Source organism: Pedobacter sp. JY14-1, assembly GCF_029269825.1.
GTDB lineage: Bacteria > Bacteroidota > Bacteroidia > Sphingobacteriales > Sphingobacteriaceae > Pedobacter.
In genome coordinates, this window is the sequence record NZ_JARJHU010000001.1 from 998,670 (window position 1) to 1,114,012 (window position 115,343).

Below are 115,343 nucleotides of genomic sequence, written 5' to 3' on the forward strand. Positions count from 1 at the left end.
GTTACCTTCTGGTCGGCATCTATCTTTTGCTCGTTCCAGACCACGCCATATCCGGTCTGCCGTTTCAGTTCCTTGAACAGCTGATGCAGCGAGATCTGCCTGCCCGTATAATTCATTTTTTGCGCTTGAGCGTTGGCAGCCCAAAGCATAAACAGCACCAATGTTATGGCGCCCCGAAAATAACTCATCGTGGTGTAACTGTAATTTGGTTTCCCTGCGTTTCAAAATTTACGCCACCACTAATTTCTAATATTTTAAGGACATCTGCCAATTTATTATTGCGACTAAATGACCCGCCCAGTAAAATCCGGTCCGGATACACCCCTTTATACACCACTACCTTGTCATACCACCTGGATAATATATGCATTACACTGACCAGGCTTTCGTCTCTGAATATAAATTCCCCATCTTTCCAGGCAACCGCATCACTGGCCGTTATCCCCTGAACATGCAATTTGCCGCCGGAAAGCACCGCCTGCTCGTCCGGCTTTAACAATGCTTCCCGACCTAACTGCGGAACCACCCTTACAGCCCCCTCTATCAACGTCGTCTTTATTTCCTCTTCATCTGGGTAAGCCTTCACATTAAAACGAGTGCCAAGTACCTCTACCCTTTGCCTGTCAGTAACCACATTAAAAGTACTGCGCTTTGCTGTTTTCACTACCTCAAAATAAGCCTCGCCACTCAAAGTGACGCACCGCTCCGGCATTTTACCAAGATTAGGACGATAACTGAGCGAGGAGGCCGAATTCAGCCAGACCTGGGAACCGTCAGGTAGCGTAAGATGTAGCGCCATCCCTTTCGGTGCCTTAATTACCTGAAGATCTGGCACTCTATTCCATTGATCTGTCAGGTTAGTCTTATCCGGATACCATAATAATCCAGCTCCCAATAGCAACACCAATGCGAGCACAGCAACCACAACAGGCTTCATCACCCTGTTTTTCAAAGGCACCAACCGCCAACGGTCCGCTTCGCCGTTGTTGTTCAGCACCTTCGCCTTTCCCATCATCGTCATCGCAGTTCCGAGGTCAAAGCTGAGCTTATGGTAATAGATACTCTCAGGGTTACTTTTGTCCCCCAGAAAAACCTCAAGCTCTTCAATAGAGATCTCACCAAAGAATCCATCATAATCATATACGGGAAAACGTTCGGCATTGTATTGCCGCATCGTCGCAAGCACCTCTGCAACCAGCTGACGGGTATGTAACCTGATATTTTTCAGTTTCTATGTTTTTAAAAGTTAGCCTTACACATTCAAATCTTTTCAAAAGTAGGCAATTAAATCTTCCCTGACTTAAAAGCCAGCTTTTTTTTCCTGGCAGTTCCTTTTGTTCATTTCAACCATTATTCAGCAACACCATATGAAAGGCTATGAATAAGGCTAAATTCGCGGCGAATGAGCTTTTCAGATAAAAAGGTTGACAAGCAGGGAAAAATTTCACTCTTCACCAGTTTGGAATCTGCAATCAGGTCAGAGCAGGATAACTATGATCCGTTGCATTTCTACATTGCCCTTTATCATATCTTTGGCTTTGGCAACAAAATTATTCATACGAGCGGCACCAGCTATGGTATCTCCGGCATATCAGAACTTCTGGCACTGCTTTCCGGTATACCTGGCCTTTATTTAAAAGGCAAAACAGTAATAACCCCGAGCCACCTTGAACAGTTGGAAGAAAAAATCCTGGAACCTGCAGAAACATACGAGGGATTATTCACTGTACTCTTTAAGGCGCTCCATCAGCAGGGTTACGAACTCGAGTACAACCATATGCCCGAAACTACATGGAGTTCTGATCTTCAGCGTACAGATCAGCTTATCGACTCGCTGAAAGATTTTCTGACCGGAGATGCACTGAAAGATGATTACATTGACGAATACATCCTGCTGAAAAAACTCGATCTGAACGGGCTACAGGATGACCTGCGGAATAAAATGCTGATCAGGAAATTCGCCGGACTTGCCCCCGGCATCCTGCTTACAACCTACTACAAGGTCTACCACAAGCTGCCGCTCGGCTTCTACTGAGAAGACATCTTCATCAGCACGATCAGCGCACTTTCTATCGTATAATGCAATCTGTGCATGAACAACTCCGTCCCGCCCATATCGCGTGCCAGAAACTGTACCAGGTCTTTAAAATAAACCTCGCCCACGCACCTTCCGCCATCAAATACGGCAAGGGTAAATGCTCTTTCCCGCAACATCAGCTCCAGCGCAGTAATTACCATTTGATCGGCCTGCAGCTTGATCTCACCTTCTGCAAAGGCGCTCTTCATTCCGTTAGCATCAATCTTAGATTTGATCATTACTTCAAAACCACGTCTACCAGTACAGGAAAATGATCAGAGACGAACTTACCATGATAGGTATCCGTCAACAGGCCCCAGCGTTTTGCGGTAAAGGCCCTGGTTACAAAAACATGGTCGATCACTTCAGTACCTTCCAGGTTTTTCCCCCAGCCATTAAATGATGCATTGTTCAGATACGGCTCCTTCACCTGCTTAAAGGTATCTGTTAGTAAACCCGAACTGGCCAGCGTCTGATACCATTCACTATCGTGCCCACCGTTTAAATCCCCTGTAAATATTGCCGGTTCACCCTTGGCAATCTCACCGATCTTCTTCAACACCAGCTTCGCGCTTTCCACACGTGCGATCTTACCCTCATGGTCAAAATGGGCATTGAAATAATAGAAGCGTTTTCCGGTAGCCACATCCTGAAGTTTTACCCAACTGCAAATCCGGTTGCAGCATTTTGCGTCCCATCCCTTACCAGGCTTATCAGGAGTCTCAGAAAGCCAGAAATCGCCTTTATCCAGCAATTTAAACTTATCTTTACGGTAAAAGACAGTAGAATGCTCGCCTGCATCTTTACCGTCATCCCTGCCTGCTCCATACTGGCCAAACTCAGGCAGGTATTTCTCAAGATCTTCCACCTGGTTCTTAAAAGCCTCCTGTACCCCAAAAACATCATATTCATGAAACTTCATCAGATTAGCTGCTACCTGTGCCCGTTGCGCCCACCGGTTGCCCACATCACCAGCATTATCATTACGAATATTAAAAGAGCCTACCGTATATTTTTGGGTAAAGCCCTGCACCGACAACAGCAGCCCGGCCGCCATCAGTAGTAAATGTTTCAGTTTCATATCTGTGTATTGGTTTCTATCCAGTTGCCATCTTCCCTGATCAGGTCGATCAGATCGTCCAGCGCCCTTGCGGTGTTTACATTTTTACGTACCACCTCTTTGCCCCTGTACAATGTGATCTTGTCCGGGCCCGTTCCTACATAACCATAGTCCGCATCCGCCATTTCGCCTGGTCCGTTCACGATACACCCCATTATACCTATCTTGATTCCTTTCAGGTGATCGGTCCTTGATCGGATCAGCTGGGTCGTTTCCTGCAGGTCAAACAAGGTCCGGCCACAACTCGGGCAGGAAATATATTCTGTTTTGGAAATTCGTGTACGAGTTGCCTGCAAAATGCCAAAGGATATTCCATTCACCAGTTTCAGCCCAATCTGTTCATCCGCGACCATCCAGACGCCATCTCCCATACCATCGGTCAGTAAAGCCCCAAGGTCAGTCGCCGCATATAACATCAATGTTTCAGTACCTGTATCCCGATAGCTTCCTTTAAGGATTACCGGCACCTTTATGCCACGGTTCATCAGCTCTACAAAGAAAGCCCGCATAACCACTACTGCATCTGGCGCTGACGTTTCCAATACCACCACCGTTTTCTCATCCAGCAGGGATAAGTCATATTCCAAAAACCGCCCTGCATCCAGTAACAACAGGTTCAGCTGTTCGTCTCTTACTGCGCCGCCTTTATAAGCAGACCAATCCATCATCGGATGACAGTTATCCTTATCCTTCAGTCCAAGCCAGGTGGTATGGTTATAAACCCTTTTCAGGTTACCGGGAAAAGAAAAAGATGGTAAGGCATCGCCGAGGTAAACCAGATCACAGGCCTGGTCCGTCATATTGTACTTATCCAGTACCGCACTGTAATTATACCCTGCTGCATCCAGGCAAAAAGGATCTTTCAGGTTCTGACCCGATAAGTCAAGCATCACTACCGGATGCTGCTGCCCCCCGACAAGCTCCACAGCAACTGTCTGCCTGCGCTTATATTCATAAGGGCTGTAAGGAAGGCTGCCTGTATTTATCCGCTCACGGTAAAACACTTCGCCACCTTGCAGCACCGAACGCTGCTCATAACGTGCAGCAAGTGTACTCGCCACAGGCGCCTCAAATTCCGGGTCCTCTGTCAGCGAGACCCGGATCGTATCGCCCAGTCCCTCCTCGAGCAAGGTGCCGATGCCTACCGCCGATTTGATTCTCCCGTCTTCTCCGTCACCCGCTTCCGTTACGCCCAGGTGCAAAGGATAGTTCATACCCTCCTTTTGCATGGTATCTGCCAGCAGGCGGTATGCCTGAACCATTACCTGCGTATTACTGGCCTTCATAGAGATCACCAGGTTGTAATAATTCTGGTCTTCGCACATCCGGATAAATTCCATTGCCGATTCAACCATACCTCTGGGTGTATCTCCGTAATGGCTCATGATCCGGTCAGATAAAGACCCGTGATTGGTCCCGATCCGCATTGCCGTCCCATACTCCTTGCAGATCTTGACTAACGGCACAAACTTTTTGTAAATCCGCTCCAGTTCCGCCTGGTAAGCTTCCGGCGTATACTCAACATTCTCAAAGCGCTTTTTATCCGCATAATTGCCGGGGTTCACACGCACTTTCTCTACAATCCTCGCTGCTGCCTCAGCCGCATTGGGAGTGAAATGAATATCCGCTACCAGCGGCACCGTATAACCCCTGTACCTCAGTTCTTTTTTAATATTTGCGAGATTTTCCGCCTCCTTTACGCTCGGCGCAGTAATCCTTACATATTCACAGCCCGAATTGACCATGCGGATAGTCTGCTCCACCGTCGCCCGGGTATCCATCGTATCCGTCGTCGTCATCGACTGAATGCGTATCGGGTTCTTCCCTCCCATCGGCACATCACCGATCTGCACTTCCCTGGTCAGGAACCTGGAATAAAATAATTTGTTCTTCTCCATTTCAACTGGTGGTATTCCATAACAAAGATAAGGATTCTGTTCAAATCAAACGCTCTTTTGTCACCAGCGTACCCGCTGCTATGTCATGGAAACACTGCTGTTTTTTATTGAGAAAACTATACAGGAAACCTATACAGAACGGCAAGGCCGAAAGCAGTTTAGAAAGGTTCCTCAACCATGCCCTACCGCCGGATATTCTTTTGCCCTCCAAATCTGTTACCTTTATATTCAGCAACTTCTTACCTATTGTTGCCTGTCCGGGAGAAGCCTCGGCAATACTGCCATATATCAGTTTCAACAGGGGTAATAATGGCAGGCCTCCCAATACAAAAGCCATCCGCTGCGCTTTCCCTTCAATAAACAGGAAGCACACAAGCATCAGCAGCACGTATCCAACAAGGATAAAGAAATAGTCTGTTGCCCAGGCCAGCAGGCGCTGATCGAATGCAGCAAAATATTGCGGCGCTGCCTGTTGAAAGCTAAAACCAAAAAGCTCACGGAGTTCAGGGAACTCGTGAGCCTCTTTATAATCGTGCATGCCGGGCGTGCGGACAAAGGTCTCCGGTCCTATGCCCAGACCTTCCAGTTCGTCCAGGCGGTAAGGGCCCTCCGGCTTCCCACCTATTACTACGGTGTACTCCATCAATACCTCTTCACTTCAAAGCTGCTCAATCCGCCATCCAGGTTGATCATGATCTTTTTAGCCGCAGCCTGAAAGCCCGGCGTTTCATAAACGCCGTTCTCCAGTTTCGTAAAACCAGTAAAGTCCTTTGCCGATAAACCTGTTTTGGTCCTGATACGGCAGCCTGCACCAGCCGGCACACTGATCTTTACGTCTGCCATCCCCGTCTTTACACTTACATCTGTTAAAGGCAACTGATTGCCCAGCTTCACCTTCAGCGCGGCTGCACCGCCATCGAAGCTAAATGCACGCACCTTATATGCCTGTAAATCAAAATCTACCTCTCCCGCGCCCATGTTCACATGAATGTCCCATTCAGGCTTCGTATTCAGCTTCAGGTCTACATCATTGGTCCCGTCCCCCACATTCCATTTAGACTTACCGCCCATCTTAAAGTTCACCGTCGTCAGGCTGTCGTCCTTTACCGTTTGTAAAGTAAAATTACCAGACTTCCGCTCCACATGCGCAGTGATCAGGCTGTCTGTAGCACCCTTCAGTTCAAAAGAAGTACCACCTCCGGAAATATTCAGCACCGTACGGCGGCCCAGCGAGTCCTGGTAAGGATGAGAAAAGTCCAGCGGCATATCTGCCACATCATTCCCATCATCTTCGTCTTCTTTCTTTTCCCAGCTTTGCTCCCGCGACCAGCGCCTGTGTTCCGGAGATTCCTGCCCCTTGAAAAACAAGACGCCCAGCATCACCACCAATACTGCGATCGAAATGATACCGCCCACCTGTGACCGGCTCCTGTTGAACAGGATATTCACCCCTGCAATGATCAGGAAGACAGGCCAGAAATGCCATATATTTCCCCAGTAAAAGTCGATGATATCAAAGTTTTCCAGCAGGAGCACTCCGCCGATGAACAGCAGAATAATGCCCCACATGATCCTATCCAGTTTCATATTATATTTCCTTATTGGTGAAATCCTCTTCCTTCTTTTCAGTCTGTTCCTGTGCCTGCCTCGACTTCCACTCTTCCCAGGCGTTCTTACGCTTTGACTTCATAATGAAACTCACCCCTATCGCCACAAATACAAGCGGCCACAGTTTACTGATGCTGAACCAGAAAGGAACAAAATTAAACTCATTCAACAGGAAGTAAATACCCACAACCAGCAGAAAAAGTCCGCCTACCGTGCGGCCGGTGTCATTATTTTTCTGGTAAGGCTTGAAGTCAAAGGAATTGCTTTCCTGTTTCGGCCCTTCCGGACCCTTTTCCTGTGTGCCCGCCGGGCCCTGCCCCATTTCCGGAGAAGTCCAGCCCTGCTGTCCGTAAGGATATACCGGCTGTTCAGGCATATTGGGTGGCTGCGTATAGGCATTAGGCGAGTTGAAGGGATTTTTGCCCCCGTAAAATTCATTGAATTTGGAAAAACGCTTCGCCGGGTCATTATTTACCGGCACTACGATCCACATCACCAGATATACCAATATCCCGGTCCCCACCAGGAATACGGTAGAAAGCACAAACAGCAAACGGATGATTGTCACATCCACTTCCATATATTCGGCCACTCCCGAACATACCCCTGCCACTACCTTATCATGCTCATTTCTGAATAATCTCTTGTCCATTTTTTATCCTCCTGTCTCTTTAAAACCGTACCGGTCGTATTGTTATCTCATCAACATTTGCGCCATTGCTCATTTTAAGGGCGCCGCAGATCGCCTCGGCAATATCTTCAGGTTGCACAAACCGCTCCTGCGGAATATCAGTGCCCTCCCAGGAAGCTGTCCATGTAGAACCTGGCAAAACAGCCGTTACTTTTACGTTGTATCCGGATAACTCCTCCCTAAATACATCATTAAGACTCAGCAATGCCGTCTTAGTTACAGTGTAACTGCCCGCATTTTCAATGATTTGCCTGCTCGCTACAGAACAAATGTTAAAAATATGCCCCCTGTGCTGCTTGAGCATCATTTTACCAAAAAACTTGCCGGTAAAATAAGCCGCCTTCAGGTTGAGGTCCAGCTGCATTTCAAACTGACTATCGTCTTCATCCAGCACACTGCCGGTATAAAATATACCTGCATTGTTTACCAGCACATCCACGCTTCCCATCTCCCCGGCTACCGCATCACAAAAAGCCAGCACGTCTGCCTTCAGACCAAGATCGGCCGTAAACACAAAAACCCGTCTTCCTGTATGGGCCAGCGCTTCCCTCAGCCCGTCCAGTTCCTTTGCACTCCGGGCACATACTGCCAGGTCGTATCCGTTTTCCGCCAGCTTAAGCGCTATTGCCCGGCCTATTCCCTTCGTTGCACCAGTAACCACTGCATTCATGTTCAAACAGCTAAATTTCCGCAATAATACAAAAAACCCCTATAGGTCAAAACTTTGCCAGAGCAAGATTTGTTTGGAATCCCGGGTGTATCAATATTCAAATTTTATTGTTTCTTTGTAAAACATTGCATCTATAGCATAGCTTAAAACATCAAGCATGAATTTTACCAATTTCGGCAAATACCTTCTGTTATTGAAAGCGGTATTCAGGAAACCTGAAAAATCCAGGATATACATCAAAGTAATGTTCCAGCAAATGAACTTCATTGGTGTCGGTTCCATCGGGCTTATTGCCATCATTTCCACCTTTATCGGTGCGGTAATGACCCTTCAGATCGCCTTCCAGCTTGTCAGCGACTTTGTACCCAAGACCATCATCGGCTCCGTAAACCGCGACTCTACCATACTGGAGCTGAGCCCTACCATCAGTGCCATTGTGCTTGCAGGAAAGATCGGCTCCGCCATTTCTTCAGAGATCGGCACCATGCGGGTGAGCGAACAGATCGATGCGCTGGAGATCATGGGTATCAATTCTCCGGGTTACCTCATCCTGCCCAAGATCATTGCAGGCATTACCATGGTACCCCTGCTGGTCATTATGTCCATGTTCCTCAGTATAGGTGGCGGCTATCTTGGCGGCACACTTTCCGGGGCCGTATCTCCGGCAGATTATGTTACCGGTATCACTACTGATTTCAATCCTTATACCATTACCGTAGCACTGGTCAAAGCCTTCGTGTTCGGCTTCATCATTACCTCTGTACCTGCTTACGAAGGATTCTACGTAAAAGGCGGTGCGCTTGAAGTGGCCCAGGCAAGTACCCGTGCGGTTGTCGTAAGCTGTATCACTATCCTGGCCTGTGATTATATCGTAACCCAGTTATTACTATGATCGAGATCAAGGACATTCATAAATCCTTCGGCAGCAACGAAGTACTCAAAGGCATTTCCGGCAGGTTCGAAGCCGGCGTCACCAACCTGATCATCGGTGGTTCAGGGTCAGGCAAGACAACACTGCTCAAATGTATGATCGGACTGCATCAACCCGAACAAGGCAGCGTGCAGTACGACAACAGGGAATTTACCACCATGAACTTCGAGGAAAAGATCGAGATCCGTAAAGAGATCGGCATGCTCTTCCAGGGCTCGGCGCTGTTCGATTCCATGACCGTTGAGGAGAACATCATGTTCCCGCTGAATATGTTTACCGATCAGAGCCGCAAAGAAAAGCTCGAGCGTGTCAATTTCTGTCTCGAAAGGGTAAATCTGGAAGGAAAGAACAAACTGTTTCCAGCCGAACTGTCCGGTGGTATGAAAAAGCGGGTAGGCATTGCCCGGGCCATTGCGATGAACCCCAAATACCTCTTTGTTGACGAACCTAACTCCGGTCTTGATCCAAAGACCTCTATTGTCATTGACGAACTCATCAAGGAACTTACCGAAGAATATAACACGACAACGATCGTGGTTACACACGATATGAACTCCGTAATGGGTATCGGCGATTATATTCTCTTTCTCCACGAAGGCAAGAAATTCTGGGAAGGCTCAAATAAGGAGATCGCGCATACAGATGTGCAGGAGCTTAACGATTTTGTCTTCGCCAGCCGCTTTATGAAAGCCGCTAAAGACAAATTCTAAACAACCAAAGCTTAACCATACTGACCAATAATTATTATGATAAACCTGCTTACTCCCACACACTGGAAAGACTATGAGCTGATTGATTGCGGAGACTTTGAAAAACTGGAACGCTTCGGCAACCTGGTCCTCTCCAGACCAGAGCCACAGGCCGTCTGGAAAAAGACACTTTCAGAGCAGGAGTGGAAAAAACGCACCCATATCCGCTTTAAAGGACGGTCCGCTACCAGTGGCGACTGGATGAAGACCAGTGCGCAATTGCCAGACCGATGGAATATCAGTTATACCAACGAAGAAGTCAGCATCAGGTTACGTCTTGGTCTTACATCATTCAAGCATGTCGGTGTTTTCCCCGAGCAGGCCGTCAACTGGGACTATATATCTTCCTCTGTCCGCAAATTCAAGGCGGAGAGCCCGAAGGTGCTCAATCTTTTTGCCTATACCGGTGCCGCTTCCCTTATTGCCAAAGCTGCGGGTGCAGATACCACTCATGTGGATTCCATCAAACAGGTGGTCAACTGGGCCAATGAAAACCAGGAACTTTCCGGCCTTAAAGATGTCCGCTGGGTAGTAGAAGATGCCCTGAAGTTCGTGAAGCGCGAACTCAAACGCGGTAAAAAATACAATGGGATTATCCTCGATCCTCCAGCATATGGCCATGGCCCAAACGGCGAAAAATGGAAGCTGGAAGACCATATCCGGGAAATGATGCAGGATGTCGTACAATTGCTCGATGAACAGGAACATTTCCTGATCCTCAATACCTACTCCCTGGGTTTCTCCTCCGTCATTGTCGAAAACCTGGTCAGAACCTCATTTCCCCAGGCAGAGAATCTTGAGACCGGTGAACTTTACCTGCAGGCCAGCTCCGGCGTAAAACTCCCGCTCGGTGTGTTCGGCAAGTTCCGTAAATTCAGGTCTTAAATCTTTTATATTCGTCACAAGAGTGTTATACTTGCAGGACATTAATCCATCATACCACGAGAAATTTAAACCGACACAAAATGAAATTAATTCATCTGGCCGGCATATGCCTGCTCGGCGCAGCCACTTTAGGCGTATTGACCAGTTGCGGACCTGAAGGAAAAGGAGCCGGCAAAGGAAAAACCAGTACTGCAGCAGATACCGCTTCCGGTGAACAGGGGACAGAAAACGATACGCTCGCACTCAGAACCCCTGTAGATACCGCTAAATACAACACCCTGCTGAAGAAACTGGCCAACGGCGACACTACCGGAAAATGGCCGGTAAAAAAACAACCCTATCCACTTGCCGGTGCCATACTTCCGTTTAAACGCATCGTGGTATTTTATGGGAACCTTTACTCCAAAAAGATGGGTGCCCTTGGTGAATATGCCCCTAAGGAGATGCTCTCGCGTCTCAATGCCGAAGTCAAAAAATGGGAAAAGGCAGATCCGTCAACACCGGTACAGCCCGGATTGCACTACATTGCTGTCGTAGCTTCGGGAGAAAAGGGCAAGGCAGGTCTTTACCGTACGCGTATGCCGTTCAAACAGATCGATTCTGTGATGACCATTTCCCGCATGCACAAAAATATGATCGTATTTCTCGATATCCAGGTTGCCCTGGGCAATATCCGCGATGAACTGCCCCAACTGGAACCCTATCTGAAACTTCCCAATGTCCACCTCGGTATCGATCCTGAATTCTCTATGAAGGATGGCACCTTGCCAGGCAAAAAGATCGGCACCTATGATGCGGCTGACATCAACTACTGTTCGGATTATCTGGCCGGGCTGGTAAAAAAGTACAACCTCCCTCCCAAAGTGTTTACCGTGCACCGCTTCACCCAAAAGATGGTCACCAATTACAAGAACATCAAACTGCGTCCTGAAGTACAGATCGTGATGCATATGGACGGATGGGGTGAGCCAGAACTCAAAAAGGGAACCTACCGTCACTTTATCTATTCAGAGCCTGTACAGTTCACCGGCTTCAAACTTTTTTATAAGAACGATCTGAAAAAGGCCCCTAACCGGATGATGACACCGGAGGAGTTACTGAAACTTAAACCTGCTCCGATCTATATACAATACCAATAGTTCTGACTGAACTGATACCGTCATCGCGAGGAGTAATGCGATGACGGTATTTATCCTTCGCTTTTACCGCCCCTTTTATACCAACCGATACAGGTTCCTGTTGCCTTTGTCCGCGCGGCTGACCACAATTCTGTCTTTTCTGGGGGCGCGGCTTAAGATATCTGACACACGAACTGAATCAATGCCAATATCATATCGCATCAACAATTCGTTCGAGATCTCTCTGGCTGTCCTGGGTATTCGCAGATAGTCAGTATCTAATAACAGATCAATGTATTTCGTGTAATTGGGCGTTTCGCTTTCCAGGTATCCCGGATCAATATCCTGGGCCCTTACATAAGAAACGATGCTTTCCCTCAGATCTTCCCTGGCTGGAATGGCCGCCTGAGGATCAGAAAAGTAGTAATGCTTAACCCCGAAAAAATTAGCAATATCCTCCTGTTTATCCAGAGTTATGTTTATTTTTCCAGCTTCAATGGCTGCAATATAAGGCTGATGTACGCCTAATGCTTTTGCGAGATGCTCCTGGGATACATCCGCGGCACGCCGATAGGCCTTGAGCCGCCTGGCATACTCAGATTTAGCATCACTCTTTGATTTCGCCACCCGACAAAATGAAAGATTAATAACATCTTATTTCATAATATATTTTGTATATATCAAGATATTTACTATATTTGTAAAGTCATCGAAAAATAGCTTTGCTGTTTTCTGATGAAGACTAACTTAGAGGGAAAATATAAAAACTGCAGAAAGGTCTTCCGAGGCGTAAGTGGTATTTGCAGCTGAGTTAAAATATGAAAAGGCAGTCGGACAGATTCTTGAATAAATCTTTGGTGTCTCATCCAATTTACCGTCCGCTGCCTTTTCATATTTTATTAAGATTTAAAGGGTAGCCGGGTAAATTCCTGAAAGGCGACCGACCTTAAAACAGGCAACCAAATTATATCTGATGCGGGAATTTCTCATTACGGAACAACTTGAACAGGCAACTGAAGTCTTAAGCAAGCTCCTGCTTTACAACATTGCTTTTGGTGGGGTTGCTCTAAATGATGAGGAACAGGAAAAAATGCTGGAAACTTGTAATGAAATAGCCCTCTCCCTTGAAAGGCTTAGAAACAGGGTTAGCCAGGCACAGTCAGCCTTCCCAGATACTCACTGATACTTTGCCTGTCCCGTTCCTTTGACACAAAGCCGATATACACGTGCACCGTTTTGCCGATGAAGGTGTCGGGAACCTGCAGCTGATAAACACCGTCCTTTCGGAATGGCCCTTCTAATCCAACCTCAATTGCTGTTGAATTTTCTATGTCATAGACCAATACCATCAGTTGATCAAAGTCATCACAGCATTCATCAACCGGCGATTGCCAGGTAAACTGCAAACGCGCCTGCTGGCCTTCCATATCCGGCGGCAGCAGCACAACGCCGGCATCAGCAGCGCCGGGTAAATCTCCGTAACTAAACTTCAGTAAGGCTGCGTCAAAGTAAAAGCCCGACTCATCAGTGACCAGTGCCTCTTTGCGGTTACAGGACACCGCGCCACGATAACCGCCAGTTTTCGTATAGGCATTCTTAAACCCTATCTTTAACAAATCCCTGATCGGGAGCAGATGATCCTGTACCAGCTTGAATTTGGCATGATTCACCTTTTCCGCAGCACTGAAATGCTTTTTAACCGGCATGGCGCGTATGTGCGCTTCACCATTTAAGTAATAGCCGACAACCGGCCCGGCTTTCCCCCTGAACCCCCCAAAAATTCCATTGATTAACTTTCCCATTCAGTAGATGTTTGCCTGATTGGATGCAAGCACCCCAGCAATGTTACCCAAGTGATTGCATTAACCTCGTTCTGATTATGTACCTTAGGTTATGAAAAAATACCTGACGCTAACATTTCTGCTCATTATTGGTGCTAACTACTCCGGTTTCGCGCAAACAGAAAGCGCATCTTCTAAAAACGCTATTGCCAAATTTCAGAAATATTACAACGAGAGCCAGCCAGACAGTGTCTTTAACCTTTTCAGTCCTGAAACTAAAACTGCGCTGCCCCTGCAAAAAACCATTGGATTTCTTGGTCAGCTCAGGAAGAACTTCGGGCTCATTAAACAGGCTACTTTCCTGAGTTATGACAATCAGTTTGCCGTATATAAAACGGAATTGGAAAAAGGCACCATTCAGCTGAGCATCAGCACAGATCAGCACCAGGCTATTACCGGAATATTTGCCAAGCCCTATTCAGAACAAAGTCCGCAGGTGCCGAACACCACCAAAATGAGATTGCCTTTTAAAGGTGAGTGGACAGTATTCTGGGGTGGCGATACAAAAGAACAAAACTACCATGTGGTTGCTAAAATGCAGCGCAACGCATTTGATATGGTCATCAATGGCCTGGACGCAAAAAGCTATAAAACGGATGGTAAAAGCAACGAGGATTATTATGCATTCGGACAAGACCTATCCGCGCCGTGTGACGGAGAAGTCGTTTTCGCCGTTGATGGTGTGAAAGACAATGTTCCCGGTAAAATGAACACGCTGCTCACCCTGGGAAACTCAGTCATGCTCAAGACACCAAACGACGAATACGTCTTATTCGCTCACTTCAAACGAGGCACAGTGAAGGTAAAGCAGGGTGACAAGGTAAAGACCGGTCAAATACTGGGTCAATGTGGCAATTCCGGGAATTCTTCTGAACCCCATTTGCATTTCCACATTCAAAACACAGAAGACTTCAATGAAGCGACCGGCATCAAATGCTTTTTTGAAAAAGTAAAGGTAAATAATGAAGTCAAAACCAATTATTCACCAGTGAAAGGAGATAAAATAAGCGGAGTCTGACTGCTATGCTTTAGGCGCATGCTTCCTCTCTCCTCTCTGAAGGAAGATGGCCGTAGGTCAGAGAGGAGCTGCAGATTCATCACCACCCCTCTCCCTTTGGATTCATCTCTCCCGGAGGCGGAGAGAGGTGAGCAATTGGAACAATAGTGTTAAATTTGTTAAAATAGAGGAATTATGATTATGCAATTGACTACTTACAATTTCACGGCAGTTCTCTCATTGTTTCCCACCGAACAAGGAGGACGGAAGAAATCTGTATATGACCATTACAGGCCTGCCTTTGCATTCAACTCAGTAAATCACTTTTCCGGTGAGGTTACTTTTCCGGAAGTAAAAGAGCTGAAGCCTGGAGGTACTGCAACCGCTAGAGTAAAACTTCTCCCATCAAAACACATCACTCAAACACTGAAGATTGGTGATTCCTTCACCGTTCTTGAGGGAAATAAGGTGGTAGGCTCCGGCGTAATACAACAACTGGAAAAGAACTGAACATTATGCTCTCCTCGGAGAGGAGAGATGGCCGTAGGTCAGAGAGGCGCATTATGCTTCGCATAGCCCGGCACTATCACCATATCTTCATTCGTTACCAATCAGATCTGAATTAGGTACAAATTAGGTCAGCGACCTAATCTGAAGATAATTTGTAGCACGCAAGCAGCAAATATAATTTAGGTTGAACTGCTTCACTTTTGTTATTCAATTATCTACCTTAGCATTAGGGATTCCTGATCGGGCATGAAAACGAAGTATCATAAGTACGAAGACGACCAGCTGGCGGTGCTGTTGCTGGATGGTGACCGGCTTGCTTATGAGGAGGTATACAACCGCTACTTTGGGATCATTTATGCCTTTACCCGAAAAATGCTGCGTAATGACGATCAGGCTGAAGACATGACCCAGGAGATCTTCCTGAGCCTTTACGAAAAATTGGACAGCTTAAAAATCTCTTCAATTAAATCCTATCTGTACCAAAGCGCCAGGTATGCCCTGATCGATTTCTCCCGCAGAAGTAAGACCAGGGCAAGCTACATGGAGGGGCTCAAAGAGTTTGTGGAGCGTGGTGAATGGTCGACGGATGAGGCGGTGATCGAAAATGAGCTCAGGCGACAGATTGAAAAGGAAATCGAAAACCTACCCCCTAAGATGCGCGCCGTATTTGAGATGAGCAGGAAACAATACCTGAGCACAAAGGAAATTTCTGAGCATACGGGCTTATCCGAAGGTACGGTAAGGTTGCAGATCCATCATGCCATTACACGGCTGCGTTCGAAGCTTACGGCTTTCTTCTTCCTGCAGGTAATGACGGCTGTATTATGGCTTAACCGGATTTTTTAAGAGAAATTCAGTTTTTTTTCATAGCTTATATAACATTATCCCTAGCTGTGCGACTACACTTATATTCGGTAGAAAGAATATATGAATCAGGAAGAACTCGACATGCTGCTAGACCGTTACCTCAACGGCACCTGTACTCCGGAAGAGGCCGGGAAGGTAAACAGCTATTTCAATGCGGCAGCCGAAAAAAGCAGCAGCATGGGGCCGGTTCATGATCTTGAGACAAGGAAAGCACGAGTATGGAATTCATTGGGCGTTGAGCGTTCAAGTAAGCCTAAATTATCAATCAGATTAACCTATGCAACCGCCATTGCCGCGGCAGTGGCGACGATTGTATTTGGGGTGTGGCTGTTCAGGTATGAGATTGCTTCGGAAGCTACGCAACCTCGCAATGACGGGTTGGTGGCTAATGATATAGCGCCGGGTAAGTATGGCGCGACGATCACGCTGGCAAACGGGCAAGTGATTCAGTTGGACAGTGCGAAGCGAGGGGTAGTTGTGGGAGAAGAACTGACGTATGACGATGGATCGTCATTGCGAGCCGGCGAAGCGGCGCGGCAATCTCTCACGATACTCACCGCAACCACCGCTAAAGGCCAGACCTACACCTTTACACTACCCGACGGAACAAAAGTCTGGCTGAATGCCGATTCAAAATTGGAGTTTCCGATGCAATTTTCTGGAAAAGAGCGAAGAGTTTTGTTGCGTGGAGAGGGGTATTTTGTAGTTAAGCACAATGCCAGGCAGCCGTTTTTCGTAGAGAGTACGGGTAAGGATGGCAAGGGCCAGGTAGTGGAAGATATCGGAACGGAGTTTAATATAAGTGCCTATGCAGATGATGCCAGTATCAAGACGACGTTGGTAGAGGGAGCAGCATCCGTTTCCCCGCTGCTTAGCGGTTCGTCATTGCGAGCCGGCGAAGCGGCGACTAACCAGGCCCGTCATTCCGACGACAGGAGGAATCTCTTGAATAGCAAAGACAAGAGATCTCTCGCTACGCTCGAGATGACGGGTAAAAGGAACGACTGCAGGGGTAGCGTAACCCTTACCCCTAACCAGCAAGCTACCCTTTCGAACGGCAGCCTTGACGTAAAAACCGTCAACGCAGAGGACGCAGTGGCTTGGAAGGATGGCAAATACCGGTTTGAAAATGCAAGCTTAGAGGAAGTAATGCGGCAGCTGGCGCGTTGGTATAACATAGAAGTACAGTATGACGGTCCGATACCGGAGCGCCGGTTTAGCGGCGGTATAGACCGCAGGTCTAACCTCTCCACAGCCATCGCGATCTTAAAAAACCTGGATATCAGCTTCGAGCTGAAAGGCAGGACAATAACCATAAGAAATCATTCTTGAATAAACCCATATACTAACCAAAACAAACAAAAATGAAAAGACAACAGCGAACGGAAACTTAAGGATGATTCGGAAGGCTTGTATATAAAAAAAGCCGGATAGTGAGTCGAAGCACTAGCCGGCAGATGATTGAGCCAACCGTAAAAACAATTGTGCAGACAACATTTTTTATCAACTCAACCAAACCAAAGGTATGAAATTAAATACTTTAAACCTTGGCGTGCCGTTTCCGCGACCGCCAAAACAACTGCTGTTAATTATGAAGCTCACCACTTTCATATTAATGCTGGCCCTGGCACAGGTAAGTGCAGCGGGCTTTGGACAGACCGTCACGCTGAATGAAAAAAATACGCCTATTGAAAAAGTGCTACTCAAAATCCGCCAGCAAAGCGGTTATGAATTTATTTACGATGTAAAAGACCTGAAAAGGCAAAAGGTAAGTTTGAAGCTCACCAATGCTTCCATTGAAGAAGCCGTTAAGGGCTCGTTGGAAGACCTTCCAATCACCTACACGATTCTGGACAAAAACATTGTGCTCAAGAAAAAGGAAGCTTCGTTTATTGATAACATCATTGCCCGATTTCGCGCGATTGATGTCCGGGGTAGAATCCTGGATGAAAATAACCAGCCTTTGGCCGGGGCGACGATAAGTGTGAAAGGGAAAGAGCAGCAGGCTAAGACTGATGCGCAGGGTAATTTTTACCTGCAGAATGTGGACGAGAAGGCCACGCTGGTGATTTCTTTTATTGGGTATAAGACAAGGGAGATTTTGGCTAAGGAAGATTTGGGGATATTGTTATTGAAGTTAGAGGATAATTCTTTAGATCAGGTGCAAGTGATTGCTTATGGAAAAGTACAGGCAAAATATACAACCAGCAACATTGTTTCTATACCAGGTGAAAAACTTGCACAGCAGCCGTTAAGTAACATTTTACTTGCAGCACAGGGACGTGTACCGGGTTTATTCATACAGCCACAGAACGGTTTGAATACAGGAACAATAGACGTCACTGTGCAGGGAAGAAATAGCCTGAACAATGGCAATCAGCCCTTTTATGTTATCGACGGAGTACCTTTTACTCCGAATTCTTTACTGGCACAGTCGGGCATTGCCGGATCAATTACCTCGGGGGCAGGGATGAGCAATTTGAGTTTTTTAAACCCCAGTGAAATAGAGAGTATTACTGTATTGAAAGACGCCGATGCCACTGCCATTTATGGCTCTCGTGCCGCGAATGGAGCAATTCTCATCACTACCAAAAAAGGAAAAGCAGGAAAAACTAAAGTCGATCTGAATTTGCAGAGTGGCTGGGGAAAGGTAGCCAACAGGGTAAAGGTATTGAATACAGATCAATACATTGCGATCAAGAAAGAGGCATACGCTAATAATAACAATCAGCCGATACCCGCGAGCGCCATAGATATAAACGGCACCTGGGACCCTAAAAGAAGCGTAAACTGGCAGGAGGAACTGGCAGGAGAAACCGCTCAGTTCCAGAACTTTCAGGGATCGCTTTCAGGCGGCTCCGACCGCACCCAGTTCCTTGCAGGCGTAGGCTATATTAGGGAGACACCAGTATTTAAAGGCAACTTCTCCAATGTAAAGACCAGTGTTAACTTTAATGTGAACCACTCATCCGTAGACCAAAAATTCAGGTTCTTCCTTTCAGCCAGTTATTTAGAAGGTAACAATCAGCTGCCGACAGAAGATATCACCGGGCGCGCACTCACGATGGCTCCAAATGCGCCTGATTTATATAATTCGGATGGTACTATTAATTGGGCACCGGTGCCCAACGTGCGACCCTTTCAATCAATAGACCCAAATCCAGCTGCCAGCCTGTTAAAACGCTATACCAATAAAGCAAGTAATTTGGTTGCAAATTCGAGTTTAGGCTACGAGATCATGCCTGGATTGATCATAAAGTCAACATTTGGTTACAACAACCTTCGAAATGACGAAGTCTCTATCGCACCTTTTGAATCCCTGCTGCCGGAAGACAGATTTTACGGTCAGAAGCCATTTGCAACCTTTGGTGACAGGAGAATCAAATCATGGATCATTGAACCGCAGGCAACATATACAAGAACCTTTTCCTTTGGAACGTTCGACGCGCTGCTGGGAAGTACCTTCCAAAGCACAGATAACTACGCGCTGACACTACGGGGTTCAGACTACAGCAATGACCTGCAACTTACAGATTTTAATGCAGCAGGTGCGAAAACCACTTCAGCATCTTTGCAGTCTACTTATAAATACAGTGCAGTATTTGGGCGTTTTAACTATCGGGTCAAAGACCGCTATATTCTAAACCTGACCGCACGAAGAGATGGAAGCAGCCGATTTGGTTCCCGAAATCTTTTCCATAACTTTTATTCAGCAGGTGGTGCCTGGATTTTTACAGAAGAAGATATCGTCAAACAGTTTGCACCTATTGTAAACTTTGGAAAGCTCCGGGCCTCTTATGGCACCACCGGTAACGACCAGATCGGAGATTATACCTTCTATACCCTTTATAACAGTATGGGCAACATCACGGCCCCGTACTTAGGAGTAGCCCCGCTGGCACCAGGAGGATTACCTAACCCCTATTTGGAGTGGGAAGAGACTAAGAAACTAAATTTCGGTATCGATATCGGGCTATGGGAGAGCAAAATAGTGGCAACGGCCAATTACTTTAGAAACCGGTCCTCAAACCAGCTGTTAAATCAAAGTTTGTCCATTGTGACAGGTCCGGGATTCATTACCAGAAACCTGCCTGCTATAGTTCAAAATACAGGATGGGAATTTAATCTGCAATATGAACCTGTAAAACGTAAGGACTTCCATTGGCAAGGTTCGGTGAACATCACCCTGCCAAAAAATAAGTTGATCAGGTACGATAATTTAGATAAAAGCAACGACAGAAATAACTATGTGATCGGACAACCTATTAACGTGATCAGACTATATTCCTTTGTCGGTGTAAATCAGCAGACAGGTATTTACGACTTTAGAAATGCAAAAGGTGAAGTTACTTCAGCACCTTCAGAGTCTACAGACAGAAACATCTTCCTGACAACAGATCCAAAGTGGTATGGAGGATTTAACAACAGCTTTAGCTACAAGGGCATCAATCTCGATCTATTTTTCAATTTCGTAAGCCAATGGGCAGCAAATCTTAAGTATCAGGCATTCCCTTATTCTCAGTTCAATTCGAACTATACAGTCAGTGTATTAGACCACTGGAAAAATCCGGGTGACAATAAACCCATACAAATGGTAAGCAGCAATTTCGGCAAAGTTTTAGGGCCATATAACGCCGCAAAAGCAAGTGACGCTGCTTATGATAAAGTTACCTATGCCAGGTTAAACAATGCGACGCTATCTTACAACTTCAGCAGTGAGCTCACAAGGCGCATACACATCTCCAATGCAAGATTATATGTTCAGGGCCAAAACTTGTTTATGATCACAAATTTCAAGAATGGTGATCCAGGAGTTCCCTCAACAGCCAATATCGGGTTAATGCGCATGTATACAGTCGGCACGCAAATTACTTTTTAGTTTCACTCCAATTCCAATGAAAATGAAAGCATCTCAATATACACCAATACTTTTCTTATTACTTCTTAGCTTAAATATAACCAGCTGTAAGAAGTTTATTGAAGTAGATCCACCGGCTACAAGCATTAACGAGGGCAATGTCTACGAAAATGATGGAACTGCCATTTCAGCGGTCATCGGGATATACACTGATATCTCTATTAATGATTTTGCAGGTATGTTTTCTTACTTCCCGGAGTTGTCAGCCGACAACCTGACATTACTTAACACAAATCAAATTCAGTACAGCGGGTATTATCTAAATGACCTCCTTGCAGGTGATAATGGAGAAACAAAACCCTGGGCCAGAATATACCCGGAGATATTCACCTGCAACGCGGCAATAGAGGGGTTAAACCGGAGTAGCACGCTCACCCCTACAGTGAAGCAAAATCTGTTGGGGCAGGTATATTTCCTGAGAGCCTTCTTTTATTTCTATTTGACTAACTTTTATGGTGATGTACCACTGGCACTAACTACAGACTACACTGTAAATAATAGCCTAAAGCGTGCATCTGCAGATCAAGTAAACAGCCAAATCATTGATGATTTACAGCGGGCCAAGTCACTTCTTCCAGAAGGATATTTAACTGGAGATATGAAGACTGTCTTCGGTGCAAATGGCCAACGCGTTGTTGCTAACAGATTTGCTGCATCTGCTCTGTTGGCGCGCGTCTATCTGTACCAAAAAGATTTTGCGAATGCTGAACTAATGGCTTCAGAGGTTATTGCACAGTCAAGTCTTTACTCATCCGCGATTCCGCTCGACCAGATATTCCTAAAAGACAGTAAGGAGACAATATTCGCATTACAACCGGCAACAGCCAAAACCAATTCTGGTGAAGCCGAACTTTATGTATTGCGTAAAGGTGAGCCTGCAGTAAATACCGCCCGATCTTCTTTCCTTACACCAGCATTTATGGATGCATTTCAAACAGGTGACCAACGAAAAGCTGCATGGATCGGCATGATTGAAAATCAGGGCGTTCTTTATCCTTACCCTGCTAAATACAAGGCATTATTTAATACCAATTTCACTGAACAATCGATACTTATTCGTCTCGGAGAAATATATTTAATTCGCGCAGAGGCTAGGATTCAGCAGAATAAAGTAGCCGATGGCGTTTCCGATCTGAATGTATTACGTGAACGTGCCACTGATAAGTCCGAAACAAATGCAAGCCTACGACTCAAGCCTCTGGCAACCTCTTTGTCTAAAGAGGAGGCTATTTCCGCATTGAACTATGAAAGGCGCGTGGAGCTGTTTTCAGAATGTGGTCACCGGTGGTTTGACTTACGGCGTACGGGACAACTTGATGCGGCTATGATAGCTGCCAATAAAGGGGGCACTTGGGCGGGTTTCAAAGCATTTTACCCACTTCCCTCCAATGAAATAGTTTTAAATCCAAATCTTACCCAAAATACTGGATATACCAATTAACTAACTATGCTAAGGGCAAAGCGCTATTTGAACTTTGTCCTATTTAATCGATAAGGAATGAAAAGAATTATTGTTGCCTTAATTTGGCTGGCCCCTCTTTTTGCTAGTGCACAGGATGCCACAAAAAACAATTCGCAAAAAGATGATAAATATCTAGATCAGCTGAATGTAAAGATTGCAAAGGCAAATAAGGAAAATAATTGGAATGACGTGGCGAGATTCGAATTTGAAAAAATTGACAAATATGGCATGGACACTACCGCAATGGGCAGAGGTTTTTTCAATAACATGGTCTATTCTACAGTATTCAAAAATGTGGAAGATACGGCTGTACTGAGAAAAGCAGCCGATTTAATGAACTATGTGAATGAATTGGAGAAGCACGATAACTGGACCTATATAGACACCTATGCAAGCCTTCTTTATAAGGCAGGGAAGAAGAATGCGGCACTTGCCGCCGAAACAAAAGCGGCTGATGTTGCAAAGCGTCAAGGGAAGACAAATGACGTCCAATTCTGTATGAAAATGATTGAGCGAATGAAACGAAATGAACTGATCTGGAAAGATTTGAAATAATGAAAAAAGCCTTATCCTTAATTCTATTCTTATTTGGCTGGCAGATTTCCTTCTGCCAGTATAAACCATTGCTTACTTTAGATTCCTATAAGAGCTGGAATTATGTCAGCGGTGGTGATTTAAGTTTAAATGCAAAATACGCGCTGTTTATTGAGACTTTACGCGGAGAAGGAAAAACAGCCTTGTATGTGAAATCAACCTCTGGCAAACTAGTCAGTACACGGCCTGGTGTTGTCCAGGCAGAATTTTCCTCGGACAGTAAATTCGTTATAGAAACACTGCCAGGCGATAGCTTGTCGCTGCTCAATATATCTTCCAATAAATACATTGATGTTCCGGACGTTTCAAGTTACGAACTACGAAAATGGAATAATGTTCAAAGGATATTTTGCAGATCCAAAGGCGGGGGCCTACGGATAATTGATTTTGAGGGGAGGGCGGTTTTGCAGATCGATCAGGTTACTGAATATCAGATTCCTGATGAAGGAACCGTGTTATACGCCATTTGCAAAGATAGTGCTGCTGATCAAGATAATCTGGTAAGGATAGATGCGCATAGTGGTAAGAGAGATCTTCTTTATAGGGATTACAGGCTATCTGGCCTTATCCTAAGTGAGGATGGATCAAAGCTGGCATTTCTACCCAGTAAGAGTAATCTGCTGGGTTATTATCAATCTGGCATGACAACAGCTGAGGTAATACCCGTCAGCGGTGAATTGAAAGTATCTACCGACAGATATTGGTCATTTAACAGAGATGGATCACAGCTCCTTTTTACGCTAGTGAAAAATGCACTGAACGAGAAAAACAACAATAACCTGAATTTAGAGATATGGAGTTATGAGGACCGTTACCTGCAAAGCTACAGTAACCGACAGGCGGCAAGCAGTGCAGACATTCATCATTGTCTGACAGCTTTGAATCTGTCCAGCAAACAATTTCGCCAGCTGACCAATGATAATCAGATCATATTGCCTTCCACATTCAGTCCGCTTAAGAGCGATTACTGTATTGTTCAATTGCAATCAAAAACCTTCACTTACTTTTTGTGTAATCTAAGGACGGGCGAATTGACAGCATTGAAGGAAAATACTGACGTACCTCATTATCGCTGGTGGGTTTCTCCGCTTGAGAAATATATAGTCTATTACGATTATGATGAAGGAAATTATTTTAGTTATTGTATTGAAGATAGACAGAAAACGAACATTTCAAAGGACATAATGGGTCAGCTGTTAAACTATCTGAAACTTCACTATCCTAATCGTTATAATTACCCGCTTGGAGTTCTGGGCTGGACAAAGAATGATAGGAGTTTGTTGATTCAGGGAACGTATGATATCTGGCGTGTGGACCCGCAAGCGATGCAACAACCTGTAAACCTTACAAACGGACAGGGAGAGAGAGAAAGAACTGTTTTCCGTCCGGCGTTTGAAGATTTTGATGCAAACAGTGAAATACCCCTGACAGCCTTTGATACCCGTACTAAAGACTATGGATTTTATAAGTTGATACAAGGTGCCAAAATGCAACTTGAAAAGTTATCTATGCAAACCTGCTATCTGGCGGAAGTTTACGAACCTCTTAGAACACCCTACTTGAGCGGAGGGCATAAAGGTTTTTTACTAAATGTGGAACAATCCGCTCATGCACCGAACTACTTTTTCAGTAAGGATCTCAGGAGTTTTACACCGATCTCAAATGTGCAACCAGAATTGCATTGGAACTGGATCAGGGCGGAGCTGCATACTTACAAGGATAGTTTAGGAAATACGCTGCAAGGACTGCTGTACAAGCCTGAGAATTTCGACCCAGAAAAGAAATATCCTGTTGTGTTTGGGGTATATGAATTTCAAAGTAATCACCTCAATTCATTTCTTAGTCCGGACCCCGCCGGAGCCATGTTCGGGATACCCTGGATGGTGAGCAATGGATATCTTGTTTTTCTGCCGGATATTAAGGCTGTTCCAAGATATGGAGGTGATGGCCTAACCAGGTGTATCATTGCCGGTGCCGATCATCTGTCGCAGTTCAACTGGGCGGACACTGCTAGGATGGGTATAGCCGGACACAGTGTTGGCGGATTTGTCACCAACTACGCCATCACACACTGCAGTAGGTTTAAGGCTGCTTTATCTGGTGCCGGAATTAGTAATATGATCACTGCGTCCACGGATCTCTGGGCTGACGGTACTGTGAAACAGGAGTTTCTGAAAGACGCAGTGTATATGATGGACGTCAACATGTCCGATGATATATCCGCATATGTTAGAAACTCACCAATCTTGTATGCCAAAAATGTTACCACTCCGCTTCTGCTCTTGCACAATGATCAGGATGGCAATGTGCGCTTTGAACAATCGAGATCGTTTTTTATAGTTCTTCGCAGTTTAAATAAGGTTTGCTGGTGGTTGAATTATAAGGGTAAGGCTCATCAGCTTTTAGACAGTCAGGATGTGATTGACTACAACATTAAAGTGATGGATTTTTTTAATCATTACCTAAAGGGAACGTCAATGCCCGACTGGATGAAGGAACATATATAACCTTTTTTCTTACTTTTCTTCAATAACATTGAGAGCGTTAGTTCGGTAGTGGCTGATCTGATCCATAAAGACACGGCCTATAAGGTATTGATGATTTAAGATTATTAACAAGTAATAAACCAGGCGTTTCGACCTCGCCTACGCACGTTCTTTGACATTTCGTATAGTTAACGGGTTTTCTATGCCTTAGACGAGCCATTTTGATTTGCTGTAGTTTACAGCTGGCAATGTGGGTGTTCTTGCATGATAACCCCGAAACTATACATAATTACAGGGGTAAGTTTACCCTCTAGGTCGTCACTTTACATTATAATAATTGATATGACAGAACAAGAAAATATGGCTGCGGCCTTTATGGGAGGCAGGAATGCCCACATTTATACTAAAGAGATTGATATGGATCTTACCGACGTAGAGTTGTCGGAAATGATTTTTAAGGACACCGGTAAAGTTCCGCAGGAGGATTCGGTTTACCTGTTTCTGACGCACGGCAATGCGGATGGCCAGGTAGTGATCCTAAAACCGAAATCGGATGGTGATGAAATGCTGATATTGGAGTGCCGGACGGTTCCGGAAATGCGTAAGCATATAGGTTCCGTAATGGGCCGGGAGCAGTTGCTGCGAGAGGTGTTTAAAGAAGAATAAGATAAAGGAAATATCAAAAATGACAACATTAAATAAGCCACGAGTTATAAAGTCAATCAAGGCATTGAGCTTAACCAAAAAGCTAAGGCTTTGTGCGGAATTGAACGTCTATATCGCAGGTAATGCTGCCGGAAGCCTTGAAAAACTGGCTACGCAATGCGGGATTACTGTAGCGCTCGCCAGTGACCTAATGGCCTACATGCATGATGAACTAAAGTGCCCGATAGGTTACAGTGAAGAAAGGCAGACTTATTATTATACAAGGCCCGGCAGGTTATTCATTGGGTTTCAGCCGGAAGCTGAATGATGATGATAGGAGAAACTAACAAATATTTTCATCCGCAGTTGTGTACCACTTGAACATTTACCTACTTTAACATCGAGAGCGTCAATTTGATAGCGGGTCATCTGAGTCCACGGAGTGGAGGGGATGCCCGCTATTCTTATTAAGACATCTAAAATGATCTTCCCAACTACTACTTTATGCCTGCTCAGCAGTATTACGGTTGAAATGGTCTGAGCACTATAAAATTCACCTCTGCTGTCCGTCTATTTCAATCGTAAACAAAAACTAACGACAAACCATATGACAGTTTCCGGGGCACTGATTGCGCTAATGCAGCGGTACAATTTGAATAAAAATGAGTTAGCGGAGGTACTCAAGGTAAGTTCCCATTCCATGCGAGCGATTTTTAAGGAGGAAAAGGAACTGAGCTTTCTGATGGGGCTTCGGTTGCTGAAGCATTTTGGGTTATCTGCCGATGAGTTTGCCGGGTTGCTCAGCGAGAAGGAGTTTGGCAGGGAAGAATTGAGCGTGATCCGTTATTGGGAGAAGTTAGAGCTGAGGCGGGCTTATGAAACGCCAGGGCAGCCGCTGACTGCACAAAGCATCAGGATGTTGCCAGGTAAATATTTACTGGCGGCATTAATGGAAAAGATCCAGGACAACGAGGATTTAAAAAGGATGACGGAGCGGTTTGCAAGTGGAGAAGAAAATTTGGTCTAGGTAGGTGATGCTTTGATGGTGACTGGTGTATATTCGTAAACGAACTCGTGTTCATCGACAGAGATTTTGCAAATCAATCCGTTCTTATTAACTTCCCCATAAAATCTAAATTATGTTTAGCTCTCTTTGTATGATCTTTCTCGGCATCATGATGAAGTTCTCCACTCCAGGAGATGGCTGGTATAAGGCTGCCAAGTATGCAAATTACTTCATTATTGGCGGTGTAATTTTACTGGTGCTGGATATGTAAACACTTAGCTAAGTGCAGGTGGGAAAGCTTTGGGCATATAAATACCTTTGGATTTCATTAAAAAACTGAAATCTGTATGGAACAAATCAAGAGTAAAAGCGGTCGGAAGCACCGCAATGACAAGGAAGTATTTGAGGCTTTGGAAGAGTTTGGGGACTTAAGCATCACTGAGTTTTGTGAGCTGTTTGAGATCTCGGAGTCGACGTATCACAACTGGCAGCAGAAATACAGGGTAATGAAGGAAACAATGGACGAGGGTGTGTTTATGCGCTACAAGGATGAAGCGTTGCTGACAGCTGGTGAGCCGTTACGACTAGAGGTTTCGATGCCCGACGGGCGGACAATCCGGATGTATGGGGCAGTGGAAATTGAGTTGATCAAGTTATTAACCCAGGTAAGTTAAAGGTATGTATGACGTATTGGAAGGGCGGCGTTACTTCGTGTACCCGTTCACGGTAAATATGGTAAAAGGGATTGACGGCTTATGTGCGCTGGTGCGCCGGGACCTGAAGCAGAACCCCAGAAATGGGGACGCTTTTGTGTTTTTTAACAAGATAAGGAACTATATGAAAGTACTTTTTTGGGACGATAACGGGTATGGCCTTTACGTAAAGCGGATCGACTTCGGGCGTTTCCAGGTGCCGGCCGGGCGCAGTGACGACCTGGGATATTACATCAGCCGGCTGCAATTGCTGCAATTGCTCCGGGGATTGCGGATGGAGGATGTATTTGTCCAAAAAAGGGCTGAAAATCCGAACATTATATGGGGTAAAAATGCCCCTGCAGTGCATTAGAATGCGTATTTTTAAAGTGTAAACAAGCGAGTGGAAACAGTAGAAAGACCAAGTTATGAGGCCTTCATGGCGAGTCCGGAAATAGGTTACCAAACCTATCTTCGGTCATTGGAAATACTTGAGAGAATGGAGCGGATGGAGCAATCCATTAGTGAGCAGCAAACCGCCGCATCGCTAGTTGAGGAGCTTGCAGCAGAGCGCGAGCGCAGCTCCCGTCTGCAGTTCCGTGTCTTGCAACTGGAGCGGATGATCTTCGGCAAGCGCAGCGAGAAGCTTGGTGCCCCAGGGGTACAGCAACTGAGCCTGGACATCCAGGCCGAAGAAATTGCCAGCTGCCAGATTACCGACGTTAAGGCCATCGCTTACAATAAGGTTAGTAAAGTGACCACCCCCAAGGCTCATCCCGGCCGCAACGCCTTCCCTGCGCACCTGCGCAGGGAGGACGTTGTGCTGATGCCGTATGACTATGAACAGGGTGATGTGTATATGGGTGAGGAAGTCACCGAAACCCTGGAATATACCTCCGGAGAGATCTGGGTAAAGCGTACCGTGCGGCGTAAATATGTAAAGCACCATGAAAATGGTGATAGCACGATAAAGATTGCCGATCTTCCGGTACAAACCCTGGCCGGCGCGACCTTGCTCAGTCACCTGGTGACCTCCAAATACATCGACTCCTTACCGATCCACCGTCAGCTGGAGATCTTCAAGCGATCCGGGATCACGCTGTCCTCGGCCACCGTATCAGGCTGGATGACCAAGGTTTGCACACTGCTTGAGCCGCTTTATGAGCTGCTTAAGCAGGAAGTATTAAAGGCCGAATACCTGAATGTGGATGAAACCACGATGAAAGTGATCGATAAGAAGGCCAAACTGGGCAAGACCCACTGCGGCTGGTTCTGGGTATACCTGCATCACTGGGGCAAACTGGTGTTCTTCGATTACAAGGCAACCCGGTCTGGGGAAGTGCCTGCAAGTATGTTAAAGGATTACCGGGGCTATATCCAGGCGGATGGGTATACGGTGTATGAAAATGTATCTAAACAGAACGGCAACACGCTGCTGTGCTGCATGGCACACGTGCGCCGCAAGTTCCATGAGTTGCTGGAACAGAAAGGAGATGTACGTGTGAGGCCGGCCTTAGCGCTGATCGGCGAGTTATATGCGATAGAAGCGGACTGCCGTGAGCGTCAGATGGACCATGCCCAGATCAAGGCGGAGCGTCAGCAGCGGTCAGTTCCGGTGCTGAATGAGCTGGAAGGATGGCTACGGCGTCAGAAAGCGGAGCCGGACAACGACAAGCCATTGCTGGCCGCGTTGAACTATGCATTGAACCGTTGGGACAAGCTGACCGTATATGTACAGGACGGCAGGCTGCAGATCGACAACAACGCGGTGGAGCGCGCCATCAGAACGGTTGCCGTAGGTCGCAAGAACTACATGTTCTCAGGCTCTCATGAAGGTGCCCAGCGTAGCGCGATGCTCTACAGCCTGACCGCGACTTGTAAACTCAATGGCCTGAACCCGATGGTCTGGCTCACAGACGTGCTGGAACGGTTGCCTTACCTGCCCAAACAGGACAGCTATCTGGAGATGCTGTTGCCCCACAACTGGCAACCTAAGCCAGCTCCAACATCCAACGAGCAGGTTCAGGAACACTAAAAGCCACCTTAATCAAAAATAATGAACGAATCAATATGTACTTACCTAAGTGCTTACATAACATTCACCCTTGCTGTCCGTCTACTTCAATCGTTACCAACTAACTAACGACAAACCGTATTATCGGATGTATTACAAATATTTCCATTACTTCGATTAATACAGATATGCAAACACATAGTTTGAACTGCAAGCAGGGGCTGGTTTTGGCGAAGAAGGGTTAATGAATGTGGTGAATATTGCCGGTACCTGGAGTTAGTTTAAATTATAGAGTCCTGACGGTTGTCCCAGAAAAAAAGCAATTCTATGGATTCTTCTTTTACTCTGTAAAAAAGCGATGTTTGTTTTGAAATAAGACCAATTCGTACCGCTTCATCAAACGGTGCGGCCTTATACATGTACGGAAGTTCTGATATTAGTTGAATGATCTTATCAGCCTTATTCAGAAAACTTTCAGCAGATCGGTTTCCAAAATTCTCTTTGATAAAGTGGTGGACGGATGTTAGTGTTTCCTCCGATTCGGGAGTCACAACGATCTGATAGGCCATTAACCCTTGAGCATATTGCGAATACCTGTATAAGGTTTTAATTGTCCGCTGTCTGCCTGTTTTATAGACTTTTGTACGCCTTTTATCACATATTCAGGATATACCTCACTTTTTTGTTCAAAAGCAACTTTCATCGCCTTCATAACAGCTTTTAAAGCTGTCATCTGTTCTTTATTTTCCGGGTAAACAATCAGTGCATCCATAATTATATCTGCTTATTGCAAATATGGTGAATAATAATAATGAATACAACAGCTGCCAGCAAGCGGCCTTTGGCCAAGCTATGACCAATTGATTGCTGCGGTAAAAAAGTTACCCGCTGCCAAGATCAAACAATTGAGCCTCGTTGAATGAAAGTTTCATTCACACTTTAACGCATAGAGAACGAAATAATTTGTCAAAAAAAATTTCCCTCCCCCATTTTGTACCACCTGCTCATTTACCTACTTTAGTAGTGAGAGCGTTAATTTGATAGCAGGTCATGTGAATCCACGGAGTGGTGCAGATGCCCGCTATTTTTTTTAAAGACGCCTGAGAAATCCCCCAGACTACTACTTTATACCCGCTCGGCAGTATTAATGTTGAAATGGATGGAACAGCTATAACATCGACAAAGGTAGGTTCCCGTTGCTGAAGCATTTTGGGTTATCTGCCGATGAGTTTGCCGGGTTGCTCAGCGAGAAGGAGCTTGGCAAGGAAGAATTGAGTGTGATCCGTTATTGGGAAAAGTTAGAGCTGAGGCGGGCTTATGAAACGCCAAGGCAGTCTCTGACTGCAAAAAACATCAGGATGTTGCCAGGTAAATATTTACTGGCGGCATTAACGGAAAAGATCTAGGATAAGGAGGCAAGATGAACAGCAACCCGATGAGTTAGGCAGCCGCCTGGTTAATAAGCGGCGATTTTAAGACGCGTACTCAGAATGATTATCTATGTCTTCCGAGCTTAGGTGTCTAGAGAACCAATCTAAATTCTTCGTAATAATGTAATTGTTATTGTGGATATCCTTGTAATAAACTGTTAGGACTATTTGAGATAAATCTACTTGATAGCCAATCTTTTGATCATCATCAAAAAAGCCCATGGCAGGTGCAGGGAAATTTTTTTCGAAGACATCAAGTGAATCGTTCGGAGACAGTGTTTTCAAGTTGCTCTCAGATATATTTACATGCATATAGGATTTTGGATGTGCCGCTAAACAGTCTTCAATAGAGTTATAACTAACATCACCTTTTGTAAAGATCAATTTATAAACCTGCATTGGCCCAAGACCTTTATTGACTACTTTGACATACATGTGATTAAGTTTGTCTTTTACGTCAATCTGCCCAACCGGTCTAAGCGAGTTTTCATTGTGCTTGCGCTGAATTTCTAGCTGGATAAATGTTGCAATTAATGCTACTATGGAAACAAGTAAGGCTAGAAAAGCTACCATGTGATCTACTAAATTATTAAGTACCTCAATGACCAGTTCACGCATTTTTATATTGTGTCAGTATATAATATCGTTCTTTAGCTTTCAGTCTAAGGAGTTTGGGAATGAACTGATGATATATGCCGCAATTCGGGTCCTTACCATTCTCCCGGTACATTGGACATCCACTTGTACACATGTGTCGAAAATGGCAGGTCATACAATCCTCAGACTTATACCCCTCATTATAAGCGCCAATTTTAATTAGGTCCATTAAATCCAAATCTGTTGCAAAAATATCACCAGTTTTTCCAAGGCCGGTACCGAACTGTACATGACAATAATGAACATCGCCGTTGACGTATATTGCTGCGCCCGACTCTCCTGATGAGCAGGTTTGCGTACCCAGCTCTGAAATTTTCAAATCGTTTAAGCGGAAATATTTGCTTGCAGGCCAGCCTTTTTCAACCGCAGCTTCCATGACGCTATATACTTGATCGAAATACTTCGCAAGCAAGTTGCGGTCGATAAATTGCCCCCGGACGACTGAGTATCTGAAATGAATTTTCTTTTCGATCAGGTAATTTGTCAAAGGTAATAAGCCAGCCATATTATGCTGGGTGATAACCGATGACACAGATACTTTTATTTTTTCTTTGACTAGCCAGCGGATATTCCTGTCTACTTGATTGAAAGAGCTCTTGCCGTTTTTGAACTGCCTTGTATTGTCGTGGAAACTTCCATAGCCATCCAAGGAGACTCCGAATTGAATATCATTCGCTCTTGCAAAGCTCACAATTTCTTGATTAAGTATGGTCAAGTTGGTGAGGAAAGAGAATTTCAACTCACAGTTACGGGATTCAAAAGCCTTAGTCGCTTGTAGTATGAAATCATTCCATATCTTATACTGAGTAAGAGGCTCACCACCGGCAAGTTTCAAATGAATCCTTTCTAATTTATGATTTGCCTGGGTGACCAGCAATCGATTAATAAGTTGTTTTCGTACCTGATCAGACATTCCACCAGTCGTCTGAAGGGTTGAGATATAACAATAGTTACAGCCAAGATTGCATTTGTTTGTAGTGTGTATCCACAGCGTCAGAGATTTTGGCGAGATGTGTTCATTTTCCAGGTTCTTCGGGACTCCGAAATGTATGATATTTCTATCTGCAAGTGAATTTGCAAATTGTGTAACGACAAAAGGATCTAAGTGAAGCTTGCTGGCAATCTCATCCAAGGTGGTCTTACCATCAATAAGGTTCAGTATAGCCAACTGTGGTTTATTCAATAGTCTCAATGAATCTGCAAGCCATGTATTACTTGCATAGCCAAACTTTTCATTGATCTCGTCGATCAACAGGTGATCATACTTATGTGCGATAATCATCGGTTACAATCGCCCGTGCAATCACAGTTAGTGGAGGAATTTGAAGCTTCAGCAGCAACTATGCCGATTTGCTGTAGCAAATACTCATCGTCAAATAATACATCGTTAGAAAGCGTTTCTTCCATAGCGTTCAATTTTAATCTAAAATAATCGAAAGAATTTGCAAAATCAAGTGATATTTAGGACTTTAAAAAGGTCATCTACAAGAAATCCTCAATCATGTTTGCAAAGTTGCCGAGGTATCATAGCAGATCACGTAATACCTCTACGTTTTTTTTCAAATCGGGAAATTAGTATTAAAAATATTTTCATCCATGTTGTGCCCTACTTGAACATTTACCTACTTTAGTGGAGAGAGCGTTAATTTGATAGCGGGTCATCTGAATCCACGGAGTGGTGCGGATGCCCGCTATTCTTTTTAAAGACGCCTGAAAAAAATCTCCCAGCTACTACTTTATGCCCGCTCAGCAGTATTAATGCTGAAATGAAGGGAACAGCTATAACATTCACCCCTGCTGTCCGTCTACTTCAATCGTTACCAACTAACCAACGACAAACCGTATGATACTGAATTGTATGCCTGCAATTGCGCAATTTGAGCAATTGTTAGAACAGAATTTTAGAGAGAACCGCCATCCGCTGTTTTATGCCTCGGCGATGGGCATGACCTATTATCAATTGAACCAACGGGTGAAACATCATTTTGGAAAGACACTGTACGATGTGATTCAGGACCGGCTCCACAGGGAAATACTCGACCTGCTTTCCAACCGGGGGATAAAGCTGGGCCAGATTGCGCACGAGCTCGGTTGCTGCGACCAGGCCCACCTCTCCAGGAGCTTTAAGAAGCGAATGGGCGTGGGCCCCAGGGCATACCGGCGCGAATTGGCGCCCGCCCTCGGCTAAGGCCACCGATTACAAAAGACACCAAAGATTTATTCAAAAACAACTCTCATTTTATGGACAGGAACGACGCACTACTGCGTGGTCTGAACGACATATTCCCTATTGGCAACGCTTTTCAACATGACCTCGTGTCGAAAATGCGTATGAAACAATTCAACATCAGAAAACGCCTCTTAAAGAAAGACAAGGTTGCCAGCAAGGCCTGGCGCCTGGAAGAGGGTATTGTCGGCGTAACAGACCGTGGCTCACCGGGCAGCGCCCAAATTGTACGGATCATCATGCCAGGCACGATCTTTACCGACCTGGACAGTTTTTTCAGAAACAGGCGGATCAGGCATGACTATATAGCCCTTACCGACATCAAAGTCAATGAACTGACCAGGGACGATTTTAAGAAACTGAAGAAACACCCGGAGACGGCTGAACTGGTGGTAGACATCTTACTGAGTCTAGCTGCCCTCAATGAGGCTTACCTGAAGGTGCTGAGACAACCGGCAGCGATGCGTATCGCTTTCTTTGCAGAAAACCATGTGCCTTTCAGCTGCATACCGGATGAACATGCGGCCAATTACCTGGAACTGGCTCCTGAAGACTATCTGGCCGAAAAAGCAAGGTACCTGGTCAGGGCAGCTGCGCTGTCACCTGCGGCCAGCAAACGGATAATCACCAATCCAAAGGCACTTGCCTTTAGCATTAAGGCTTACATCCTGGACAATTACAGGATGCCGATATGCCGTGAAAACCTCGCGGAGCGCTTCAACACTTCAGTGAGAAGTATGGACCGGACCTTTAAGGATACCTTTGGTACATCGATTTACCAGACCATACTCAGGCTGAAAATGGAGCATGCACTGAAACTGCTGCAGGAAGAAAAAATGCAAGTGAAAACAGTGGCAGAAAGAATGGGCTACGACGATCCCTTTGTGTTCAGCAAAATATTTAAAAAATACTATAGCTTTTCACCTAACGACGCCAGAAAGCAAGCGACGGAAGAAAAAAAGTGACTGCTCCTTGTCTACAGTTAACATTCCTGAAGGAAGTATGAGTTTGCAGTTTTACCACTCAAAATCAACCTATCCAATGAACGTAATCAACATTCTCAATCAGATTTTAGAGGTTCTCCAGTCACTCTATGACGCGTACAAACTCGACAGGCCCCAGCAAAAGGCCTTACCAGCAGCCAAAGATGAGTATATTACCAGAAAGGTGGCCAGCGAGGAAGTATTGTTCTGTTCCCGCAGGACGTTTTACCGGCTTTATGAACGGTATAAATGGCCGAGGCGATTTTCGGGAAACAAATGGCTGTACCTGAAGTCTGCCATGCTGGAAAGCAGGGAAGCAGATGCCAATCCGTGCCAGTTTAAAAAGTGATCGGTGCCAGAGCCTGCCATAGTGATTGGCGGGCTTTTTTTATGCTTAAAGCCCCGCTATGTTTGTGCTGTTGACTTGCAAGACAACGACACAATTAACAGAGTGATTTACATTTAAAACCCCACATCTACCAATATGGGAAAATTATCAAGAGGGTTCCTGGGAGGTTTCCAGGGACAATTGGGAACGGCCTATGGCTGTTTCTGGAGAGGGATGGACCTGATCAAGGCCATGCCCAGAAAAACAAACCGGCCAGCTACCGAGGGGCAGCTACCGGCAAGGACGAAGCTGCCATTGGTGGCCTCTGCCCTGGCCCAGCTGGCGCCGGTGATCGACGTGGCCTACAAGTCCGGAAAAGCGAACCGCAGCGCCATGAACAATGCGGTGGCTTACAACCTGGAAAATGCGGTGACGGGCGCGTATCCAAACTTTACGATCGACTATCCGGCACTGCGGTTTAGTGACGGCAGCGTAGGCAAACCGTTCAATTACCAGCTAAGCACGGCAGTGGATGCCGAGTTTCACATTACATGGGGGTTTTCGGCTACGGCCGACAAGTATACCAGGCCGACGGACAAGGCAACCTTTGTGGCTTACAATCCATTGAAGGATGAGTACGTCATCGCAATGGGCGCAGTGCCGCGCAGCGCCCTGGAGTATGACCTGCTGGTGCCCGCCATCTGGTCTGGCAACCAGGCGCATGTATACATGTGCTTTATTGCTGCCGATGACAAAATGGCCAGCAAAACGCAGTACCTGGGCATGCTGGAGGTACAATAATTACCTGAGGCTGCCCCGCTCCTATCTGGGGCAGCCTTTCTTTAAATCTTAATTGACATTTACGATGAATACATTATTCTTAAAATTATCGCAGTCTTTACGGACAGGAATGCCGCAGACGATTGTGCTGGCGATCATCATTGCACTGAGCTGGTCGCCGGTGAGATTTAGCATTTTGCTAGTATGGCTTCTTGCCTTTAGCTATAGCTGGGTGTAAATATTCAACGGGATTGGGCCGCAAAGGTTCAATCCCATTTTTGTATGCTGATTTTTTGCTAAAAAGAAAAGCTTGCAGTTGCTGCCGGGTTATCCAGCTTAGTGCTTTTACGCTTCCCTCCTATCGTAACATGCATCATATTGATCTGGCTCTCGTGCTGTTCGAACAGGATGTCGTTACGGATTTCCAGCCTTTTAACTGGCGCTGTCTTTACGGTTTCAAAATAGCACCATGCGGCTTCCTCCTCTATTTCATAACCCAGGAATTTAAGCACTACCGGTTCCCCGTTGGCCCTGATCTTCAGATGGGCAGTGACATACGCAGCGATCATCGCATCTGTCTGCTTCCTCTCAGCAGGTTTCAAGATATTGGTCTTTTTCTTATAGGTACGATCCAAAGCACGTTCAAGGTCATCGAAAAATATCCTCGAACTTACCTGAAGCACCATAGTTTCCGGGTTTTGCTCAATTTCAGTTACACTTACGTAAAACGGATGCAAAAAATTCAGGAAAGTAAGCAGAAAACCTAATAATACAGAAGTCATTTGATTCAAAAATAACGGTTTTTTGCATTTTCCGGGATAATTAACGAATTTCAGTGCGGATGCAGGATTTTAAGCTATATTTCGAACTGGGTTGGCAACATATTTTAGACTGGCAGGGTTATGATCATATCCTGTTTGTACTGGTACTGTGCTCAGCTTACATTGGACGTGACCTGAAAAAACTGCTTATCCTGATCACCGCCTTTACAGTGGGCCACAGCATCACCCTTGCATTAAGTGTGCTGCAATTCATCAGGATACAGACTGCGCTGATCGAATTCCTGATCCCGGTGACGATTTTGCTTACGGCGCTGCGCAATATCGTCAGCAAACAAAAGCAGGCAAAAAAAATCACCTTTAGCTATCTGGCGGCACTTTTCTTCGGACTGATACACGGCATGGGCTTTTCCAATTACCTGAAAAGTATGCTGGGAAAAAGCAAAAATATCGTGGTAGAACTGCTGGGATTCAACCTCGGGCTCGAGTTCGGGCAACTGGTGATCGTCATGGCAGCCGCTGCACTTACCTTCCTGATGATCAGGATTGTAAAAATGAAGCAACAACAATGGAACTTTTTCCTCTCATCAGCTATATTTGGGATATCGTTTGTAATGGCGGCTGAGAGGCTGCCCGCGTTGCTATAATACGAAACTGAAACCACACACCACTGACTCATCACAGATGAAAAGATTTTTACTCCTGTCTCTTTCCATGCTCACCGCAGCGGCTGCGGCATTTGCACAGTCCAACCCCGGCTCAAACCACGGCAATAAGTTTGAGCAGTTGGGCACCCTGCTTTCCGACCCGAATTCTTACCGCTCTGCATCGGGAGCACCCGGGCCTGCTTACTGGCAGCAGCGCGCAGATTATGTGATCGATGCAGAACTTGACGAGAAGAACCTGATGATCAAGGGAAGTGAAACCATTACCTACTATAACAACTCGCCCGATCCGCTCAGCTATCTTTGGGTACAGCTGGATGAGAACCAAAACAAGGCCAGCAGCGACAACAAGCTGACCGAGCAGAGCAAGATGACCGACAAGATGAATTACAAGACCTTATCGGGAATCATCGGTGCGGAAAACGGGCTGGGTGTCAATATCATTAAGGTAACTAGCGGAAGCGGCACCAAGCTGCCTTATGTGATCAACAATACCATGATGCGCATTGACCTGCCGGTGGTATTGAAGCCGCATGAAAAATATGTACTGAACATCGATTGGAACTATAAGATCTCCGACAGGATGACCGTAGGTGGCCGCGGCGGTTATGAATACTTTCCGGAAGATGACAATTACCTGTTTACGATTACGCAGTGGTTTCCCCGGATGTGTGTTTATTCCGACTTCCAGGGCTGGCAGAACAAGCAGTTTGAGGGACGCGGCGAATTTGCGCTGGTATTCGGAAATTACAGAGTGAACATGACCGTGCCTTCGGACCATGTCGTAGGCGCTACGGGAGAATGCCAGAATTATGCGCAGGTACTGGGTGCGGAACGGCTGAAGCGCTGGAACAATGCCCAAACAGCCAAGGCTCCCGTCGAGATTGTGAACCTGGCTGAGATCAAAGCTGGTTTATCGAAGAAATCGACGGCAAAGAAGACCTGGACCTATACTGCGGAAAACGTGCGGGACTTTGCCTGGGTATCGTCGCGCAGGCTGGTATGGGACGCCATGGCGACCTATATCGATGGCAAAAAGATCATGGCCATGTCGTATTATGGCCCTGAAGCATACCCGCTGTATAACCGCTATTCGACTAAGGTCGTAGCCCATACCCTGAAGGTATATTCTAAACATACCATTCCCTACCCTTATCCTGTGGCGATATCTGTTGAAGCAGCCAATGGAATGGAATACCCGATGATCTGCTTCAATTATGGCCGCGCGGAAAAAGACGGTACTTATACCGAGGCCATTAAGTACGGCATGATCGGAGTAATCATCCATGAGGTGGGCCATAATTTCTTCCCGATGATCGTGAACTCGGACGAAAGGCAGTGGAGCTGGATGGATGAGGGACTGAACACGTTTTGCCAGTTCCTGGCTGAACAAGAATGGGACAACAACTATCCTTCAGGCCGGGGACCTGCTCATAAGATCGTAGATTATATGAAACTGCCGAAGGACCAGCTGGAGCCGATCATGACCAATTCGGAAAACATTATCCAGTTTGGCCCCAATGCCTACGCGAAGCCGGCTACGGCGCTGAATATTCTGCGAGAAACGGTGATGGGCAGGGAATTGTTCGATTATGCGTTTAAGGAATATGCCCGGCGCTGGGCCTTTAAACACCCCACGCCGGCCGATTTGTTCCGGACGATGGAGGATGCCTCAGCCGTTGACCTGGACTGGTTCTGGCGGGGCTGGTTCTTTACGACCGACCCTGTGGATATCTCTCTGGATGCGGTGCATTATTACCGGATGAACAGCATGAAGGACGCGGTAGAAAAGACGGAAGACCGGAAGGCCTGGGAAAAAGACAACAAGTACCTGGGCCGCGAGCGGAACCGAGCAGAAGGGATAAAGTTTGCCATTGAGCAGGACACCAGCCTTCAGGATTTTTACAACAAGTTTGACCGGTTTGAAGTGAGCAGTACAGCTGACCAGGACTTCAAAGATTATTATGCGTCGCTGACCGATGACGAGAAAAAGCTGTACGAAAGCAAAAAACATTTCTATGAACTGGAGTTTTCGAATGCTGGCGGCCTGGTGATGCCAATCATTGTAGAATGGACTTTCAGTGATGGCACGAAGTCAATCGACCGCATTCCGGCCTATATCTGGAGAAAGAACGAACAGAAAGTTACAAAGGTCTTTGCCAAGGATAAGGAAGTCGTATCTGTACAGCTGGACCCTTACAGGGAAACAGCCGATATTGATGAAAACAACAACAGCTGGCCCAGAAAGAGCCAGCCGTCGCGGTTTGAATTATTTAAGCAAAAAGAAGCACCAAGGGGCTCCTCAACCGGACAGAACCCGATGCAGGAAGCCAGGAAAAAGAGTTAAAACAAACTGGTCTGACCACTGTCGTCAATATCCAGGTCATCCGGATTAGTGATCTCCAGTCTGATTTCCTTTTTCGGTAGCGGAGCTTCTTCTTCATCTGCGTCCTTGTGTAGTGCCGGGTCGATCAGGTCCTGCTGATCTTCACCTGCAGCTTCATTTTCAGCTGCAGCATCAGTTCCGTCATTTTTTGAACCTGCCTTGTTTTTCTCTACAACTTCCTCTTCCTCGTTATTGGAGATCCGCAGGTCTTTTACATCGTGCTGGGTCAGCCGGTTGCCATTCGCCTTTATCCCCTTCACATCGATAAACTCCGAAAGTACGATCTCCAATGTCTCCGGTGTCTGGGTCTTGCCTTTCAGCACGTCTACGGTAAGCACGGCAGCAGGATTAACGCCCAGGTGCAGGAATTTGGAGCCCGGCTCTTCACTGATGAGGCTGAACTTCTTACCAACGGCAATGTTTTCAAACAGGAAGCGCTTGATAAAATAGTTTTTGGCCTTCCCGTCATAATGCACTACAGCGAAGGGCTTTTCCGGATCAAATTTCTGAATCAGGATGAGGTCATCATCGAAATGGTTGCTCAGCTCGAAAGTGCTCAGTTCGTACCAGCCGTCTTTATGCACCTGAAGGACCTTGTCGTCGCCGTCGAACTCACCGAGGTATTTACCGCGTCCGTCAACATTGAGGCGGCGCAGCAGATCATCATACCAGATTTTCAGGCCGGACAACGTAGATACGCCCTTACTCTTGAAGGTGATCTTTTTAACAGGATACTTGGAAACAATGTTGCCCATAGAGCCGCGGCCCTTAATGCCGATCTCGGCAAAGTCCAGGTCAAACTGCAGTTTCTTCAATTTACTGTGCGGCTTGAGCTGCACGTTGACCACCTCGGCCTCGCCATTCGGATTGGCACTAAAATAAAGCACTTTTGAACCTTTGCTGCCCTTGGTAAGGTCATATTCCTTGTCACGCGTTACACCTACCACTGCAAAACGCTTTACGTAGGAAACGCCGCTGGCGCCATCCTTGTAGATCATGTTGTAGATGGTGCGTTCGTCGCCTTTCTTGAATACCTGCGCGTGCAGGATTCCCTTTCCGACAAAGGTCTTATCGGCCACTTTGGTAACGGTACATTTGCCGTCTTCACGGAAAACGATGATCTCGTCGATGTCTGAGCAATCTGCCACGAACTCATCTTTTTTCAGGCCGGTGCCGATAAAGCCATCTTCACGGTTCATATACAGCTTCACGTTGGCCAGCGCCACTTTGGAGGCTTCTACCTTATCAAATAACCTGATCTCCGTCTTACGCTCACGGCCTTTACCGTACTTGTCTTTCAGTTTCTGGAACCAGGCAATCGCATAATCGGTCAGGTGCTTCAGGTGGTTCTTGACCACCTTAATATCTTCTGTCAGTGCCTTCATCTGCTCATCGGCCTTCTTCACGTCGAAACGGGTGATGCTGCTCATCGGCTTATCGATGAGCTTTTTGAAGTCCTCAGGAAGGATCTCGCGATAGAGCTGGGGCTTGAAGGGCTCAAACAAACGGTGCAGTACTTCCACTACGGTATCAAAAGTTCCGGAGTTTTCATAGTCCGGATGCTTATACATGCCTTCCTGGATAAAGATCTTGAGCAGGGAACTGAAAAAGATCTTTTCCTGAAGCTCATGCAGTCTGATCTCCAGTTCCCGTTTGAGCAGTCCCTTCGTATGCATGGTATTTTCATGCAGAATGTCGTTGACACTCATGAAGTGGGGCTTGTCGTCGCGGATCACGCAGGTATTGGGTGATATCGAAACTTCACAGGAAGTAAATGCGTAAAGGGCATCTATCGTGACGTCCGGTGATATGCCCGGCGCCAGGTGCACAACGATCTCCACATGCTGGGCGGTATTGTCTTCGATCTTCTTGATCTTGATCTTACCCTTGTCGTTGGCCTGGAGAATGCTGTCGATCACCGATCCGGTAGTGGTACTGTAAGGGATCTCCGAAATGATCAGGGTCTTTTTGTCCTTCTCGGTAATCTTGGCCCGCACCCGGATCTTACCCCCCCGCACGCCCTCGTTATATGCCGAGAAATCGGCCATACCCCCGGTAAAGAAGTCTGGCAGGATGTTGGCGCGGTTGCCCCGGAGTATTTCTATTGAAGCGTCGAGCAGTTCCACAAAATTATGCGGCATGACCTTAGTGGCCAGACCTACTGCGATACCTTCCGCTCCCTGTGCCAGCAGCAATGGAAATTTAACAGGAAGTGTTACCGGTTCATTGTTTCGTCCATCATAGCTCAGCTGCCACTCCGTGGTATCGGGATTGAAGACCACATCGTTGGCAAATTTGGAGAGCCTGGCTTCTATATAACGCGGCGCAGCGGCGCTGTCACCGGTTACCGGGTCGCCCCAGTTTCCCTGGCAGTCGATCAGCAAATCCTTCTGTCCGATCTGCACCATGGCGTCACCGATAGAGGCGTCGCCATGCGGGTGATATTTCATGGTATTACCGATCACGTTGGCGGCCTTGTTGAAACGGCCATCGTCCATTTCCTTCAATGAGTGCATGATGCGGCGCTGTACCGGCTTAAGCCCGTCGTTGATATGCGGGACTGCACGGTCGAGGATCACATAGGAAGCGTAATCTAAAAACCAGTTTTCATAAAGTCCGTTGATAGGGATCACGGTGTGCGTATGCGCTCCGTTCGGGTTGTCTTCTATTTCGTTACTCATTAAAAAAGGATTGGATGCTGTAAATATAAAACATTTCCCCCTATGGCATGGTTTTAGTACTAATTTTAGTACGTTACTCCAATTTATTTCACTTGAATAAATACATACGCAAAACTCTTAAGATCGTGCTTTGGGTAATTGCCAGTATCATCATGCTGGTGGTCCTTCTTGCCATATCCCTGAATATTCCGGCAGTACAAAATTTTGTTAAGGATAAAGCGATCAGTTACCTCAGGAAAAAGACAAAAACTGAAGTCCGGCTCGAGAGCATTAAGATTGCCTTACCTAAGGACATTGTTCTGAATAAATTTTATATAGAAGATCTTAAGAAGGACACGCTGCTCTATGCAGAGAAACTGTCTGTGGACATCAGTCTGTTGAAATTACTGAACAACAAAGTAGAGATCAATGACATCTCACTGAAAAAGATACGCGCCAACGTAACGCGCATTGACCCCGATACGACCTTCAACTTTTCATTCCTTGTAGATGCCTTCATGTCCGAACAGAAAAAGCCGGAAGATGAGGTAGACAAAGACACCACTTCAACGATGAAGTTTGCCGTAGACAAAGTAAGCCTGGAAGACATCGGGATTGTTTACAGGGACGATGTAGCCGGTAACGCGGTAAGACTTCATCTGGGTGAGTTTAACGCAAAGATAAGAGACTTTGACCTGAACGGGCAGCACTATGTGATCAGGAGCCTGGCCCTGAACAATACTTCACTGAACTATCTCCAGCGCAAGCCGCTGACCCAGCTTCAGCAACACCTGGAAAACAGCATCGATACCGCCAGGACTGCAACGGGAAAACTGCCACTGATCGAAGTGGAAAATTTTGATTTTGCAAAGATCAGGATCGGCTTTGACGACCAGGTTTCCGGGATGAAGGCAGATGTAGACCTGCAGAAGCTGGAACTGGAAAAACTGTTTGTGGATCTGACGAACAACAATTATAAGATTGAGGATGGTGCGGTCAATGATACTAAAGTGCTGTTTAATTCTGCGGCGAACAAGGCAAACGTGCTGCTGGGCGAATTCTCGCTGAGCAAACTTGTCGCCGATGTGAAGAACGGAAAATATACGCTCGGCAATGCAGCGCTGAACCGTTCGGATATCGGTTTTGCACTGAAGCCGGTAAAGAAGACCTCCGCTGACACTACAAAAACCGATACAGCCGCCGCCGCGCCGCTTTCCTTTGAAGCTGAAAGCATCAGCCTGACAGATAATAAGCTTAGCTTTGACAACCTGGGTGTGAAGCCGGTCAAGGGAATGGATTTCAACCACCTGCGCTTTAACGGACTGACCCTGGACGCTTCAGCGCTCGGCTACAGCGACAAGGGCATCAGGGTGAAGCTGAAAAAAGGAAGGTTTAGTGAAAAGAGCGGCTTCCGGCTGGAACAGCTGAAGGGTAACGTAGCCTACAATGACAAACAGATCAGTGTAGACGGTTTCCTGCTGAAAACGCCGAATACGCGTATTGAAAACAACACCCGGCTGGACTACACCACCATGGACGATCTGACTAAACATCCGGAACGGGTAAGGATTTCGGCCAGCATCACCAATACGGTCATTGGCTTACGGGATGCAGCCTACTTCAGTGATGCCTTACCTGCGGCTTACCGTAATGAAAAAATCAGCCTCAACGCCAGCGTAAACGGCTATATGAACAACATCAATGTGCCCAGGCTACAGGTACGGGGGCTGAAAAGCACATACATCGACATTACCGGCAACGCGAAAGGATTTCCTGATGTAGAGAAGGCTGTGCTTGACCTGAACATCAGACGCTTCTCCCTCACCAAGAGTGACCTGCTGGTTTTGGTACCTAAAAAATCATTGCCCGCCAGCATAGCATTGCCAAATGCCATCAGCGCCGTTGGTAAATTCAAAGGTTCTATGAGCAACTTCAACACGGGCTTCAATATACGGACAGACATGGGCTCGGCGAAGCTTGCAGCGATGATGCGCGGAACCAAAGGAAGGGAACGATATGCGGCCAACATCTCACTCGACAATTTCAATGTAGGCCGTCTGCTGAAACAGCAGCCAACCCTGGGCAGGCTTTCTGCCAAAGCTACGGTGAAGGGAACAGGCCTGGATATGAAAAAGGCTTCATTACAGGCGAATGCCCGGGTGACCAGCGCCGAGTACAACAAATATACCTACCGCTATCTGCTGCTGAACGCAAAATACGCAGGACAAAAAGCAGAAATCAAGAGCAGCATGGCGGACAGCAATGCCAACTTTAAACTGGAGGCGACTGCGGACATTTCCGGCAAATACCCGGCGGTGAAGGCAGACCTGAACCTGGTCCAGGTTGACCTGCAAAAGCTCAATTTCAGCGCGACTGAGTTCCGGCTGGCTGGCCTGGTTACCGCAGATATCAAAACTGCAGACCCCGATTTCCTGAACGGAGATGTCAGTGTCCGCGGTTTACAGATCGTAAAAGAAGGCCAGCGCTTCAATATGGATACCATCGATGTGCATTCGGAAGCCAGCCTTTCACACAACCTGCTTACCCTGAAATCGGAAGTACTGAATGCCAGAGTGGATGGAAAATATGAACTGACCAATCTGGGCAGTGCAGTGATCAATCAGATCAACCAGTACTATGCCTTCGGCGAAGTAAAGAAAATCCCCGCACAGCGATTCCGGTTCAATGTGAACATACACAACCCTAAATTTCTCAGGAACTTTGTTCCCGAACTGACCGGTTTCTCACCATCCCGGATGAGCGGGCTCATCGATACCGAGAAGGACAGCCTGCAGATGAACGCATGGTTCCCGCAGGTGGTTTACGGGGATTTCAAAGTGGACAGTACGCGATTGGACATCAATAACGACAACCAGCAGCTGACCTACAAATTACTGGTCCGCAGCTTTCAGAGCCCCTCTGTTTCACTTTACGATACAGAACTGAGTGGCCAGGCCGCCAATAATCATTTAGGGGTCAATGTACTGATCCGGGACAGCAAACGAAAGAACCGTTACGTGTTGGGAGGTACCTTTAAATCGATCAATAAGGATTACCAGTTTTCACTCGATCCGAATAAACTACTGCTGGACTACCAGAAATGGTCGATATCTCCGGAAAATTATTTACAGTTCGGGGCATCTGGCATTGTCGCCAACCAGTTTAACCTGAGCCAGGGCAACCAGCTGCTGAGCATTAACAGTACGGACAAGACACCAAATTCTCCCGTGCTGGTGCAATTTAAGGACTTCAGGATAGAAACGCTGACCAGGTTTGCAGAACAGGACAGTGCGCTGGTTGGAGGTGTGATCAATGGTACGGCAAATCTTCGCGGGCTTACGGATTCGCTTAACTTTGAAGCAAACCTGACGGTTGATCAGCTGCGTTACCAGAAAGACCAGCTGGGCACGCTGCGCCTCGCAGTGAACAACAATACCAGCAATGCTTATGAGGTAAACGTAGCGCTTGCGGGCGTGCACGAGCTAAGAGTGAACGGCTTTTATTATACGAACAGCGAGAATGCACTTGACCTGACCGTGAACGTAGACAAAATAGACCTTTCCCAGCTGGAAAGCCTGTCTATGGGGCAGATCAGGCGGGGCTCAGGATCAATAACAGGTCAGATAAACGTAAAGGGAAGTACATCGAAGCCACGTGTACTGGGCGACCTGCGCTTTAGCCAGGTGGCATTCAATGCAGCCTATGTCAATTCTTATTTCAGAATTCCGGATGAACGCATCAGCTTCACAGCGCGCGGAGTTGATTTTAACGACTTTGACATTCTGGATTCTCTGGGCAGGAAAGCGACGATCAGCGGTGGCGTGCTGACTACGGACTATCAGGACTTCCGGTTCAACATGGATATCCGTACGGACAATTTCAGGGCCTTGAATTCTACTGCACAGGACAATGACATGATCTACGGAACGGTTTACCTGAGCAGCAACATTAAGGTGCGGGGCGATCTGAACCAACCGGACGTGGACATGAACATCACCGTGGAAAAAGGCACTCGGTTTTTCTTCGCCATGCCTTCGGAAGACCCTGCTGTGATAGAGCAGGAAGGTATCGTGCAGTTTATCGATGCTGACGCACCTCCGTTTAACGGGCAAAAGGCACTGAAGACAGACAGCGTCAGCAAATCGCCGGTAAAAGGAATCAATCTGAGCGCCAATGTGAATATTGATCCGGAAGCCGAACTGAATGTAGTGGTAGATCCGTCGAACGGCGACGCCCTGAAGGTAAAGGGACAGGCCAATCTTATTGCAGATATGGACCCCAGCGGCAAGACGAGCCTGACGGGACGGTATGAGATCAGTGACGGATCTTACAACCTTTCCATAGGCCCTTTCTCCAAAAAGGAATTCAAACTGGTAAAAGGCAGCGCTATTGTATGGACTGGCGATCCGATGTCTGCCAATGTTGACCTGACTGCGCTCTACGAAGTAAATGCTGCTCCGATAGATCTGCTCAACGACCCGGATAATGCACAGGCCAAGACTAAGTTGCCGATACAAGTATACCTGATGATGAAGGAGGAACTGATGAAGCCAAAGATCTCCTTCCGGCTTGACCTTCCTGAAAATGAAAGGGGGGCACTGAGCGGTCAGGTCTATACGCGGTTGTTACAGGTCAACCAGGATGAGAACGAACTCAACAAACAGGTCTTTGCCCTGCTTGCACTGAACAGGTTCATTGCAGAGAACCCCTTTCAGAGCCTGGCCGGCGGCGGGGGCGGAATATCGACTCTTGCCCGTTCCAGCGTGAGCAAGCTGCTCACTCAGCAACTGAACAATCTGGCCGCAGACCTAATCCAGGGTGTAGATGTCAACTTCGGCATCAATTCATCTGAAGATTACTCCAGCGGCTCCCTTGAGCAGAAGACGGACCTGGAGGTTGGCTTATCCAAAAAACTCCTGAATGACCGGCTTACCGTAACGGTAGGCAGTTCTTTCGGGCTCGAAGGCTCGTCGGCGACCCGTAACAACCAGAGCGCAACTAATATCGCCGGGAACGTCAATGTGGAATATGCGCTATCGGCAGACGGACGGTACCGGCTGAGGGCATACCGGCGCAACCAGAATGAAGGCGTGATCGAGGGACAGATCATTGAAACCGGGCTTGGCTTTGCGCTGGTCGTGGATTATAACCGGTTCAGAGAGATTTTCCGCAAGCGCGAAACGCGCGAAGAACGCCGGGCAAGACGTCAGAAGAATGAAGCAATGGAACAGGAAAACAGGAAAAGAGAAGCTACAGAACAGAAACCAAATGATGAAAAGACCAATTAGCCTTTTTTTATGGACGGCTGCCCTGCTGTTTCTGACGGCCTGCAGCAATACACGCTACCTGAAACCGGCACAGATCTTATATACCGGCGCGGATATCCGGATCAATCCGGATTCATCAGGCAGGATAGAGGACCAGAAGACGGTAAAAAGTGCATTGGAGGGAAAGACACGCCCAAGACCGAATAAATCCATATTAGGCCTTAAATTCAAACTGTTTATCTACAACCTTGCAGGCGAGCCAAAGAAGCCAAAGGGCTTCAGGAACTGGTTACGCACTAAGGTGGGTGAGCCACCGGTATTACTCAGCGAGGTAAAGCTGAAATACAACAATGACGTACTGACAAGTTACCTCATCAGCCAGGGCTATCTGCAAGCTGCAGTTACCGGCGATACCGTGGTAAAGGGGAAAAAGGGCAAGGCTGTATATACCGCACAAACGGGAAACCGGTACAGGATCAACAGTGTAAGTTTTCCGAAGGACACGGGCAACCTGACGCACATCATCAATCAGAACAAGGATAAGTCCTTGCTGAAAGTTGGTGACTATTACGACCTGGATACCTATAAACTTGAACGGGAGCGAATCGACAATGACCTTAAGGAGCAGGGATATTTCTACTTTAGTCCGGATTACCTGATCATGCAGGTAGACAGTACGATCGGCCGGCACCTTGTAGATATCCGGGTAAAAGTGAAAGATATCGCTCCAGATGCGGGGACTAAGCCCTATACCATCAACAACATCAACATCTTCCCGACCTACAACATCAGGAGGGACAGCATCCTGAGGGCACTTGATCCGGTAAAGTTTGGCGATTTCAGCATCTATGACAACAGAAATACGTTCAAACCCTGGCTGTTCAACCGGCTGGTCTTTTTCAGGAAAGGTGAACTGTACAACCGCGGGGACCACAACCAGACGCTGAACCGCTTGGTGAACATTGGTGTGTTTCAGGGCGTGAAAGCGGAATTCCTGCCTCTGGACAGTTTTAGAAACGATCAGCTTGACCTGAACATTTACCTGACACCGCTTAAGAAAAACTCACTGTCTTTCTCGGTGATCGGCACCAGTAAATCGAATAATTTTGTCGGTTCAGAGATAAAACTGACGCAGACGACCAGGAATGTTTTCAGAGGCGCTGAACAGCTTGATATCAGTGCCAGCGGTGGCTTTGAAACCCAGGTAAGCGGTGTATCCAGAGGACTGAATTCCTACTCCTTTACCACTGAAGGCAAACTGACTTTTCCGAGGCTGCTTATCCCCTTCTTTAAGTTCAGCAGCACAAACGCGTATGTTCCTAAAACCATCGTTTCAGCCTCATACCAGTTACTCAGCAGAGGTTCGCTATACAACCTGAATTCTATAAAAGGTGAATTTGGTTACAATTTCCGGGAAAACAAGTATAAAGAACATACCCTGAACCCGATATCGATCAATTATGTTCAGCCATCAAAGCAAGATAGCAGCAAACTGGACAGCCTCTACAGGATTGGTTTAAGGGGTGCACTGGAGAAGCAGTTTATCATCGGCAGCAACTATAATTTCACCTATACCAATCAGATGGAGGAGCAACGCAGGAATAATCTGTATTTCAGCGGGGATATTGAAACTGGCGGTAATGTCTGGGGGCTTTTTGCCGGCACAGATGCTCAGGGAAGGAAATCTGTTCTGAAAACACCACTGACCCAGTTCATCCGATTGGAGACGGACCTCCGCAATTATTTCAAGATCAGACCTCGTGTGATCTGGGCCAACCGGCTCAACCTGGGTTATGGCTATGCTTACGGCAACAGTTCTGCCCTGCCCTTCGTGCGGCAGTTCTTTGCAGGTGGCAGTAACGACATTCGTGCGTTCCGCGCCCGTTCATTAGGTCCGGGTACATACAAGCTTCCCGACACCGTATTTGCGGACCAGGGCGGCGATATAAAAATGATGCTGAATACGGAGCTGAGGTTTAAAATCGTGAGCGTTTTGCACGGTGCCCTGTTCGCCGATGCCGGAAATATCTGGTTGCGCAAGGAAGACCTCGGCGCACCGGCAACAGCTACTACACCGGAAATCCCGGCACGTCCCGGATCGGGCTTTAAGTTCAAAAATGCACTGAGCGAAATTGCCATAGGCACCGGTGCAGGTCTGCGCGTAGACGCTACCATTTTCGTGATCCGGCTGGACGTGGCATTTCCGCTGCGCAAACCTTACCTGCCGGAAGGTCAGCGCTGGGTAGCAGATCAGATTGATTTTGGCAGCAGTACCTGGCGTAAGGAGAACCTGATATACAACATAGGCATTGGTTATCCATTCTGATACGCTGATAATTTGAATGATGTTATGAAAGTCCTCCACCAGATCAAATGTTTCTTTTTTGCCGTTTACCACCTGTTCGTAGCGGCAATAAAAGGTTTTTCTGAAGACCGGGTCATGAAGCTGAGCGCCTCTCTTGCCTATTATACCATCTTCTCGCTGACACCACTTATCATCATCATCCTTTCCGCGGCCAGCCTGTTCCTGGGCGAAAGCATGGATCCCAATGACAAGTTGTTCGGTGTAAACGGCGAGATCCCTAAGCTCATCGGTACCGACGCAGCCTATCAGCTGCGCAGCTTTGTGAACAACGCCAACTATTCCGGCAAGAGCACTTTTGGGCTCATCATCGGCATCACTACCCTGGTAATCGGTGCCACGGCGATCTTCATCGAGATACAGGACAGCATCAACTTAATCTGGAAAGTAAAAGCCGTACCAAAGAAGGGATGGAAAAAACTGATCGTTAACAGATTACTTTCCTTTTCACTGATTGCATCATTGGGCTTCCTGCTGCTGGTGTCCCTGGTCATCAACAGTATAGTCGTCGGCATCGGGGACAAACTGGCGCTATATGCCGCCAGGTTAGGTATCCGCGAAGTCTCGGAACTTTTCATGCTGATCGTTACCAATGCCCTTACGCTGTCCGTAGTAACCGCCATATTTACCGTTATCTTTAAGGTCTTACCAGACGTCTACCTGAAATGGAAACCGGCTATCGTCGGTGCATTGTTTACAGCGGTACTGTTCAGCATTGGAAAATACGCCATCGGCATCTACATTGAAAAGGGCAATCCCGGTTCTGCATTCGGGGCCGCAAGTTCGGTAATCGTGATCCTGGTCTGGATTTATTATACATCGGTCATCCTGTATTTCGGTGCCGAATTTACCCAGGCCTACGCCGAAAGATATGACAATGGCATAAGACCCAGCAAATATGCCGTGCATACCAAAGTCGTTGTGGTCGAAAAAAAGGTAGATGTATTGCCTCCACAACATCCGGAGGACACGAAGATTGATCCCGCTTAGGCTGATTCCGCGAGGCCGTCGCTGTCGACTACATCGTGTACAACGGCTGTAGTGGCCGCAGCTTCCTCCGCAGAAACAAGTTCGTCCGCAGTGTCCTTTTCGATCCTGAGGTTACGGATGATATGCTGCTGCCTGTCGGGTGTATTCTTACCCATATAATATTCCAGTAATCCTTTTATCGTCTGATCCTTCAGGATCACAGGATCTAAACGGATGTCTTTACCGATAAACAGGCCAAACTCATCCGGTGAGATTTCACCAAGACCTTTAAACCTGGTGATCTCAGGCCTGTTGCCCAGTTTCTCTATAGCATGCTTACGTTCCTCGTCACTGTAGCAGTAGATTGTCTCCTTCTTGTTCCTGACGCGGAACAGCGGTGTCTGCAAAATATACACATGGCCCGCGCGCACCAGGTCCGGAAAGAACTGCAGGAAGAAGGTCATCATCAGCAAGCGGATGTGCATCCCGTCCACGTCGGCATCGGTTGCAATAACGATATTGTTGTAATGCAGTCCCTCCAGCCCGTCCTCGATGTTCAGCGCATGCTGGAGCAGGTTAAACTCTTCATTCTCATAGACGACCTTCTTGGTCAGTTCATAGCAATTGAGTGGTTTTCCCTTAAGGCTGAATACGGCCTGGGTCTCTACATCCCTGGATTTGGTGATTGAACCCGAAGCCGAGTCTCCTTCTGTGATAAACAGTGTCGTCTCATATCTTCTGTCATGGTTGCTGTTAAAGTGGACTTTACAATCGCGGAGTTTCTTGTTGTGAAGAGACGCCTTTTTTGCCCGGTCATTGGCCAGCTTCTTGATGCCTGCAATGTCTTTGCGTTCCCGTTCTGATTGCAGGATGCGCTTCAGCAGTGCATCTGCCACATCGGGATGCTTGTGCAGGTAATCATCCAGTTCCTTTTTCACAAAGTCATTGACAAAGGTACGTACAGTAGGTCCGTCAGGCCCCACATTCAGGGAGCCGAGCTTGGTCTTGGTCTGTGACTCGAAGACTGGTTCCTGTACCCTTACCGAAATGGCCGCAATAATTGAAGAGCGGATATCTGAAGCATCATATTCCTTTTTATAGAATTCCCGGATAGTCTTTACTACCGCTTCCCGAAAAGCCGCCTGGTGGGTACCGCCCTGGGTCGTGTGCTGGCCGTTCACGAAAGAATGATAATCCTCACCATATTGCTGTCCGTGGGTCATCGCGATCTCGATATCATTACCTTTCAGATGGATAACCGGATAGCGGATGTTCTCGATATCGGCCACACGGTGCAGCAGGTCATAAAGCCCGCGTTCCGAGAAGAACTTCTGGCCGTTGTAATTAATGGTTAGCCCGGTATTCAGGAACACATAGTTCCAGATCATACTTTCCACAAAATCGGAGATGTAATGATAGTTCCTGAAAATACTGTCATCCGGGTAAAAGGTGATGGCAGTACCATTGCGCTGGGTCGTATCGATGATGTCGTTATCATTGACGATCTCACCCTTTGAAAACTCCACACGTTTGGTTTTTCCGTCGCGGTAAGACTGTACCGTGAAGCTGGAAGAAAGCGCGTTCACCGCCTTGGTACCTACACCGTTCAGACCTACAGATTTTTGGAAGGCCTTGCTGTCATACTTTCCGCCGGTATTGATCTTGGAAACACAATCGATGACCTTACCTAAAGGAATGCCCCTGCCATAGTCGCGAACGTTTACCTTATGTTCGGACACGGTAATATCTATCGACCTTCCTGATCCCATAACAAACTCGTCAATAGAATTGTCCACGATCTCTTTCAGCAGCACATAAATGCCATCGTCCTGGGCAGAGCCATCTCCCAGTTTGCCAATGTACATACCCGGACGTAACCTGATGTGTTCCTTCCAGTCGAGTGACCGTATGCTATCTTCGTTATAATTCGGTTCAGCCATGATGAAAAGTGTATAGCACAAACATACGCATTTTAGAAAAACTGAAAAGCCCGATCATTATATGTAACTTTGCCCCAGCACGAAACATTTTGGTGCAATTTATTTAAACAACAAGACATTGTCATTTCAAGAATTAAACCTGATTGAGCCGATATTGAAGGCATTGCAATCAGAAGGCTATACACAGCCTACCCCGATACAAGAACAAGCTATCCCCTCCATACTACAAGGAAACGACCTTTTGGGCTGCGCGCAGACCGGCACCGGAAAAACTGCTGCTTTCGCCATCCCGATGCTGCAGCTCCTGCACCGGCCGCATCAGAATATAAAGGCGCAACGCCATATCAGAGCGCTCGTGCTTACACCTACGCGTGAGCTGGCTATCCAGATTGAAGAGAGTTTCAAAGCTTATGGTAATCATCTTCCGCTACGTTACCTTGTGATCTTCGGCGGCGTAGGACAAAAACCACAAACGGATGCACTGCAAAAGGGTGTAGATATCCTGGTGGCCACGCCGGGCAGGTTACTCGATCTGATGAACCAGGGTTTCATCAGCCTGAAAGACCTGGAGATTTTCGTACTGGACGAAGCAGACAGGATGCTGGACATGGGTTTCATCCACGACGTAAAACGGGTAATCGCAAAATTACCGGCCAAAAGGCAGACCCTGTTTTTTTCAGCTACCATGCCTAAGGAAATCCAGGCGCTCGCGGATACCATTCTGAACAACCCCGTAAAAGTCGAAGTGACCCCGGTGTCCTCTACTGCCGAAAAAATACAACAGCAGGTATTCTTTGTCGAAAAAACCAATAAAAGACATTTATTGTATCATATCCTGCAGGATAAATCCATTGAGTCTGTCCTGGTCTTTGCCCGGACGAAGCACGGATCTGACCGCATTGCGAAAGAACTGGGCAAGGCAGGGATAAAAGCTGAGGCGATACATGGCAATAAATCTCAGAACGCCAGGCAGCGGGCACTGACCAACTTCAAGTCGAAGGCGACAAGGGTACTGGTGGCTACTGATATTGCCGCCAGGGGAATAGATGTAGACGAACTGGCTTACGTGATTAACTATGAACTTCCAAATATTCCGGAAACCTATGTACACCGGATTGGACGTACCGGCCGCGCCGGACTAAGCGGCACCGCATTTTCATTTTGCGACGCTGAAGAGAAGGCATATCTGAACGATATTGAAAAACTCATCGGCATCAAAATTCCCGTAACGGAGGATCATCCCTTTGCCATGACCTGGCAAAGTCTGATGGCTCCCGCAGGCCTGACGTCGCTGACAGCAAACAACAGAGACCGGGCCATAAAAGGAAAGAGAGGCGGCCAGGGCGGCATGAATAATGGCCAGCAGCGCAAACCACAGCAGGCAGGTCAGCAACAGGCACGCAAAGACCAGGAGCCGAACCTCAGCGGAGCAAAGAAAGCCCCAAACAAAAAACGCCGTTTCTGGGGCAAAAAGAAACAGCAGGCTTAATCCAAAATAAAAGCGCCGTTCTTTCGAACGGCGCTAAAAAACCTATCTTCCAAAATCGTCCTGTACCCTGACGATGTCGTTTTCATCTGACGGCTCCTCCGGATCGGTATGTTGCCAGATCTCGGAAACGATACCCCAGTCTTTCAGACCGATCAACCGGTGACGCTCGCCTTGTTTCAATTTGATCGACTGACCGGGAGCAAGTTCCTGCAACGCGCCCTCCTCATCTGTATCACTGGTAACGACACCTACTGTACCATTGACCACTCTCCATATCTCCGCACGGCGGTGATGGTATTGCCACGACAGACGGGTATCAGGTGCAACGATCAGTATCTTGGGGCTCAGTTTTCCGGATATTTTCAGGTCCTCTACGTTCAGGCCTTCAAAATAAACGTTGGCAAACTGTTGGGCCTGCGCTTCATCAATTACAAAAAAACCGCCCCACGGACGGGTCTCATCACGGTTCACTACGTTAAAACCTTCAATTTTCAAACGTTGTGCGACACCTTCAAATATTTCTTTTTTCTGATCTGACATGGTAATATCGGGTTATTAAATTTTCTCAAACTTAGCCAAAAGTTTGCAAATGCCGTTATTTCCTGGTGATTTTATCAATTTCCAGCAGGTCTTCATTGAGCGATATGATGAGGTCATACAATAACCTGACGTTCTTATCGTCGGCCGGTAAGGTGCCGTTCAGTAACTCATCACTTTTCGCCAGGAACTCTTCATAGATCTCTTCCGGCACTTCTATACTATCCAGTTCTATCTGGCGGGACATATGGTACAACAACTGGGAGATGGACAGATAGACGATATTGAGATTAAACAGAACATCTTCATAAGACTTGCTGTCCCATTCCATGATATAGATATAAAAACTATCGGAAGCCAGTTCATTGTATTCCTCATTTTCCATGATCTCCAGCTCATCCAGATTATTGATCATGTAATAGGTCTTGGCACAACGGATAACCTTTTCTATCGAAGCCAGCAGCAAGTTTACCACAGGATCGTTTACTGACTCCAGCAATTCAAAATCATCTTCGTCCATGGAATCGGCAGGTACCAGGCCCTTAAGATCTGAAAGCCCCTTTTCAAAGGCCAGGATGAACCCGTTCCTGCAAAGTTCAAAAATAACGTGGTTCAGCACATGTGGAAAAACGCCTCTTACTGAATCGTTCATTAGATTTTGTCAATTAAATACCGGTGAAGATAGTAAATAAAAAAGCCCGGCTCAAAAAGCCGGGCTTACTATTAAATTGAGAAAGGGTCTATTGCAATCTGTTAAGCTGGGTGTTGATCCTTTTTACGATATAATCGATGTCAAAAGGCTTACTGATATAATCATTTGCCCCAGCTTCAAGACTTTTCTTCTTGTTCTGATCATTTGCCGACATCACAATGATCGGAATATGCTTTGTAAAGGGATCGCTTTTAAGGTCTGTGCAGATATCTGCGCCGTCGCCGTCCGGAATCATGACATCCAGAATAAAAAGGTCAGGAACAGAATCTTTCAGCTTGTTTTTCAATTCAGCGAAGGATGATGAAAGCTGAAGCTCGTATCCTTCGTCTTTCAGCAGTACCCCGATAATGTAGCGGATGTCTTCATCATCTTCAAGCACATGTATTCTTTTTACCATTTGTTGATTTGTTTTAGGGTTTTCGACATTTACCAAGCAACAACTCTGCCATACCTGAAGATTTCGACACAAATGTTACTTTATTTTATCTTAATCCATGAAGACAGGTCATTGACAAGTACAACCGATACGTTTGAGGGCACCTCATACTGCCTGATATCTGCCTTTTCCTTTTGAGGCATCATCAGGTGATTCAATTCCGGATAAAGCTTCAGCGACACATTCTTCCTGGTGCCAAGTGCAGCCTTCCACAAATTGAAATCGGTTACAGATACCTGGAAGTCATTTCCCCCCTGTGCGACGAAGATCCGTTGTTTGGCCTGCTGCTTTGCTGTGGCTACCTGGTTATAGACATTCAGATCTGCCCAGTAGGATGCCGGCATTCCCAGCAGCACGGAATCTGGCTTTATGGTGCCCGGTTTGATCAGCTTTACGCTATTTGTTTCCATATTTGCGCTGTCCAGCATAAGCCTGGCTGCCCTGGTCGTATCTTTGCCGAGTGCAAAGAAATAATTTCTTTGCTCAACACTGATATCCATAAGGTTGCGTGCAGGGGCAGCCATAAGGATAATGCCTTTCAGGTCTGGTGCCGCGCGGGCGATCCTGGGAGCCAGCATTCCGCCCAGACTATGGCCGAGTACATAAAGTTGTAATTTATCGGCTTCGGGTACGGTTCGGGCCAGCGCTATGGCCGCCAGGGCATCATCCAGCACTTCTTCCTTCACCGTAATTGCACCGATAAATTCATTCGGATAGAGGAGTGTCCTTTTTACATACCGGATACTGGCGATACCTTTCGAAGCCAGGCCGGTCGCGAGGTCCTTAAACGGCTTGTTCGGGCCGATCGTCTCATCCATATCATGAGCACCAGATCCATGTACAAATACGACAAGAGGATATTTACCTGCTTTTCTGGGAAGTGTAAGCATACCTGCAAGCTCGTGTTTACCGGCCTTCACATAAACCTCCTTCTCACGGTACAGGCTGGTATCTGCATAAGCAGGGAGCTTGTAAGCTTCCGGCTTAGCTGTGGGCTGCAGGAAAAAGCCTACTATCTTTTCAGATTTATTAAAGGCAATAAGGAAATTCTGCATGTCATTTGCAAACTTCCCTTCCAGGATCACGGTAAAAAACTCACCCTGAGTCTTACTGCTCAGTACTGAAAGATCCTGTAAGGGACCCATCTTTGTCGTTAGTTCCGTCCAGATCTCCTTTACCTTTTCTTCGGAAACCTTAGCCTGAAAACTGGTGTCGAAATAACCATACGCTTCTGTGAACTTATCTTCAGACAGTAACTTGAACAGGTCTTCTGAATGTCCGATCATTTTAAGTATACCCTGCGAGAAAGCGGTCTGCCCCACAAACAGGACAAAAAACAGCACAATAATCTTCTTCATATTTAATTCATGGGAGTTTTTCCGGCAACAATATACTACTTAAAAAGCTCAAACCCATATTGGGCCATACTCCAGAACTCATCCATTTGTGTTATCCTTGGTCTGAAGAAAGAGATCAGATCGGGCCAGTCTTCTTTCCTGTAAATGCTGCGTCCCTCCAGTGTCTTTATGATCCGGGCCAATGTTCGCCCATTTTCGTCCCGGACTTCGGGCTCCCAGTCCCATTCCTCGTTCATGGTATCTGTGAAAACCTTCCGGAACTCCAGAAACTGCTCATAGATCAGCATCCTGATTCCCTCATCCGGATGGTTGATCTCTATGGCGATACTTGCCGACCGGTTTTCCGCCCGCATCCTGAAGGAAATAGCCCTGACCCCGGTCTTGTAATTGATCCAGTTGATCTTTAATCCGTCAGCAGAAGGCTGAGGTGAGATGTACCTGCCAAATACCGTCCAGAATTCCTGTCTGATCTGAGATGCCTGTTCTTTTGAATACATTATCTTAAAAAATCAAGGGGCAGGGTAATAAAGAAGCTTGAGCCGCCTTCCGGATTGGGCAGAAAGCCGATTGTGCCACCCTGACGCTCCGTGTATTCCTTGCATAAGACCAACCCGAGACCTACTCCCCGTTCATTGTTCGTTCCCGAAGTAGGCGCGGACCGAACAGAGAACAAATGCGCACGCTGATCTTCCGGGACACCAGTCCCATTGTCACTGACAACTATCTTGCAATGCCCTGATTCCGTTTGGGCCAGTATGCTGATGGCTCCGCCGGCCGGTGTAAACTTGACCGCGTTGCTGATCAGGTTTCGCACGACGAGCTGCAGCATGTCTATGTCGGCAACAACTGTTAACTGTTCCGGAACGCTGCAGGTCAGGGTGATCCCTTTCTTTGAGGCATAAAGGGCCTGCATCCGGACCGTACCGGACAGCACCTGGAGCAGGTTAACGTGCTGCAACCGAACTTGTGCACCTTCCATCTGTGACTTTGACCAGTGCAGGAGGTTGGACAGCATCTCCACCGCACCATTGGTCGAAGACAGCAGGGCCTCTTCCAGCTCTGGCCTTTCCGAGCTTTCCAGGTCATTGCTGCGGAGCAACTCCAGGTAGCTCTGCACGTTCAGCAACGGCGTACGCAGGTCATGGGAAATGATCGACATCAGCCTGGTCTTTTCCGCATTGCTTTTCTCAACGGCAACTGTCTTCTCTCTGGCGGCCTCCCGCTCCAGGTGATAACTCCGCTTGATAAACCGCGCAACCAGGTAAATCACGAGGACCGGCATCGGAAAGGCGGTAACCCGGTCGATAAACTGTCCCCTGCCCTGTTGGAAAGGATATTTTACCAGGGCCGGCAAATAATACTCCAGCAGGTGGATCAGGACAAAGAAAATGATGTAAGTGATCAGCCATCTCAGATGCTGATGATAAGGCGAAATGGCAAAGATCAGCAGTAAGTATGCGGGCCAGATCAGGTCTGTCGAGCCATTGATACCGGCATTGTAAAAGTAATTGATTCCTAACATCAGCAAGCCGAACAGCCCGAATGCCGTACTGCTGTGCGTCTTACCGAGAAATCTTGAATTGTAATATTGCCAAAAGAAGAATAAAGCAACGATCAATGTCGATAATGAAGCCACATAGAGCCCCGCATAGAGATTATAAGGAACATAGACGCAAGCGATCAGGATTACGCCGGCGCTGATGGAATGAAAAATCCTGCTCTCCAGTGAGAAGTCCGATGTGCTGCCGGTCATGTCCAGCCAAAGGTGCCCCAGGCCCTTAAACAAGCCGGAACTGAAAGCAACTGGATTGAACTTCGGCATAGCGGGTAAAGTAACGGACTTTAGTTGACTTGCCGAAAAACCGGGAGCAAAAAATTGCGACCGTACGGCGGATGCTCCCGGTGAGAAAATGATTAAACCCCGGCCTTCTTAATCACTTCAAGTGTTTTACGCAAACCTGTGGAAGCGACTTCCTGAAGGTCTTGTTTCCAGTAGTCCGGGTTATACAGCTCAAGGCTCACACATCCCCTGAAGCCGGTACTTTTCAGGTCTTTCAATATCTGCGGCAAAGGCAAAATGCCGTCCCCTGGATAAACCCTGTGCTGGTCGCCAAGCTCCTCTATTGCCGATGGCTTAGCCGGGACGTCTCCAAACTGGAAGATAGCGATGGAACTGCCGTTCAGCATTTTTAAGCCTTCAAATCCACCTTCGGAAATATACATATGGTAAGTATCCGGAATGATTTTGGCTTTAGGATGATTCGCGTCCATCGCAATGCCCATGGCTTGCCCCATCGTCTTTACCGGCTGGTATTTTACAAACACCAGTGCCGGATGGATATTGTATTCCTTCAGACCAATTTCCAGGATTTCCCGGTATCGTGCGGCCACCCATTTCTGAGAATAGTTGTCGCCAGCGGTATTGGGAATGGTCTGTATGTGCTGGGCACCCAGCTCGGAAGCCATACGCATGCGGTTACGGGTATCCTTCAGCGATTGGTCAAACAGCTCGCGGGTAGGCGGAAGCGCGTTCCACAACCCGATCACGCTGGGCACGAACAAGCCAAGATCCCTTATTTCCTTACCCAGGTCTTTCAGGTTGCCACCCTGCGCCTCGTATTCCTGCAGTTCCCCATCCCATGGCTCTATGGCATCATAGCCTGCCTTAGCGGCAAATTTTACTTTGTCTTTCAGCGAAGCCGGCCTGATGGTAGCCGTGTCCAGGCAGATCGGCCATGGACTTACGCCTTTTTGGTAACGTTTTTCTTTGTGTTCCGATGCTCCAGTTGCTCTGGATGTCCCGGCAAGTACAGCAGGTGCGGCTCCGGATACCAGTGCCGCGGCTGCGCCGAGATTGATAAAGTTTCTCCGATTCATGGTCTGATTTTGGTTATTAGTCCCCAATATACAATTAATGATAAAATTCAGCTTATCTTCATCTGATGAAAGAACCTGGGAAACTCGATTCACTGCTGCTTAAACTGGAAAACCTGGAGATAAGGCAGCGTGGCTTTGAACAGGAGATCCAGGCCCTCCGTGAAGAGATCGCAGTACTGCAGGGCAAAAGCTTTTCGTCCCCGGCAGTGACCGAAAAAACCGCCGCCCCTGTCACGGCTCAGACACAGGCAGGAAAAAACCGTTTCAGTATGCCCGGCAGGCCCGGGCTTGAGAAATTTATCGGAGAGAACCTGGTCAGTAAAGCGGGCATTCTGGTGCTGATACTCGGAGTAGCCATCGGCGCCAAATATGCCGTAGACCGCGACCTGGTGAGTCCGCTTACCAGGATCATCCTTGGCGCAGTCACCGGTATGACACTCATGGTTCTCGCATTCTGGCTCAAGAAAAAATACGGAAATTTCTCAGCAGTACTGGTGAGCGGGGGTATTGCGATACTGTATTTCATGTCCTATGCAGCATACAGCTTCTATGACCTGTTCTCCCAGCAGCTTGCCTTTGGTATCATGACGGTATTTACCCTTTTTGCCGTCTTTATCGCCATCTGGTATGACCGGCAGTTTATCGCACACATCGGCCTGGTAGGCGCCTATGCAATACCTTTTCTCCTGGGTAACGGTTCAGGCAGGGCAACGATCCTTTTTGCTTACATTTCCATCATCAACGCCGGTATCCTTTTCATCAGTCTGAAAAAATACTGGCAGCCCCTGTTTTACCTGGCCTTTGCGGTTTCCTGGACCATCCTCCTCTCCTGGTGTATCAGCACAGACAGCATAGCGCCTTATGTGTGGACGGCATTGCTTTTCGCTTTTGTGTTTTTTATGACCTTTCAGCTGACAAGCCTGGCTTATAAGCTCATCCTTGGAGAAACGCTCAGCAATACTGATCTGATCGTTCAGTTTATCAATTCGCTTATATTTTACCTCGCCGGATATTACCTGTTGACTTTTCTGCCTGCTTCGGGACATACCCTGAGCCTGTTTGCCGTTTTTAACGCAGGGGTACACCTCACAATCGGGCTTCTGATCAGAAAAAGGCAATCGCTGGACGGCAGACCGGCCCTGCTTCATTTCCTGCTGGGCATTGCATTCATCTACCTGACCTTCCGACTGCAGATCACGGCCTGGTTTGGTCCGGCTGTAAAAGATCAGGTCGCAAAGGTCGCATGGACTTATATCTACAGCTTGTTCTTTATGCTTGCCGTCACCACGTTAGCTGTAAGAAAAATAAACGAGACTGCAACAACACGCATCATCCTGCTCATAAACCTGTCGCTTACTCTGGCTTTCCTTACCTGGGGGCACTACAATCTTGCCCAGTCAGGCTCAGGCTATGTCCGCTACCTGTCTGTACTGTTATCTGTACTGCTCCTCCTGGCCTCGGCAAAACTCCTGAAACAAAATATACCCACGGAAAGGCTACTGAAGTTTTCGGGGCTCTTCTTTCATTTTTGCATATTGTGGACACTCAGCAGTGAATTCATTCACCTGCTGTCGCTTGCCGGGTTGTACGGCAGCTATAAACTCGGCATGAGTATCCTCTGGGGTGCCTATGCCCTTTTGCTGATCATCATCGGACTTGCCAGGCATCAGGCGCATCTGCGCATCGCAGCCATCAGCCTTTTCGCCATCACCCTGGTAAAACTTTTTACGTTTGATCTTGTCCAGCTGGGCACTGTCGCAAAGACAGTGATCCTGGTTTCACTGGGCATATTGATGCTGATTATTTCCTTTCTCTATACACGGTACAAAACCAAATGATACCTTTGTTGTTTTAGTTACAAAACCCCGAAATGATACGACTCATTATTAAAATACTCCTGATGGGGCTGGCCGTATTTATCGGCGCTAAAGTGGTGCCCGGTGTCCAGGTCAACGGTTTCGGATCTGCGGTTCTTGCTGCTATCCTTATTGCCATCGCCAATGCCACGGTAGGTTTTATCCTTCGTTTGCTTACATTTCCAATCAATTTTCTCACATTAGGACTCGTTTCCTTTATCATTACCGTGCTGATGGTGCTGATGGTGGACAGCTGGATGAAAGATTTCAACACAGACGGCTTCCTGTCTGCAGCGATCTTTTCCATCGTAGTCGCCCTCGTCAATGCCCTGTATAGCGTTATCGCCGGTAGCGACAAAGACTGATCAATATGAACAATGCCGTACCCCAAAAAGTAATCATCGTCGGCGGCGGCTTCGCCGGGCTGAACCTTGCAAAAAAACTGGCCAACCAAGACCAGTACCAGGTGACGCTGGTCGACAGGAACAACTATCATTTCTTTCCCCCGCTGCTCTACCAGGTATCTACAGCTTTCATTGAGTCGTCCAACATCAGCTACCCATTCCGCAGAATGTTCCAGGGCAAAAGCAACCTGGGCTTTTATATGGGCGGACTGTTAAAAATAAATCCTGAAAGCAATACCATAGAGACCGAAAACGGCGTGCTCAGCTATGACCATCTGGTCCTTGCCATGGGTACGGAGACCAATTTCTTCGGAATGGAAAACGTCAGTAAAAAAGCAATGCCGATGAAGACCATCGACGATGCCATTAATATGCGCAACCATATCCTGCTGAAACTGGAAGAAGCCGTGAGGTCCTCTGACCCGGCCGAAAAAGAGAAACTGGGTAATATCGTGATTGCAGGCGGAGGTCCTACCGGGGTGGAAATCGCCGGTATGCTCGCGGAAATGGGCAGAAATATTATCACCAAAGACTATCCCAGCGTAAAACGCTTTTCGGGCAGGATCTTCCTGGTGGACGCAGGCGCTAAACTGCTGGGCCCGATGAGCTCCAAATCTCAGGAAGAGGCTTATGAGGTACTGAACAAGCTGGGTGTAAATATTTATCTCAATACATTAGTAAAAGATTATGTAGATGAGCAAGTGATCCTGGCCAATGGCAACCATATCAACAGCTCGACATTAATCTGGGCTTCAGGCGTAATCGCGAAGGAAGCTCCGGGTTTACCGGCCGCAGCGATCACCAGGGGCAGGCGCATTCTGGTAGATGAATTCAATAAGGTACAAGGCACTTCAAACATTTATGCCATTGGTGACCAGTGCATGCAACTGACCGATGAAAAATTCCCGAACGGCCATCCGCAATTGGCGCAGGTAGCTATACAACAGGGTAAACTACTGGCCAAAAACCTGCTAATGCTATCAGCCGGCAAGCCGCTCGAACCTTTCCGCTACCATGACAAAGGCAGCATGGCCATTATTGCCAAATTTAAAGCTGTTGTAGACCTGCCGAAAAAAGGCTTTTTTAAGGGCTTCTTCGCCTGGATCGTCTGGCTGTTCATTCACATCATTCCTATTGCAGGGTTCAGAAATAAAGGAAAACTGGCCTTCAACTGGTTCTGGAGCTTCATCACCAACGACCCTACCTTACGGCTCATCATCAGGCCAGACAATAAGAAATCGTAGGAATAGCACCCCCGTATAAAACCCATCCGTATGGGACACACCCGTCATTTCGACGAAGCATGAGGAGAAATCTCTTGAATGTTCCTAAACAAGAGATTTCTCGCTACACTTCGTTCCGTTCGAAATGACGGGTGTTTTAGTACCAGGCGAATCGGGTACCGACTATTATACCCCGGACTATTTCCCCGGGATCAGTTTGAGCAGCGCACCCGGACCTTCCGTTACTGCATAGATGTAGCCATCAGGACTTTCCGCAACGTAGCGGAACCTGCCCTTGCCCTGGTACATCCTGTCTTCCGATTTATATTCCGTGCCATCCAGTGTAACCCGGTTCAGGTGAGTAAAGGCCAGCGCGCCGATCAGCAGGTTGCCTTTCCAGTCCGGATATTTGCTGCTGGTTACAATGGTCATGCCGCAAGGCCCGATTGACGGAACCCAGTAGTGCTTAGGATTTTCCACACCAGGAAGTTCCTTATTGGGTGTGAGAACGGTGCCGTCATAGTTGATCCCGTAAGAAGTCTTCGGCCAGCCATAATTTTTGCCCTTTTCGATCAGGTTCAGTTCATCTCCTCCTTTAGGTCCGTGCTCTACTTCCCATATACGGTTATTAGCAGCGTCATAGACCATCCCTTGCGGATTGCGATGTCCGTAAGTCCAGATGGAGCCATGGGCGTTGCCTTGTCCTACAAAAGGATTGTCCTGCGGAATACGTCCGTCATCAAAAACACGGTGTACCTTACCATGATCATTGTCCAGTTCCTGTACCTTAGGCTGCGTACCGCGTTCTCCTACACTGATGAAGAGATATTTATCTTTGTCAAAGACCAGGCGGCTGCCAAAGTGAAAATTCGCCTTTAAAGCAGGTTTTGCCTCAAAAATATCCTGTTTATCGACAACCTGGTTGCCTTTCAGCTTAAATCTGACCACGGCTGTGGTGATCAGATCGCCTACTGGTTTGGAGAAGGAAATATAGATCCAGCCATTTTTCTTATAATCAGGGTGGAGCCGGATGTCGAGCAGGCCGCCCTGGCCTTCATTTACTACGGCAGGTACCCCTGAAAGCTTTTCCCCGGTAAATTTATCATTCTTAAATATGAGGATCTCTCCTGCTCTTTCTGTTACCAGCATCCTGCCATCAGGAAGCCAGACCATTCCCCAGGGATTTTTCAACCCGCCGTACAGGGTTTCAGCAGTAACGTTAGTGGATTGCTGCGCACGGCACGTCAGCATCAGGAACCCTGACAGCAGCGTCATTAACAGGCCTATTCTTTTCATAAATGTTTGATTGTTGTTGGTTATACAATATTACAAATAGTGTTTCCAATAATTTGTAACAAAGTTAAAGATAGGAAAAGCTAACTGTTCTGTACTTCCCGGATCACGAACTTTTTTAATCCGCCCGGCATTTGCCATTCCACTTCGTCACCCACCTTGAAGCCGATCAATGCGGCACCCATGGGGCTGAGCACAGATATTTTCCGGGTGGCGATATCCGCATGACGGGGCAGTACGATCGTTAACGTGACCAGCTTATTTAAAGCTGCATCTAAAACAGTGACCCTGGAGTTCAGTCTCACCACGCCTGAAGGCAGTTCGGCATCCTTAACCACGGTAGCCCGGTTAAGCTCAAAGGCAAGGGACATTTCAGGGGTTTTATGTAGTTCGGTACCTAAAAAAGGTTTAATGAGTTTAAAGTCCTCTTCTGAAATAAGGACTGGATTGTTCACTTTTTCCATGATGATTGATGATTAAAATTTGAAAAATATTTGGATAAACCCGGTCAGCAGGCTGCGGGGATAATGATAAACGAGGGCACAGGCCCCCTTCCGGAAATTAACGGGGGCTTAAGTATTAAAGACCTTAGGTTCCTTAAGCGTAAATGTTTGCCTGATCGAAGTTACAGTTGTGTGATTTGCGAACATCCTGCATAGATAGCCTTTTCTGAGAAAAGAAGCAAATCCAGGTATAAAAACAAACCTTTCAGAGACATACTTTGTATTTTAGGTAAAAAATAATGCCATGAACCGCGTGAACCTCCTTGCCTGCATTTGCATTCTCACCACGGCCCTCTTTTCATGCTCCTCACGCAGAAGCCCGGAGGGAAAAAAGACCAAGATCACCGGGCTAAGCCCTGTAACGAAGAATCCCAGCGTGGGCGTAGTTAATGCGAGCGGCGACGCGCTGACACCAGGCATCCATTCTGCAAACAATAGCTCTGCCGGATCCCAGGAGAAAGCAGCTGAGATTGCGAACAATGCCATTATGAAGGCAAGTTCATCTGTAAGGGATCAGCTCGGCCTTTATGCCCTGACCGGGCAGGATTTCATCAGCAGGGCAACTTCCAGCGGTGACTGGGAAATAGAAGCGGGCAAGCTTGCACTGGAAAAATCGGCCAGTGCAAAGATCCGGGAATATGCCACCATGGTGCTGAAGAACCACCGGGAGATCCGGGAAGCCTTTACTAAGCTGGCATCCGGTAGCGCAAAGCTTTCCGATACGCTCATCACCAGCCTTCAGGCCAGCAGCCGTAACATCCGGCAAACAGCGATGCCCCCGGCAGGTTCTGCGGCATTCGACGCGAGCTATATTACAATGACCATCCAGGACCACCGTGAGTTGATCAGGCTGTTCGAAGCTGCAGGCCGCGCGAAGGAAGAAACCATCAGTGCCTTTGCGAAAAAGTACCTTCCTGTATTGCAGCAACATCTCGCTGCCGCACAGGAACTGACTAAGGTTTCGTCAGGAAAGCCCTGACGGCTTTGTTTATTTTACTTTTCTCACGGTAGTATTCCCGCCTCCGGCAAGGGTAATATTAACGACCGGGTTCTTTTGCCATGCACCCCTGGTAAAATCCGGGATATCCACACTGGAAGAGCGTTTAGACACTGATTTTTTCGACAACGGCACGATACAGCTCCAGGCCGCGGCATCATAAACATCCTGATCAAGCGGCAGCCCGTTGCGCAGGCAATCGATCAGTCTCCAGTCCATAATGAAATCCATCCCACCATGTCCGCCTACCTGTTTGGCGATCTCACCAACATGCTTTACGATCTCAGGACTGTATTTTTCATACAGCTGCTTCATTTCCGGTTGCTTCACCCATTCCTCACCAAATGCAATCCGCTCCGGATCAGGGTACTTACAGGCCATTCCCTTTGTACCGCTGAGCAGATGGATCCTGGAATACGGCCTTGGCGTGGTTACATCGTGCTGGATCATCATGGTCTTTCCCTTAGCCGTCCTGATCATCGTAGTATTCATATCTCCCCGGTAGTTACCACCAACAAAAGGCTTATAAAAGTCATCCGTCTGTGCCCTTTTTACTGCTTCAGCGTTCATCAGGAAATCGTTACCGGACATAGAAGTCAGATAATCCATTTTGTCTCCCCGGTTAATGTTCAGGCACTGGGCAATGGGACCCAGGCCGTGAGTAGGGTAAAGGCTACCGCTTCCTTTCATATTCTGCTTCAGGCGCCACATGTCCTGGTAACCATTTTTATCAAAGTTATAGTCCAGCAGGTTATGAATATACGCCCCTTCTGCATGGACAAGTTCGCCAAACAAACCGTTGCGTGCCATGTTTAAAGTCAGCAACTCAAAAAAATCATAACAACAGTTTTCCAGCATCATGCAGTGCTTCCTGGTCTTCTCGGAGGTTTCCACCAATTGCCAGCACTCTTCCAGTGTAAGCGCGGCAGGTACTTCAGTGGCGGCATGTTTACCGTGTTCCATGGCGAACACCGCCATCGGTGTATGAAGATGCCACGGAGTGCAAATATAAACCAGGTCCAAATCCTCATTTTCGATCATCGCTTTCCATCCATCGTCTCCGGAATATTCCTTCGCCTTAGGCAAGCCCTTACCGGTCAGATATTGTTGTGCTGCAGATGCACGTTCCGGTAATTTATCGCATAAAGCCTTAATTTCTACGCCTTCTATATAGGACATTCTGCTTACTGCACCAGGCCCTCTGGCACCCAGGCCAATAAAGCCTACCCTTACCTTCTCTATTTTGGGGGCGGCGAAACCGCACATATTGAAACGCTGCGCACCGCCCGCCTGGCTGATCGCGGCCGAAAGCTCGTGGTCATCCGGAATATAGTCTGTGGCAAAAGCGGGCATACCCAATGCCAGGGCCCCGGAGCCCAGGGCGATCTGTTGAATGAATTTTCTGCGGTTTGATTCCATTGTGTAGGTTTATCTTTAGGTTAAAAATCAGAACTGAAAACAGCCTGAGATTCTAAGCTATCAAATAAAAATACAACTTGTGCAGAGACATAATACACAAACGTTTGCGTAAGTTCTTTGAGGGGTGTTACCTGGGGATATTGTAGTAAGTGATCAGCATTGACGCCTGCTTTTTCATTTCCTTATCGGTAAGCGGGCGGTCATAGATGAGGAACCTGGCCATATGACCGACAAAAGATTCCCTCCCGGGATGTTCTATTGCATCCCGCTCCTGCCCTATCGCCATTTTTGAGGCGTTTGCGTCGACGTTGACCGGAAACGGATGGCTTGCGACCGGAACGGAGCCATCATTCAGGTAGAGGGAGAGCACAACCGTATCTGTTCCCTTCCCCATCCGTCCCATGATGAGATAATATTTGTCCTTTGAGAGGATCTGCCCGGAGGAAACATATGGGTTATTATTGTCCCATCTTCCAAAGGTGATTGCGTTACGGCTGCTCATCCAGAAGCTGTTGTCATCTGCAAAACCACCCCAGAAGCCTTCATTATTGGGTTTATTCCGAAGATTCCCAAAAAAGCAATTGACATCTTTAAGTTCACCAGGCTGCTTTCCGGGCTTGAGTACACAAAACCAAGTGTATCCGGAGCCCGTGATCAGGTGATCAAATGCGTCCTCATCCATGTTCAGTAATTCCTGTTGCTTAAAGGAGATCGCGTTATGTCCGTTCAACTCCGGAACTTGGCGCATCAATTCAGGACGTCCTGATCCGGGTATTTTACGGCCTTCGTCTCTTCTGGAAAACTCACTGGCCACGAAGGGCACTTGATTTTTCCAGCGTTCTACCCATTGCCCTTCACTGGCTTCCACACCCTTATCTGCGTTCAGATCCAGGATCAGTCGTTTCTTACTGATCTTCTGCGCAGATGCGCTGTTCAGGACCAAGGTGAGAAATAGTATCGTTAAAGATCTTATGTTCATCCTATCTGGTTTTATCTATTTGGTTCTCCAAGTTAACGAATCGCGACTTAATTCGGAATTTTTCATAGCTTGTAACTTTTTTATTATTCTTGCAGTCCAGTAAAAAAAACAAAAACAATGAAGAAAATTTTAATCTTGTTAGCGCTCAGTGTCCATAGTTTCATGACCATGGCGCAGTATGAAAATGCAAAGCAGGTGTTTGAAAGTCCAAAACTTAAGGAAGTCATAAAAACACACAAACTGGTGGCGATACTCCCTTTCACCACAAAAATATCTTTTCGGAAACAGCCCAAGGACTTCAATCTCGAGGCAAATACCCAAAAGGAAAAGGCCATGGCGAGTTCCATTCAATCCAGTATGTACACCTTCCTGCTGCGTAAGGCCAAAAATTACAGTGTTGAATTCCAGGATGTGGAGAAAACGAACATCTTGCTGAAAAAGGCAGAAGTTGCCGACAAGCTCGGAGAAATGACTAAGGATGAAATTGCAAAAGTACTTGGGGTAGATGCCATCATTTCGGGAACTTTTGAAAGCGAACAAACAAGATCTGAAGCGGGGGCAATCGTTACCACCGTCTTATGGGGAGCCAGCAAAACGGGTTCAGGATCACTTACGATGACAGTTAACGATGGTGCAACCGGAGACCTGTTATGGCGGTTCTTCAAGAGCATGAACGAAGGCGTGTTCAGTTCCACAGACGACCTGGTAGACCGTATGATGCGCAAGGTTTCCAGGAACTTCCCGTATGAAAAATAATGCCTCGCCGGAACACGGCGCCGGGTCACTTCAGTAAAACAGCTATTTTTGCTGAAGTGACTTCTTTATGGTTTCTACTTCCCTGAGCAATAGAGGGAAGGCGGGTGTCGCCATTCCACCATGGTCAAAGCCCTGAAGTTCGTATAACCGTGTAGCTTTATGACCGGCAAGTTTCATCATCCTGTTCAGATATGCATTTTCCTCATAACGGCCAAGCAGTTCCATTTCACGGTCTCCTGTAATCAGCAGCATGGGTGGCGCGTCAGCACGTACATGATACAAAGGCGCATATTTATCAATAATCGGCTGGGTATCTTTAATACCTAATTCCTGCCTTACCGTGAAATGGGTAATTGCCTGACCACTGAAAGGGATCAGACCGGCAATTCTGTTGGCGTCGATCTGGTATCTTGCAAGATAACTTTTATCAAGCGTAACCATTGACGTAAGATAACCGCCCGCGGAGTGCCCCGACAGAAAAATCAGCCTGGAATCACCGCCATATTCGGCTATATGTTTAAAGGCCCAGGCCACCGCAGCAGCAGCATCTTCAATATAAGCAGGGGCATGTACTTTCGGCGACAACCGGTAGCCAACACCAATCACTGCCACACCCCTATCCATCAATGCTTTGGGCAGCTCTCTTCCTCCCCCGGTAATGCCGCCTCCATGAAACCATACAATGGTTGCAAAACCTTTCATATCCTTAGGGATATAGAGGTCCAGGCGGCACTGTTGTTTCTGATAGGTATCCGCTTTTGCGGAATCCGGATAATAAAATATTTTTTCTAAAGTCCGTTGTGCAACGGCTGGGATTGTCATTATTAGCAACAGGCACAAAGTGGTACAAGTCCGGCAGATCAGTTTCATTTTTTTCATCAATTCAGGTCTGGTTGGGCGCAAGTTAAAAATTACCTTTGAATTCACTATATTAGAAGGCTCGATAACCAATTAAATAAACCGTGATGAAGTATCTATTCTCATTTTTCGCACTGTTGCTGCTCAATAGTATATGTTTCAGCGCCCATGCACAGACCGCTGGAGGATCATTTTCTGATATTGCCTTTATTGAAGGCCACTGGAAAGCAAAGATGCCCGACGGCCAGACAATAGAAGGCACCTGGCTGGCACCTGAAGGTGACAATATCCTTGGCTTCATGCGAATGATGAGAGGCGGGAAAGCTGATCTTTACGAAATCCTGGCCTATGAAAAGTCAGAAAAAGGATTAGTTTCCCTGGTAAAACACTTTAAGCCAGGACTAATTGGCCTTGAGGAAAAAGAAAAGCAAGACCGATACGTTTTTGTAGAAGCCGGCAAAGACCGCGCAATATTTCAAAAGGAAGGCGAATCGTTACGTATTTTATATGAAAAACGTTCTGCAACGCAATTTGTGATTGCCAGGGGCAATGAGCAGGACGGCAAATGGGTATTCAAAGACCTTTTTGTGTTTAACAAAGTTAAATAGCAGAAATGCCTAAAAGCGCTGCCGGTTATTGGTTGACCGTCCTGTTGTTCTGCTCCTCCTGTGTAAAAAAAATTGATCAGCCGTTCAGCCCTCCCTGTAACAGGATCGTTCAGATCTCGGCCTTTCAATACCCTGATAACATTGTTTATCCGTTCATGGCAGTATTTTATGACAACAAAGGCAGAGTAAGTTCTGCACGTGGTGAAGGCAAAATAAATTACGAGTTTACCTATTTTGACGATCACATCGAGCTAAAGGCGACAAGCTTTGAAGGTGAACTGAAAGTTTATTATTATTACCTCAATGCAGAAGGAAGAATCAAAGGTTCCTCTGTATTTGACAATGGGATTAAATATAACAAGGAAGGATTCATCACCACTATGAAAAGACCAGACTTGAAAAAAGATCTTGTGACAGGGTATAAACAGTTATTCTTTAGCTATCAAAATGGCAATCTGACTGAGATCCATGACGAAACAGGTGAAAAAACCTACTCCTTTGAGTACTACGAACAAATACAGCAAAGCGTTGCAGGTTATAACTCTCCGCTCTTTGCCGGCAATGTAATTTCGGACAGGCCCACTTCTTTCCTCATTGAAATGGGCTTTTTTGGACGGCAATCGCATAATTTGTTAAAAAAAGCGAATGACGGCAGCCTGTCTGTCCACAACATAGATTACCAGTTCGACCATAAGGGCCGCATCACCACCCAGTCAGGTACGTATAAATTTGTATATCAGTGTGACTGACCATCCTGTCAGTATCTTTGTGATACGGACAATTTCTATTAGCTTAGTCTCTATATAGTCAACAGGCTTATATTGCATAATTGATATGACCGAATTGAAAAATCCCGTACCTGAGAACGAAATGGACCGGTTGCTGGCCCTTGCCGAACTTGACCTGGACTATTCATCACTCAATGACAACTTCAGGGACCTTACTCATCTCGCTGCAAAAGTTGCAGGAACTGACATCTCGCTGATCAACCTGATCGACTCATTTACACAATGGACAATCGGTAACTACGGGATGGATATAGACCAGATGAAACGTGAAGATTCCGTTTGCCAGTATACCATTATGACCGACGAGCCGTTCGAAGTGCCAAACCTGGCCGCCGATCAACGGTTCCGTGAAAAATCTTATGTAAAGGACCCGATATCGCTGCGCTATTACCTTGGCGTGCCATTAAAAGACAGCAATGGAGTCAACCTCGGTGCGCTTTGCGTGCTGGACCCAAAATTAAAAACGCTGAGTCCCGAAAAAATAGAAATGCTCGGGATCATTGCCGGTGAGATCGTCAACCGGCTGAAATCCTATAAAGCGATAGAAACCCTGCGCAACCAGGTTAAAGAAGCAGATGCCACCAAGAAAAAGGTAGCCCATGATATCCGCGGGCCGCTGGCAGGCATTATCGGCTTATCTGAAATCATTGCACAACAAGGAAATACCGCGCAACTGGACGAGGTAATGGACTTCATTCAGCTGATTCATAAAAGCAGTAAATCTGTCCTGGAGCTTGCCGATGAGATCCTTTCAGGTGATTCGGACAAACTCCGTGAAAGTGAATACAACCTGGAGGTTTTCGCCGACAAGCTCCGTAAATTGTATGACCCGCAGGCGTTCAATAAAGGTTTGCGCCTGAAGATCACTTTCAATGAGTCGCACAGCAAGATCCCTTTTTCCAAGAACAAACTGCTGCAGATCACCGGCAACCTGATCTCCAACGCCATCAAGTTTACCCCGTCCGTCGGAGAGGTGTCCGTAAACCTCGACCTGACTGCGCAGGATAACAAAAACGCGCTCAGCATCCATGTAAGAGACACGGGCGTAGGCATGACCCAGGAAGTTATTGATGAAATTATGCGTGACGGCACCTCAACAACAAAGGGAACATCAGGCGAAAAAGGCTATGGATTTGGGCTGGCTCTGGTTAAACATCTTGTGGAAAATCTTAAAGGAACGATGAAGATCAACTCAACACCGGGCTCAGGCACCAGCTTCCAGGTCCTGATTCCGCAGGAAATCCCTTTACCCAGCTAAAGAGGGATTAATACACCGGCAAAAGCACCAACTTTTAAACATCCTGGTTGTTAATGGTACAAATATTTGACATCAGGTACTATGGAAAACGACTGCTATGTAGTAGGTATTGGTGCTTCCGCCGGTGGCATGGAGGCCTTGAGAACATTCTTCAGCCAACTACCACCGAATCTGCCTGCTGCCTTCGTCGTCATTACCCACCTGATGCGTGAACACCGCAGCATACTTGACAGCTATTTACGCGACAAAACCGAAATGGCTGTAGTACGCTGTGATCATGATATGGGTATTGAGCTCGGAATGGTCTATGTACTACCAGAAAACACCCATGTCACTATCCGTCAACGCATATTGCGTGTACACCCCAGGAGCAACGAAATCATCAACCATGCCATCGATATTTTCCTAAGTTCGCTGGCCACAGATTGTGGCAGCAAGGCTATTGCTGTTGTACTCTCGGGCAGGGGCAGCGATGGCCTGGAGGGTAGCAGAAAAGTTTCCGCAAACGGTGGGACAGTACTGGTCCAATCTCCCGAATCAGCGTACGCCGGTGATATGCCTCAAGCCATCATTACAGGGGACCATCCCCAGGAAATTTCCTCACCCGGATACCTGGCCGAAAAGCTGGCCTCCTTGCTTCTTGACAGCAACAAGACTTAAAAAACACCTACATTTACGGCATGAAATCAAATTCAGGCCCCATCCCTACCATCCTTGCCTTTGCCCTCATCCCTCTTTCCGGCTTTGCAACCGATATATACATTCCCTCATTACCCAGTATGGCTGCACATCTCGGTGTCAGCGACCTGCAAGTCCAGATGACCCTCAGTCTTTTCCTGATCAGCTATGGAGTAGGCCAGCTTTTTATCGGAAGCCTGCTTGACAGCTTTGGCCGTTACAGAATCAACCTGGTCAGTCTCGCTATATTTACCCTGGCCAGCATCGTCATCGCCAATACCGGAAACATCTACCTGATCTATGCGATGCGCATTATCCACGGTCTTACCGTGGCCGCTATTGTCGTATCCAAGCGTGCCTACTTCATCGACGTTTTTTCAGGGGAAAAACTGAAGCATTACCTGAGCATGTTTTCCATCATCTGGGCAACAGCTCCGATTATTGCCCCTTTTGCCGGTGGTTATCTGCAGACTTATATCGGCTGGCAGGCCAATTTCTATTTCTTAGCGCTTTTTGGCAGTGTTGTCCTTGTGCTCGAAATGATCTTCAGCGGAGAAACCATCCGCCAGAAAATGCCTTTCAACCTGCGGACAATTACCAAAGTCTATACCGAAATGTTTAAAACGCCGAGCTTCTCTCTGGGAATTGTAATGCTTGGACTGGCTTATGGTATGGTCATGATCTATAACCTGACCGGGCCTTTCATTATTGAGCACCAACTGGGTCTGAGCCCGGTAGTAGCCGGTTACAGTTCCCTGATCCTGGGAAGTGCGGTGATGGCAGGTGGCCTGATCAGCAAAGCGACCATCAACAAACCGTTCAGACTGAAAATATGGCTCAACCTGGGCATACAGCTGCTTTTCGGTCTGGTGATGCTGGTCAGTTCCTGGTTCTTCTCCAGTCTTTACAGCATGATATTTTTCGCTTTCATCATTCATGCGGCTTCCGGTTACGTCTTCAACAGCTTCTTTACCTACTGCCTTGGCCGCTTTCCGAAGAATGCCGGTATTGCCAGCGGACTTACCGGCGGCATCAATTATGTCATTGTTTCACTTTTCAGTTACCTCATCATTTCCTTCATTTCGGCAAAGGATGAAGGAAACCTGGCTTACAGCTATATCATCATGACCGCCGGTGCCCTGCTTGTGATGTACTGGCTGACCAGGTACCGTGATGAAATGGCATGAAAGGCTGGCCATCAAGGAATTTAAAAAATAATCCATCATAAATTTGTATCGTACGATTTTAATCGTATGTTTACATTATGGAAAATACAATAGAACCATCTAAGGCCGAACTGGATATCCTGACCGTGATTTGGAAACATGGCCCCAACACCGTCCGGTTCGTACACAATCAGCTGCAGCAGATTAAAGAGGTTAACTACACCACCACCCTGAAACAGATGCAGCTGATGACGGAAAAAGGCATGCTCAAAAGAGACGAGAGCAGCATGACACACATCTACAGTGCCGCAGAAGAACCCAGCAAGACAAAGGGCCACCTGCTGGATAAATTCGTAAACCACATCTACGAAGGTTCAGCCGGCAATCTGGTGATGCAACTCCTTGACAATAAAAAAGCTTCATCTGAAGACCTCAAGCTTATCCGGGATATCCTGGACAAACTCGACCAACCTCAATAACCACCTCTCGAAAACCTAAAGATTATGGAACAGATCCTGACCAACATCCTGCTCAACTCACTAGCCCTGGGACTGGTGACCGCTGTCCTTACCGGAGTAGTGCTGATCAGCACCCGCTCTGCCAGCCCGATGCTGCGTTACCGCATGCTTACGGCCCTGCTCCTGCTTTTTACCGCAGGCGTTGCAGTCATTGGCTATTGGGCATTTTACGGAACTACGGGCACAAGTTCTATGGTACAAGACAGACCAGATAATGTACCTGTCTTTGCAAAAACTCCTGAGCCGGCTGAAATACATCATGTCCCTGACACAGGTAACATCGGAAACTTGTCTGGCTACCTGCGCCATTTTATGGACAGCAACGCCCGTGTAATCGCCCTGGCATGGCTACTCATTGTGGTGATCAAAAGTGTGAGACTAGGCAGTAGCCTCATGGAACTTCATTACCTGAGAACAAGGCAGATCTTTCCGGCGGGCAGACATTGGGAAGAAGAAGTGAACAGGCTGGCCAGGCAGACAGGGCTTCATAAGGTTGTGCGGATTGCACAATCTGGTCTAACCCAGGTACCCGTGGTTATCGGTCATTTCAGGCCCATCATCCTTATCCCGCTTGGCATGATCACAGCCATCAAACCGCGGGAAATCGAAATGATGCTGCTCCATGAACTTGCGCACATCAGGCGCATGGATTTCCTGGTAAACCTGCTTCAGCACCTGCTGGAAGTACTTTTCTTCTTTAATCCTGCGGTGCTATGGCTCTCAGCGCTCATCCGTAAAGAAAGAGAAAACTGCTGCGACGAAATGGTATTGCGGCAATCCGGGTCGAAACAGACCTATATACAGGCTTTGCTTTCCTTCCGGGAATATCAGATGGCGGCACCAGCCTATGCGATGGCTTTTGCCAGAGAGAGCAATCTGGTAACCCGGGTGCGACGTATGGTGAGCCAGAAGAACACCTGTCTGAATATGGCAGAAAAAATAGGCATGCTTGCCGCAATTATACTGCTATGCAGTTTTAGCCTGCTGCACAATACCAACACCCCCAACAGACAGATTCCAGCTAAAGCAGGCGTTACCCGGAATAATACCAATACCAGGCATAAACAGCCGGCGGTATTGCGATCCGCTGACGCAACGCAAACTGTACAGCAAATGAAAGCCGATCTGCCGGCAAAAGATCTGCACCCGCTCACCGACACTACCGGGAAAGCAAAAACCATAAGGTCGGTAGAACTAGCCGACAGCTCTAAAACCGCTGTTACCATCAAACTCGACAATAAGGTGATCGACAAGCTCGCCGGCAGCCTGAGCACTACTCTGAGCAATGTGGTTAACATGGCACTGGACAGCAGTGCGCATTACATCAGCAAGTCCAACGCGAAGCAGGAACCTGCCCTTAAACAAGAAACCCTGCCTAAGCAAAAAGACCTCACTACGCAACTGATTGAGGCCCTGGAAAAATCGGGCATCAACACCAGCGATGACGAATTCCGGTTCCATATCGACAACAGGGAGCTTACGGTAAACGGCAAATTACAGCCGGTTAGCATACACAAACAGGTTATATCGGGTTTTCTGAAAAGCCCTAAAGACAAGATCGATTTCACTTATACGCGCCGGGGGGGTTATATAAGTACCCACAGTCTCTACAACAAGGAATAATCTCTACAGACATATGACGAACTCATTTTTGAGGGTATTCACTACCCTCTGGATAGCTATTGCTCCGGTTTTCGCAATGGCCCAGGCAGATACTGCCGGTAAAAAGCCCGCCGCAAAACCGGCGGATAGCCTGAAGAAGCCGGTCGAGCTTAAGGAAGTAAAGATCAGTACACGAAAAAATTACATTGAGCAAAAGATCGACCGTACAGTGCTGAATATAGATGCACAAATTACCAATACCGGCACCAACGCCCTGGAACTGCTCGAAAAAGCTCCCGGTGTAATGGTAGATCAGGATGGCAAGATCAGCATGAAGGGGCAACAGGGTGTAATCGTATTGATTGATAACAGACCAACTTATCTTACGGGTACCGCTTTGGCCGCTTACCTGAAATCACTTCCCTCCGGCAGCATCAGTCAGATCGAACTGATCCCTAATCCGCCAGCCCGCTATGATGCTTCCGGAAGTGCCGGCATGATTAACATCCGAACCCGGAAACTGACCATCAGCGGTCTGAACGGCACACTCAACCTTGGACTTGGCTACTCGCCCAACTGGAGGCATAATGAAAGCCTCAGCCTGAATTACCGGAAAAATAAATTCAATTTCTTCAGTAATCTGGCTTATAATGTGCACAATAGCTGGCGCCGGCTCGATATAGACCGCTGGTTTTACAATGATGCGGGCCAGCAGGTCTCTGCTTTCGAACAGACAACCATCATGCACCCGAAAAACAGCAGCCCAAATATTAAAGCGGGTATGGATTTTTACGCCAGTGCCAGTACCACGGTAGGCCTAGTCTTTACCGGTGCTTACAGTCGCGGCGACGAAAACAAAGCTGTACAGGCAATCGCCAGCCAGCCATCGGGCATTACAGACTCTGTCATCTCCGCCAGGAACAAACAACATGACTGGCTCAACAACAATGGCCTGAACCTAAACCTGAGCCATAAGTTCGACAGTCTTGGCCATGAACTGACAACCGACCTCGATTACATCGTCTATCATTCGTCCAGCAGTCAACAGTTTCTGAACCAGGTCTACAATGTTTCAGCAGGACGGCAAACCAGCGATGAGCTCCATGCTGACCTGCCTTCCAGTATCCACATCTACACGGCAAAGGCTGACTACGAACATCCCCTGAGCGATAAGGCGAAACTCTCCGTTGGCCTGAAAGGAAGCTATGTAAATACGGATAACACTGCCAGCTATTTTCAGCTCCGGGGTAACGATCGCATACCTGATTATGACAAGACCAATCACTTCCTGTACAAAGAACACATCAATGCGGTTTATATTAACCTGAACAAAGAGTGGAAGCGCCTTTCGGTTCAGGCCGGACTGCGCATGGAACAGACGTTGATGAACGGACGCCAGTTGGGCAATTCAATAAAGCCCGATTCCAGTTTCCGGCAAAGCTATACCAACCTGTTCCCGACATTATACCTTAGCTACAAGCTCGACAGCGCCAGGGACAAACTCACACTGTATTATGGAAGGCGAGTCCACAGACCCTTTTACCAGGATCTCAATCCCTTTATCTTCCTGCTAGACAAATTCAGCTATTTTGCCGGTAATCCCTATCTGCGCCCTGAATTCAGCAACAAAGTTGACCTCAACTTTAATCATGACAACAAACTGAACATCGATATCTTTTACAACATCAGTACGTCTCTGATCTCGGAAGTGATTGAACAGGAACAAGGCATTTTTATCAGCCGTACAGGCAATATCGGCAAGATGCGTTTTTTCGGAATTTCCACTAACCTAAGCCTGAAAGGAGGAAAATGGTATACCCTGAACCTGTACAGCGAAGCAGTAACGAACGATTTCAGCGGGCTTCCCGGAAACAATGGCAACCATGTGAAAAGCTTCTACTTCTACATCAACCCAAACAACCAGTTCAGTTTCGGAAAAGGGTGGGGAGCCGAACTCAGCGGAATGTATGTTACACCGAACCAGAGTGCCCAGTTTAAGAAGAAGGCGCTTTACAACATCAATGCAGGTATCCAGAAACAAATACTCCACGAAAATGGAACGGTAAAATTTACGGTACGCGATGTGCTGGACCATTTCCGGCCACAGGGCGACATCCTCAATATCCCCAACACCAGGGCCAGCTATTACAACGCCTTCGATAACCGTGTTGCGACGTTTTCCTTTACCTACAATTTCAGTAAAGGCATGGCTACAACAAAAAAACGCGATACCGGGGGTGCTGGCTCAGAGCAGGAACGGGTAAAGAATTAGTGGCATTTCAATTGCTGAGATGAAGCTGCACTTAAAGACATCGACAATTAACATGCTGATTACTCCGAACATCCGCTTGAGCAGAATATTGCGCAATACATGGCAGGTGGACATTATTATGCTGGTCTCCTGCACGGTTGCTTACCTCGTAAGGGAATACCTCATTGCATACCATTTCAGCATACCGGCCATTATTCCTACATTATTGGGCACAGCCATTGCCTTTTTCATCGGATTCAATAATAACCAGGCTTATGACCGCTGGTGGGAAGCACGTAAGGTCTGGGGTGCTCTGGTCAACGATTCCCGCTCCTTCGCACGGGCACTCCTTTACTATACCGGCAGAGATCAGCTGATCAGTAAAAGAATGGTCCTTCGGCACCTGGCCTTTTTATATGCGCTCAAAGCTTATTTGAGGGGTACCAGTGACGAAACCAGTCTGCGTTACCTGGAGGCCGGCGACCTGGAATCCATTAAGCGCCATACAAACAAGCACAATGCGATCCTTGCCCGACAGGCAAGTGACCTGCAATTGCTGTCAGAAGAAAAACATATAGACGGCTTCAGGTTCATTGAGATCAACGAAATGATCACCCGCTTTTCTGACAGCATGGGTATGAGTGAACGCATTAGAAATACTGTCTTTCCGACAACCTACTCCTATCTGACCAAAGTATTCATCTGGCTCTTCGTAGTCACCTTTACCCTGGTCATCGCCGAAACTGCCGGCGTATATTCTATCTTTCTGGGCTGGATGATTGGCTTCGTCTTTGTTTCCACACAGATCAACGGTATGAGTCTGGTAGATCCGTTTACAAATAACTCCGCCGGTGTACCGCTTAACCAGATTACACGCACCATCGAGATCAATCTGTTGGAAATGCTTGGGGCTGAAGACATTCCCGAGCCGGTAAAGCCAATCAATGGGGAATATGTGCTTTAGACTTTCATTAAGTGCTGTAAGCCTGACAAATCTGGATTAATGAACAACCAAATAAAAAACCCCGGGAAAATGCCGGGGTTTTAAAAGAAGTGGGAAATATTGGACTCGAACCAACGACCCTTGCCTTGTCGAGGCAATGCTCTAAACCAACTGAGCTAATTTCCCTTTAATGTCCTTAAAAACTAGAACCGTGCAAAAGTAAAAAAGAAAAGCGGAATCACACAATCTTAATGCAAATCGAATGGCTTTATCCCGAGGTCCTTCACTTCGCGTTTACCAAGCTTGTACGACACTGACAATCGCAAATTCTGATTCTGATACCGGAAAATTTGCTTTTGCGAATAGCTTGCAGACTCAAAAACCTCATCAATGAATGTATGTCTGGTTAAAAAAGTTTCGCCGCGCAGACTGATGTTCAGTTTTTCGCTGACCTTTTTATTGATAGTGAGGTTATAAAATTTCCAGCCCGAACGATAACCTTGTAAACTCAGGTCGTTGCCATCAAAATATAAGTAAGCATCAAGGCTGTAGCCGTGGGACAGCGTATAGCTTGCACTAACATTCAACTGCCGTAAAATACCGCTATTGCTTATACCCAGAGCATTATTCTCTAACCTCACGTAGGTAGCTGTGAGTGTGCCGCCGAAGGTAGATACTGCAGATGGTTTCCAGTTAAAAGTAGCAGACAGTGTCCAGCGTTGGTTTTTGCCCAGATTTTTCCAGGTACTTTCGAAACGTCCGTCTTCCATCGGGGTCCGGATGTTTGCAATTGAATTATGATTATCATGGAATGAAAAAACCAAATCTGTGAAAAGTTTAGGCTTGTTAACCGAGTAGCTTATTTGATAACGATTAGTTACCTCCCGATTGAGTTGCGGGTTGCCGTACTGCAAGGTAAGCGAGTCGCTCATGTTGGCTGTAGGATCAAGAGCGGAGAACACCGGTCGCATCAGTTTGCGGGTATAACCTAACCTCAGGCTCGCTTTGTCATTGAGGGCCAGTTGCAGCAGGCCTTGCGGCATAAGATTACCAAACGATCGGTTAACCTCTGTCTTGTTTCTGAAAACTGCATCCAGCTCCGTTCGCTCGTAACGTAAACCGACATTGAACCCCCATTTATCTGTACTAAAGGCGAGGTCGGTGTAGCCTGCATACACCTTACTGTTATACCAAAATGTAGCCGATCTTCCGGCATCAGGCTCGTATACAGTTTTACTGCGCGCTTCTTTAACCGACAATTTACCACCCGATTCAAATTTCCAGCCGCCGGAGAAGGAATGCGAATAGTCTCCCTGTAACATATATTCTTTATTAACCATCGCGTTGTTAAAAGCCTCACTATACAAGTTATCGTACAGATCACTTTGCAAAAAGCTGTAAGCATTTTTAAGCTCAGATGGCACATAGGTCCCCAGCAAGGCATAATCTGTCTTCTTATTAGTTGTTTGTCCATTGAAGCCAAAATTATAGCTATTGCCTTCAGCACTTACTGGGGTTTCCATCAGGCGGCTAAATAAGAATTCAGGACTACCATCGGGGGTGTCATAATTATTCACGATGGCATCAGTAATATTTGATGACCGTCGCGGACGGAAGCCCGCGCTAAGCGTATTTAGTGAATCGATACTATACGACAAACTAAAACCGCCGTAGAAATAATGACCGGTCTGGCGGGTTTCGGTTTCCTGCCTCAGGGATGTAAAGCCCACAGTTCGCACCAGAACGGAGCCGTTCTGATTGTGGTAGCCTTGATAAAAAGCATCAGCATGAATTTGCAAAGGGCCCCGTTGATGATGAATATCTCCCATCAAATTGCTGCTGCGGTTACCCAATACTGCACCAATATTGCCACTGGTGATCTTATCATCCAATTTCCGGGTGATGATATTAATTACTGCATCTGTCCCCTGCGCGTCGTACCGTGCCGGCGGATCGGTGATTACCTCGACTTTTACAATTTGCCCGGCCCTTACGGCACGTAATGCTTCGGCTACTGAGGGCGCATATATTTCAGAGGGTTTACCATCGATCCATACCCGAACATTCGTACTTCCCCGGACAGCAAGACCGCCATTGACGTCAATACTTACCATAGGCACTTTGCGTAACAGATCCGCTGCATCAACAGCGGTAAAAGCCGCTAAACCTGCAACGTTAAAAACGATACCGTCAATCCGGTGCTCTACAACCGGCCTTTGCCCCCGTATGGTAACCGTGCCAAGCCTAATAGCCGGCTCTTTACCTGAAGAGTCGGCTTTGCCAAGCGTATCAATCCGCTGGCCGAAGGTAGGCATGGCCGTATAACAGATCAGCAGAAAAAGTAAACGCTTAGCCATAGCTACCTAAAAACGCAATACCACAAGCATTTCTGCCTTATCCAGCTCGCGAGAACTGTAGAACAGGCTAAGCTGATGCCCAGTATTTTTCTTTTGCAGTTGAATAAGGTCTTTTAATGCGATAGTCATGCGTGTGTCCCCGTTTTTGGCCTCCGCAAATTCCCATTTGCGCAGGGTTGTACCTTCTTCAGTTTTTAATGCTATACTCCTGCCGGTACCAGGGCCGTTTTCGCGCTGACAATGTTTATAGACAACGTGTAGCTGTTCGGTCTCTTTAGCTTTCTGTAAAGGCAGCACACGGAGATTATGGACCTGGTTTACGTACTGTTTCAGTACCAGTTTATCATTCAGATAAACCTCATAACCATCAAGCCCGTACCTGGTGGTAAAACCTAAAATGCCGATAGCTAAGGAAATAAATGTACACAATGTGACTGCCCGGCTGATTCTGATCTTTTTCATAACATTTGTTTTAAAATGAATTATCGTGTTATCGGCACAATAGTACACTCTAAACCGGCAGCGCGAAAAAATAGTAGAGGAACGACGGGAATAGTAGACATCAAATTTTTATACTTAAATTCCTCTATTATTTTGGTCGTTGGTCGATATAATTTTCACCGCCCGGCGCATTTGCTTTCCTTTATCATTCTTAAACGGATCATCATTATGGAACTCGCAATAAGACCACCTAGCCAGACGACGGGCAAAAGCCCGCTGCCATCAAAAGACGCCCTGATACACGGCGCTTACTGGATATTGGTTACCGGTTTCTTTTTATATGAAAAGAAATACCTCATATACAAAGCCAACCTGCCTTTCTTTTTTGCCTGTGTATCCGGTCGTATCATCCTGCTGATGGTCATCGCTTATCTCAACCTGCATTATTTCCTGCCGCGTTACCTGATGAAAAAACGGTACTGGACCTATATTTCTTCGGTGTTCATTTCTCTGATCACATATGTCGTATTACAGAGTCTTTTTGACTTTTATCTTTACGGCTACGTCGTAGGTCCTCTGTATAACAGTGATATGGCAGCCGCTATATCCTACAATTTCTTCAGCGGAATCTGGTACCTGTGCCTGATGCTCGCGCTTAAATTGAGCCTGGACTGGTATGGTCAGCAACTGCTTATACAGCGCATAACGGTCGAAAAGCTGAATGCTGAGGTCGATTTTCTACGCGCACAGGTTAATCCTCATTTTTTGTTCAATATCCTGAATAACCTGTATGCCCTTACGCTAAAAAAGTCAGAGCTGGCACCAGACGTGGTACTCAAATTGTCTTCCATGATGGAGTATATGCTATATGACAGCAATGAAGACAAGGTGCTGCTGGATAAAGAGCTGTTATACCTGCATAATTATGTAGAGCTGGAGCGCCTGCGGTTTAATGGCGGTGCCCGGATCAGCCTGAACACCACGTTGCCGGCAAGCGGGCAAAAAATAGCACCGTTGTTGTTGTTGCCAGTGGTGGAGAATGCATTCAAGCACGGCCTGAGTAAGCAGACAGACGATAGCTGGCTTAAGGTGGATGTCCGCTTAGATGGATCAACCTTGAATGCGGTGGTAGAGAACTCAAAACCGGCATGCCCCCAACGAGCTGGAAGAGGCGGTATAGGTCTCAGCAATTTGTGTAAGCGGCTTGATCTTTTATATCCCAACAGGCACAACCTTGAATTTGAGAACAATGCAGACACTTATAAAGTGACGCTTGTCATTGAATTGTGATGGAGCGTAACCTGAACATTGTTGTTGTAGATGACGAGCCGCTTGCCCGCGAAGTCCTGGAAGACTATCTGAACAGGATCGGCGGCGTGCAAAGTGTGCAACTTTTCCTGAACGCTAAAGCGGCATTGCCGTATTTGATCAAACAGCCGGCCGACTTACTTTTGCTGGACATTGAGATGCCGGAAATGACAGGTATTGAGTTTCTGAAACTCTTACCCGACCCTCCGCTTACCATTTTTACCACTGCCTACCGCAATTATGCTTTTGATGGCTATGAGTTAGGTGTGATCGATTTTTTATTGAAACCCGTTGCTTTTGATCGCTTTCAGCTGGCCATTGAACGGGCCAGAGAGCTCCTGTCACTCAAGGACCAGAATAGTCAGGTCGACCGCAGTCCACAGGAAGCTAATGATGATTCCATCTTTGTAAAAAGTGGTGTGCAACGCATAAAGCTGCAATTAAGCGATGTTACGCATATACAAGGGTTAAAGGATTATGCAGTCATTTATACACATGAAAAAAAGATCCTCCTTAAAGGGTCGATCAAAGCCATGCTCAATATCTTTCCTCCGGGACGCTTTATAAGAGTGCACAAATCATTCATCGTAAACTTGCGAAAAGTAAGTCACTTGGAACGGAATTTCGTATCCATAGACGGCCATCAAATACCTGTAGGGCGCTATTTCAAAGATGATCTGGAAAAAGTTCTGACAAAAAGATAGTATCATAGCCACTCAGTTTACGCTAACTGCCGCAATGTCTCAACGATCTCATCAAGATCGAAAGGTTTTCGGATAAAACCATTTGCCTTTGAATTAACGATCCTTTCTTCCGGAATATGAGCTGACATGATAACAACCGGAATGTAGGCTGCACGTAGGTGTGATTTAATTTGAGAACAAAGCTCAATTCCATCGCCATCGGGAAGTAAGACATCTAAAAGATACAGATCCGGAAAATTATCTTCAAAGCAATTCAAAAATTCCCCGGCAGATCTGAATACGCTAACCTCAAATCCTGCTTCTTGAAGACAGGTATTTAAAATAAAACGTATATCAGGGTCATCCTCTACGATATAGATAGAACGCATTGGCTTACTTGGCTAGGTTTGTCTCATCGTTTGTGTACCTATTTTTAAGCAAAGATTATTCCATCCAAGCCCATATAACATTTAAGGTAGCAAATTGGTTACATAAAACTCACAGGTAAATGAACCGTCCTTCAAATTTATCTTTGTTATGAGGATATTGAAATAAAAAGGCACTTACATTCATTGTAAGTGCCTGACTATATCGTGGAGATTACCGGAGTCGAACCGGTGACCTCTTGCATGCCATGCAAGCGCTCTAGCCAGCTGAGCTAAACCCCCATTTTGTATCTGAGTGGGGCAAAAGTAACCATTTTTGGAAACCTTGCAAATTTAATATTAAAATAATAGCAGATAAAATAACGGCCTGCATATGCAAATATCCCCGCTCATAGACATCGACTATATCTATATTGAAACATTCGATTTTTTACAGAAAAATTCCTAACTTAAATTTGAATTATCACCAAAAAAAAATCAAAACATGGAACATAATTCAAACGACATCAGCAAATGCCCTTTTTATAACGGCAGCCTGAAAAGCAATACCGGTGGTGGCGGAACCCGGAACCCCGACTGGTGGCCAGACCAGTTAAGATTAAACATACTCCGGCAGTATTCCGCTGCATCCAGCCCGATGGATAAGGACTTCAGTTATGCTGAAGCCTTCAAAAGCCTTGACCTTGAAGCGGTGAAACAAGACTTGCACGCACTCATGACTAACTCACAGGACTGGTGGCCTGCAGATTTCGGCCATTATGGCGGTCTGTTTGTCCGCATGGCCTGGCACAGTGCAGGAACCTACCGCATGACTGACGGCCGTGGTGGCGGCGGCCAAGGTCAGCAACGCTTTGCTCCACTCAACAGCTGGCCAGACAATGTCAGCTTAGATAAGGCCCGCAGGTTGCTTTGGCCTGTCAAACAAAAATATGGCAACAAGCTCTCCTGGGCAGACCTCATGATCCTGGCGGGCAATATTGCCCTGGAATCCATGGGTTTCAAGACTTTTGGGTTTGCCGGCGGACGCGAAGATGTATGGGAAGCCGACGAGTCTGTTTACTGGGGTTCTGAAACTACCTGGCTCGGCGGAGATCTGCGCTATGCCCATGGCTCGGAGGGTGTAGAGAAGCCGGGTGGCGTACTGGTATCTGACGACAATGCCGACGGCGATATTCATTCCCGTAACCTGGAAAAGCCACTTGGTGCTTCCCAGATGGGATTAATCTATGTAAACCCGGAAGGCCCGGACGGAAATCCAGACCCGCTTCTCGCGGCCAGGGACATCAGGGAAACCTTTGGCCGTATGGCCATGGATGATGAGGAAACGGTTGCACTGATTGCCGGTGGCCATACCTTTGGCAAAACACACGGCGCGGCGACTTCAGATCATGTGGATCAGGAGCCGGAAGGTGCAGACATCGAATTACAGGGCCTGGGCTGGAACAACCGTTACGGCACCGGCAAAGGACCAGATACCATTACCAGCGGACTGGAGGTAACCTGGACCAAAACGCCCACCAGGTGGAGTAATGATTTTTTCGAACACTTGTTCACCTATGAGTGGGAACTCACCAAAAGTCCCGGTGGGGCACAGCAGTGGGTAGCCAAAGATGCGGGAGACATTATCCCTGACGCCTTTGACCCAAACAAAAAACACCGTCCGACAATGCTGACGACCGACCTGTCCCTGAGGTTCGACCCCGCATATCAAAAGATATCCCGGCGTTTTTACGAAAACCCCGATCAGTTTGCAGACGCCTTCGCGCGAGCATGGTTCAAACTGACCCATCGCGACATGGGCCCTCGTTCACGTTACCTTGGGCCTGATGTACCCGCAGAACAACTGATCTGGCAAGACTTGCTCCCGGCCGTTGATCATCCTTTGGTAGATGAAACTGTTATTGCAACACTAAAGCATAAAATACTGACATCAGGACTAACTGTTCCTCAATTGGTAACTACTGCCTGGGCGTCTGCATCTACTTTTCGCGGCAGTGACAAACGCGGCGGTGCCAATGGCGCACGCATCCGTCTTGCACCACAAAAAGACTGGGAGGTCAACAATCCGGTACAATTGCAAAACGTGCTGGGCGTGCTGACGACCATACAAAATGATTTTAACGGAACGCAGGCCGACGGAAAGAAAATCTCGCTTGCCGATCTGATTGTACTGGCAGGAAACGTCGCCATAGAAAAGGCGGCCAGAGATGCAGGCCATGAAGTAGAGGTGCCTTTTACACCAGGCCGCACAGATGCTTCGCAGGAGCAGACCGACATCCATGCCTTTGGTTTCCTTGAACCACAGGCCGACGGCTTCCGCAACTACCGAAATAGTAAAGCCCGTAGCCGTACTGAAGAATTGCTCATAGACAAGGCGAACCTGCTTACACTAACCGCACCTGAACTTACCGTCCTGGTAGGGGGTCTGCGCGCGCTCAATGCCAATTATGATGGATCTCCTCAGGGTGTCTTTACCCATCGTCCCGGCCAGCTGACTAATGACTTCTTTGTGAATCTCCTGGATATGAGCACCACCTGGAAAGCTACAGATGAGCGCAAGGAGCTGTTCCACGGCTACGACCGGAAAGCCGGGACGTTTAAGTGGATGGCGACTCGTGCAGATCTTGTGTTTGGATCGCATGCTGAACTCAGGGCCATTGCTGAAGTGTATGCCCAATCCGATAACGCGCAGAAATTTGTTAAGGATTTTGTGTCCGCCTGGACTAAGGTAATGGATCTGGACCGCTTTGATCTGAAATAGCTGTTCTACAGCTCGGTTGTCCGCAATACCTTCATCACATAAAGATCCAATTCCTTCCACTGGATGTAGCCCAGGTTCCCGCAGATCCTGGCTACATCATTCTGGATATAACCAGGTACATCATTGACGATCTTCCAGCGAATGGCATAACCCGAATTGTAGCTCATATAAATGATCAGATCCTCGCAATACCTTTCATCATGAAATTCTCTGATCAGCAATACCTGTAGTTCACTGGCAATTTTATTCAGTCTTTCATTCATCATCTTCGCCAGTGGTTTGCCCGGTTTTGGCGAAATTTCAACCATCGGTAATACCGTCACATCAGTCATCGTAGCCTATTAAAGCCGCAAGATGTGGCAAGAAAAAGAGATGTGCAAATAAAAATTGAGGTGCTGTCTGTAAAGCGCTCTGATATAAACGGATAAATTATTCAAAACCTAAAGCTGGTAGCAAAATAAGGATACCAGCCTTCTGCTGAGTGCGCCAGTACTGCCCTGACGATGGCCAGTGAAGCCGGGGAGAAATAAAATCCTCCGCCGTATCCCTGGCGCCAGGTATCAGACCGTTCATTGCCATTCCATACACGACCCACGTCATACAAGCCCATAACGCCCACCTGGCCCGGTAATACATAGCTCACAAAATCGCCCAGTTTAAAACGCATTTCCAGGTTGTTATAAAAATTGTGGCGACCTGCAAAGCGATACTGCCGGTAACCTAGTAAGGTGCCCTCCCCGCCCAGGGTAGCATGCTGGAAAAATGCCGGACGACCACCGGTAAGGGTTCCGCCAAACCTGTTGGCCAGAACGATGGTCGCCCGGGTATCAAGGTTCTTATAGAGTGATATTGAACCCCGGAACTGAACAAATGAGGCCGAAGCACTGCTGATACCTTTGTACCCCATCAGTTTGAGATCGATGTAGCTACCTAATGTAGGCAGGAGCTCCTGGTCACGGGTATTGTTTACAAAATTGACCGTCGCCCCTGCGTAGAGCTTATCTCTTTCGATCAGGAGACTATCTGGGGAATGCAATTGCAACCTGTTATTGATAAAACGCCCCTGGTTGTCATCTTTATCGAAACTGTAATATTGCAGGCTCGGCCCTATAGTCAGTGTTGATTTTGGTCTGCGCCAGCGCAGTGAAGGGTCCAGTTGTATCAGATTGAAGCGGGTCCTGTAATAAGAGATGCGGTGGTCAAAACGGGTATCATTCCCAACACCGAAAAAGTTCCGGGTATTGTCCGGTGCCTGTATACTCGCCTTCAGCACCATGTCGCCGTCGCCTGCAACCTTTAGCCATTCCCCTGAATAGTTGAACCGTACAGCGGAAGTGGCCAGTGCATAAAGCAGTGAAAAGGACTGAGAACTGCCATAAGGCTGTTTCCTGAAGCCGGGACGTGTTACTTTCATAAAAGCACCCAGGTACAAACCATCATCTGCATTGTAGCCAAAATCCGGGTACAGAGATGTCCTTTTATAAAGGTCTTTACCCAGATAAGTCGCATTTCCAGTGTCGGAAGACAACTTGATGCGAAGCTTACCGGCATCTGCGCCATTAAAGATACTGCCGTCCATAAGTCCGAATACCCGGACCGGTTTACGCAAGGCTGTAACCTCATAAGCTTTCTTTCCATGTCCGGAAATGATCTTCACACGGATCGGTGAAATACGGTTAGAGATAACGACACTATCGCTGCCATCCCGCATATAAAGCCGGATTTCCCTGGTGATTTCAGGATCAAAAACACGGCTAAAAACCACATCCTTTACATTACCGGATTTATTGATCTTGTAAAGCTCCACTTTAAGTGCGCCCTGATCAAGTCCGGTGATGACAGCCTTTTCATTTTTATGGCTGGCCTGTATGTCTACAATCCGGCTGAAAAACCGGTAATAGGTATTCATTAGCCTGGGCAAAGTCGCTTTTCGCCGTTGCAGTTCGTCCAGGAATTCATCATGGCGCATACGGTAGACCTCTGGTGGCAAGCGCCGGAGCGCGGTTTCAAATATCTCGTCAGTATACAGGTCGGTAAACAGTTTTATTTCCCGGTCCCATTCTTCTTCTGAATACTGGGAAAGAATTTTGCTGTTCATTGCCCGCCCTTCCCATAAAAACCAGTTGACATCTTTGAGGTCCCTCTCCATCCCCTGCATCATCGGTAAAAGGTCTGACCTGATGGCAAAACGCTGCAACTTGCCTTCCGTTTTAAAGAAAACCTGGTCTCGGTCGCGTGGCACCGGCAGGTACCTTAAGCCCTTTTCAGTGGTATCAGCCTTCCAGCGCCACTGGTCTTCATGCCGGTCCCAATCACCCATCAGTACATCAAGGGCCTTAGCCCTGAGGTACATCCTGGCATCGTAAGTATTGTCATTATCAACATCCAGCTTTTTAAACATTTTTGCGGTGTTGTCCGAAGGTCCCACAGGATTTCTTTCTTCAAGCAGACATACCGTGTTTTCGAAAGTGCCCGCATAATCCCCAAGCGCATCGTCTGGTGATACCAGTCCGATGATGGGATTTGCATGAGGCACCCCCGCCCTGTCTGCGAGTACGGGCGCAACCAATGCAGTAAAGGGATGCTGAGAGGCCATGTTATCTCGCATTACGTCACGGGCAAAAGTCGTCCTCAGCCCAGGCGGCAATAAGACCTCCGGATATTTTTCAACGCTGCGCAGCACATATTCTTTTCCATTTTTGTCTTCCAGACGCAAAGACCTGCTTTGGTTCCCACCTCCCAGCTGGGTCGGTTTTAATCCGCCATAAATTCTGGAGATGCTGATGACCGGCACCTTTACGTCCATGGCATAATCTTTCCGGTAATTCTCCCCAAACAGGTAACGGTGCAGGCCACCTACATGGTCAAACTGAGGTTTTACCTTCACTATGGCACTGTCTGCCGCTGTCATCTTTGCCTCCCTGGCCTGCCGGAGTTCCACCGGATTAAAGGCTTGAATATAGCTATATACCTTTTCTACACCAGTTTCAGTATACAGGAAATATTCATACCGCATGCTGTTGTCCTGAAGCTGGTCGGCCAGCACATAACCATTCTTAAAGCTATGGAACAGGGAATTTGGTCCTCCTTTATTGGGTGAATGTTTAGCACCTGCACCACTTACAATCTGTAATTGATCTCCCCTGATCAGTTGTAAACCATGTTCGTGCCCGGCCGCATAAACGAGATTAGGATGATCAGCAAATACAGCCCCGACCTTTTCGGTCATCTCCTTATATTTAGGGTGTCCCAGATCCTCCGGACTCAGAAAGGTAGTCCTCAAAAAAGGATAAAGCGAACCCAGTACCGGCAAGGGGATGTACAGGTTTTTATTTAAGGAAGTAAGCGGGAACAGATGTGCCTTAAGACCAAAATATCCTCCATGTGTACCGTAGCTTTTGAAAGGATGATGCGAAGCCAGGATAATCATTTTGTCTTTGTTCCGTTCCAGTAACTCATGCAGTCGCAGGACTACTGCATCCGTAGTGCTGCAATCACAATCCGGGTTTGTTTTTTCATAGGGGAAAAGCCACCATTCGCTATCATAAGCGATAACTGTCAGCTTATCGGAAAGAGGAATGGCTACCGGGTCCGGGCAACCCTGATCAGGAATAAGTTTCAGCAAGGGGTCATTAAAGGAAGCCAGGAACGCTCCCTCAGCCTGTATCTTTGCCAGCCCATCCGGTCCCGATCTGTCCCAGTCATGGTTGCCAGGCAGAAAGTATACCGCAGCCCCCTTTGCCCGCATCGGGCCAAACTGCGACTTCAGTATCTGCTCCGTCCGCGCCCGCGTTTCCGCACCAGGCAAAGCCATACCGACCGGATATACATTATCGCCCAGGAAAAGTACCGTTGTTTTTCCGCTGATCACATGCCCAGCGGCACTTTCGATAGATTTGATCTGTTGGGTATTCATTTCTCCGGCATCACCGATCAATAAAACCCGGTATTTCACCTCTTCTTGCGCCCTTGCACAAAAAGCAGCCAACAAGAGCAATGGCAAGAAGCACCACACTTTGTATTTCATAAGTAGGGGCCAGTCGGATAAACAGATCGCAGTCATTTGTCAGAGGAAGCTAGCGGCCTCAAGTTAAACAATTTTATAACATGCCTATCACAAAAAAAGCTGCCCTGAATGGGCAGCCTTCTCACATAAATGGTTATTCAGGTTATAAAATGTAATACTAAACCAGCAGGTGCGGGCGCTCTTTATATACTTTCCAGAGCAGTTCACCAAAAATGGTATTGGACCAGGCAAACCAGGAACGGGTAAAGTCTTTCGGATCGTTCTTATTGAATGACTCGTGCATAAAGCCCGTCCCTGCATGGCTCTTTTGCAGCAACTGCAGGCATGACTTGATTTCTTCATCACTTTTTGCTGTCAGTCCCTGCATGGTCAATGCGATTGGCCAGATCTTGTCCATACCTGTATGCGGGCTTCCGATGCCCTTAGCGGCAGTTCCTTCAAAAAAGAACGGATTTTCGGAAGACAGGATATATTTACGCGTATTAATATACACCGGGTCATCTTCACGGACGGCACCCAGATAAGGAAGTGCCAGCAAGCTCGGCACATTGGCATCGTCCATCAGGTTATGACTGCCAAAGCCGTTCACCTCGAAAGCATAAATCTTACCAAACTGCGGATGCTCCACTATGGCATATTTCTGCAGGGCCGCCTCCACCTCATTGGCCAGTGTCTTGCATTCTTCAGCAAGCACAGTATCTTTGTTTACCGCCGTAAGGATCTCCGCGGCATGGCGCAGACTCACTACCGCAAAGAAATTGGAGGGCACCAGGAAATTATAAATGGTGGCGTCATCACTAGGGCGGAAGACCGAACAGATCAGTCCTACAGGTTTCACCGGGTAGCCATAACCGCTTACCGGCACCGTATCGGTAGCAAACATTGTCTCACGCTGGAATTTATAAGGCCCCAGGCCATTTTTACGCTGCTGTTCCTTAAAGGTCTTTACAATCAGGGCAATGGCATCTCTCCAGCTGGTGTCAAAAGGTGAAGTATCGCCGGTCAGCTTCCAGTAATGGTGGCTGAGGCGGATAGGATAGCATAGTGAGTCAATTTCCCACTTGCGCTCATGCACACCGGGCTTCATATCAGTCTTATCGGTTGCCCATTCACCTACTTTGTCCGGATCGCCATAAAAAGCATTTGCATAGGGGTCTTTTTTAATACATTTTACCTGGTGGTTAATGACACCTGCGATGAGCTGCTGGAGGGCTTTATCACCTTTAACCAGTGGCAGGTAAGGACTCACCTGCGCTGTACTGTCACGCAGCCACATCGCATCGATATCACCAGTGATCACATAAGTATCCGGCCGGCCATCCACCGTAGTATGAGTAACTGTGGTATCCAGCGTATTCGGGAAACAGTTCTCGAATAACCAGGCCAGTTCCTTGTTCTTTACATTCTTGTGAAATTCCTTAATAGCGGATTCCACGGCCTTGCTCTGAAAATGCCTCTTCGCCGGTGCTACGCGCACTACGGGAAACTCCGGGTCGGCAGCAGCGAAGGCCACCTTGTCTACCATCATTCCGGCTGCGAGCATGCCGGTGTTCTGTAAAAATACTCTTCTTTTCATCTGTTTTATTTTGTTAGAGAGAACGGCTTATCGGTTTCTGCAAGCCCTCTCTGCGTATTTGGTTCTCTACTCATGTTCAGCTTCAACACACCGCCCTTTACAATATCGGCATGCGTAATGAAATTCCTGGTATAATTCTGACCGTTTAAAGCAGCGTCCTGAATATAGACATTTTCCCGGCTATTGTTATTCGCCTCGATCACGAACTTTTTGCCGTTTTCGAGGTTAAGTGTGATCTTTTTAAACATCGGGCTGCCAAAAACATATTCACCGGTCCCGGGTGTCACGCTGTAAAAGCCCAGCGCACTGAGTACGTACCATGAAGAAGTCTGGCCCTGGTCCTCATCGCCAGGGTAGCCATTCTCAGTGGCATTATATAGTTTATACATTACCTCCCGCGCCCTGGCCTGGGCCTTCCACGGCTCCCCTGCATAGTTATAAAGGTAGACCATATGCTGAATAGGCTGGTTGCCGTGGGCATACTGCCCCATATTAGCCATTACCATTTCAGTCATCTCATGGATCATGCCACCATAAGTACCGACTTTAACGGTATTAGGCACACTAAATACGGAATCCAGTTTGGAAGTAAAATTCTTATCTCCGCCCATCAGGTTGATGAGTCCTTTAGTATCCTGGAATACCGACCATTGCCAGTGCCAGGCATTGCCTTCGGTAAAAGGGCCACCCCATTCCACAGGGTCAAAGTTCTTGCCCCAGTTACCATCTGAGTCTTTGGCCCGCATGAACCGGGTACCCGGGTCATATACGTTTTTATAGTTGTACATCTGACGCTTAAAGATGTCCATATAATATTGGTCACCGGTCAGTCTGGCCAGTTCATAGCCGCAGAAATCATCATAGGCATATTCCAGGGTTTTGGCAGTAGCCTCCCGGTATTTCGGATAAGGTACATAGCCAAGCTGGTAATATTCTCTCCAGCCGTCACGGCCATTGGCAGGCCCCCAGGGGCCTTTGTTCGTTGCCTCGTGCAGGTAGGCCTCAAGCGCTTCCTTTGGATTGAAGGTATGCAGGCCTTTTGCCCATGCATCTGCAAAGAGCGAAATCGCATGGTTACCGATCATACTGCCTCCTTCACTTGGAAAAGACCAGGAAGGCAGCCATCCGCATTGCTTCCAGGCATCGATCATCGCCTGCATGTAGCGGCCGTGCATTTCTGGCTGGATCAGTGTATTCAGCGGAAATTGCGCCCGGAAGGTATCCCAGAAACCCGTATCGGTAAACATATAGCCTTCATGCACTTTACCGTCATAAGGACTAAAGTAATAAGCCTTACCGTTCTTGTCCAGTTCATAGAATTTCCTGGAGAACAGACTGGCCCTGAAAAAGCAGGAATAAAAAGTTTCCATATCCTCCTTGCTTCCACCTTCTACCTGAATACGGCCCAGCGACTCATTCCATACCTTGGCAGCCTTTGCTTTAGTCTGCTCCAGGTTTTTATCTGCACCCAGTTCACGCTCCAGGTTCAGTTCGGCCTGCTCGGGGCTGATATAGGAAGAAGCCGTCTTTACCTGTACCTTTACGCCAGGCTTAAACTCAATATAAGCACCCATTCCGTCGCCCTCTGCTTCTGTAGCACCTGCTTTAGTCGTATTGCCTTTGTTCTCCCAGGTTCCGTAACCCTTAATCGGCTGGTCAAACTGCACCACGAAATAGCTTTTCCACTCCTTGTGGAAGCCGCCGCCATTGCTCACATAGCCGGTGATCCGGTTGCGCTTTACATCGATCTTCACACCGCTGGTCCGCGTATAGCCGTCAAGCACGAGGTAACTGGCTTTACCTGAAGGATAACTGAAACGCAGGTGTGCGCCCCGCTCTGAAGGAGATATCTCGGTAGTGATCTGATTATCGAATTTTACCTTATAGTAATTGGGTTTGGCAATTTCATTTTCATGGCTGAACTTTGCCTCGCGCTTGTTCTCATCGACCACCAGTTCGCTCATTGGCATCAGCGAAAAAACGGCATAGTCACGGGTCCAGGAACTGCACTGGTGCGCCTGCTGAAATCCCCTGATCTTGTCCAGGAAATACTGGTACTTCCAGCCATCGCCGTTCTTACCCGTCTGCGGGGTCCAGGTATGCATACCGAAAGGCAATGCGGTTGTCGGATAAGTGTTTCCCCTGGTGAGCTCGTGTTTTGAGTTCGTACCCTGCAGGGTATTCACATAGCTGACCAGATCCTTCTGCTGCGCAAAGGCCGTCTGTCCGAGCATCAGCAGTGCAAGAATGGTTTGTTTTGGTTTCATTGTGGTTTGTGTGTTCTTGTGTGTATTTATGCCGTTGTGTGTCCGGCACAGATATTTGGTTGCTTAAATCGTTTTAGTGATTTCTCAAATATAGGAATCTGAGACAGAAGGTTCAAGGGAGAATAATAAAAAAGGCCAGTCGGATGACTGGCCTTGATAAGTTGTCATATTTTTAATTTGGGTAGCCGGGGTTTTGGGTCAGATTCGGGTTAAGCGCCCTTTGCTGCTGTGGAATCGGAAAAAGCTTACGGTATTCGTTGCTGGGTTGGTGATCCCACCAAGAGGACGTAGTGAACTTATTCCAGCGAATAAGGTCATCTCTTCTAAAACCTTCGAAAATGAATTCCCGACCGCGTTCCGCAAGCAATTCGTCCAGGGTCAGTGTTGCAGTCGTATAGGCGTTTGCAGGCCAGTTAGCCACTATAAAAGCACGTTGTCTACAAGCGTTAATCAAGTCTACTGCTTCCTGGTTTGCAGCCCCGCCGTTCTTACGCATTAAGGCTTCAGCTTTTGCAAAATAAACCCAGGTAAGGCGATAAATATGCCAGTCAGTATTGTTGTAATTTGGATCGGGGGCCACATTAACAGTAACGCCATTCATCACTCTTGTTGCCCCGACCTGATTACCCAATTTATATTTATTAAAGCGAACACCACTATTTTCTTCACCTTCACTCATATTTGATACTGTTGAACCAATCTTTACGCGCTGAATACTATCAACAAAAACCAATTGCTGCCCATCATATTCGTTACCACCCGTTGCAATGACTGGCTCTCCATTGTCAAACCTGAACATAGGGCCATGTAATAACCATTCACTTTTTCTTAAATCCTCGTTCTTAAACGTTGGATAGTTTCCGGGAACTACAACCACACCATCATTTCCATTACGGCTTCCACCGTAAATAAATTGCTGTTGAAAATGATAGAATTCTCCCGTCCACGATGGCTGGAAGTTTGCGCGCTGAAATTCATAAGCGATAGAAAATATCGCTTCCTTAGATAAATCGTTGTTCGGCTTAAAGGCATCTGTAATATTGGTATCCAATGCCATCGCTCCGTTCAATCCCCCGGCCTGGTTATTGATAAGTTTATCTGCGGCGGCGATGCAATCGTCCCACCTGGCGGTACCAGTCCAGGCCTCTGCATTCAGGTAAAGCTCCACCAGCATTGCATAGCCCCCTGCCTGCGACATCCTGCCCAGCATCTGCTTAGACAACGGCGGTGCCTTGTCCACATTTTCCTTTATCTCTTTTTCAATGAAAGCAAAGACCTCTTCCCTGCTCGCAGTTTTCGGCAGTTGGTCTTTAGGTACAGGCTGGTCCGGAACCTCTGTCACGATCGGAATGTTACCAAACAAATCCATCAGCTTAAGATAATGAAAAGCCCGAAACAGCTTCAATTCAGCAATATAGGCATCCTTTTCTTCCTGTGACAGGCCAATGTCAGCAGGATTTTTTCCTTCAATTTTCTTTATCGGATCATTACAGAGGCCTACGCCCCACCACATCAGGGTCCACGCGTTATTTAGTCCCCCCTCATCGTTTGTCCAGCTATGGTAATGCAGCCTCTTCCATTTTCCGCCATCTTCACCGTGACGGCCCTTGGTAGGCCAGGCCAACTGATCAGCAGACAGTTCACTTGGCCGCCACCAGCCATCCTGCCCAGAAGGTGTAGCCCATGCATTTGCATGCGTGTATGGCCTCAGGACAGCCGAGATGATTTCATTCTTGTTGTTATAAAAATTGTTGCTTTCAGCAGTATCATAAAGGTTCTCATCAAGCTTTGTGCAGGATGCCATTGCACAAAGTGTAAGTCCTGCAGCGATGAATGTTTTATATGTCGTTTTCATGGTCAAATCTTAAAATCCTACGTTTAAACCGAATAGAAGAGAGGTAGTACTTGGGTAAGGTCCGCGACCGTCAATACCCGGTGCCAGGCCGGTGTCACTGACAAAATCGGGATCATTTCCCGTGTAGCTGGTAATCAGCGCCAGGTTCTGGCCGGTGGCATAAATCCTAAGGTTCTTGAATGATTTCGATTTCAGGTTAAACCGGTAACCCAGCGTCAATTCATCCAGTTTTATAAAACTTCCGTTTTCAACATAATAATCTGAATACATATAGGTATCATTAATTTGAGCATATTTAGTAAATGCTGAGTTCAGCAAGTTATCGCCCGAAATCTTATTACCATATGAGATTGCAGTAGTATTCAGAATATCATAGCCAAACTTGCCCCTGAAAAATATCCTCAGATCAAAATTCTTATAAGTAAAACTGTTCGTCAGCGAGGCATAGTATTTAGGTATTGCATTGCCAATTACCTGGTAATCCGTTACATTACGATCGAACGAATTATTGATCACATCGTTACGTACCTTTTCTCCTGAACGATTGTAGAACAGCCATTTACCGTCTTCCGTAAAGCCTGCAAATTTCTTTCCCCAGAACTCGCCAAGTTTTCCGCCTTCATAAGTACGGATGGCATTTCCAAGTGCTCCATATCCGCCTATATCTCCGAGGGACAAATAATCACGTTTATAATTCTCATTTGAATAAGAATCCAATCGGTTAGATGTAGTGCTGCCCGTGAAGTCTACCGTCCAGGTAAAATCCTTGTTCTTGATTGCTGCGTAACTTAATGCCAGCTCAATACCTTTTGCAGATATAGTACCTACGTTGGTATAGATGGACCCCCGGATATAAGGGGGCTGCGGAGAATCATAATTGTCCAGCAGGTCCTTTGTTACCCGATTAAATACATCCAGTGAACCTGTAAGCCGATTATTGATCAGACCAAAGTCAACACCAACGTTAAACTCTCTTTTTTTCTCCCAGCGTAAGTCGGGGTTGGGATTACTGTTTGGCCCATAAGTTTCACGATATTGTCCATCAGGATATAAATAAACACCTCCCGTGCCCAAGGTGACGAGTGATGCGTAATTGCCGATCCCTGAGTTACCGGTAACACCATAGCCAGCCCTTAGCTTCAGATAATTGATTACCTTATTATTTTTCAGGAAATCTTCTTCGGTAATCGTCCAACCTGCAGAAATAGCGGGAAAATCTCCCCATTTGTTATTGATACCGAAGCGTGAAGAACCTTCCCGGCGATAAATCCCCTGAAGGTAATACCTACCTTTATAAGAGTAGTTAACACGACCGAAGAAAGCGATCAGCGTATTGTCGTTTTTATAACTGCCCAATCCCGCCTTACCTGCAGCAAGCTGGTTACCTGCATTGAGATTGTTCTCTTCAAAAAGGTCATTTAAAAATCCCAGGTTATTGGCGTTAAACCCTTCGAATACCTCATAACGATAACTATACCCCGCAATACCAGTCAGGCTATGCTCATTGAACGTCTTCCTGTATTCGAGTGTAGGCTCCACATTAAAGTTTTGCTCAAGAACGGTAGAACGGCCGGCATATCCGCCATTTTTATAGATATCATTTTCAAGAGAATATTCTCCATTTATTGAACGGTATTCTCCATCTACATAGCTATTACGCTGAACCGCACCAAATACGGATGCCTTCAAACCTGGGATTATATCGTAATCTACTTTTGCATCTATTGAACTGGTTTGCTGCTGACGTTTATTTTTCTCCTGCTGCAATCTGGCAAATTGATTGGTACTTGTATTTTCAAAGTAGAAGCTGCCATCATCGTTGTAGTTAGATAACGTCGGATTTCGCTTAAACTGATCCTCCCAACCACCTCCACCAAGAAGATTTGCCCTGTTAAAATTTGTCGTCAGATTAATACTGGCATTAAGCTTCTGATCAAAACCCTTTTGATTGATATTCAACCTGATACCGTATTCAGTTCTATCATTTTGTTCCGCAAAACCCTGCAGGTCACGGAAGTTGAGACTTGCTCTGTAACTCGTATTTTCACTTCCGCCACTCAGCGCCAGGTTATGGTTCTGACTGATGTTGTTCTTATTGACCAGGTCGTTAAAGAAATCGGAAGTATGTCCATAATCCGTTCTGTCCAGTTCTCCGGAGGCAATTCTGGCCCTGAATTGATCAACCGTCATAAAGTCTGGTCGCTTGTAGAGATATTCGTGTCGTACATAGGAAGAATAAGTAAAGGACGGCGGCCCCGCTTTACCTTTCTTGGTGGTGATCAGGATAACCCCGGCATTGGCTCTCGTTCCATAAATGGCAGCACCTGAACCGTCCTTCAACACGTCAATCGACGCGATATCATCCTGCTGTAACAAATCCAGGTTTCCACCCGGTATACCATCGACCACGATCAGCGGACTCTGACTTCCGGTTACCGAGGTCACACCTCTAAGCTGAATGTTTACTCCCGAATTGGGGTTAGAACCACTAGTCCTGGTGATCTGCAAACCCGCGACTTTACCCTGTACGAGGTCAAGCGGGTTCCTGGATCCACTTTGCCGGAAATCCGCGGTATCTACGTGAGCAACCGCTGAAGTGACTTCACGCTTATCCAGCGTACCATACCCCACACCAACTATGGTCACATTTTGGAGTGCAACCCCTTCTGCCGGCGTCATCTTAATATTTAATGGCACATTACCATTGCCAGCGGGACGCGTTACCGGCGAATAACCCAGATAACTGAAGGTCAGGTTTTCGTTAGGCCCGGTCACTGCGATAGAAAATTTACCTGCAGCATTTGTAACTGTACTCTTGCCGGAAGCCGACTTTACACCGACTCCCGGGATAGGCTGCGAATTTTCATCAGAAACAATACCCGTAACTACACTTTGCGCGCTTCCCGCCTGAGCACCCTGTGGCGCAGGAGTTGCCGGAGCCGCTGGTGTCACCGGCGTGGTCGCCTTTTTGGTCGTGTCTTTTTTTGTCGTATCCTGCTGCCAGAAGGAAGAAGACAGCAATCTCCCTGATCCCAGGTGCTCACTGCGCTCCGCGGCGACACTCCGGATACAGGTGGTACAGAGCATAACTATGCCTATACCGCTTAGTAACTTAATTTTCATTCGACGTTGTTTTTAGTTATAGTTAATTGTTCAATAATTCAATACAGAGGTAATGAGACAATTAAAATAGATGGCGCCGTTCATGAAGGTTAAACCGAATTGCAGCAAAGGCAAAAGGATAACCCCTCACGAACTGAGAAGAAGAAAATTCAGATGAAAACCGGGAGACCCGGAAGATGATTTAGCAAAAGATCAGGACAGCGGGACGTCGTGTCTGATCAGTTGATTAAGAAGATAAGTCTGGAGCGCGTTTACTAGTGGAAGGGGATAATTGGTTTTCATAAATCTAGGGATGGTTATAAGTATGATTACAGTAGTAAAACGTTTTAATAAATTCAAAAGTAAGGTTTATTAGTTAAGATCAAAACACATCTCAAAGGGATGTACATACATTTTTCCGATAACAGAGGGAAATATTAACTGTTTTTAAAATAGCTGATAATTAAACCGGCAGTCTTTTCAGAAGCTCCCGGTCTACCCATTTTTTCAGACAACTCACTGTACCTCATAAGCATATCTTCCCTTCCTTTTCCGCTCAGCACCACATTCAATTCAGCTTCAATCTGTCTGGGATTACAATCTTCCTGTATCAGCTCTGTAACAACTTTTTTATCCATAATCAGGTTCACCAGCGAGATAAACCTGATCTTAACCAGCATTCTGGCAATGGCTACCGAAACCGTCCCGCCTTTATAGACCACCACCTGCGGCACATGGAACAACGCTGTTTCAAGCGTCGCTGTGCCAGATGCCACAACAGCTGCATGTGCAATATGCAGCAAATCATAGGTTTTGCCGAAAACCAGTCTTAACGGAACCCCGTTCATGTACTGCCGGTAATACGCTTCTTCAAAACCCGGTGCCGCGGCAACAACAAATTCGTAATCCGGGTATGCAGCCGCCGCAGCAACCATATCGGGCAGTAGCCGCTCAATCTCCTGCCTGCGGCTCCCCGGCAAAAGCGCGATAACAGGCCTTGCACCTATACCTTGTGAGCGAGGGAAATCCGGATCCGGAGTGAACTGCGCCACGGCGTCCAGCAATGGGTTGCCCACATAGTCGACCTTCATACCCCAGCCCTTATAGAAATCTACCTCGAAAGGCAGGATGCAGAACATCCGGTCTACCACCCTTTTGATCTTCAATACCCGCTTCTGGTTCCAGGCCCAGACCTTAGGTGAAATATAATAAGCTACAGGAATCCCCCGGGCTTTGGCAAATCCGGCAATCTTCAGATTAAACCCGGGAAAGTCGATCAAGATCAGTACGTCTGGTTTATAGGCAAGGATATCTGCCTTACAAGCCTTCATATTTCTGAGGATCGTACGCAGGTTAAGCAGTACTTCTGTAAATCCCATAAAGGCCATTTCCGAATAATGCTTTTGCAATACGCCACCTTCAGCCTTCATTTTATCACCCCCATAATAACGGAATTCGGCATCAGGATCCTGTATCTTCAGCGCTTTCATCAGGTTTGCGCCATGAAGGTCTCCCGAGGCTTCACCCGCAACAAGGTAATATCTCATACTTTGCTGACTTTATAGTAGAAAAATACAAAGGCCCACAGAAACGTAGCGCTGATTACTCCCCGCCCGCTATTGTCCTTATTGAACCTGAAAAACAAATGCATCAGCCAGGCATTGGCAGCGACACAGGCAATCAGGAGCAAATCTGCCTTTGCTAAAAAGGCAAAGCGGTGCATGAGGTACCAGACTATGGAAATGAGCACACCCGGCATTACAATTCCGGCAGTCAGACCAATCCACACCGAATTTCTCCACTTAGCTAATTGTTCTTCCAACATTTGTATACTTAATTGAATATCAAGCTCTTACCCCAGTGAGGAACCATCAGCTGTTAAATGTCTGATCTCACTATCCTGCTTTTCAGGCAGTCCGTCAACCTGGAAACTCCAGGAGTTCAACACCGGGATCGCATGATGCGCAGTCAGGTCAAATTGTACCGGTACCACCGACACATAACCATGTTCAAGTGCCCAAACATCCGTATCTTCACCTTTATCGTTATTCTGGAAGACCCCCGTCAGCCAGTAATAAGGCCGCTGGTAGGGATCTTTACGTTCATCAAACTCTTCCGCCCACTTCGCATTTGCCTGCCTGCAGATTTTAATACCCTTTAAATCAGGCCCCTGTGGAAAATTCACATTTAATAAAGTTGCCGGCGGAAGCCCGTGCTCCAGCACCTGCTCACAGATCGCTGTAATAAATTTCGCACAATGGCTGAAATCTGCCTCCTGCGTGTAGTCATCCAGCGAAAAACCAATAGAAGGTATACCCTCAATTGCTCCTTCTACCGCAGCTGACATGGTACCCGAATAGATCACATTGATCGAGTTGTTCAGCCCATGGTTAATACCCGAGACACAAAGATCAGGCTTCTTGCCCTTAAATATCTTATTTACGGCCAGTTTCACACAGTCCACAGGGGTACCGGAGCACTTGTACATTTCTACCCCCGGGTAAAGTGTTACCTTATCAAACCGCAAAGGCTTTCCGATCGTAATTGCATGGCCCATACCTGATTGTGGTCCATCAGGCGCTACCACTACGACGTTCCCAAGATGCTGCACCACTTCGATCAGGTTGCGGATACCCGGGGCAGTAATACCATCGTCATTGACTACAAGAATATTTGGTCTGGATTGTTTTTTCATAAGGATCGGGTTTAAATCTGCTGCCGCAGCAGAAAACAAGCTAAAAACAGGCTTTGCAACGGTAAAAGTACAAGAAATCAATACAAGATCGATGACTTTTGTATAAGTTTGAGCGATAACTTAATTAAACATGAAAAACAAACTGCTGCTTGCCTGTTTTCTGCTGATTGCTACAGGCGTCATGGCCCAGACCAGCTATCAATGGAAAACGGCCTCATCAGGTGGTTACAGCTATAAGTATGTAACCAACGACCCCACTAAATCACGCTTTTATACCCTGAAGAATGGTCTTACCGTCGTCCTTTCACGAAACACCAAAGAACCCGTCATCGAATACCGGATGGCAGTAAGGGCCGGCAGCAATACCGACCCGAAAACAGCGACAGGTCTGGCCCACTACCTGGAGCACCTCCTGTTCAAAGGAACCGACAAATTCGGCACACTTGATTTTGCCAAAGAAAAGCCGCTGCTGGACAAGATAGATGCGCTTTACGAGCAATACAACAAGACTACAGATCCGGCCAAACGCAAAGAAATATACGCCGAGATCGACAAAACTTCAGGGGAGGCGTCCAACTTATCTATCGCCAATGAATACGATAAGATGATGACCTCCATCGGCGGTCAGTCCACCAACGCACATACCTGGTACGAAGAAACCGTTTATAACGAAGATTTCCCTTCCAATGCGGTCGATAAATTCCTTGCCCTGCAGGCAGAACGTTTCCGCAAGCCGATCTTCCGTATTTTCCATACAGAGCTGGAAGCCGTATATGAAGAGAAAAACCGTGGCCTCGACAACGATGCCTGGAAACTGAACGAAAAAATGATGGAGCAGCTTTTCCCTACCCATAATTATGGACAGCAGACCACCATCGGTACCATCGAGCACCTGAAAAACCCCTCACTGATCGAAATCAGGAAATACTACAATAAATATTATGTGCCCAACAACATGGCCATTATCATGGCTGGCGACCTCAACCCCGATGAGCTGATCAAAAAGATCGACGCAGCCTTTGCCTACATGCAGCCAAAACCACTGGAACTTTACAACCCGGCACCGGAACAACCGCTGACTTCCATTAAAAAAGTAGATGTATACGGGCCAAGCGCAGAAAGCGTAGAGCTCAATTACAGAGGCTACGCGCAAAGCACCAGGGAAAGCCTGCTGCTCGACCTCATTTCCAGCATACTCTCCAACGGCAAGGCAGGCCTGCTCGATATCAACCTGAACAAACAGCAGAAAGTCCTGCGTGCAGGCGCAGGTTACCAGCAGATGAAAGACTATGGTGTTTTCAGCCTCACCGCCCAGCCTAAACAGGGGCAGAGCCTGGAAGATGCGCAAAAACTCCTGCTGGAACAGATCCAGTTATTAAAAGAAGGCAAATTCGACGAAAGTCTGATCAAGGCAACCGTGGCCAACAGCAAACTGGGCTTACTGCAGGCCTTTGACAAGAACGACTTCCGTGTGGAAAGCATCACCACCGAGTTTATCCAGAACAGGGGCGCCAACTGGAACAAGTCACTCGCCGCTCCGGACCTCATGGCCAAAGTGACCAAACAACAGATCACAGATTTCGCAGGCAAGTTTTTCAAAGACAACTATGTAGTCGGCTATAAGCACAAAGGCGAAGACAAAGATGTAGTCAAGGTAGAGAAACCAGCCATTACCCCGGTCAATACCAATGCCGGCAAAAACTCAGCATTTGTCAATCAGCTGTTTGCCATGCCGGTAAAACCCATTGCTCCTCAGTTCCTGGACTATAAAAAAGACCTGAACTTCGGAAAGGCAGGTATCGCAGACGTCATTACCGTACAAAACAAGGAGAACAGCATTTTTGAGCTTACCTACCGTTTCGAAATGGGCGCCTGGAACTACCAGTTGCAGCCTTATGCCGCACAGTACCTGAGCTTCCTTTCGACCGACAAATATACGGCTGAACAGATCAGCAAGGAATTTTACAACATCGCCTGTAATTACAGTTTCAATGTAGGTAATGAAGTATCCACTATTACCATCAGCGGCCTTCAGGAGAACTTTGATAAAGCCGTAAACCTGGTAGAGCACATCCTCGCCAACTGCAAACCCAATGAAGAAGCACTTAGCGAACTGAAGAGCCGCATTCTGAAATCAAGGGAAAACAACAAACTCAACAAAGGCGCCATTCTGAACGGCCTGATGAGCTATGCACAATACGGCCCTGTAAACCCGGCGAACTATACCCTGAGCAACGAACAGGTAAAGCAAATCAAGGCTGCAGACCTGGTCTATATTCTGCACAACATCAGCAATTATAAACATACCATCACCTATTACGGCCCGCAGACCAAAGAGGCTTTTATCTCTGGCATCAGTAAGCTGCATAAACTACCTTCTGAGTTCACCCCTGAAGCACCCGCCAAGGAATTTAACTATACCAGCACTACCGCCAACCAGGTTTATTTCGCCGACTACGATATGGTGCAGTCGGAGATCCGCTGGGTACGCAACGACGGTAAATTCGATGCTTCCCTCTCGCCAAAAGTAAACCTTTTCAACAGCTATTTCGGCGGCGGTATGGGTTCAGTAGTGTTCCAGACCATCCGCGAATCCAAGGCCCTGGCTTATTCCACGTTTGCCTTCTACTCTTCACCTGACAAGAAAGAGAAAGATTATGCCATGATTGCCTATGTAGGCAGCCAGGCCGATAAAATGAACGATGCCGTTACCGGCATGAACGAACTGCTCAACAACCTGCCACGTGTAGATGAGTCCTTCGCAGCCGCAAAAGGCAATTCGCTGAATGCCCTCGAAACCAGCCGCATTACCCGGGATGATATTATCCAGGCTTATTTTTCTGACCAGAGACTGGGTATTGACCACGACTCCCGCATTGATGAATACAACGGGCTTAAGCCACTTAAATTCGAAGACATCAAGTCTTTCCATGAAGCACACGTTGCAGGTAAACCTTACAACTACTGCATTGTTGCCTCCGATAAAAGGGTCAAAATGGAAGACTTGCAAAAATTCGGCACTGTTACTAAACTGAGTCTTGAGCAGGTCTTTGGATACTAGATTCCATGCTATGGCTCCGAAACAGGCTGACCATAAAACTCTTTAAGCATATAAAAAAAGGGCCCTGTTCGGGCCCTTTACTTTGATTTGCTGTTATAAGCTTTTTATCCAATCTACCAGCTGGTCCCGGGTCTTTCCGGTCTTTTGCTGAAGACGTCCGTACAACTCATCATCCTTGCCTTCCTCATATTTCAGGTCATCATCGGTCAGGTCTGCATACGCCTGTTTTACTTTACCTTTGATCTCATTCCATTTTCCTTTCAATTCCAATTTGTCCATTGTCTTCGATTTTATGTTAACAATCTGTAGCTGTATAGAGTTAACAGGCGGCAGGTACCGATTGTTTGATCACTGTTTAGATTTACCAATGATTCCTTCAACAACCGCAGGATCGAGCAATGTCGAAGTATCGCCCAGATTGCTCACATCGCCCTCAGCGATCTTACGCAGGATGCGCCTCATAATCTTGCCCGATCGGGTTTTGGGAAGACCGCTCACAAACAGTATTTTGTCTGGTTTGGCAATAGGTCCGATTACACGGGTAACAGTCTGGAGGATATCTTTACGGGTCAGGTCCTCATCGCTATGAGTGTTTGGAAAAATGACAAATGCATATATTCCTTGTCCCTTTACCTCATGAGGAAAGCCGACTACCGCACTTTCTACGACACCCGCATGCATATTGATCGCATTTTCCACTTCTGCGGTTCCGATGCGGTGTCCGGATACATTGATCACATCGTCTACCCGTCCTGTAATACGGTAATAGCCGTCCGTGTCCCTAAGGCAACCGTCGCCAGTAAAGTATAAATCTGGATAGGCGGAAAAATAAGTCTGCCTGCAGCGTTCATGATCACCATAAGTGGTGCGCAGCATACCTGGCCACGGGAATTTGATGCAGAGATTACCGCTCACCTCGTTTCCCTCAATTTCCCGGCCCTGCTCATCGACAAGCACAGGTTGTACTCCCGGCAAAGGCAAGGTGGCATAACTGGGTTTGGTCGGCGTGACAAAAGCAATAGGCGAGATCAGTATGCCGCCGGTTTCTGTTTGCCACCAGGTATCCACTATCGGGCATTTGCCTTTTCCGATGTTTTCGTCAAACCAGTGCCAGGCTTCCTCATTGATGGGTTCGCCTACAGAACCGAGTACCCTTAAGGAGCTCAGGTCTGCCCCCTGCACCGGCTCCAGCCCGAAACTCATCAATGACCGGATGGCAGTAGGCGCAGTATACAGGATATTTACCTTATGCTTATCAACAATCTGCCACAGACGTGACGCATCCGGATAGGTCGGCACACCTTCAAACATCAGCGTAGTAGCACCCTGGGACAGCGGCCCGTAAACAATATAAGAGTGCCCTGTGATCCAGCCGATGTCTGCCGTACAGAAGTAAACTTCGCCCGGCTGATAATTGAATACATTCGCAAAGGTATAACCTGCATAGACCATATAACCTGCGGTGGTATGGACTACACCTTTAGGTTTTCCCGTAGAACCTGAAGTATACAGAATAAACAGCATATCTTCGGCATCCATTTCCTCGGCCGGGCAATCCGTGTCGACTACTTTTACCTCATCTTCCCACCAGATGTCTCGACCTTTAAGCATGGAAACGGGGGTACGGGTATGTGTAAGAACGATTACCTTTTGTACGGAAGGACAGGCGATCAGTGCATCGTCGATGACTTCCTTCAACTGAATTTGCTTATTGCCCCTGAAGGCGCCGTCCGCGGTAATGACGAGTTTGCATTGCGCATCGTTGATCCGGTCGGCGATAGACTTGGCTGAAAAACCGCCGAAGACTACAGAATGGACAGCCCCGATACGGGCACAGGCCAGCACGGCGATGGCCAGTTCGGGTACCATCGGCATATAGATGCAGATCCTGTCGCCCTTCTTTACCCCGTTCTTTTTGAGCACATTGGCAAACCTGCACACCTGTTCATGTAACACCTTATACGTAAGCGTAATGCTTTCCTTCTGCGGATCGTTGGGCTCCCAGATAATGGCAGGTTTATCGCCATTCTCCTCCAGGTGACGGTCGAGACAGTTTTCGGTAATGTTCAGTCTGGCGCCTTCGAACCATCTGATCTCGGGTGAGCTGAAATTCCAGGACAACACTTTGTCCCATTTTTTACGCCACTGAAAATTTCCGGCTACTTCTGCCCAGAAGTCTTCAGGCTGTTCTACACTATACTTATACGTTTTCTGATACGCTTCAAATGAGGTGATCTGCATTGCTGATTGCATCGTTGGTTTATACTTTGGTGTGTTATACAGGGTACCGAGGCCGTCTTCCGACCGCGCTGCTCTCCGAAATCAAACTTACTAAAATTGGGACGAATTGCAACTGCCGGGCCCTACCAAAAGTTTATCCGCGGCTATCCATGCATACATTAATAGCGCCTCAAGCAGCCATTCTGCATAGTTTCTCCACACCGCGTGCACTAAAAGGTACCCGTTTTGTGCAGGAAGCAGGCATCAGATTCGCCGGAATGGTGTAAAAGCATGGACCTTATTTGAGCGCGACTGGCAGAAAGCTGACCAGCAACCAACAGTAAATAAAAAATATTTTGACTGGCAACTTGATGGTTACAAATTTTATACAGATATTTGCAAACTCTTAAAAAAATAAGAAGAAGAACATTTAACATATAATAAAAGCATGTCAAGAGTTTGTGATTTAACCGGAAAAGCAGCGATGACTGGCTTTAATGTTTCTCACTCGAACGTTAAAACCAAGCGCAAGTTCTATCCTAACCTGCAGCTTCAGAAATTCTATATTCCTGAGGAAGACCGTTGGATAACACTGAAAGTATCTACTTCAGCGATCAAGACCATTAACAAGATCGGAATTTCAGAGGCCATCAGCCGCTTCGTTAAAAAAGGACATTTGTAGAAAAACCGGTTGATGTGAATCAACCTTAATCATAAGAAAATGGCAAAAAAAGGTAACAGGGTACAAGTTATATTAGAATGTACAGAGCACAAAACCAGTGGCATGCCTGGTATGTCAAGATACATTTCTACCAAGAACCGTAAGAATACTACTGAAAGGCTGGAGTTGAAAAAATACAACCCGGTATTGAAGAAGGTAACCGTACATAAAGAAATTAAATAATATACCTGGTTTAACGACCAGACATAATCTATCAGATCATGGCTAAAAAAGTAGTTGCGACCCTGAAAACAGGAAAAGGCAAAGAATATTCGAAAGTGATTACAATGACCAGATCACCTAAAACAGGTGCTTATTCTTTCAAAGAATCTATCGTTCATAACGATCACATTCAGGATGCTATTTCTTCTGCATCTAAAAAATAGTTTTAATTGTAAAACGCATTAAAGCCGTCCCTCACTCCGGGAGGGCTTTTTTTGTTTGTTATAGCTGCTATGGGCTTATTCGATTTTTTTAAAAAGAAGGAAACTGCACCTGAGGCACAGGTTGCGCTGGATAAAGGACTGGAAAAGACCAAGGAAGGTTTTTTCAGTAAGATCACCAAAGCCGTAGCAGGTAAGTCTACGGTTGACGACGATGTACTGGATAATCTCGAAGAGGTATTGGTAACTTCAGATGTAGGAGTAACAACTACCCTGAAGATCATTGACCGTATCCAGGCACGTGTAGCCAGGGACAAATACCTGTCTACTTCTGAACTGAATGGCCTGCTGCGTGATGAAATCCAGCAGTTACTGGCCGAGAACAACAGCAATGACTTCCGGAACTTTGAATATGGCGGTGCGCACAAACCCTATGTAATCATGGTAGTGGGCGTGAACGGGGTAGGCAAAACGACGACCATCGGCAAACTGGCACACAAGCTGAAGGCAGAAAACCTAAAAGTGGTTTTAGGTGCGGCAGATACCTTCAGGGCTGCTGCAGTTGATCAGATCAAGCTTTGGGGTGAACGTGTGGGCACCCGTGTCGTGGCCCAGGCCATGGGTTCAGACCCAGCATCTGTAGCTTTTGACACGTTGCAATCGGCTGTGGCCAACGGCGAGGATGTGGCGATCATTGATACTGCCGGACGCCTGCATAATAAGGTAGGATTGATGAACGAACTGGGCAAGATCAAGAAGGTGATGGAAAAGGTGGTGCCTGGTGCGCCGCATGAAATCCTGCTGGTACTGGACGGCTCTACCGGGCAAAACGCTTTTGAACAGTGCAGGCAGTTTACGGAGGCGACCGATGTGAATGCACTGGCCATTACTAAACTGGACGGCACGGCGAAAGGCGGCGTGGTGATCGGCATATCTGATCAGTTCAGGATTCCAGTTAAATATATCGGAGTTGGCGAAGGAGTGAATGATTTACAGCTGTTCGACAAAAAGAATTTTGTAGAAAGCTTGTTTAAATAAGGATTGGTGACGAAGGATCGTCAAAATAAAAATACATGAATACGAAGACCTTACCGGGCAAAACTACTGTGAAACAACCCAAGATCAACGTGATCACGCTTGGTTGCTCAAAAAACCTATACGATTCAGAAGTACTGATGGGCCAGCTTAAGGGCAACAGCATGAACGTTGTCCACGAAGCAGATAAGGTGGGGAAGGATGACATCGTAGTGATCAACACCTGTGGTTTCATCGATAATGCCAAGCAGGAATCTATTGATACGATCCTGCAGTACAGCCAGCTGAAGGAAGCCGGAAAAGTAGGAAAAGTCATCGTAACAGGCTGCTTATCTGAACGCTATAAGCCTGATCTTGAGGCGGAGATCACCAATGTGGATGCTTATTTCGGAACCAATGACCTGAATAATATCTTACATGAGCTGGGTGCGAACTACCGTCATGAACTGATCGGTGAACGTTTGCTGACTACGCCATCGCATTTTGCATACTTTAAGATTGCCGAGGGTTGCAACCGGCCCTGTTCCTTCTGTGCCATCCCCCTGATGCGTGGCAAGCATTTGTCCAGAGATATAAATGACTTGGTTACAGAAGCCAAGATACTGGCCGCTGGCGGCACTAAAGAACTTATTCTGATTGCACAGGATCTGACTTATTATGGGCTGGATATGTACGGTAAGCGGAATCTTGATGAGCTGTTACGAAGATTGTCTGATGTAAACGGCATCGAATGGATCAGGCTGCAATATGCTTATCCTTCCGGATTCCCAATGGAAATCCTGGACGTAATGAATGAAAGACAAAACATTTGCAAATACCTGGACATGCCTTTGCAGCACATTACAGACAACATGCTGAAATCCATGCGCAGGGGCATTACCAAACAAAAGACCACAGATCTGGTGAGCCAGATCAGGGATAAGGTTCCGGATATCGCCATGCGTACAACGCTGATCTGCGGCTATCCCGGAGAGACTAAAGCTGACTTTGAGGAGATGGCACAGTGGGTAGAGGATACCCGCTTTGACCGGCTAGGTTGCTTTACTTATTCCCATGAGGAAAAGACGCATGCGTATACGTTGTCAGATGACGTACCGGAAGAGGTGAAGCAGGAACGTGTGGATGCGATCATGGAGATACAGCAAGGCATATCTTATGAGATTAATCAGAAAAAGGTAGGCCAAAGCTATAAAGTGCTGGTGGACCGTAAGGAAGGTGATTATTTTGTTGGCCGTACGGAATTTGATTCGCCGGAAGTGGATAATGAGGTACTGATTGACGCAAAAACGGGTTATGCAGCGATAGGTAGCTTCGTTCAGGTGAAGGTAGACCGTGCCGAAGATTTTGACCTCTATGGCCATATTGTAAAATAAACCTGCCGGCATGGATGAATTGTCTGAATTAATTTAAATTCGTGCCGATGCAAGCCAAATACATTTCGTACCGGGACACTAATGCGTTTTCTTCAGTAGTGCTGGACTACCTGGACCGCAAACCAGAGCTAACCGATTTTTACCGCTATACACCTGATAACGCTGGTCTTTCTGAGGCCATTGTCAAAAGAAACTTCAGAGGTAGCCGGGAATTGCTGGTACGCATGTTAAAAAAGCAATACCTTCCAGAACGGGAAATATTGCCAGCGGTAAGCAGCAATATTGCGTCGCTGGCCGATGACCGGACCTTTACGGTAACAACCGGGCACCAGCTGAATATCTTTACCGGGCCGCTCTATTTTATTTATAAGATCGTCACTGCGATCAACCTGGCGGCACAGTTGAAACGGGAACATCCGGAATACAACTTTGTTCCTGTTTACTGGATGGCAACGGAAGACCACGACTTTGAAGAGATCAACCATTTGCAAATAGAAGACCGTAAGCTGACCTGGAACAAGAGTCAGGCAAAAGGTGCTACCGGCAGAATGGGTACAGCTGACATTGAAGAAGTACTGACCGCCTACAAAGGCTTTCTGGGTATCGGAGAAAACGGGTTGAAACTGGCCGAAATAGTAGAAAAGGCTTATGCACTCCACCGGAAATTAAGCGATGCAACACGTTCGCTGGTGAATGCCCTGTTTGGTAAGTATGGTTTGGTCTGCTTAGATGCGGATGAGTCTGAACTGAAACAGCAGTTTGCTGAGGTGGTTTTTCAGGACATTACCGGAGAACATAGTTTTAGAAATATCAGCCGCAGCAATGAAGCGCTGGAGGAACTGGGCTACAAACCACAGGTAAACCCTAGGGAGATCAATTTCTTTTATATGCTGGATGAGCTTCGTGAGCGCATCGTGCGGGAAGGAGAATTGTTCAAAGTGGTGAATACGGAGATCAGCTTTACAGCAGCTGAATTGCGCGAAGAGCTGAATAAGCACCCGGAACGCTTCAGCCCTAATGTGGTCATGCGGCCCCTGTACCAGGAATTGGTGCTGCCCAATCTGGCTTATATCGGCGGAGGCGCTGAGGTGGTCTACTGGCTGCAGTTAAAAAGCAATTTTGAACATTACGGTGTAGATTTTCCTGTATTGCTGCTGCGCAATTCGGCTTTGGTGATTGACCGCAGGGACGAAACGCGGATGCACCTGATGGGCATTAATTACAAGGATTTGTTTGCTGATACCGAAACGATCAAGAACAATTGGGTCAAAACACATGTACCCTTGCAATTGGCTTTACCCGATGAGCAACTGGCCATCAGCTGGATCTTTGAACAGATCAAGTTAAGCGCCTTCAAGATTGATAAAACGCTTTCCGTAAGTGCGGATACGGCAAAGACCCGGACCCTGAAAATGCTTGAAAACCTGGAAAAGAAAATGCTGCGTGCCGAGAAACGTAAACATACCACCTCGCTTGCACAGATCGAAAAGTTGAAGGAAAGGTTATTTCCCGGTTCGGGCCTGCAGGAACGGGTGGTAAACATTGCCCCTATGTATATCGCTTATGGAGAATCCTTTATCGAAGGTCTCATAGCTACCTTTAAGCCTCTGGACCGCGAATTTACAGTTCTGTTTGCATGATATTTCTAACCTTTACCGAGACTGAACTGCGCCGTTTTACGGAAGCTGTTTTTACGGCAATAGGCTGCGGTGCCGGGCACGCAGCACTGGCTGCTGATGTATTGCTGAAATCTGACCTCCGCGGTATCGACTCTCACGGAGTAGCCCGGCTAAGCGGCTACGTGCGGCTCTGGGAAAAAAAACGCATTAACGCGCAACCCGACATCCGTATTGTACATGAGACACTCACCACAGCGACCATTGACGGTGATGCAGGGTTGGGACTGATCGTAGCCCCTTTTGCAATGAAAGTAGCCATTGAAAAGGCCAAGACCTATGGAAGCGGATGGATATCGGTCAAAAATTCAAATCATTTCGGCATTGCAGGCTATCACGCATTAATGGCTGTGGAACAGGATATGGTGGGCATCAGCATGACCAACGCCAGTCCGCTGGTCGCGCCCACTTATGCCAATGAGCGTCTGCTGGGCACCAACCCAATGTGTTACGCTTTTCCGGCCGGCACCTATCCTCCGGTGGTGGTGGACATGGCCACTGCTGCTGCGGCTAACGGGAAACTGGAGATTGCGCAGCGCTCCGGTTCAGAGATACCTGAAGGCTGGGTACAAGATGCATCCGGCCTGTCTGCGACCGATCCGCATGAGTTGAAAAAAGGTGGGTCTCTCCTGCCGCTGGGTAGTGACAAGGAACATGGCAGCCATAAGGGGTATGGGTTGGGAGCTGCGGTAGAT

The 115,343-nt window shown here is 47.0% G+C and carries 101 protein-coding genes and 2 tRNA genes (2 of these 103 cut by a window edge); 57 read left to right on the forward strand and 46 right to left on the reverse strand.

Going from position 1 to position 115,343, the window contains the following annotated elements:
• Both P2W84_RS04395 and P2W84_RS04400 read right to left on the reverse strand, forming a co-directional pair.
• Nucleotides 1-188 carry the beginning of a SusC/RagA family TonB-linked outer membrane protein gene (locus tag P2W84_RS04395; protein ID WP_276088891.1) on the reverse strand. Its footprint begins 3,079 nt before the window's first position, so the window shows 188 of its 3,267 coding nt (coding positions 1-188); the start codon lies at nucleotides 186-188; its stop codon lies off the left edge, out of view.
• On the reverse strand, nucleotides 185-1,186 hold the full coding sequence (locus tag P2W84_RS04400) for a FecR domain-containing protein (RefSeq protein ID WP_276088892.1): 1,002 nt from the start codon (nucleotides 1,184-1,186) through the stop codon (nucleotides 185-187). The genes P2W84_RS04395 and P2W84_RS04400 overlap by 4 nt, the downstream gene beginning before the upstream one ends.
• Nucleotides 1,187-1,402: 216 nt before the next feature.
• On the opposite strand from P2W84_RS04400, the gene P2W84_RS04405 reads away from it, so the two are divergent.
• Nucleotides 1,403-2,035 carry a hypothetical protein gene (locus tag P2W84_RS04405; RefSeq protein ID WP_276088893.1) on the forward strand — a complete coding sequence of 211 codons (633 nt, stop codon included), beginning with the start codon at nucleotides 1,403-1,405 and terminating at the stop codon, nucleotides 2,033-2,035.
• Here P2W84_RS04405 and P2W84_RS04410 read toward each other — a convergent pair.
• The 7 genes from P2W84_RS04410 to P2W84_RS04440 are packed head-to-tail and all read right to left on the reverse strand — an operon-like array spanning nucleotide 2,029 to nucleotide 8,064.
• Nucleotides 2,029-2,316 (reverse strand): hypothetical protein, encoded by a 288-nt coding sequence (locus P2W84_RS04410; protein WP_276088894.1) that lies wholly within the window; start codon nucleotides 2,314-2,316, stop codon nucleotides 2,029-2,031. The genes P2W84_RS04405 and P2W84_RS04410 overlap by 7 nt on opposite strands.
• Entirely contained in the window at nucleotides 2,316-3,158 is an 843-nt protein-coding gene (locus P2W84_RS04415; protein WP_276088895.1) for an endonuclease/exonuclease/phosphatase family protein, read from the reverse strand. The genes P2W84_RS04410 and P2W84_RS04415 overlap by 1 nt, the downstream gene beginning before the upstream one ends.
• Complete coding sequence (ispG, locus tag P2W84_RS04420; protein ID WP_276088896.1) at nucleotides 3,155-5,095, reverse strand: (E)-4-hydroxy-3-methylbut-2-enyl-diphosphate synthase; 1,941 nt, start codon at nucleotides 5,093-5,095, stop codon at nucleotides 3,155-3,157. Before ispG ends, P2W84_RS04415 begins: the two co-directional genes overlap by 4 nt.
• Before the next feature lie 40 nt (nucleotides 5,096-5,135).
• On the reverse strand, nucleotides 5,136-5,738 hold the full coding sequence (locus P2W84_RS04425) for an RDD family protein (protein ID WP_276088897.1): 603 nt from the start codon (nucleotides 5,736-5,738) through the stop codon (nucleotides 5,136-5,138).
• Nucleotides 5,738-6,682: a DUF5668 domain-containing protein gene (locus P2W84_RS04430; RefSeq protein ID WP_276088898.1), complete on the reverse strand. Its 945-nt coding sequence runs from the start codon at nucleotides 6,680-6,682 to the stop codon at nucleotides 5,738-5,740. Before P2W84_RS04430 ends, P2W84_RS04425 begins: the two co-directional genes overlap by 1 nt.
• A 1-nt stretch (nucleotide 6,683) precedes the next feature.
• Nucleotides 6,684-7,355: a PspC domain-containing protein gene (locus P2W84_RS04435; RefSeq protein WP_276088899.1), complete on the reverse strand. Its 672-nt coding sequence runs from the start codon at nucleotides 7,353-7,355 to the stop codon at nucleotides 6,684-6,686.
• A 19-nt stretch (nucleotides 7,356-7,374) separates the two neighbouring features.
• The gene (locus P2W84_RS04440; protein WP_276088900.1) at nucleotides 7,375-8,064 is read right to left on the reverse strand and encodes an SDR family oxidoreductase; all 690 of its coding nucleotides are present in this window, start codon (nucleotides 8,062-8,064) and stop codon (nucleotides 7,375-7,377) included.
• Between the two features lie 157 nt (nucleotides 8,065-8,221).
• Here P2W84_RS04440 and P2W84_RS04445 point away from each other — a divergent pair, with 157 nt between their 5' ends.
• The 4 genes from P2W84_RS04445 to P2W84_RS04460 all read left to right on the forward strand — a co-directional run bounded on the left by P2W84_RS04445 (nucleotide 8,222) and on the right by P2W84_RS04460 (nucleotide 11,768).
• Complete coding sequence (locus P2W84_RS04445; RefSeq protein WP_276088901.1) at nucleotides 8,222-8,956, forward strand: ABC transporter permease; 735 nt, start codon at nucleotides 8,222-8,224, stop codon at nucleotides 8,954-8,956.
• Nucleotides 8,953-9,705, forward strand: coding sequence for an ABC transporter ATP-binding protein (locus P2W84_RS04450; RefSeq protein ID WP_276088902.1), 753 nt, complete (start codon nucleotides 8,953-8,955; stop codon nucleotides 9,703-9,705). Before P2W84_RS04445 ends, P2W84_RS04450 begins: the two co-directional genes overlap by 4 nt.
• A gap of 36 nt (nucleotides 9,706-9,741) precedes the next feature.
• On the forward strand, nucleotides 9,742-10,629 hold the full coding sequence (locus P2W84_RS04455) for a class I SAM-dependent methyltransferase (RefSeq protein WP_276088903.1): 888 nt from the start codon (nucleotides 9,742-9,744) through the stop codon (nucleotides 10,627-10,629).
• A gap of 80 nt (nucleotides 10,630-10,709) precedes the next feature.
• Complete coding sequence (locus P2W84_RS04460; RefSeq protein WP_276088904.1) at nucleotides 10,710-11,768, forward strand: hypothetical protein; 1,059 nt, start codon at nucleotides 10,710-10,712, stop codon at nucleotides 11,766-11,768.
• 75 nt (nucleotides 11,769-11,843) lie between these two features.
• On the opposite strand, the gene P2W84_RS04465 is transcribed toward P2W84_RS04460, so the two are convergent.
• Nucleotides 11,844-12,374, reverse strand: coding sequence for a helix-turn-helix transcriptional regulator (locus tag P2W84_RS04465; RefSeq protein ID WP_276088905.1), 531 nt, complete (start codon nucleotides 12,372-12,374; stop codon nucleotides 11,844-11,846).
• 346 nt (nucleotides 12,375-12,720) lie between these two features.
• On the opposite strand from P2W84_RS04465, the gene P2W84_RS04470 reads away from it, so the two are divergent.
• The gene (locus tag P2W84_RS04470) at nucleotides 12,721-12,930 is read left to right on the forward strand and encodes a hypothetical protein (protein WP_276088906.1); all 210 of its coding nucleotides are present in this window, start codon (nucleotides 12,721-12,723) and stop codon (nucleotides 12,928-12,930) included.
• Here P2W84_RS04470 and P2W84_RS04475 read toward each other — a convergent pair.
• The gene (locus tag P2W84_RS04475) at nucleotides 12,893-13,549 is read right to left on the reverse strand and encodes a DUF6266 family protein (RefSeq protein ID WP_276088907.1); all 657 of its coding nucleotides are present in this window, start codon (nucleotides 13,547-13,549) and stop codon (nucleotides 12,893-12,895) included. The two genes, P2W84_RS04470 and P2W84_RS04475, sit on opposite strands and share 38 nt — an antisense overlap.
• A gap of 91 nt (nucleotides 13,550-13,640) precedes the next feature.
• Here P2W84_RS04475 and P2W84_RS04480 point away from each other — a divergent pair, with 91 nt between their 5' ends.
• The 15 genes from P2W84_RS04480 to P2W84_RS04550 all read left to right on the forward strand — a co-directional run bounded on the left by P2W84_RS04480 (nucleotide 13,641) and on the right by P2W84_RS04550 (nucleotide 29,800).
• On the forward strand, nucleotides 13,641-14,606 hold the full coding sequence (locus tag P2W84_RS04480) for a M23 family metallopeptidase (protein WP_276088908.1): 966 nt from the start codon (nucleotides 13,641-13,643) through the stop codon (nucleotides 14,604-14,606).
• Between the two features lie 174 nt (nucleotides 14,607-14,780).
• Entirely contained in the window at nucleotides 14,781-15,095 is a 315-nt protein-coding gene (locus P2W84_RS04485) for a hypothetical protein (protein ID WP_276088909.1), read from the forward strand.
• Nucleotides 15,096-15,341: 246 nt separating this feature from the next.
• Entirely contained in the window at nucleotides 15,342-15,941 is a 600-nt protein-coding gene (locus tag P2W84_RS04490) for an RNA polymerase sigma factor (RefSeq protein WP_276088910.1), read from the forward strand.
• An 81-nt stretch (nucleotides 15,942-16,022) separates the two neighbouring features.
• Nucleotides 16,023-17,294 carry a FecR domain-containing protein gene (locus P2W84_RS04495; RefSeq protein ID WP_276088911.1) on the forward strand — a complete coding sequence of 424 codons (1,272 nt, stop codon included), beginning with the start codon at nucleotides 16,023-16,025 and terminating at the stop codon, nucleotides 17,292-17,294.
• A gap of 259 nt (nucleotides 17,295-17,553) precedes the next feature.
• Nucleotides 17,554-20,841, forward strand: coding sequence for a SusC/RagA family TonB-linked outer membrane protein (locus tag P2W84_RS04500; protein ID WP_276088912.1), 3,288 nt, complete (start codon nucleotides 17,554-17,556; stop codon nucleotides 20,839-20,841).
• A gap of 22 nt (nucleotides 20,842-20,863) precedes the next feature.
• Nucleotides 20,864-22,321, forward strand: a complete 1,458-nt coding sequence (locus tag P2W84_RS04505; protein ID WP_276088913.1) for a RagB/SusD family nutrient uptake outer membrane protein — start codon at nucleotides 20,864-20,866, stop codon at nucleotides 22,319-22,321.
• A 57-nt stretch (nucleotides 22,322-22,378) separates the two neighbouring features.
• Nucleotides 22,379-22,897, forward strand: a complete 519-nt coding sequence (locus P2W84_RS04510; protein ID WP_276088914.1) for a hypothetical protein — start codon at nucleotides 22,379-22,381, stop codon at nucleotides 22,895-22,897.
• Nucleotides 22,897-25,443, forward strand: coding sequence for a prolyl oligopeptidase family serine peptidase (locus P2W84_RS04515; protein WP_276088915.1), 2,547 nt, complete (start codon nucleotides 22,897-22,899; stop codon nucleotides 25,441-25,443). The genes P2W84_RS04510 and P2W84_RS04515 overlap by 1 nt, the downstream gene beginning before the upstream one ends.
• 321 nt (nucleotides 25,444-25,764) lie before the next feature.
• Complete coding sequence (locus P2W84_RS04520) at nucleotides 25,765-26,088, forward strand: hypothetical protein (RefSeq protein ID WP_276088916.1); 324 nt, start codon at nucleotides 25,765-25,767, stop codon at nucleotides 26,086-26,088.
• Nucleotides 26,089-26,107: 19 nt separating this feature from the next.
• Nucleotides 26,108-26,395: a hypothetical protein gene (locus P2W84_RS04525; RefSeq protein WP_276088917.1), complete on the forward strand. Its 288-nt coding sequence runs from the start codon at nucleotides 26,108-26,110 to the stop codon at nucleotides 26,393-26,395.
• A 279-nt stretch (nucleotides 26,396-26,674) separates the two neighbouring features.
• Nucleotides 26,675-27,094 (forward strand): hypothetical protein, encoded by a 420-nt coding sequence (locus P2W84_RS04530; protein ID WP_276088918.1) that lies wholly within the window; start codon nucleotides 26,675-26,677, stop codon nucleotides 27,092-27,094.
• Nucleotides 27,095-27,206: 112 nt separating this feature from the next.
• On the forward strand, nucleotides 27,207-27,344 hold the full coding sequence (locus P2W84_RS04535) for a hypothetical protein (RefSeq protein WP_276088919.1): 138 nt from the start codon (nucleotides 27,207-27,209) through the stop codon (nucleotides 27,342-27,344).
• A gap of 76 nt (nucleotides 27,345-27,420) precedes the next feature.
• Entirely contained in the window at nucleotides 27,421-27,747 is a 327-nt protein-coding gene (locus P2W84_RS04540) for a hypothetical protein (protein ID WP_276088920.1), read from the forward strand.
• Nucleotides 27,748-27,751: 4 nt separating this feature from the next.
• Nucleotides 27,752-28,138 carry an IS66 family insertion sequence element accessory protein TnpB gene (tnpB, locus tag P2W84_RS04545; RefSeq protein ID WP_276088921.1) on the forward strand — a complete coding sequence of 129 codons (387 nt, stop codon included), beginning with the start codon at nucleotides 27,752-27,754 and terminating at the stop codon, nucleotides 28,136-28,138.
• Nucleotides 28,139-28,168: 30 nt separating this feature from the next.
• Entirely contained in the window at nucleotides 28,169-29,800 is a 1,632-nt protein-coding gene (locus P2W84_RS04550; RefSeq protein ID WP_276088922.1) for an IS66 family transposase, read from the forward strand.
• Nucleotides 29,801-30,347: 547 nt separating this feature from the next.
• On the opposite strand, the gene P2W84_RS04555 is transcribed toward P2W84_RS04550, so the two are convergent.
• The gene (locus tag P2W84_RS04555; protein WP_276088923.1) at nucleotides 30,348-30,551 is read right to left on the reverse strand and encodes a DUF2683 family protein; all 204 of its coding nucleotides are present in this window, start codon (nucleotides 30,549-30,551) and stop codon (nucleotides 30,348-30,350) included.
• A gap of 424 nt (nucleotides 30,552-30,975) precedes the next feature.
• On the opposite strand from P2W84_RS04555, the gene P2W84_RS04560 reads away from it, so the two are divergent.
• Nucleotides 30,976-31,185 (forward strand): hypothetical protein, encoded by a 210-nt coding sequence (locus P2W84_RS04560; protein WP_276088924.1) that lies wholly within the window; start codon nucleotides 30,976-30,978, stop codon nucleotides 31,183-31,185.
• 66 nt (nucleotides 31,186-31,251) lie between these two features.
• On the opposite strand, the gene P2W84_RS04565 is transcribed toward P2W84_RS04560, so the two are convergent.
• On the reverse strand, nucleotides 31,252-31,827 hold the full coding sequence (locus P2W84_RS04565) for a hypothetical protein (RefSeq protein WP_276088925.1): 576 nt from the start codon (nucleotides 31,825-31,827) through the stop codon (nucleotides 31,252-31,254).
• Nucleotides 31,820-33,148: a radical SAM protein gene (locus tag P2W84_RS04570; protein WP_276088926.1), complete on the reverse strand. Its 1,329-nt coding sequence runs from the start codon at nucleotides 33,146-33,148 to the stop codon at nucleotides 31,820-31,822. Before P2W84_RS04570 ends, P2W84_RS04565 begins: the two co-directional genes overlap by 8 nt.
• Before the next feature lie 561 nt (nucleotides 33,149-33,709).
• Between P2W84_RS04570 and P2W84_RS04575 the strand changes: the two genes are divergently transcribed.
• From P2W84_RS04575 to P2W84_RS04590, 4 genes are all read left to right on the forward strand, one after another.
• On the forward strand, nucleotides 33,710-34,054 hold the full coding sequence (locus P2W84_RS04575; RefSeq protein ID WP_276088927.1) for a helix-turn-helix domain-containing protein: 345 nt from the start codon (nucleotides 33,710-33,712) through the stop codon (nucleotides 34,052-34,054).
• A 53-nt stretch (nucleotides 34,055-34,107) separates the two neighbouring features.
• Complete coding sequence (locus P2W84_RS04580; protein ID WP_276088928.1) at nucleotides 34,108-35,058, forward strand: helix-turn-helix domain-containing protein; 951 nt, start codon at nucleotides 34,108-34,110, stop codon at nucleotides 35,056-35,058.
• A gap of 76 nt (nucleotides 35,059-35,134) precedes the next feature.
• On the forward strand, nucleotides 35,135-35,425 hold the full coding sequence (locus P2W84_RS04585) for a hypothetical protein (RefSeq protein ID WP_276088929.1): 291 nt from the start codon (nucleotides 35,135-35,137) through the stop codon (nucleotides 35,423-35,425).
• 135 nt (nucleotides 35,426-35,560) lie between these two features.
• The gene (locus tag P2W84_RS04590; protein ID WP_276088930.1) at nucleotides 35,561-36,205 is read left to right on the forward strand and encodes a DUF6266 family protein; all 645 of its coding nucleotides are present in this window, start codon (nucleotides 35,561-35,563) and stop codon (nucleotides 36,203-36,205) included.
• Between the two features lie 48 nt (nucleotides 36,206-36,253).
• Here the strand turns inward: P2W84_RS04590 and P2W84_RS04595 are convergent, their stop codons facing one another.
• Both P2W84_RS04595 and P2W84_RS04600 read right to left on the reverse strand, forming a co-directional pair.
• Nucleotides 36,254-36,379, reverse strand: coding sequence for a hypothetical protein (locus P2W84_RS04595; protein WP_276088931.1), 126 nt, complete (start codon nucleotides 36,377-36,379; stop codon nucleotides 36,254-36,256).
• A gap of 101 nt (nucleotides 36,380-36,480) precedes the next feature.
• The gene (locus P2W84_RS04600) at nucleotides 36,481-36,966 is read right to left on the reverse strand and encodes a DUF6702 family protein (protein WP_276088932.1); all 486 of its coding nucleotides are present in this window, start codon (nucleotides 36,964-36,966) and stop codon (nucleotides 36,481-36,483) included.
• A 59-nt stretch (nucleotides 36,967-37,025) separates the two neighbouring features.
• On the opposite strand from P2W84_RS04600, the gene P2W84_RS04605 reads away from it, so the two are divergent.
• Together P2W84_RS04605 and P2W84_RS04610 are read left to right on the forward strand one after the other, a co-directional pair.
• A complete protein-coding gene (locus P2W84_RS04605; RefSeq protein ID WP_276088933.1) occupies nucleotides 37,026-37,610 on the forward strand; it encodes a HupE/UreJ family protein in 585 nt (194 codons plus the stop codon).
• 37 nt (nucleotides 37,611-37,647) lie between these two features.
• Nucleotides 37,648-39,975: a M1 family metallopeptidase gene (locus tag P2W84_RS04610; RefSeq protein WP_276088934.1), complete on the forward strand. Its 2,328-nt coding sequence runs from the start codon at nucleotides 37,648-37,650 to the stop codon at nucleotides 39,973-39,975.
• Here the strand turns inward: P2W84_RS04610 and P2W84_RS04615 are convergent.
• Nucleotides 39,972-42,695 (reverse strand): DNA gyrase/topoisomerase IV subunit A, encoded by a 2,724-nt coding sequence (locus P2W84_RS04615; RefSeq protein WP_276088935.1) that lies wholly within the window; start codon nucleotides 42,693-42,695, stop codon nucleotides 39,972-39,974. The genes P2W84_RS04610 and P2W84_RS04615 overlap by 4 nt on opposite strands.
• A gap of 92 nt (nucleotides 42,696-42,787) precedes the next feature.
• Between P2W84_RS04615 and P2W84_RS04620 the strand changes: the two genes are divergently transcribed.
• From P2W84_RS04620 to P2W84_RS04630, 3 genes are read left to right on the forward strand one after another with little or no spacing between them, the layout of a single operon-like run.
• Complete coding sequence (locus P2W84_RS04620; RefSeq protein WP_276088936.1) at nucleotides 42,788-47,962, forward strand: translocation/assembly module TamB; 5,175 nt, start codon at nucleotides 42,788-42,790, stop codon at nucleotides 47,960-47,962.
• Nucleotides 47,946-50,267 (forward strand): BamA/TamA family outer membrane protein, encoded by a 2,322-nt coding sequence (locus P2W84_RS04625; RefSeq protein WP_276088937.1) that lies wholly within the window; start codon nucleotides 47,946-47,948, stop codon nucleotides 50,265-50,267. The genes P2W84_RS04620 and P2W84_RS04625 overlap by 17 nt, the downstream gene beginning before the upstream one ends.
• A 24-nt stretch (nucleotides 50,268-50,291) precedes the next feature.
• On the forward strand, nucleotides 50,292-51,293 hold the full coding sequence (locus tag P2W84_RS04630; protein ID WP_276088938.1) for a YihY/virulence factor BrkB family protein: 1,002 nt from the start codon (nucleotides 50,292-50,294) through the stop codon (nucleotides 51,291-51,293).
• Here P2W84_RS04630 and P2W84_RS04635 read toward each other — a convergent pair.
• Nucleotides 51,290-53,212: a DNA topoisomerase IV subunit B gene (locus P2W84_RS04635; protein WP_276088939.1), complete on the reverse strand. Its 1,923-nt coding sequence runs from the start codon at nucleotides 53,210-53,212 to the stop codon at nucleotides 51,290-51,292. The two genes, P2W84_RS04630 and P2W84_RS04635, sit on opposite strands and share 4 nt — an antisense overlap.
• Nucleotides 53,213-53,330: 118 nt before the next feature.
• On the opposite strand from P2W84_RS04635, the gene P2W84_RS04640 reads away from it, so the two are divergent.
• A complete protein-coding gene (locus tag P2W84_RS04640; protein ID WP_276088940.1) occupies nucleotides 53,331-54,701 on the forward strand; it encodes a DEAD/DEAH box helicase in 1,371 nt (456 codons plus the stop codon).
• A 42-nt stretch (nucleotides 54,702-54,743) separates the two neighbouring features.
• Here the strand turns inward: P2W84_RS04640 and P2W84_RS04645 are convergent, their stop codons facing one another.
• From P2W84_RS04645 to P2W84_RS04675, 7 genes are all read right to left on the reverse strand, one after another.
• Nucleotides 54,744-55,241, reverse strand: coding sequence for a phosphoheptose isomerase (locus P2W84_RS04645; RefSeq protein ID WP_276088941.1), 498 nt, complete (start codon nucleotides 55,239-55,241; stop codon nucleotides 54,744-54,746).
• 55 nt (nucleotides 55,242-55,296) lie between these two features.
• A complete protein-coding gene (locus tag P2W84_RS04650; RefSeq protein ID WP_276088942.1) occupies nucleotides 55,297-55,890 on the reverse strand; it encodes a hypothetical protein in 594 nt (197 codons plus the stop codon).
• Nucleotides 55,891-55,978: 88 nt separating this feature from the next.
• Complete coding sequence (locus P2W84_RS04655) at nucleotides 55,979-56,347, reverse strand: response regulator (RefSeq protein ID WP_276088943.1); 369 nt, start codon at nucleotides 56,345-56,347, stop codon at nucleotides 55,979-55,981.
• Between the two features lie 80 nt (nucleotides 56,348-56,427).
• Nucleotides 56,428-57,744, reverse strand: coding sequence for a DUF3887 domain-containing protein (locus P2W84_RS04660; protein ID WP_276088944.1), 1,317 nt, complete (start codon nucleotides 57,742-57,744; stop codon nucleotides 56,428-56,430).
• 35 nt (nucleotides 57,745-57,779) lie between these two features.
• Entirely contained in the window at nucleotides 57,780-58,241 is a 462-nt protein-coding gene (locus P2W84_RS04665) for a DUF4268 domain-containing protein (RefSeq protein WP_276088945.1), read from the reverse strand.
• Nucleotides 58,241-59,566: a HAMP domain-containing sensor histidine kinase gene (locus P2W84_RS04670; protein WP_276088946.1), complete on the reverse strand. Its 1,326-nt coding sequence runs from the start codon at nucleotides 59,564-59,566 to the stop codon at nucleotides 58,241-58,243. The genes P2W84_RS04665 and P2W84_RS04670 overlap by 1 nt, the downstream gene beginning before the upstream one ends.
• 92 nt (nucleotides 59,567-59,658) lie before the next feature.
• Nucleotides 59,659-60,621, reverse strand: a complete 963-nt coding sequence (locus P2W84_RS04675; RefSeq protein ID WP_276088947.1) for a sugar phosphate isomerase/epimerase — start codon at nucleotides 60,619-60,621, stop codon at nucleotides 59,659-59,661.
• Nucleotides 60,622-60,686: 65 nt separating this feature from the next.
• On the opposite strand from P2W84_RS04675, the gene P2W84_RS04680 reads away from it, so the two are divergent.
• From P2W84_RS04680 to P2W84_RS04690, 3 genes are read left to right on the forward strand one after another with little or no spacing between them, the layout of a single operon-like run.
• Nucleotides 60,687-62,459, forward strand: a complete 1,773-nt coding sequence (locus tag P2W84_RS04680; RefSeq protein ID WP_276088948.1) for a DUF2339 domain-containing protein — start codon at nucleotides 60,687-60,689, stop codon at nucleotides 62,457-62,459.
• A 35-nt stretch (nucleotides 62,460-62,494) separates the two neighbouring features.
• Nucleotides 62,495-62,842 carry a phage holin family protein gene (locus tag P2W84_RS04685; protein WP_276089035.1) on the forward strand — a complete coding sequence of 116 codons (348 nt, stop codon included), beginning with the start codon at nucleotides 62,495-62,497 and terminating at the stop codon, nucleotides 62,840-62,842.
• 5 nt (nucleotides 62,843-62,847) lie between these two features.
• Nucleotides 62,848-64,125 (forward strand): NAD(P)/FAD-dependent oxidoreductase, encoded by a 1,278-nt coding sequence (locus tag P2W84_RS04690; protein WP_276088949.1) that lies wholly within the window; start codon nucleotides 62,848-62,850, stop codon nucleotides 64,123-64,125.
• 177 nt (nucleotides 64,126-64,302) lie between these two features.
• On the opposite strand, the gene P2W84_RS04695 is transcribed toward P2W84_RS04690, so the two are convergent.
• Together P2W84_RS04695 and P2W84_RS04700 are read right to left on the reverse strand one after the other, a co-directional pair.
• Entirely contained in the window at nucleotides 64,303-65,400 is a 1,098-nt protein-coding gene (locus P2W84_RS04695; RefSeq protein ID WP_276088950.1) for a PQQ-dependent sugar dehydrogenase, read from the reverse strand.
• Between the two features lie 80 nt (nucleotides 65,401-65,480).
• A complete protein-coding gene (locus tag P2W84_RS04700; RefSeq protein WP_276088951.1) occupies nucleotides 65,481-65,861 on the reverse strand; it encodes a GreA/GreB family elongation factor in 381 nt (126 codons plus the stop codon).
• 283 nt (nucleotides 65,862-66,144) lie between these two features.
• On the opposite strand from P2W84_RS04700, the gene P2W84_RS04705 reads away from it, so the two are divergent.
• On the forward strand, nucleotides 66,145-66,879 hold the full coding sequence (locus P2W84_RS04705; RefSeq protein ID WP_276088952.1) for a DUF4142 domain-containing protein: 735 nt from the start codon (nucleotides 66,145-66,147) through the stop codon (nucleotides 66,877-66,879).
• A 9-nt stretch (nucleotides 66,880-66,888) separates the two neighbouring features.
• On the opposite strand, the gene P2W84_RS04710 is transcribed toward P2W84_RS04705, so the two are convergent.
• Nucleotides 66,889-68,316: a Gfo/Idh/MocA family oxidoreductase gene (locus P2W84_RS04710; protein ID WP_276088953.1), complete on the reverse strand. Its 1,428-nt coding sequence runs from the start codon at nucleotides 68,314-68,316 to the stop codon at nucleotides 66,889-66,891.
• A gap of 127 nt (nucleotides 68,317-68,443) precedes the next feature.
• Nucleotides 68,444-69,295 carry a LamG-like jellyroll fold domain-containing protein gene (locus tag P2W84_RS04715; RefSeq protein WP_276088954.1) on the reverse strand — a complete coding sequence of 284 codons (852 nt, stop codon included), beginning with the start codon at nucleotides 69,293-69,295 and terminating at the stop codon, nucleotides 68,444-68,446.
• 117 nt (nucleotides 69,296-69,412) lie between these two features.
• Here P2W84_RS04715 and P2W84_RS04720 point away from each other — a divergent pair, with 117 nt between their 5' ends.
• The gene (locus tag P2W84_RS04720) at nucleotides 69,413-70,051 is read left to right on the forward strand and encodes a hypothetical protein (RefSeq protein WP_276088955.1); all 639 of its coding nucleotides are present in this window, start codon (nucleotides 69,413-69,415) and stop codon (nucleotides 70,049-70,051) included.
• 42 nt (nucleotides 70,052-70,093) lie between these two features.
• On the opposite strand, the gene P2W84_RS04725 is transcribed toward P2W84_RS04720, so the two are convergent.
• Nucleotides 70,094-70,873, reverse strand: a complete 780-nt coding sequence (locus P2W84_RS04725; RefSeq protein ID WP_276088956.1) for an alpha/beta hydrolase fold domain-containing protein — start codon at nucleotides 70,871-70,873, stop codon at nucleotides 70,094-70,096.
• A 143-nt stretch (nucleotides 70,874-71,016) separates the two neighbouring features.
• Between P2W84_RS04725 and P2W84_RS04730 the strand changes: the two genes are divergently transcribed.
• From P2W84_RS04730 to P2W84_RS04770, 9 genes are all read left to right on the forward strand, one after another.
• A complete protein-coding gene (locus P2W84_RS04730; protein WP_276088957.1) occupies nucleotides 71,017-71,517 on the forward strand; it encodes a DUF6265 family protein in 501 nt (166 codons plus the stop codon).
• A gap of 155 nt (nucleotides 71,518-71,672) precedes the next feature.
• Nucleotides 71,673-72,266, forward strand: coding sequence for a hypothetical protein (locus tag P2W84_RS04735; protein ID WP_276088958.1), 594 nt, complete (start codon nucleotides 71,673-71,675; stop codon nucleotides 72,264-72,266).
• 85 nt (nucleotides 72,267-72,351) lie between these two features.
• The gene (locus tag P2W84_RS04740; protein WP_276088959.1) at nucleotides 72,352-73,563 is read left to right on the forward strand and encodes a GAF domain-containing sensor histidine kinase; all 1,212 of its coding nucleotides are present in this window, start codon (nucleotides 72,352-72,354) and stop codon (nucleotides 73,561-73,563) included.
• A gap of 81 nt (nucleotides 73,564-73,644) precedes the next feature.
• Nucleotides 73,645-74,223 (forward strand): chemotaxis protein CheB, encoded by a 579-nt coding sequence (locus P2W84_RS04745; RefSeq protein ID WP_276088960.1) that lies wholly within the window; start codon nucleotides 73,645-73,647, stop codon nucleotides 74,221-74,223.
• Between the two features lie 20 nt (nucleotides 74,224-74,243).
• Nucleotides 74,244-75,428, forward strand: a complete 1,185-nt coding sequence (locus P2W84_RS04750) for an MFS transporter (protein WP_276088961.1) — start codon at nucleotides 74,244-74,246, stop codon at nucleotides 75,426-75,428.
• A gap of 77 nt (nucleotides 75,429-75,505) precedes the next feature.
• Nucleotides 75,506-75,886, forward strand: coding sequence for a BlaI/MecI/CopY family transcriptional regulator (locus P2W84_RS04755; protein WP_276088962.1), 381 nt, complete (start codon nucleotides 75,506-75,508; stop codon nucleotides 75,884-75,886).
• Between the two features lie 24 nt (nucleotides 75,887-75,910).
• Nucleotides 75,911-77,548, forward strand: coding sequence for a M56 family metallopeptidase (locus tag P2W84_RS04760; protein ID WP_276088963.1), 1,638 nt, complete (start codon nucleotides 75,911-75,913; stop codon nucleotides 77,546-77,548).
• Between the two features lie 13 nt (nucleotides 77,549-77,561).
• Complete coding sequence (locus P2W84_RS04765; protein WP_276088964.1) at nucleotides 77,562-79,799, forward strand: outer membrane beta-barrel family protein; 2,238 nt, start codon at nucleotides 77,562-77,564, stop codon at nucleotides 79,797-79,799.
• Nucleotides 79,800-79,818: 19 nt separating this feature from the next.
• Nucleotides 79,819-80,742, forward strand: coding sequence for a bestrophin family ion channel (locus P2W84_RS04770; protein WP_276088965.1), 924 nt, complete (start codon nucleotides 79,819-79,821; stop codon nucleotides 80,740-80,742).
• Nucleotides 80,743-80,832: 90 nt separating this feature from the next.
• Here P2W84_RS04770 and P2W84_RS04775 read toward each other — a convergent pair.
• The 3 genes from P2W84_RS04775 to P2W84_RS04785 form a co-directional block, all read right to left on the reverse strand.
• Nucleotides 80,833-80,907 (reverse strand) — tRNA-Val (locus P2W84_RS04775).
• A 62-nt stretch (nucleotides 80,908-80,969) separates the two neighbouring features.
• The gene (locus P2W84_RS04780; protein WP_276088966.1) at nucleotides 80,970-83,078 is read right to left on the reverse strand and encodes an outer membrane beta-barrel protein; all 2,109 of its coding nucleotides are present in this window, start codon (nucleotides 83,076-83,078) and stop codon (nucleotides 80,970-80,972) included.
• A 6-nt stretch (nucleotides 83,079-83,084) separates the two neighbouring features.
• A complete protein-coding gene (locus tag P2W84_RS04785) occupies nucleotides 83,085-83,540 on the reverse strand; it encodes a hypothetical protein (RefSeq protein WP_276088967.1) in 456 nt (151 codons plus the stop codon).
• A gap of 207 nt (nucleotides 83,541-83,747) precedes the next feature.
• On the opposite strand from P2W84_RS04785, the gene P2W84_RS04790 reads away from it, so the two are divergent.
• Complete coding sequence (locus P2W84_RS04790) at nucleotides 83,748-84,809, forward strand: histidine kinase (protein WP_276088968.1); 1,062 nt, start codon at nucleotides 83,748-83,750, stop codon at nucleotides 84,807-84,809.
• Nucleotides 84,809-85,531 (forward strand): LytTR family DNA-binding domain-containing protein, encoded by a 723-nt coding sequence (locus tag P2W84_RS04795; RefSeq protein ID WP_276089036.1) that lies wholly within the window; start codon nucleotides 84,809-84,811, stop codon nucleotides 85,529-85,531. The genes P2W84_RS04790 and P2W84_RS04795 overlap by 1 nt, the downstream gene beginning before the upstream one ends.
• 17 nt (nucleotides 85,532-85,548) lie before the next feature.
• On the opposite strand, the gene P2W84_RS04800 is transcribed toward P2W84_RS04795, so the two are convergent.
• Both P2W84_RS04800 and P2W84_RS04805 read right to left on the reverse strand, forming a co-directional pair.
• Nucleotides 85,549-85,899 (reverse strand): response regulator, encoded by a 351-nt coding sequence (locus P2W84_RS04800; protein WP_276088969.1) that lies wholly within the window; start codon nucleotides 85,897-85,899, stop codon nucleotides 85,549-85,551.
• Between the two features lie 205 nt (nucleotides 85,900-86,104).
• Nucleotides 86,105-86,178: transfer RNA gene (locus P2W84_RS04805), tRNA-Ala, on the reverse strand.
• Between the two features lie 202 nt (nucleotides 86,179-86,380).
• On the opposite strand from P2W84_RS04805, the gene katG reads away from it, so the two are divergent.
• Nucleotides 86,381-88,657: a catalase/peroxidase HPI gene (gene katG, locus P2W84_RS04810; protein ID WP_276088970.1), complete on the forward strand. Its 2,277-nt coding sequence runs from the start codon at nucleotides 86,381-86,383 to the stop codon at nucleotides 88,655-88,657.
• A 5-nt stretch (nucleotides 88,658-88,662) separates the two neighbouring features.
• Here katG and P2W84_RS04815 read toward each other — a convergent pair whose 3' ends face one another.
• The 9 genes from P2W84_RS04815 to surE form a co-directional block, all read right to left on the reverse strand.
• Nucleotides 88,663-88,989: a hypothetical protein gene (locus tag P2W84_RS04815; protein ID WP_276088971.1), complete on the reverse strand. Its 327-nt coding sequence runs from the start codon at nucleotides 88,987-88,989 to the stop codon at nucleotides 88,663-88,665.
• A 101-nt stretch (nucleotides 88,990-89,090) separates the two neighbouring features.
• Nucleotides 89,091-92,684 carry a BamA/TamA family outer membrane protein gene (locus P2W84_RS04820; RefSeq protein ID WP_276088972.1) on the reverse strand — a complete coding sequence of 1,198 codons (3,594 nt, stop codon included), beginning with the start codon at nucleotides 92,682-92,684 and terminating at the stop codon, nucleotides 89,091-89,093.
• 157 nt (nucleotides 92,685-92,841) lie between these two features.
• Nucleotides 92,842-94,260: a glycoside hydrolase family 125 protein gene (locus P2W84_RS04825; protein ID WP_276088973.1), complete on the reverse strand. Its 1,419-nt coding sequence runs from the start codon at nucleotides 94,258-94,260 to the stop codon at nucleotides 92,842-92,844.
• A 5-nt stretch (nucleotides 94,261-94,265) separates the two neighbouring features.
• A complete protein-coding gene (locus P2W84_RS04830) occupies nucleotides 94,266-96,527 on the reverse strand; it encodes a GH92 family glycosyl hydrolase (RefSeq protein WP_276088974.1) in 2,262 nt (753 codons plus the stop codon).
• Between the two features lie 172 nt (nucleotides 96,528-96,699).
• Nucleotides 96,700-98,382 carry a RagB/SusD family nutrient uptake outer membrane protein gene (locus tag P2W84_RS04835; protein ID WP_276088975.1) on the reverse strand — a complete coding sequence of 561 codons (1,683 nt, stop codon included), beginning with the start codon at nucleotides 98,380-98,382 and terminating at the stop codon, nucleotides 96,700-96,702.
• A gap of 9 nt (nucleotides 98,383-98,391) precedes the next feature.
• Nucleotides 98,392-101,505, reverse strand: a complete 3,114-nt coding sequence (locus P2W84_RS04840) for a SusC/RagA family TonB-linked outer membrane protein (protein WP_276088976.1) — start codon at nucleotides 101,503-101,505, stop codon at nucleotides 98,392-98,394.
• A gap of 416 nt (nucleotides 101,506-101,921) precedes the next feature.
• On the reverse strand, nucleotides 101,922-103,031 hold the full coding sequence (lpxB, locus tag P2W84_RS04845; protein WP_276088977.1) for a lipid-A-disaccharide synthase: 1,110 nt from the start codon (nucleotides 103,029-103,031) through the stop codon (nucleotides 101,922-101,924).
• A complete protein-coding gene (locus P2W84_RS04850; RefSeq protein ID WP_276088978.1) occupies nucleotides 103,028-103,309 on the reverse strand; it encodes a stationary phase survival protein SurE in 282 nt (93 codons plus the stop codon). The genes lpxB and P2W84_RS04850 overlap by 4 nt, the downstream gene beginning before the upstream one ends.
• 27 nt (nucleotides 103,310-103,336) lie before the next feature.
• Entirely contained in the window at nucleotides 103,337-104,179 is an 843-nt protein-coding gene (gene surE, locus P2W84_RS04855; protein WP_276088979.1) for a 5'/3'-nucleotidase SurE, read from the reverse strand.
• Nucleotides 104,180-104,309: 130 nt separating this feature from the next.
• On the opposite strand from surE, the gene P2W84_RS04860 reads away from it, so the two are divergent.
• Nucleotides 104,310-107,240, forward strand: a complete 2,931-nt coding sequence (locus P2W84_RS04860) for an insulinase family protein (protein WP_276088980.1) — start codon at nucleotides 104,310-104,312, stop codon at nucleotides 107,238-107,240.
• 93 nt (nucleotides 107,241-107,333) lie between these two features.
• Here the strand turns inward: P2W84_RS04860 and P2W84_RS04865 are convergent, their stop codons facing one another.
• Nucleotides 107,334-107,519 carry a CsbD family protein gene (locus P2W84_RS04865; RefSeq protein ID WP_276088981.1) on the reverse strand — a complete coding sequence of 62 codons (186 nt, stop codon included), beginning with the start codon at nucleotides 107,517-107,519 and terminating at the stop codon, nucleotides 107,334-107,336.
• Nucleotides 107,520-107,588: 69 nt separating this feature from the next.
• Nucleotides 107,589-109,493, reverse strand: a complete 1,905-nt coding sequence (gene acs, locus P2W84_RS04870) for an acetate--CoA ligase (protein WP_276088982.1) — start codon at nucleotides 109,491-109,493, stop codon at nucleotides 107,589-107,591.
• Between the two features lie 415 nt (nucleotides 109,494-109,908).
• Here acs and rpmB point away from each other — a divergent pair, with 415 nt between their 5' ends.
• The 7 genes from rpmB to P2W84_RS04905 all read left to right on the forward strand — a co-directional run.
• Nucleotides 109,909-110,142, forward strand: coding sequence for a 50S ribosomal protein L28 (gene rpmB / locus P2W84_RS04875; RefSeq protein ID WP_276088983.1), 234 nt, complete (start codon nucleotides 109,909-109,911; stop codon nucleotides 110,140-110,142).
• A 39-nt stretch (nucleotides 110,143-110,181) separates the two neighbouring features.
• A complete protein-coding gene (gene rpmG, locus P2W84_RS04880) occupies nucleotides 110,182-110,364 on the forward strand; it encodes a 50S ribosomal protein L33 (RefSeq protein ID WP_107216618.1) in 183 nt (60 codons plus the stop codon).
• 38 nt (nucleotides 110,365-110,402) lie between these two features.
• Complete coding sequence (locus tag P2W84_RS04885) at nucleotides 110,403-110,567, forward strand: DUF4295 domain-containing protein (protein WP_276088984.1); 165 nt, start codon at nucleotides 110,403-110,405, stop codon at nucleotides 110,565-110,567.
• Between the two features lie 69 nt (nucleotides 110,568-110,636).
• On the forward strand, nucleotides 110,637-111,602 hold the full coding sequence (gene ftsY, locus P2W84_RS04890) for a signal recognition particle-docking protein FtsY (RefSeq protein ID WP_276088985.1): 966 nt from the start codon (nucleotides 110,637-110,639) through the stop codon (nucleotides 111,600-111,602).
• Between the two features lie 35 nt (nucleotides 111,603-111,637).
• Nucleotides 111,638-112,972, forward strand: coding sequence for a 30S ribosomal protein S12 methylthiotransferase RimO (gene rimO, locus P2W84_RS04895; RefSeq protein ID WP_276088986.1), 1,335 nt, complete (start codon nucleotides 111,638-111,640; stop codon nucleotides 112,970-112,972).
• Nucleotides 112,973-113,019: 47 nt separating this feature from the next.
• Nucleotides 113,020-114,612, forward strand: a complete 1,593-nt coding sequence (gene bshC, locus P2W84_RS04900; protein ID WP_276088987.1) for a bacillithiol biosynthesis cysteine-adding enzyme BshC — start codon at nucleotides 113,020-113,022, stop codon at nucleotides 114,610-114,612.
• Nucleotides 114,609-115,343, forward strand: the 5' portion of a protein-coding gene (locus tag P2W84_RS04905) for an Ldh family oxidoreductase (RefSeq protein ID WP_276088988.1). The gene runs 366 nt beyond the window's last position; only the first 735 of its 1,101 coding nucleotides appear in the window; the start codon lies at nucleotides 114,609-114,611; its stop codon lies beyond the right edge, outside the window. Before bshC ends, P2W84_RS04905 begins: the two co-directional genes overlap by 4 nt.

Excerpts from the sequence above, each read along its gene's own strand:
- P2W84_RS04405 (WP_276088893.1), top strand. The coding sequence starts at position 1,403 with ATGAGCTTTTCAGATAAAAAGGTTGACAAGCAGGGAAAAATTTCACTC.
- P2W84_RS04410 (WP_276088894.1), bottom strand. The coding sequence starts at position 2,316 with ATGATCAAATCTAAGATTGATGCTAACGGAATGAAGAGCGCCTTTGCA.
- P2W84_RS04415 (WP_276088895.1), bottom strand. The coding sequence starts at position 3,158 with ATGAAACTGAAACATTTACTACTGATGGCGGCCGGGCTGCTGTTGTCG.
- ispG (WP_276088896.1), bottom strand. The coding sequence starts at position 5,095 with ATGGAGAAGAACAAATTATTTTATTCCAGGTTCCTGACCAGGGAAGTG.
- P2W84_RS04425 (WP_276088897.1), bottom strand. The coding sequence starts at position 5,738 with ATGGAGTACACCGTAGTAATAGGTGGGAAGCCGGAGGGCCCTTACCGC.
- P2W84_RS04430 (WP_276088898.1), bottom strand. The coding sequence starts at position 6,682 with ATGAAACTGGATAGGATCATGTGGGGCATTATTCTGCTGTTCATCGGC.
- P2W84_RS04435 (WP_276088899.1), bottom strand. The coding sequence starts at position 7,355 with ATGGACAAGAGATTATTCAGAAATGAGCATGATAAGGTAGTGGCAGGG.
- P2W84_RS04440 (WP_276088900.1), bottom strand. The coding sequence starts at position 8,064 with ATGAATGCAGTGGTTACTGGTGCAACGAAGGGAATAGGCCGGGCAATA.
- P2W84_RS04445 (WP_276088901.1), top strand. The coding sequence starts at position 8,222 with ATGAATTTTACCAATTTCGGCAAATACCTTCTGTTATTGAAAGCGGTA.
- P2W84_RS04450 (WP_276088902.1), top strand. The coding sequence starts at position 8,953 with ATGATCGAGATCAAGGACATTCATAAATCCTTCGGCAGCAACGAAGTA.
- P2W84_RS04455 (WP_276088903.1), top strand. The coding sequence starts at position 9,742 with ATGATAAACCTGCTTACTCCCACACACTGGAAAGACTATGAGCTGATT.
- P2W84_RS04460 (WP_276088904.1), top strand. The coding sequence starts at position 10,710 with ATGAAATTAATTCATCTGGCCGGCATATGCCTGCTCGGCGCAGCCACT.
- P2W84_RS04470 (WP_276088906.1), top strand. The coding sequence starts at position 12,721 with ATGCGGGAATTTCTCATTACGGAACAACTTGAACAGGCAACTGAAGTC.
- P2W84_RS04475 (WP_276088907.1), bottom strand. The coding sequence starts at position 13,549 with ATGGGAAAGTTAATCAATGGAATTTTTGGGGGGTTCAGGGGGAAAGCC.
- P2W84_RS04480 (WP_276088908.1), top strand. The coding sequence starts at position 13,641 with ATGAAAAAATACCTGACGCTAACATTTCTGCTCATTATTGGTGCTAAC.
- P2W84_RS04485 (WP_276088909.1), top strand. The coding sequence starts at position 14,781 with ATGATTATGCAATTGACTACTTACAATTTCACGGCAGTTCTCTCATTG.
- P2W84_RS04490 (WP_276088910.1), top strand. The coding sequence starts at position 15,342 with ATGAAAACGAAGTATCATAAGTACGAAGACGACCAGCTGGCGGTGCTG.
- P2W84_RS04495 (WP_276088911.1), top strand. The coding sequence starts at position 16,023 with ATGAATCAGGAAGAACTCGACATGCTGCTAGACCGTTACCTCAACGGC.
- P2W84_RS04500 (WP_276088912.1), top strand. The coding sequence starts at position 17,554 with ATGAAGCTCACCACTTTCATATTAATGCTGGCCCTGGCACAGGTAAGT.
- P2W84_RS04505 (WP_276088913.1), top strand. The coding sequence starts at position 20,864 with ATGAAAGCATCTCAATATACACCAATACTTTTCTTATTACTTCTTAGC.
- P2W84_RS04510 (WP_276088914.1), top strand. The coding sequence starts at position 22,379 with ATGAAAAGAATTATTGTTGCCTTAATTTGGCTGGCCCCTCTTTTTGCT.
- P2W84_RS04515 (WP_276088915.1), top strand. The coding sequence starts at position 22,897 with ATGAAAAAAGCCTTATCCTTAATTCTATTCTTATTTGGCTGGCAGATT.
- P2W84_RS04520 (WP_276088916.1), top strand. The coding sequence starts at position 25,765 with ATGACAGAACAAGAAAATATGGCTGCGGCCTTTATGGGAGGCAGGAAT.
- P2W84_RS04525 (WP_276088917.1), top strand. The coding sequence starts at position 26,108 with ATGACAACATTAAATAAGCCACGAGTTATAAAGTCAATCAAGGCATTG.
- P2W84_RS04530 (WP_276088918.1), top strand. The coding sequence starts at position 26,675 with ATGACAGTTTCCGGGGCACTGATTGCGCTAATGCAGCGGTACAATTTG.
- P2W84_RS04535 (WP_276088919.1), top strand. The coding sequence starts at position 27,207 with ATGTTTAGCTCTCTTTGTATGATCTTTCTCGGCATCATGATGAAGTTC.
- P2W84_RS04540 (WP_276088920.1), top strand. The coding sequence starts at position 27,421 with ATGGAACAAATCAAGAGTAAAAGCGGTCGGAAGCACCGCAATGACAAG.
- tnpB (WP_276088921.1), top strand. The coding sequence starts at position 27,752 with ATGTATGACGTATTGGAAGGGCGGCGTTACTTCGTGTACCCGTTCACG.
- P2W84_RS04555 (WP_276088923.1), bottom strand. The coding sequence starts at position 30,551 with ATGGATGCACTGATTGTTTACCCGGAAAATAAAGAACAGATGACAGCT.
- P2W84_RS04565 (WP_276088925.1), bottom strand. The coding sequence starts at position 31,827 with ATGCGTGAACTGGTCATTGAGGTACTTAATAATTTAGTAGATCACATG.
- P2W84_RS04570 (WP_276088926.1), bottom strand. The coding sequence starts at position 33,148 with ATGATTATCGCACATAAGTATGATCACCTGTTGATCGACGAGATCAAT.
- P2W84_RS04575 (WP_276088927.1), top strand. The coding sequence starts at position 33,710 with ATGATACTGAATTGTATGCCTGCAATTGCGCAATTTGAGCAATTGTTA.
- P2W84_RS04580 (WP_276088928.1), top strand. The coding sequence starts at position 34,108 with ATGGACAGGAACGACGCACTACTGCGTGGTCTGAACGACATATTCCCT.
- P2W84_RS04585 (WP_276088929.1), top strand. The coding sequence starts at position 35,135 with ATGAACGTAATCAACATTCTCAATCAGATTTTAGAGGTTCTCCAGTCA.
- P2W84_RS04590 (WP_276088930.1), top strand. The coding sequence starts at position 35,561 with ATGGGAAAATTATCAAGAGGGTTCCTGGGAGGTTTCCAGGGACAATTG.
- P2W84_RS04595 (WP_276088931.1), bottom strand. The coding sequence starts at position 36,379 with ATGCTAAATCTCACCGGCGACCAGCTCAGTGCAATGATGATCGCCAGC.
- P2W84_RS04600 (WP_276088932.1), bottom strand. The coding sequence starts at position 36,966 with ATGACTTCTGTATTATTAGGTTTTCTGCTTACTTTCCTGAATTTTTTG.
- P2W84_RS04605 (WP_276088933.1), top strand. The coding sequence starts at position 37,026 with ATGCAGGATTTTAAGCTATATTTCGAACTGGGTTGGCAACATATTTTA.
- P2W84_RS04610 (WP_276088934.1), top strand. The coding sequence starts at position 37,648 with ATGAAAAGATTTTTACTCCTGTCTCTTTCCATGCTCACCGCAGCGGCT.
- P2W84_RS04615 (WP_276088935.1), bottom strand. The coding sequence starts at position 42,695 with ATGAGTAACGAAATAGAAGACAACCCGAACGGAGCGCATACGCACACC.
- P2W84_RS04625 (WP_276088937.1), top strand. The coding sequence starts at position 47,946 with ATGAAAAGACCAATTAGCCTTTTTTTATGGACGGCTGCCCTGCTGTTT.
- P2W84_RS04630 (WP_276088938.1), top strand. The coding sequence starts at position 50,292 with ATGAAAGTCCTCCACCAGATCAAATGTTTCTTTTTTGCCGTTTACCAC.
- P2W84_RS04635 (WP_276088939.1), bottom strand. The coding sequence starts at position 53,212 with ATGGCTGAACCGAATTATAACGAAGATAGCATACGGTCACTCGACTGG.
- P2W84_RS04645 (WP_276088941.1), bottom strand. The coding sequence starts at position 55,241 with ATGTCAGATCAGAAAAAAGAAATATTTGAAGGTGTCGCACAACGTTTG.
- P2W84_RS04650 (WP_276088942.1), bottom strand. The coding sequence starts at position 55,890 with ATGAACGATTCAGTAAGAGGCGTTTTTCCACATGTGCTGAACCACGTT.
- P2W84_RS04655 (WP_276088943.1), bottom strand. The coding sequence starts at position 56,347 with ATGGTAAAAAGAATACATGTGCTTGAAGATGATGAAGACATCCGCTAC.
- P2W84_RS04660 (WP_276088944.1), bottom strand. The coding sequence starts at position 57,744 with ATGAAGAAGATTATTGTGCTGTTTTTTGTCCTGTTTGTGGGGCAGACC.
- P2W84_RS04665 (WP_276088945.1), bottom strand. The coding sequence starts at position 58,241 with ATGTATTCAAAAGAACAGGCATCTCAGATCAGACAGGAATTCTGGACG.
- P2W84_RS04670 (WP_276088946.1), bottom strand. The coding sequence starts at position 59,566 with ATGCCGAAGTTCAATCCAGTTGCTTTCAGTTCCGGCTTGTTTAAGGGC.
- P2W84_RS04675 (WP_276088947.1), bottom strand. The coding sequence starts at position 60,621 with ATGAATCGGAGAAACTTTATCAATCTCGGCGCAGCCGCGGCACTGGTA.
- P2W84_RS04680 (WP_276088948.1), top strand. The coding sequence starts at position 60,687 with ATGAAAGAACCTGGGAAACTCGATTCACTGCTGCTTAAACTGGAAAAC.
- P2W84_RS04690 (WP_276088949.1), top strand. The coding sequence starts at position 62,848 with ATGAACAATGCCGTACCCCAAAAAGTAATCATCGTCGGCGGCGGCTTC.
- P2W84_RS04695 (WP_276088950.1), bottom strand. The coding sequence starts at position 65,400 with ATGAAAAGAATAGGCCTGTTAATGACGCTGCTGTCAGGGTTCCTGATG.
- P2W84_RS04700 (WP_276088951.1), bottom strand. The coding sequence starts at position 65,861 with ATGGAAAAAGTGAACAATCCAGTCCTTATTTCAGAAGAGGACTTTAAA.
- P2W84_RS04705 (WP_276088952.1), top strand. The coding sequence starts at position 66,145 with ATGAACCGCGTGAACCTCCTTGCCTGCATTTGCATTCTCACCACGGCC.
- P2W84_RS04710 (WP_276088953.1), bottom strand. The coding sequence starts at position 68,316 with ATGGAATCAAACCGCAGAAAATTCATTCAACAGATCGCCCTGGGCTCC.
- P2W84_RS04715 (WP_276088954.1), bottom strand. The coding sequence starts at position 69,295 with ATGAACATAAGATCTTTAACGATACTATTTCTCACCTTGGTCCTGAAC.
- P2W84_RS04720 (WP_276088955.1), top strand. The coding sequence starts at position 69,413 with ATGAAGAAAATTTTAATCTTGTTAGCGCTCAGTGTCCATAGTTTCATG.
- P2W84_RS04725 (WP_276088956.1), bottom strand. The coding sequence starts at position 70,873 with ATGACAATCCCAGCCGTTGCACAACGGACTTTAGAAAAAATATTTTAT.
- P2W84_RS04730 (WP_276088957.1), top strand. The coding sequence starts at position 71,017 with ATGAAGTATCTATTCTCATTTTTCGCACTGTTGCTGCTCAATAGTATA.
- P2W84_RS04735 (WP_276088958.1), top strand. The coding sequence starts at position 71,673 with ATGGCAGTATTTTATGACAACAAAGGCAGAGTAAGTTCTGCACGTGGT.
- P2W84_RS04740 (WP_276088959.1), top strand. The coding sequence starts at position 72,352 with ATGACCGAATTGAAAAATCCCGTACCTGAGAACGAAATGGACCGGTTG.
- P2W84_RS04745 (WP_276088960.1), top strand. The coding sequence starts at position 73,645 with ATGGAAAACGACTGCTATGTAGTAGGTATTGGTGCTTCCGCCGGTGGC.
- P2W84_RS04750 (WP_276088961.1), top strand. The coding sequence starts at position 74,244 with ATGAAATCAAATTCAGGCCCCATCCCTACCATCCTTGCCTTTGCCCTC.
- P2W84_RS04755 (WP_276088962.1), top strand. The coding sequence starts at position 75,506 with ATGGAAAATACAATAGAACCATCTAAGGCCGAACTGGATATCCTGACC.
- P2W84_RS04760 (WP_276088963.1), top strand. The coding sequence starts at position 75,911 with ATGGAACAGATCCTGACCAACATCCTGCTCAACTCACTAGCCCTGGGA.
- P2W84_RS04765 (WP_276088964.1), top strand. The coding sequence starts at position 77,562 with ATGACGAACTCATTTTTGAGGGTATTCACTACCCTCTGGATAGCTATT.
- P2W84_RS04770 (WP_276088965.1), top strand. The coding sequence starts at position 79,819 with ATGAAGCTGCACTTAAAGACATCGACAATTAACATGCTGATTACTCCG.
- P2W84_RS04780 (WP_276088966.1), bottom strand. The coding sequence starts at position 83,078 with ATGGCTAAGCGTTTACTTTTTCTGCTGATCTGTTATACGGCCATGCCT.
- P2W84_RS04785 (WP_276088967.1), bottom strand. The coding sequence starts at position 83,540 with ATGAAAAAGATCAGAATCAGCCGGGCAGTCACATTGTGTACATTTATT.
- P2W84_RS04790 (WP_276088968.1), top strand. The coding sequence starts at position 83,748 with ATGGAACTCGCAATAAGACCACCTAGCCAGACGACGGGCAAAAGCCCG.
- P2W84_RS04795 (WP_276089036.1), top strand. The coding sequence starts at position 84,809 with ATGGAGCGTAACCTGAACATTGTTGTTGTAGATGACGAGCCGCTTGCC.
- P2W84_RS04800 (WP_276088969.1), bottom strand. The coding sequence starts at position 85,899 with ATGCGTTCTATCTATATCGTAGAGGATGACCCTGATATACGTTTTATT.
- katG (WP_276088970.1), top strand. The coding sequence starts at position 86,381 with ATGGAACATAATTCAAACGACATCAGCAAATGCCCTTTTTATAACGGC.
- P2W84_RS04815 (WP_276088971.1), bottom strand. The coding sequence starts at position 88,989 with ATGACTGATGTGACGGTATTACCGATGGTTGAAATTTCGCCAAAACCG.
- P2W84_RS04820 (WP_276088972.1), bottom strand. The coding sequence starts at position 92,684 with ATGAAATACAAAGTGTGGTGCTTCTTGCCATTGCTCTTGTTGGCTGCT.
- P2W84_RS04825 (WP_276088973.1), bottom strand. The coding sequence starts at position 94,260 with ATGAAAAGAAGAGTATTTTTACAGAACACCGGCATGCTCGCAGCCGGA.
- P2W84_RS04830 (WP_276088974.1), bottom strand. The coding sequence starts at position 96,527 with ATGAAACCAAAACAAACCATTCTTGCACTGCTGATGCTCGGACAGACG.
- P2W84_RS04835 (WP_276088975.1), bottom strand. The coding sequence starts at position 98,382 with ATGAAAACGACATATAAAACATTCATCGCTGCAGGACTTACACTTTGT.
- P2W84_RS04840 (WP_276088976.1), bottom strand. The coding sequence starts at position 101,505 with ATGAAAATTAAGTTACTAAGCGGTATAGGCATAGTTATGCTCTGTACC.
- lpxB (WP_276088977.1), bottom strand. The coding sequence starts at position 103,031 with ATGAGATATTACCTTGTTGCGGGTGAAGCCTCGGGAGACCTTCATGGC.
- P2W84_RS04850 (WP_276088978.1), bottom strand. The coding sequence starts at position 103,309 with ATGTTGGAAGAACAATTAGCTAAGTGGAGAAATTCGGTGTGGATTGGT.
- surE (WP_276088979.1), bottom strand. The coding sequence starts at position 104,179 with ATGAAAAAACAATCCAGACCAAATATTCTTGTAGTCAATGACGATGGT.
- P2W84_RS04860 (WP_276088980.1), top strand. The coding sequence starts at position 104,310 with ATGAAAAACAAACTGCTGCTTGCCTGTTTTCTGCTGATTGCTACAGGC.
- P2W84_RS04865 (WP_276088981.1), bottom strand. The coding sequence starts at position 107,519 with ATGGACAAATTGGAATTGAAAGGAAAATGGAATGAGATCAAAGGTAAA.
- acs (WP_276088982.1), bottom strand. The coding sequence starts at position 109,493 with ATGCAATCAGCAATGCAGATCACCTCATTTGAAGCGTATCAGAAAACG.
- rpmB (WP_276088983.1), top strand. The coding sequence starts at position 109,909 with ATGTCAAGAGTTTGTGATTTAACCGGAAAAGCAGCGATGACTGGCTTT.
- rpmG (WP_107216618.1), top strand. The coding sequence starts at position 110,182 with ATGGCAAAAAAAGGTAACAGGGTACAAGTTATATTAGAATGTACAGAG.
- P2W84_RS04885 (WP_276088984.1), top strand. The coding sequence starts at position 110,403 with ATGGCTAAAAAAGTAGTTGCGACCCTGAAAACAGGAAAAGGCAAAGAA.
- ftsY (WP_276088985.1), top strand. The coding sequence starts at position 110,637 with ATGGGCTTATTCGATTTTTTTAAAAAGAAGGAAACTGCACCTGAGGCA.
- rimO (WP_276088986.1), top strand. The coding sequence starts at position 111,638 with ATGAATACGAAGACCTTACCGGGCAAAACTACTGTGAAACAACCCAAG.
- bshC (WP_276088987.1), top strand. The coding sequence starts at position 113,020 with ATGCAAGCCAAATACATTTCGTACCGGGACACTAATGCGTTTTCTTCA.